Source organism: Corallococcus silvisoli (assembly GCF_009909145.1).
Taxonomy (GTDB): domain Bacteria; phylum Myxococcota; class Myxococcia; order Myxococcales; family Myxococcaceae; genus Corallococcus; species Corallococcus silvisoli.
The window spans coordinates 1-115343 of the sequence record NZ_JAAAPJ010000005.1 but is presented as its reverse complement, the minus strand read 5'-3'; the positions used below and the strand labels follow the sequence as shown (position 1 = coordinate 115343).

The following is a 115343-nucleotide window of genomic DNA, read 5'->3' as shown; positions in this document are numbered from 1 at the left end:
CTCGAAGACCTCGTCCGCCACGCGCTTGATGACCTTGGCGCGCGGGTCGTAGGACTTGTAGACGCGGTGGCCGAAGCCCATCAGCTTCTTCTCGCCCTCGCCGCCCTTCACCTGCTTGATGAACTCCGGGATGTTCGACTTGCTGCCGATCTCACGGAGCATGCGCAGCACGGCCTCGTTGGCGCCGCCGTGCAGCGGGCCGTAGAGCGCGCCCACGCCCGCGGCCACCGCGGAGTACGGATCCACCTGCGACGAGCCCACCGTGCGCACGGACGTGGTCGAGCAGTTCTGCTCGTGATCCGCGTGCAGGATGAAGAGCACGTCCAGCGCCTTCTCCAGCGTGGGGTGCACCTTGTAGGTCGCGGTGCCGATGCGCTTGATCATCGCCAGGAAGTTGGCGACGTAGGACAGGTCGTTGTCCGGGTAGACGTACGGCAGGCCCATCGTGTGCCGGTAGGAGAACGCGGCGATGGTGGGCATCTTGGCGATGAGCCGGGTGATCTGGATCTCACGGCTGCGCTCGTCGCGGATGTTCTTCGCGTCCGGGTAGAAGCCGGAGAGCGCGGCGACCGTGGAGCCCAGCATGGACATGGGGTGCGCGTCGTAGCGGAACCCGTCCATGAAGGACTTGATGTTCTCATGCACCAGCGTGTGGTGCGTCACGTTGTACGTGAACTTGTCGAGCTCCGCCTGCGTGGGCAGCTCACCCTTCAGGAGCAGGTAGGCCACCTCCAGGAAGGTGGACTTCTCCGCGAGCTGCTCGATGGGGTAGCCGCGGTACTCCAGGATGCCCTTGTCGCCGTCGATGAACGTGATGGCGCTCTTGCAGTTCGCCGTGTTCAGGAACGCCGGGTCGTAACCCATCAGACCGAAGTCATCGCTGCCGGTCTTGATCTGGCGCAGGTCGGGGGTCCGGATACAGCCATTCTCGATCGGGATCTCGTACGTCTTCCCGGTCCGATTGTCGGTGACTGTCAGCGTGTCCTTGGGCATGGGCGGAGATTTCACAGGGCGGCGGACGCTTTCAACAAAAAAGAACGATAAGTCCGAGAGGTAAAGTTTCGGTTGCGTTCACCGCGCTCAGGAATAACGAATTCCGGAGCGCGCCAGCTGCCGCCAGAAACCGGGGAAGCTCTTCTCCACGCACTCCGGCCCCGTCAGATCCAGAGGCACCCCGGACAGCACACATAGGGTGGCCGCTGACATCGCCAGCCGGTGGTCACCCCGGCTGTCCATCGCGAAGCGCGCGGGCTTCGACGCCGGGGGGATGATGCGCAGGGTCTCGCCCTCCGGCCCCGAGGACAGCTCCGCCGTGCCGCCGTAGGCCGTCACCAGCGCGCGGATGCCCTCCAGCCGGTCGCTCTCCTTGACCCGCAGGATGCCCACGTCGCTCAGCGTGGTGGGCCGGGGCAGCACGCACGCGAGCGCCGCCAGCGTGGGCAGCAGGTCGGGGCACTCCTTGCCGGACGCGCGCAGCTCGCCCGTCGCGTCGCCCTCGAAGCGCCAGGTGTTCGGCGCCCCCGCGGGGACCCGCTTCAGGCCCACTTCGGCGGCCAGCCGGAGGATCGCCTGGTCCGGGTGCGCGCTCTGGGGCTCCGCTCGCTCCACCGTGCCACCCGTGCGCCAGGCGATCAGCACCAGGTACCCCAGGGACGACCAATCGCCCGGCAGTGATGGGACGGATTCGGGCGGCTGATAGGCCGTGACGGCGTAGCGGCCCTCGGACTGCTCCACGGTGAAGCCGAAGCGCCGCAGCCACGCCACCGTGAGGTCCATGTAGCCGGCGCTGGTGAGCGTGCCTTCGATCTCCACGCTCCACGCGCGCTTCTCGCGGAGGGAGCGCTCCGCGCAGCCCAGCAGCAGGCTGGAGGCGTACTGGCTGCTCTGCGCGCCCGGCACCCGGAACACCGGCGCCGCCTGTGACGTGTCCCGGGGCGCGTGCAGCTCCACGGGCCACGGGGTGCCTTCGGCGAGGGTCAGGCCGGAGGAGCCCAGGGCCTGCTTCAGCGACGCGAAGAGCGGGCCGTGGGGCCGCTCACCCAGGCGGGGCGTGCCGGTGAAGCGCACGCGCGCCCCGGGCGTCACCGCGGCCTGGGTCACCAGGATGCGGAAGGGGGCGCCCCCGTCCGCGCAGTCCACGTCGCGCACGGGGCCCGGGGGGAGGCGCAAGGCCTCCACGCCCCGGCGCAGCACGCGCACGTCCGCGGGGAGGTCCTCGTCCGACTCCGCCTGCACCGACGGCAGCGGCCAGGCGCCCGTGAGGTGTCCCAACACCAGGGCTCGCTGGGCGTCCGACTTCGACACGGGCGGGGTGAGCGGTGAGGCGCTCAGGGCGCTCGGGTCGACGGTGAGGCGGTTCGGCGAGGCATGGCTCAAGGGCGGGCTCCCCGGGTCCAGGCGGGCCACAGGGCCCGCCACGTCTTCGGCATCACATCCACGACTTCAGCGGTGCCCACGGCGGAGAGCAGCACCATGCGCAGCTCGCCGTTCGCGCCGGCCTTCTTGTCGGCGTCCAGGAGCGCGGCCACGTCCTTCAGGGAGGCGCGGCGGGACAGCTCCGCGGCGCGGTCGCGGCCGAGCACGCCCGGGCCTCGCGCCAGCGCGCGCTCCACTTCATGCGCCACGGGCTCCGGGGTCACCCCCAGGTGGCGGCCCACGTCCAGGGCCCAGAGGATGCCCAGGCCCACGGCGTCGCCGTGCGACAGCTTGAAGCGCGACAGGCTCTCCAGCACGTGGCCGAAGGTGTGGCCGAAGTTGAGCACGCGGCGCAGGCCCTGCTGCTCGTAGGGGTCCTTCGCGCAGACGCCCTCCTTCAGGCCCCGCGCGTCCTTCACCAGCTTCTCCAGCGACGGCGCCGTGCGCACGTAGCGCTTGAAGAGGGAGGCATCCAGGGACGCGACCATCTTCCACGCCTCGATGGAGCCTTCGCGCACCTGGGCGTCGGACAGCGTGGCGTACAGCTCCGGGCACAGCCAGGTCTCGTCCGCGTAGTGGAAGACGCCGGCGGGGTTCTTCACCACGCGGCCGCGCACGGTGAGGTCCACCGCGCCCTTGCCGCCCAGGCTGCTGTCCACAGCAGCCAGCAGCGTGGTGGGCACCTGCACCAGCCGCACGCCGCGCTTGAGCAGGTGCGCGGCCACCGTGGCGACGTCGCCCACGGTGCCACCGCCCACCGCGACGAGCGTGCCGGAGCGGGGCAGGGTGATGCCGCCCGCGAGCACCTTCTGGAGGGACGCCAGGCTCTTGGCGCGCTCGCCGCCGACCAGCTGGATGATGGCGCGCGGCTTGCGAGCCTCCAGCGCGGGGAGGAGCCCCGGGTGGAAGCGCGCGACGGTGCGGTCCACCACGGCCACGCTGCCCTCGGGCAGGCGGGAGGCGAGCTTGGTGAAGGAGCCCCAGCGGTCGGCCGGGGGGCGGTAGGAACCAGGAGGAAGCGGGCTCATGCGGAGTGGGGGCGGGCGTTGAGTTGCTGGACGAGGTCGGCGATGACGAGCGACACCATGGCCTCCAGCACCGGCACGGCGCGGGGCATGATGCACGGGTCGTGACGGCCACCCTTGGCGTGATCCGCGAGCGTCGCGGGGGGCTTGAAGAAGGCGCGCACCTGCATGGGCTCCCCGTTGGCGAGCCCGCCCTGGATGCCGCCGTACGCGTCCTTCACGGCGTGGAACGCGCTGCCGGGCTGGCCGATGCGCTGGAGCAGATCCGGCGGGCCCCAGACGACACCGGTGACGGCGCCGATGCTGCCCAGCGCCTGCGCGATGAGCGCCTTGAGCTTGCCGAAGATGGGCTCGCCCAGGCCCACGGGCAGGCCCTCCACGCGCACGTCGATGGCGCCGCCCAGGCTGTCGCCCGCCTCCTTCGCGGCGAGGATCCGCCGGGACATCTCATCGCGCACCGCGGGGTCCGGGCAGCGCGTGGCGTGCGCGTCCACGAGCGCGCGGGTGAGGCCCGGCGGCGGCACGGAGGCCACCAGCTCTCCGACCTGGGACACGTAGGCGACGGTGCTCAGCGTGGGCAGGTCGCGCGCCAGGTACGCCTCCGCGATGGTGCCGCCGATGACGCGGCAGAGCGTCTCGCGTCCGCTGGTGCGCCCGCCACCCCGGTGGTCGCGGTGCTTGTAGCGCTCGCGCCACACGGCGTCGGCGTGGCCGGGCCGGTCCACCGTCTGCAACTGGTTGTAGTCCTGTGAGCGCTGGTTCGTGTTGCGCACGATGGCCGCGATGGGCGTGCCCAGCGTCTTGTCCTGGAAGACGCCGGAGAGGATCTCGACGGTGTCCGGCTCGTTGCGCGCCGTCACCAGGGCGGACTGTCCGGGCCGCCGGCGGTCCAGCGCCGCCTGGAGCATGTCCCGCGTGAGCGGAACGCCCGCGGGGCAGCCGTCGATGACGGACCCCAGCGCGGGGCCGTGGCTCTCGCCAAAGGTCGTCAGCCGGAAGAGGGTGCCAAAAGTATTCATGTCGCCGTTTCCCAGAGTTGTCGCTGCCGCCGGGCCTGGGCGACGAACCACGCCGCACCGAGCAGGAGAGGGGTGCCCCCGCGGCGAACGATCTCCGCGGCGACGCGCCGGCCGGGCGCACCGTATGCGATCACCGCCACGCGTGCCCCCTGGAATCGCAGGTTTTCAGGGGGTGCCACCCGGTCCGGCCATGTCCACACCTGGTCCCCGGTGAGGGGGGCCTGGACCTCGGCCCGGCGCACGACGCGCAGGGCGAGCCCCTCCTCGGCGGCCACCAGCCGCAGCGCCTGCGTGGAGCCGCCATCCCCCAGCACCGACACGTCCCGGGAGCCCAGGCGCTGGAGCACCGCGCGGGCCCCCTCGGTGTCGGTATTGAAGGCCTCCCACCGCGAGCCCCGGCGCACCAGGGTGTTGATGGCCTCCAGCGCCGCGCCGGTGTGCCGCGCGAGCCGCATCTTGAACGGGCTGGTGACGGCGAAGCCCGCGTAGTGGGGCAGCAGCGCGTCCACCACCGCCTCCACCGGCGCGTCCTCCGCGAGGTCGATGCGGTCGAACGGCTGACGGTGGATCCGCGGCGAGCGCGAGTGGGCGATGGACGTGCCCAGGATGCCCAGGCGGGGGGCCTGGGCGTCCTTCGCCTTGCGGTGCTCACGCACCACGTCGTCCAGCAGACGCTGGCCCGGCGCCGCCGTCCACGGGCCGCCCATGGCCACGTACTCCAGGCCGTTGTGGCGGGACAGCACCGCGCGCGCCGGGATGGCCGTGGGCCCCATGCCCAGCACGGTGACGCGCTCCGCGCCGAAGCGCCGTGCCAGCTGGCGCTGCGTCTCCAGCAGCACGTCCAGGTGCGCCGGCCCGTCCATGGGCTCCACGTGCTTCACCAACGCGTCCGCCGGAATCGGGCGGGACCAGCGCCGCAGCGCCTCCTCCGTCGGGAGCGGCCCCTCCGCGTGGTGCGACGCGAGCAGCCTGCCCGGCGGCGCGTCCATGTCCTGCGCGCGCTCCACGTCGCGGTCCACGCGCCACGCGGCCTGGATCCATGCGGCGGGCAGGGGCTTGCCACGCTCGGAGACCAGCAGGGGCATCACGCGGGCGAGCGCCTCCGCGTCGATGTCGCCGGGCGCGTGCAGGTCGGTCCGCGCCTCGATGACGTCCGCGCCCCGGCGCAGCCCGTCGCGGGCGAAGGCCACGGCCTCCGCGCCGGTGAGGGTGGGGGGCAGGGTGATGATGCGCCGGGTGGCCATCAGGAGGTCTCCTGGGCAAGGCAGCCCCGGAGGAAGTCCGCCAGGGAGATGGTGGGGACGCGGGCATGGAGGGCTTCGCGCTCATGGAAGAGCAGGTGAAGCTCCTCCTCCAGCGACACCTCCGCGCGCAGCCGGGGGCGCGTGACGTCCGCCAGCAGGCGCTCGCGATAGGTGTCGAAGGTGACGGGGACGACGAGCGTGAAGTGCCCCGCGAGCGCCTCCGGGTGGTGCGACAGGAAGCCGCCGCCCACCGACACCACGCTTCCGGGCGGCAGCAGGCCCAGCGTCTCGCGCTCGGCGGCGCGGAAGGTGGAGGGGGAGTCCGCGACCCAGGTGCGGAGCGGGCGCCCGTGCCGGCGCTCCAGCTCCGCGTCCAGGTCCAGCCCGGGGCGCTCGAGCAGGCGCGAGACGAGCGGCAGCAGGCGCGTCTTGCCGGCGGCGCGGTGCCCGGCGAGCACCACGGTCTGCGCGCCTGCCGGCCGGGGGCAGGGCCCCGGGGACGAAAGGGCCCCCTGGAGCGCCTGCTGGAGTCTGGGGTCTACCGACGCGACGACTTGGGAGACAAGGAGGCGTCGGGCCTCAACGGACGGTGCCGACATAGACGTAGGCGGTTCCAAACAGCAGGGGGTGGGCGGCGCGCTCGGAGTAGGCGCCGGCCTGGTCCATCAGGGAGAGGAAGCGCTCGCCCGCGGGGAAGGCCGCGGCGGTGCGAGGCAGGTACTGGTACGCGGCCCGGTTGCCCGTCAGCAGGCCGCCGATCGCCGGCATCACGGTCTTGCTGTAGAACCGGAAGAGCGCACCGTACGGCCCCGTGGGCTGGCCGAACTCCAGCACCACCACGCGGCCCCCGGGGCGCACCACGCGCGCCATCTCCTGGAGGCACTTCACCGGATCATCCACGTTGCGGATGCCGAAGGAGATGGAGGCCACGTCGAAGCTGTTGTCCGGGAGCGTGAGCGCCATGGCGTCCTGCACCTGGAACTCCACCGCCAGGCCCGCCTTGGCCGCCTTGGCCGGCGCGCTCTGGAGCATCTCCGGGCAGAAGTCCGTGCCCACCACGCGGCCCGTGGAGCCCACCTTGCGCTTGAACGACAGCGCCAGGTCGCCCGTCCCGGTCGCGCAGTCGAGCACCTCGCTGCCCTCCTTCGCGCCGCTGAGCTTCACCGCGGTGCGCCGCCACAGCCGGTGCACGCCGAAGGAGAGGACTTCGTTCGTCACGTCGTAGCGCGTGGCGATGGAGGAGAACATCTGACGGACTTCGGTGCTCATCGCGCCCCCGCGATCTGTGCCGGACCCGCCGGCGTGTAGAGGTGACGGTCCACCGCGGCGAGCACGCCCGGCAACCGCTGCATCAACGTAGCGAAGTCCCCAGGCGACATCGCCTGCTGACCATCGCACAGCGCCTGCTCCGGCCGGGGATGGACTTCAATCAACAGTCCATCCGCCCCCGCGGCGGCCGCCGCCAGCGACATGGGAGCGATAAGCGACGGGATGCCCGTCGCATGCGACGGATCCACGATGACCGGCAGGTGCGTGCGCTCCTTCGCCCACGCCACCGCGGCCAGGTCCAGCGTGTTGCGCATCGCCGTCTCGAAGGTGCGGATGCCGCGCTCGCACAGCAGCACCTGCTCGTTGCCCCCCGCCAGGATGTACTCGGCGGCGTTGAGCCACTCCTGCACCGTGGCGGACAGCCCGCGCTTGAGCAGCACCGGCTTGCGCACGCGGCCCAGCGCGCGCAGCAGCCCGAAGTTCTGCATGTTGCGCGCGCCCACCTGGAGGATGTCCACGTGCTCGGCCATCAGGGGCAGTTGCTCCGCCTCCATCACCTCACTGATGATGGGCAGGCCGTGACGCCGGCCCGCGTCCACCAACAGCTTCAACCCCGGCTCACCCATGCCCTGGAACGCGTAGGGGCTGGTGCGGGGCTTGAACACGCCCCCGCGCAGCAGGTGGGCGCCCGCTTGCGCCACCGCGCGCGCCGCCAAATCCAACTGCTCCGCGCCCTCCACCGCGCACGGCCCCGCCATCACCACGAAGCCGGGCCCTCCCACCTCCACGCCCCCCACCTTCACCCGTGTGCCGCCGGGACGCGCCGCGCGCAGCACGCGGTGTGCACCCGGGTCTCGCCGGCCGGCTGGGTCGTCTGGTTGCTGGCCTCCCACGGCGGCTCCCTCTTCGCTGGAGTTACTGGAGTTCGGATTCCATGGAGTTCAAGCGGTTTTGAACTCCTTGGTGCATGTATAGCCGAGATCGCTTAGAAGACAATCGAAGCTGATGTCACTCGCGTCCCCCGAGGTTCAGGAGAATGGCTGATGACGCCGCTCAGTCCCGCTGAGGGCCTGCGTTGGGTCGCCGGGATGATGCCCCTGGCCGGCGTGGATCCGCTGGCGGGCGCGGGCAGCCTGGGCGTTCCCTCCGTGTACTGGGAGCGGCCGGTGGCGCGCGAGGCGGTCGCGGGGTGGGGGGAGGCGGGAGTCCTGGAGGCGCACGTCGCTTCGGAGCTGCCCACGGTGTTGGGCGCGCTGGGACACGAGGTCGTGCGCTGGTTGGACGGCGCGGAGCCCCGGTTGCCGGGCCCCTGGTTCGGGGGCATGCGCTTCAGCCCGACGGCGCCCGTGGAGGAGGCGTGGCGTTCACACGGCCTCGCGCGCTGGACGCTGCCGGAGGTGCTGGTGTGGCGCGACGGCTCCGCGCTCGCGGTGGCGGTCTTCGCGAAGGAGGGGCCGGGCGCGGAGGACGTGGTGCGCTCGCGGCTGGAGCGCGTCCGGGCGTCCTTTCCGCAAGCGTACCGTCACGCGGCGGGCGGTCCGGTGGCGCTGAGCACGGCGTCCTCGCGGCAGGACTTCGAGGCGCTGGTGGACCGGGCGGTGGCGGCCATTGGCGCGGGCCAGCTGCACAAGGTGGTGTTGGCGCGGGCGATGGAAGCGGAGGGGCCGGAGCCCTTCAACGTGGTGGACGTGCTGGCGCGCCTGCGTGAACAGAACCCGCGGTGCGCGACGTTCTTCTTCGGCGCCCCGGATGGGACGGCGTTCCTGGGCGCGACGCCGGAGACGCTGTGCCGGGTGGACGGGCGGGTGCTGGAGACGGAGGCGCTCGCGGGGTCCGCCGCGCCGGGTGGCGCGGAGGCGCTGGACGCCAGCGACAAGGACCGGCGCGAGCATGAGGCGGTGGTGCACTACATCCTCCACGCGCTGGCGCCGGTGGCGGCGAGCGTCTCCGCGGACGCGCAGCCGTCGGTGCTCGCGCTGAAGAACGTGGTGCACCTGCGCACGGGCATTCGCGCGCAGCTGGCGGAGGGCGTGGACACCGCGAAGGTCGTCACCGCGCTGCACCCCACGCCGGCGGTGGGGGGCACGCCGCGCGAGCGCGCGCTGTCGTTCCTGGTGGAACATGAGGCCCTGGATCGGGGCTGGTACGCGGGGCCGGTGGGCTGGGTGGGCCCCGGCCGTGCGCACCTGGTGGTGGCGTTGCGCTCGGCGCTGGTGCGTGGCGCGAGGGCCCGGCTCTTCGTGGGCGCGGGCATCGTGGCGGGCTCCAGCGCGGAGTCCGAGTGGCGGGAGACGGAGATGAAGAGTCTGGCCATGCTGCGCGCGCTGGGGGGCGGCGATGTCGTCCGACGCTAACCTCAACGTGTTGTGGGCGCGCGCCCTGCTGGAAGAGCTGGTGCGTGGCGGGGTCCGGCACGCGGTGGTGTGTCCCGGCTCCCGCTCCTCGGCGCTCGCGCTCGCCTGCGCGCACACGCCGGGCCTGCGCACCTGGTCCGTCATCGACGAGCGGAGCGCGGGCTTCTTCGCCCTGGGCATGGCGAAGCATTCGCGCCAGCCGGTGGTGCTGGTGGTCACCAGCGGATCCGCGGGCGCGCACATCTATCCGGCCGTCATCGAGGCCGCCATGGCCCAGGTGCCACTGGTGGTGCTGACGGCGGACCGGCCGCTGGAGCTTCAAGGCTGGGGCGCGCCGCAGACGGTGCCCCAGGCGCGCTTCTTCGGGGACTTCGCGCGGCTGTTCGCGGACGTGGGTCTGCCCGAGTCGAACAGCGCGGCCATCGCCCACATGCGTGCCACGGCCGCGCGCGCGGTCAGCACCGCGTGCCGCGCGCCCCGGGGCGCCGTGCAGATCAACGTGCCGTTCCGTGAACCCCTGGCGCCCATCGCGCAGGACTTCGGCGCGGAGAACCTCACGGCGCTCGCGAGGGAAGGGCGGCCGGATGGGCCCCTGACCCGCATCGTGCCGCCGTCGCGCGCCCCGGATGCGTCGGCGCTGGACGCCGTGCGCGCGCGCATCGCCAGCACCGAGCGCGGGGTCATCGTGTGCGGTCCCCGCGATGAGGACGACGGCTTCGCGGAGGCCATCACCGCGCTGAGTCTCGCGACGGGCTACCCCGTGTTCGCGGAGGCCACGTCCCAGGCGCGCTACGGCGGCGGCCCGCTGACGGTGTCGCTCTACGACGCGCTGCTGCGCCACGAACCCTTCCTGCGGACCCACACGCCGGAGCTGGTGCTGCGCTTCGGCGGGGGCCTGACGCCCAAGACGCCGCAGCAGTGGATGGACGCCTCTGGCGCGGAGATCGTCGTGTTCAGCGACGAGGGCGCGCTGTACGACCCGTCGCACCGCGCCTCGCGGGTGGTGGAGGGCTCGGCGGTGCTCGCGTGCCGGGCGCTGACGGACCGGCTGGCGCGGGGCCCTGGTCGCTGGGCGCAGGACTTCATGGGCGCGGAGCGGGTGGCCCGAAACGCGCTGGAGACCGCGCTCGCGGAGCAGGGCGACGCGCTGACCGAGCCCCGGCTGGCGCGCGAGGTGGTGGCGGCGCTGCCGGCGGGGGCGCTCTTCTTTGTCTCCAGCAGCATGCCCATCCGCGCGGTGGACGCCTTCGCGCACGGCGGTGGCGTGCCGCTGCGAGTGCTGGCCAACCGCGGCGCCAATGGCATCGACGGCATCGTGTCCAGCGCGGCGGGCGTGGCGGCGGCGGCGGGAAGGCCCGCGGTGCTCCTGTCCGGAGACCTGGCGCTCCTGCACGACGTGGGCGGGCTGGTCACGGCGGCGCGCGCGCGCGTGCCCCTGACGGTCGTGGTGGTGAACAACGACGGCGGCGGCATCTTCTCCTTCCTGCCGCTGGCCCAGTCGGCGAAGGCGGACGAGTTCGAGACGCTCTTCGGCACGCCGCACGGCGTGGACCTGTCGCACGCGGCGGCGCTCGCGGGTGCCCGCTTCGAGCGGCCCACGACGCCCGCGGCCCTGCGCGCGGCGGTGCGCACCGGGCTGGAGGGCGGCCTCCACCTGGTCGAGGTCCAGGTCGACCGGGCCACCAACGTGGATGCACACCGGCACCTCTTCGCGCGGATGGCCGCCGCACTGGGAGACGGATCATGGGCGTGACGCTCGCATCGGACAGCTGGGGAGAGGGTCCCCGCACGGTCCTGGCGCTGCACGGCTTCACCGGCGGCAGCGCGTCGTTCGACCACCTGCGGCCGTTGCTCGGCCGCTCCGTGCGAGTGGTGGCCGTGGATCTTCCCGGCCACGGCCGCACGCCGCTGCCCGAGCGGACGGGGCGCGACGGATTCCTGGACACGGTGGACGCGATCATCCAGGTCGCGCGTGACCTGGGCTCAGGCACGGTGGATCTCCTGGGCTATTCGCAGGGCGCGCGGCTGGCGCTGGCGGCGGCGGTGCGCGCGCCGGAGTGCTTCGGCCGGCTCATCATGGAGAGCGGTTCGCCCGGATTGCACCGGCGCCAGGAGCGCTCCGAGCGGCGCGAGGCGGACGCGAAGCTGGTGGAGTTCATCCGCGCCCGGGGCGTGGACGCCTTCGTGGATCGCTGGGAGGCGTTGCCGCTGTTCGACGGACTGCGGCGGCTGCCGGCCTCGGAGCAGGCCGCGCTGCGTGAGCGCCGCAAGGCGTGCACGGCGGAGGGGCTCGCTGGCGCGCTGGAGTCCCTGGGCCTGGGCGTCCAGCCGGACTACTGGCCCTCGCTGCACCGGCAGCGGCTGCCCACGCTGCTGCTCACCGGAGACCAGGACGCGAAGTTCACGAACCTGGCGCGTCGCATGGCGGCGGAGCTGCCGGTGGTGTGGCGCCATGCGTTCTCGGGGTGTTCGCACGCCCCGCACCTGGAGGCGCCGGAGGAGTACGTGCGGGAAGTGCTCTCGTTCCTCCAGACGCCCTGGTACGAAGCGCCACAGTTCGAATCCGCCATCCTGGCGCGAGAGGCCACCCACTCGTGAGCACCCTGGCTTCCAGTCCTTCCGATGCCACTCCTCCTCCCACGCTGAAGACGTGGTTGATGGCCGTGCGCCCGAAGACGTTGACGGCGGGGGCCGTGCCGGTGCTGGTGGCCACCGCGCTCGCGTACGGCGACGGAGTGGGGCGGCTGCTCCCCGCGCTCGCGGCGCTCCTGGGGGCGGTGCTGATCCAGATCGGCACCAACTTCATCAACGACTACTACGACTTCAAGAAGGGCGCGGACACCGAGGAGCGCCTGGGGCCCAAGCGCGTGACGCAGAGCGGGCTCATCGCGCCCGGCACGGTGCTCACGGGCGGCCTCACGTGCTTCGCGCTGGCGACGCTGGTGGGCGTGTACCTGGTCATGGTGGGCGGCTGGCCCATCGTGGCCATCGGCGTGATGTCGCTCCTGTGCGGCTACGCGTACACGGGCGGGCCGTATCCGCTGGGCTACCACGGGCTGGGCGACCTGTTCGTGCTCATCTTCTTCGGCATCGTCGCGGTGACGGGCACGTACTACGTGCAGGCCGGGCTCGTGGGCCCCGCGGCGTGGTGGGTGTCGCTGCCGGTGGGCGCGATTGGCACGTGTCTCATCGTGGTGAACAACCAGCGTGACGCGAGCACGGACGTGAAGGCCGGCAAGCGCACGGTGGTGGTGCGCTTCGGCACGGGCTTCGGCCGGGCGGAGTACGTCCTGCTGCTGGTCGCGTCCTACGCCACGCTCTTCGTGCTGTTCGCCAAGGGGTACGCGAGCGCCTGGGTGTTCCTGCCGCTGCTGAGCCTGCCGCTGGTGGTGCCGCCGCTGAAGCTGATGCTGAAGGCGGAAGGGGCGGCGCTCAACCCCGCGCTGGGAGGCACGGCGAAGTTGCAGATGGTTTTCGGACTGCTGTTCGCGCTGGGGTTGTACCTGCGCTGAAGGGGGTGTCATGCGCATCACCGCCGCGACGCTCACCCCGCTGCACCTCACGCTGGCCCAGCCCCTGAAGACGGCCCGTGGCACCTACGCCGCGCGCGACGGCTTCCTGGTGCGGCTGACGGACGAGGACGGCCACGTGGGCCAGGGCGAGGCCATGCCGCTGCCGGAGTTCGGCACGGAGTCTCTTGCCACCACGCACCGGGTGCTGCGCGAGTGGCTGGACGGGCTCCAGGGCCAGTCGCTGGAGGACAGCATCGAAGGCATCGAGGCCACGCTCGTGCCTTCCGCCAGTGAAGAGCTGCGCCAGCGCGGTGCCCGGATCCGCGGGCTCGACGCGGCGGAGGCCGTCCCCGCCGCGCAGCACGGACTGGAGCTGGCGCTGTTGGATCTGCTGGCCCAGCGCAAGGGCGTGCCCCTGTGCTGGCTCCTCGCGGAGGAGGCGCGGCCGGAGGTCCTGGTGAACGCGCTGCTGGGCTCGGAGGAACCCGAGGCCCTTGCCCAGGAGGCGCGCGCCGCGGTGGCGGAGGGCTTCCAGACTTTGAAGGTGAAGGTCGCGGGGCGCCCGCTGGACGCGGACGAAGCGCGGGTGCGCGCCGTGCGCGATGCGGTGGGGCCCGGCGTGCGCATTCGCCTGGATGCGAACGGTGGCTGGACCGAGCCCGAGGCCAACCGGGCCTTGGATCGCCTGGGCTGGTACGACCTGGAGCTGGTGGAGCAGCCCACGCCCCCGGAGGACCTGCAGGCCCTGTGGCGCGTGCAGCGCCGGGCCCCGTGTCTCCTCGCCGCGGATGAGACGCTCGCCACGCCCGCCGCGGTGCGCGCGCTCCTCACGATGGACCTGGGGGGCGGGCCGGTGGTGGGGGCGGTGGTGCTCAAGCCCATGGTGTTGGGGGGCCTGTTGCCGTCCATGGTGGTGGCGCTGCGCGCGGCCCGGATGGGCATGCACGCGTACGTCACCAGCTCCATCGACGGAGTGGTGGCCCGCGCGGGCGCCGCGCATCTGGCCTCCGCGCTGCCGTCCGGGGAGCTCGCCTCCGGGCTCGCCGTGGGGCGCCTCTTCGCGGACGAGCCCCGAGACCATCCGTATCAACCCCGAAAGGGCCTCCTGCGCCTGCGCGATGCACCCGGGCTGGGCCTGCCGGTGGATCCGGCCGGAGCCCCCTGACGGATGCGAGCCGGCGCCCTCATCCCGAAGGCGCGTGAGGATGAGCCACGGCGGTCCCTTCCGAGCGTGCGCGCGTTCGCGCTCGTGGGGCGCCGCCCCGGAAGGACCTGCCGATGAACCACGATTGTCCCATTCGCGAAGGCGCGCGACAGACCCCGGACGCGGAGGCCCTGCGCTTCCTGGAGCAGACCTGGACCTTCCGCATGCTGGACGCGGAGGTGGCGCGTTGGACGGAAGCCCTGGTGGCGCGCGGAGTCGGGCAGGGCGACCGGGTGGCGCTCCTGTCCACGAGCCACCCCAGCGTGACGTTCCTCTTCTGGGCCCTGGGCCGCGTGGGCGCGGTGTTCGCGCCGCTCAACGCCCGGCTCACCTCCGCGGAGCTGCGTCCCCTGGTGGACGCCGTGGAGCCCAAGCTGACGCTGGCGCTCGGCTCCCTGCGGGAACGGCTCACGGGCGCGGAGGCACTGGAGGCGTTCACGCAGGGCATGGTCGCGACCTCCGTGCCTGAACGGGCCTGGGACGCGGAAACGCCTCGGGTCATCCTCTTCACGAGTGGGACGACGGGCCGGCCCAAGGGCGCCGTGCTCACGGAAGGCGCCTTCCGTGCGTCGTGTCAGGGCTCCGCCGCGAACCTGGGCCGGCACGCCGCGCCGCGCTGGCTGGGCACGCTGCCGTTGTTCCACGTCGGCGGCCTGGCCATGCTCACGCGGACCGCCTACGAGGGTGGCTGCCTCCTGCTGCACGAGCGCTTCGACGCGGAAGCAGTCAACCGAGCCATCGACGTCGACGGCGCCACGCACGCCAGCTTCGTCGCCACCACGCTGGAGCGCGTGCTCGACGCGCGACACGATCGCACGCTGCCCGTCACGTTCGAGTGCGCGCTGATTGGCGGCGGTCCCGTCCCCACGGCACTGCTGACGCGCGCCCGGGCCGCGGGGCTCCGGGCGCTCCAGACCTACGGCCTCACCGAGGCCTGCTCCCAGGCCACCACCGAGCGCCCCCAGGAGGCCGATGGCCGCACCGCCGGCCCGCCGCTGCCGGGCCTGGAGGTCCGCGTCGTCGGAGCGGATGGCGCACCGCTCGGCGCGGGGCACGAGGGGGACGTGGAGGTCCGAGGCCCCACGGTGATGGTCGGCTACTGGAACCAGCCCGACGCCACGCGCGAAGCCTTCCACGACGGCTGGCTGCGGACGCGGGACGTGGGCGTCCTCGACGCGCGAGGCCGTCTCACCCTGTTGTCCCGCCGCACGGACCTCATCGTTCGCGGAGGGGAGAACCTCTACCCGGCGGAGATCGAGGCCGTGCTCGCCAACCACCCCGCCATCGCGGAGTCCGCCGTCGTCGGCGTGCCAGACTCCCACTGGGGCGAGGTCCCCGTGGCCTTCGTCGTCCTGCGTTCGGGCCATTCCCTGCCCGAGGACCTGGACGCGTGGTGCCGCCAGTCGCTCGCGCGCTTCAAGGTCCCCACGCGCTTCGTTGAGATCGAAACCTTGCCGCGCAACGCGATGAGCAAGGTGGAGCGCTCCGTGCTCCGGCGGGACGCCATGTCTCATCCCATGTATCAGTCAGGGTCTTGAACGCCCCGGATTCCAGGACGGGTGGGGTTCACGGGACTCGCTGAGAAGACCTGTCAGGTCAGACTAGATTCATTATCCGTGGGGGGCATCCTGGGAGGAAGCTCACGGTGAGTACCGCAGTGGAAGCAGTGAAGGCAGAAGGACAGTCTGAAGCGAATCAACCCGACGTGCATGGCAACAGGGCCACTGGCGCCATGAAGTGCCCCCATCTGGGCGCCCAGTACAACCCGTTCGCGGGACCCCACGTCGAGGATCCACATCCTTTCTACGCGCAGCTGAGACAGGACGCGCCTGTCAGCTACAACCCCATGCTGGGGATGTGGCTGGTGAGCCGGTACGACGACATCTGCCACGTGCTCAAGGATCCGTCGCGCTACTCGTCGGCGGACATGGGCAACGTGGGGTCGGTGCTGGCGCCGGAGACGCTCTCGATCCTCGCCGAGGGCTATCCCCTGGCGGACAGCCTGCTCAACTCGGATCCGCCCACGCACACGCGGCTGCGCAAGCTGATGGGGCGGGGGTTCTCCGCGCAGCGCATCGCCGCGCAGGAGGCGCCCATCCATGCCGTCTCGCAGGAACTGGTCAACGCGTTCGCGCACCAGGGCCACGCGGACCTGGTGACGCAGTTCGCGTACCCGTTGCCCGTGCGGGTCATCCTGGGCATGGCGGGCGTGCCCCAGAAGGACATGGCCGACATCAAGCGCTGGTGTGACGACTTCTTCCGGATGATCTTCACGCGCGTCCCCGCGGAGGAGCAGCCGCCGCTCGCGCGCAGCTGGGTCACCTTCCAGCACTACGTCGCCCGCCTCATCCGGGAGCGCCGCGATGAGCCGTGTGATGACCTCATCAGCTACCTGGTCACCACCGACGCGGACGGCGAAGCGCTCACGCTACCGGAGCTGATCATCGCCATCGCCGGCAGCATGCTGGCGGCGGGCCATGAGACGACGACAGCGCTGCTGGCCCAGTGCTGGAAGCAGGCCCTGCTCCAGCCCGGCCTCTGGCAGCGGCTGCGCGAGGACCGCTCGCTCGTGCCCCACCTCATCGAGGAGACCCTGCGCTTCGACTCGGTGGCGCACGGGATGATCCGCACCACCACGGAGGACGTGGAGCTCGCGGGCGTCGCGCTGCCCAAGGGCTCGCGGCTGCTGCTGCTCTACGCGTCGGGAAGCCGCGACCCGGCGCTCCTGGCGGACGCGGACCGCTTCGACATCTCCCGCCACCACCCGTCGCACCTGGGCTTCGGCCGGGGCATCCACTTCTGCATCGGCGCGCCCCTGGCCCGGCTGGAGGCGCTCATCGCCACCAACATGCTGCTGGATCAGATGCCGGACCTGCGCCTGGCGCCGAACCCGGACTTCGCCACCATGCAGAACCTCACCCTCCGCTCCATCCAGCACCTGCGCGTGGAGTGGACCCCCATGGGGGCCTGAGCCCCACCTGGACTCCGGTCCGCCCGTGGCGAGTCCACGGACGGGCCGGAGACGTCAGCGGCTCAGCACTCCGACGCGGGGTGGCCCCACGGGTTGGTCCGCGGATACTTGCGCAGCAGCGTACACAGGCGGTGCGCCGCGACCATCGCGGTGGACTGCCTCGGCGCTTCGGCGTGCATCGCCGTCTGGCCCAACCGGGCCGCCTGCAGTGCCAGCGCGTGCTGCACTTCCGGAGACCAGCGCTTGAACTCGAGCCATTCCATGTGCCTGCTCCTCCTTGAAGGAGCGGCCATTGAACGCCCTTCAATCCAGGAAATCACGACGCCTCGCGTTGGCCTGGGGCGTCAGTGACCTCTCGCTGACAGGAGCCTCAGGCTTGGGAGGGATTGGCTGGTCGGCCGATGAGCATCATCAAGCCGAAGGGGTTCCCGGGGTTGGTGAGCCGGTCGATGTCCCAGACGTAGTCGTCGCCCAGGCCCTGGGTGAGCTCGCGCATCTCCTCCACGGAGTACGTGCGCAGACAGGACACCACGCCGTCGAACGCGGCCGCCAGAGGGATGAGCGGCATCAGGTAGGTGAGCGCCAGGCGGTCCGCGCGGACGGGGCGGATGAAGGGCGTCGTCAGGGGCACGTTGATCAGCGCCGCCGCCGTCATCGCGATGGCCGGCCCGCGCCGCTCCACCAGCTCCATGATGGCGATGCCGCGCCGCTGGGCGACCGCGTCCGCCAGCACCTTGCGCGCCATGTCCGGCGGCAGGTGGTGGAACGAGTTGCACATGATGCGGAAGCCCTTGAACGTCGCCGGCACCGCCGTCGCGTCCACCGGCGTCGTCACGAAGTCGATCTTCCCCGGGTTCGCCGCCTTCGCCTTCTCGAACGCGGAGATCTCCGGATACAGGTCCGTCAGGAGCGCCGTCGCCTGGTAGCCCTCCTGCGTCTCCAGCATTTCCAGCAGCTTCGGCACCGGCCCCGCGCTGCCCGACGCCATGTCCAGCAGCTGCGTCTCACCCATCGCCGCCATCGCGCCCTTGAGCCGCTTCACGAACTCCGAATAGCGGTCGTCCGACAGGCTCCACACGTACGCGAGGAAGTCCGTCACCCCCCGGCGAAGCACCTTCGGGAACCAGGGCTGATCCTCTAATTCAAAAAGTTGCAGTCTGGGCATAATCGCTGGGCGCTCCAAGGGGCTCAGGGGGGAGGACGGCCCCGGCACTGTCGCCCAGTCCGGTGCGACGTACAAGAGGCGCCTTCCGGGTTCACCGGCATACATCCGCATGCTCAGGATACCCACCCAGCCATCGAATTCATGTGGCTGTCGCGAAACTTTGAAGCGTTGCAAGAAATCACGACCCGAAAGGAAGACAGCGGCGCGCGCGCGGACGGAAGTGCATGCGGGGCCTGCAAGGTTTTCAGAGGGGTGCGTTTGATTATCAGGAGGGCGGCGGGGCGGGGCCGGGCGGATGTTTCGGCTGGCGGGGCGGGCCACCTGGATCGTGTTGAAACAGCGGATCCGAAGTGGGGTGGTCAGTGTTTGTCGGTATCATGACCTGCGACCGAGGGGGGGCTTCGGTCGGTGGGTCGCGCGGTTCAAAGCGGATCAGCTCGCACACAACGGGAGGGAGTAATGGCTCCGGAATCTGTTGATGTGATCGTCGTCGGAAGCGGCCCGGTGGGTGCCATGGCGGCGAACCTGCTGGGGCAGTACGGGCTGCGCACCGTGGTCATCGAGAAGGAGATCACGCCGCACACGCAGTCCCGGGCCATCAACGCGGACGACGAAGCGCAGCGCATCTTCCAGGCCGCCGGCATCACGGGTGAGCTGGGGCCGGGCTTCCACCCGTGCCTGAAGATGACCTACGTGGATGACGAGATGCGGATGCTCGCCGAGGTGGACTTCACCAAGGTGGAGCGGCCCAACGGTCACTACATCGGGGCGCTGTTCAACCAGCCGCGGCTGGAGGCCTCGCTGCACCGGGGCCTGGAGCGCTTCGCGCACGTCTCGATGTGGCGCGGTCACGAAGTCGAGTCCTTCATGCAGGATGAGGACGGCGTGTCGGTGCGCGTGAAGGACAACACGTCCGGCCGCACGTTGACGGTGCGCGCGCGCTACCTGCTGGCGTGCGACGGCGCCAAGAGCGGCATCCGCCGGCGGCTGGGCCTGAAGCTGGAGGGCACCACGGCGCTGGAGCACGCGCTGGCCATCTCCGTGGAGACGCCGTCGTCGGCGCCGGACTTCACCTACTACCCCTGCGGGCCGGAGCGCGTGGGCATCGTGACGCGCACCGCGCACGACGAGATGCGCTTCGACACGGTGGTCAAGCCGGGGCAGGACCTGGAGTACGTGCAGACCGCCGAGTACGTGCGGAGCATCATCGCGCCGTTCATCGACCCGGACTCGGTGAAGGTGAAGAGCGTCAACCTCTACGCCTACCACAGCCGCATGGCGGAGAAGTGGCGGGTGGGCCGCGTGTTCCTGCTCGGGGACGCGGCGCACCTGATGCCGCCCTTCCTGGGACAGGGCCTGTGCTCCGGCCTGCGCGACGCGGCGAACCTGACCTGGAAGCTGGCGCACGTGCTGGGCGGCGCGGCGGACGCGTCGCTGCTGGACACCTACGAGGTGGAGCGCCGGCCGCACGCCGCGGAGATGATGCGCCTGTCGGACTCGCTGGGGGCGATGCTGTCGTCGGGAGGCCCGCTGATGGCCCGCGCGCGCAACGCCTTCATCAAGCTGCTGTACCACATGCCCGTCACCGGCCCGTTCATCCGCGAGTACAAGATGAAGCCGAACCTCTTCCACGCGGAGGGGTTCCTCTTCGGCGGCAAGCGCGGCAAGTCCAAGCAGGCGGCGGAGGGGGCCTACTTCCCGCAGCCGCGCGTGGAGCACGGCGAGGAAGGGGAGCGCCCGCTCGACGACGTCATCGGCCACCGGTTCGCCGTGCTGACGCGGCCGGGGGCGCCCGCGGACGTGCAGCAGGCCGCGAAGACGATGGCGGAGGAGATTGGCGGCGTGTGGCTGTCGGTGGCGCCCGCGGCGCGCTCGGGCGCGGGCCGCTCGGGGGAGGTGGTGGATCTGGATGGCAAGCTCGGCGCTTGGTTCGCCCAGCACGCGGCGGACGTGGTCGTCCTCCGGCCGGACCGCTACGTCTACGCGGCCACGAACCACGCGGGGGTCGCGCAGGTCCACGCGGCGCTGAAGCAGGACATCCGGCCCTTCACCCGCAGGGGCAGCCGCGCCTCACGCCGGGCGGCATCGCTCGGGGCCTGAGCCTCCGGGGCCGTTCCTGGCGGACGGACGGGCGTCGGTGGCCTTTGAGGCTCCGGCGCCCGTCGTCGTTTCGGCGTCTCAGGCGGCGGCGGCCTGGAGCATCTGCCGCGCCTTCGCCATGCAGTCGCCGTAGAAGCGCAGGTAGATGTCCAGCGCGCGGGCGCCCGTCTTGGCGATGGTGGTCGCGTGCTCGGGCTTCTGGCCGAGCAGCTTGTTGAGCATGAGCTCGTTGAGGGCGGTGTGGCCCACGTCCAGCTCCACGTGCTCCTTGATGAACGACAGCGAGTTCATCACGTCCGGGCCCAGCACGCGCTTGCACTGCTCGATGAGCCGGGGCGCGAACACCACGGACAGGTTCTCGATTTCATACTCTATGGCGACCTGGCCGCCCGGCATGGGGCCCGCGATGGTCTCCTCGTGGATCTGCCGGTACTCCTGCATGGCGGGGGTGGGGGCCTGGGCGATCAGCGCCTCCGCGTCCAGCTTGGGAGAGCGGCGGGTGTTCCAGCTGGCCACGAGGTTCTTCGTGTCCTCCACCATCATCAGGTGGTGACCGGCCTCGTGCTTGGCGTGCATGATCAGCTTCTCGCCCACTTCCGCCATCCCCGCGCGGACACAGGACTCCCCGGCGCGGCGGATCCACCCGTCCACGGGCTCCGTCATGTAGACGCCCAGGGCACACAACTGGATGAGGAAGGCCTCCAGCAGCGCGGGGTCCACGTTCGGATCCAGCAGGGTCGTCACGTGGGGACCGGTCGCCAGCAGGTGGCGGACGTCGGTGACGTGGGGGAGGTACTGCGATTCGACCAGGGGCTTGCTCATGGGGGACGGCTCCTTAACGGGAGTGGGCACCGCGGCGCCCGATGGTGAGTTCGCTGATGTGCTCCAGGAAGTCGGGGACGAGCTTCGAGGAGATGATCCACAGGTACGGATCCGGGCCGTCGTGCAGGCCGCACTCCTGCACGTAGTCGCCGCCCTCGTCCTCGCGCAGGTAGAGGAAGGAGGGGCGGTTGCGCGCGGCGTACCAGCGCCGGGCCGCGTCCATCAGGGCCGAGTACGCGCGCGTTCCATCCCCCAGCAGGGAGAACAGGCGCGTGTTGTCAAGCAGGCGGAACAGGTTCGCGCCCAGCTGCCCCAGCTCCACCACCGCGGCGGCGCAGGGCACGCCGTCCCGGCGCGCGACCAGGATGGAGCGCTCCCGCTCCATGCCGAAGCTCTTCCACTTCTGCGTGACGGGCGTCATGTCCAGCCGGTCCCGCGTGAGATCCAACGACTCCACGTAGCACTCAGGGAACTGCTGGCCAATGGTCGCGGCCAGCAGGCTCAGCTCGCTCGCGGTGGCGGGGCCGACCTCGTACGGGTGCACGCGGCCGGTCATCTCGTGGCTGAAGGCCTTCATCTTCTGGATCTTCCGCGTGTAGGCCAGACCCGAGCCGGCCTCCATCTGCCGCTGCGCGTAGCGCACGTGCGCCTTGGCGATCCACGGGTTGAGGGCCTCCACGTAGGCCACCACCCAGTGGAAGTCCGGGTCGCTCTGCGGGTGCTCGAACGTGCGCAGGTAGATGTCGCGCATGATGGCGCCTGCTTCCTGCACCCCCGCCGGCGGCTTGCCGGGCCGCTTCGCCACCTGGTGGCCCAGCCACGCGTGGCGGTACGGCTTGGTGAAGGACAGCGTCGCTTCGATGCCGCGCTCGGACGGCCACACCGCCTGGCAGAACAGCTGCGGCACCTCGGCGGCGCGCTTGGCGAGCGACGCGAAGTTGGCCTTCAGCTCCTCGAACTCCTCCGGCGAGCTGCCACCCAGGCTGAAGAAGCCGGAGCGGTTGAACAGCTCCCAGAGCTGATCCACCAGGCCCTCGCTGGTGCGCGTGGCCGGGGACATCGTCTGCGACACGAAGCGCACCCAGCGCGCCTCGTCGGACGAGTAGGGCAGCACGCTCAGGCCGCACAGCACGGTGCCGTCCTCGCGCATGCCGCTGACGTAGCGGATCTCCCCGCGCACGCTCACCCGCTGGCCGTCGCCCAGCTCCAGCTCGATGAGCGGCGGCAGCAGGCCGGGGAACATCAGGTCCTGCGGCTGGCAGCGCACGCACAGGCCAGAGAAGGAGAGATCCAGCACCTCGCGCCGCATCAGCCCCAGCTCCCGCCAAAGCGGGTGGTGGAAGCGCGCGTGTACGCCCTCGGGGGCGGGGACGCGGCGGTGCCAGCGGTGCCGGATGCGGAACAGCTGGTCGGGCAGGGTGGTGAAGAGGCGGTCCCCCTCGCCGTGGCCCGTCTCCGCGCGCATGCGGTACGCGGAGTTGTAGCCGATGACGTCGATGTCGTACGCGGGGTCGCCCCAGTCCGGCGTGGCCTCCTCGGTGCGCCACTCCAGCTGTCCGGTGGCGGCGTGGAAGCGCTCCAGCACCATGCGCACCACGCGGCCCTGGCGGCGCAGCACGCCCTTGTTCCCGGACGCGCAGATGGCCACGAAGATGGAGCGGATCCGCTCGGCGTCGCAGATGGTGTCCTGCACGGGCAGCGCGGACGCGGCCGGCTCCGCCACGCCCCGGCGCAGCGAGTCCGCCAGGAAGCCCAGGATCTCCCGACCCTGCTCCAGCGTCACCCCCACCAACTGCAGCCCCACCGGTGAATTGGCCACGTCCGTGTCCGTGCGGATGAAGGCGCCGTTGAGCGGTCCGATGGTGGCTCCATTGCACGCCAGGTACACCGGGAAGGTGCGCGCCTCCGACGTGTCCATCAGGGGCTGCCGCGGCGCCACCCACACCACCGTGGGGGACAGCCGCGTCACCTCACCCAGCACCGCGTCCGGCCGGCCCACCGCGCAGGTGATGGCCGTGGGGCCGGTGCCGTGCAGCGAATAGCCCGAGTCATCGAGCGCCGCTTCCGCAGGGGGGAGGGGAATCACGTTGCGCAGCGCGTCGCCACTGCCGAATTCGATCGCATGCTTGAACTTCGAGGAAGCCGGGATCCCTCCGTCCATCGTCAGGACTCCCCTCTTGCGGGCAGCGACACCATTCGTGGTCGGCGATGTTGCGAGCACAACACTTCCTCCCTGATTTCCTGGAGACGCTGACGGCTCTGGATTCTGGAACCGCATCATGGGGAACTCGGCCGTAACAGTCAAATCGAATTTATATGCCAGGGCTGTTTTTCTGCCGCTCGGCTTGACTCACCCCGGGTCCTAATCGACTGGACATATACGGGTTTTCCGAGGAGCAAGGCGGACCCAGAGTATGCATCCATATCAGCAAGATGGCGCGCGGCTGTAACCCTCCTCAAACTGAAAAAGCTGGCAGACGTGCCGGGTCAACGGGCAATGGACGACTGTCAGAGGTGGCCGTTATGGTCGGTCTCCAAGGCTCAGTCCCGGGGAGAGGGAGACGCGAATGAGCGCAGCGCTCGATGCGAAGGGGTCGCCGGCGGACGGAGGGTCCTCCTCCGTGCAGGGGCTGGAGCCGGTGGACCTCCCGGACGTCTTCCAGGTGGATGTGGCGGTGTCCGTGCGCGATGCGCTGGAGCTGCTCGGGGCGACGCGGCGCCTGCACGGCGTGGAGGTCACCCTGGAGCTGCCGGAAGCGCCGGTGATCGCCCGGGTCAGCCGCCGCCGGCTGGAGCAGGTACTGCTGCTGCTCGTCGCGCACGCGGTGGACGCGATGACGCCAGAGGCTCCCGCGGTGCGGGTGGTGGTGGATCCGCCGGACGACTTCGGGGACGTGGGGCCGCGCTTCCAGGTGGTGATCCCGGGCGTGAACCTGTCCGAGCGGGAAACGCGCTCGGTGGTGCTGTCGCCCCTGCGCGTCGGAGGCCCCCAGCGGCGGCTGGCCCGCGCACGGGAGCTGGTGGACGCCATGGGCGGCGAGCTGTCACTGGAGCAGCTGGACGAGGGGACGGGCGTGAGCGTCCAACTGCCAGCGCCCGGGCTCGCGAGTTTCTAGTCGCCCCTGAAATCCCGGAAAAGCACACCTGTTTTCCGGACCATTGGCTGCGATAAGCGCGACGCACCGCGGGTGCGCCGGCTCCCATGGGGCGCGCGGCCAAACTCCTTGACGACCGGGGGCGGGTTCCCGACTATCCGCCGCCTCTCAATACCCGGTCCAACTCAGGAGTTTGCGGTCATGGCGCCTCCCTCTGGCGAGAAGATCACCCTGCAAAACGGCAAGCTGAACGTGCCGGCGAACCCGATCATCCCCTTCATCGAGGGCGACGGCACCGGCCGCGACATCTGGAAGGCCTCGCAGGCCGTGTTCGACGCGGCGGTGGAGAAGGCGTACGGCGGCAAGAAGAAGATCTCCTGGTACGAGGTGCTGGCCGGCGAGAAGTCCTTCAAGCAGGTGAACAACTGGCTGCCGGACGAGACGGTCGCCGCGTTCCGCGAGTACCTGGTGGGCATCAAGGGCCCGCTGACGACGCCGGTGGGCGGGGGCATCCGTTCCCTGAACGTGGCGCTGCGCCAGATGCTGGACCTGTACGTCTGCCTGCGGCCCGTGCGCTACTTCAAGGGCGTGCCCAGCCCGGTGAAGCAGCCGGAGAAGGTGGACATGGTCATCTTCCGTGAGAACACGGAAGACATCTACGCGGGCATCGAGTTCGAGGCCGGCTCCGCGCAGGCGGAGAAGTTCCTGGGCTGGCTCAAGCAGGAGTTCCCCAAGGAGGCGGGCAAGGTCCGCTTCGCCGCGAACGTGGGCGTCGGCATCAAGCCCGTGTCGAAGGAAGGCACGGAGCGCCTGGTGCGCGCCGCCATCCAGTACGCGGTGGACCTCAAGCGCAAGAGCGTGACGCTGGTCCACAAGGGCAACATCATGAAGTTCACCGAGGGCGCGTTCCGCAAGTGGGGCTACGACCTCGCCGCGCGTGAATTCGGTGACAAGGTCTACACCTGGGACCAGTGGGAGGCCACCAAGGCCGCCAAGGGCGAGGAGGCCGCCAACGCCGAGCAGAAGGCCGCGGTGTCCGCCGGGAAGATCATCGTCAAGGACTCCATCGCGGACATCACCCTGCAGCAGGTGCTGACCCGTCCGGATGAGTTCGACGTCATCGCCACGCTGAACCTCAACGGCGACTACCTGTCGGACGCGCTCGCGGCGCAGGTGGGCGGCATCGGCATCGCGCCGGGCGGCAACATCAACTACGTCTCCGGCCACGCCGTCTTCGAGGCCACCCACGGCACCGCGCCCAAGTACGCGGACCTGGACAAGGTGAACCCGGGCTCGGTCATCCTCTCCGGCGAGATGATGTTCCGTCACCTCGGCTGGAACGAGGCCGCGGACCTGATCATCAAGGGCATGGACAAGGCCATCGCCGCGCGCACCGTGACGTACGACTTCGCTCGCCTGATGAAGCTGGAGACGAAGGAGTCCGTGACCGAGGTGAAGTGCTCGGAGTTCGGTCAGGCCATCATCAAGCACATGTAGTTCCCACCCCAAGCAAGAGGGCGAAACCATGGCTCAGAATCGCAAGAAGAAGATCGGCCTCATCGGCGGCGGTCAGATCGGCGGCAACCTGGCGCTGCTGGCGGTCCAGAAGAACCTTGGCGACGTGGTGCTCTACGACATCCCGGTGGCCGAGGGTCTGGTCAAGGGCAAGGCGCTGGACATCAACCAGCTCTCCGCGGTGGACGGCTACGACTGCCGCGTCACCGGCTCCACGGACTGGAAGGACGTCGCGGGCTCGGACGTGATCATCATCACGGCCGGCGTGCCTCGCAAGCCGGGCATGTCTCGCGAGGACCTGCTGGAAGTCAACCTGAAGATCATGAAGGACGTGGCGGCCAACATCAAGCAGCACGCCCCGGACGCCTTCGTCATCAACGTCGCGAACCCGCTGGACGCGATGGTGTTCGCGCTCCACAAGATCGCCGGCCTGAAGGACAACATGGTCGTGGGCATGGCGGGCGTGCTGGACACCAGCCGCTTCAAGTGCTTCGTGGCCGAGGCCCTGAACTGCTCCATCCGTGACGTGGAGGCGCTGGTGCTCGGCGGCCACGGCGACGACATGGTCCCGCTCGTGCGCCACAGCACCGTGGGCGGCGTGCCCCTCACCCAGCTCATCGCCAAGGACAAGCTGGACGCCATCATCGACCGCACCCGCAAGGGCGGCGCGGAGCTGGTGGGCCTCTACAAGACGGGCAGCGCCTACTTCGCCCCGGCCTCCTCCTCCATCGCCATGGCGGAGAGCTTCCTCTTCGACCGCAAGCGCGTGCTGCCGGCCGCCGCCCTCCTCAAGGGCCAGTACGGCATCAACGACTTCTTCTTCGGTGTCCCCGCGCAGATCGGCGCGGGCGGCGTGGAGAAGATCATCGAGGTGGACCTGAACGACGCCGAGAAGGCGGAGCTCGACAAGTCCTTCAAGTCCGTCAAGGGCACGGTCGAACTCGTCAAGCTGTAATCCCCGTGTGTCGGCCGGGGCCCGCCGGAGTGCAGCTGGCGGGCCCGGGCCTGATGCCGTGAATGATCCGGGCTTATTGCTCGATCCACCGTCGTTGCGGCGGTACTTTTCCAAGTTAACTAGCGTGTAGGGCTGGCACGGGACGAACCTCGAGCGGGAGCGGGTGCGCGACAGCAGCAGCGCGCCACCTGGCCTGCGCTCGGCGTCCGGCGGTTCAAGGAGACGATGATGGCGGCAGCAGCGCGATTCACGGTGGTGGGCGGCGGTCTCGCCGGGCTGATGACGACGATCAAGCTGGCGGAGGCGGGTCACCAGGTGGACGTGCTCTCGCTCGTCCCGGTCAAACGCTCGCACTCCGTCTGTGCCCAGGGCGGCATCAACGGCGCGGTGAACACGAAGGGTGAAGGCGACCACCCGGACATCCACGTGAAGGACACGCTGCGCGGCGGCGACTTCCTCGCGGAGCAGACGTCCGTGAAGGGCATGTGCTACGCGGCGCCCGGCATCATCTACCTGCTGGACCGCATGGGCGTGACGTTCAACCGCACGCCGGAAGGCCTGCTGGACTTCCGCCGCTTCGGCGGCACCCTGCACAACCGCACCGCGTTCGCGGGCGCCACCACCGGTCAGCAGCTGCTCTACGCGCTGGATGAGCAGGTGCGCCGCTACGAGGCCGAGGGCAAGGTCACCAAGTACGAGTACTGGGAGTGGCTGGGCACGGTGAAGGACGAGTCCGGCCGCTGCATCGGCAGCGTGGCCATGGACCTGCGCACCATGGAGATCCGCACCTTCCCGGCGGAGGCCGTGTGCCTGGCGACGGGGGGCCCCGGCATCGTCTTCGGGCGCTCCACCAACTCCATCATCAATACCGGCACCGCCGCGGGCCGCGCGTACATGGAAGGCGCGCTGTACGCCAATGGCGAGTTCATCCAGGTGCACCCCACCTCCATCCCGGGCGAGGACAAGCTGCGCCTGATGAGCGAGTCCGTCCGCGGTGAGGGCGGCCGCGTCTGGGTGCCGAAGAAGAAGGGCGACGTGCGCGCCCCCCGCGACATCCCGGAGAGCGAGCGCTGGTACTTCCTGGAAGAGAAGTACCCCAAGTACAAGAACCTGGTGCCGCGCGACGTGGCGACCCGGGAGATCTTCATGGTCTGCCGCGACCTGGGCATGGGCCTGGGCGGGCGCGACGGCGTGTACCTGGACGTGACGCACATCCCGGCCAAGACGCTCGACGCGAAGATCAAGGGCGTGATGGAGATCTACGAGAAGTTCGTCGGAGATGACCCGCGCCACACGCCGATGGTCATCTTCCCCGGCATGCACTACTCGATGGGCGGCCTGCACGTCTCCTTCCAGTCGGATCCGGCCACGAACATCCCGGTGGACGGCAGCCCGGTGAACCAGAGCACGCGCATCCCGGGCCTGTACGCGGCCGGCGAGGCGGACTCCGCCTTCCACGGCGCGAACCGCCTGGGCGCCAACTCGCTGCTGTCGTGCATCTACTCGGGCATGATCGGCGGCCCGGCGATGGCGGCCTTCGCCAAGAACCAGACGACCAGCGCCGCGGCGATGCCGGAGAAGTACTTCGCGGACGCGAAGCGCTACTGGGAGGACCGGTTCGCCACCATCAAGCAGATGAACGGGCAGGAGAACCCGTACCAGATCGCCAAGGAGCTGGGCGAGGTGATGACGGAGAACTGCACCGTGGTGCGCTACAACGACCGCCTGAAGAAGACGGTGGAGCGCATCCGCGACCTGAAGGACCGCTGGAGCCGCGTCAACGTCCTGGACACGGGCGTCGTCGCCAACCGCGCGCTCTCGTACACCAACCAGGTGTGGAACATGCTGGAGCTGGGCGAGGTCATCGCCACCAGCGCGCTGCTGCGCGACGAGAGCCGCGGCGCCCACTACAAGCCGGACTTCTCCCTGCCGGAGCCGAAGTCGAAGGACCCGCGCGAGGATCCGTCGTGGATGGAGCTGTGGCGCAAGCGCCACGAGAAGTGGGCGAAGACGACCATCGCCACCTACGCCGCCCAGGGCCCGCAGATCTCCTACCAGGACCTGCCGACGCCCGTGCTGGATCCCGAGCCGCGCTGGTACGCGTAACGCGGGGCGTTCGTTTTTCCGGTCCCGCGCGCGCTCTGGCGGCGCGGGTATCCGCCACCTGATTTGGCAGTGAAGGGAAGGGCATCCGCATCATGGACACCGCACAGGCCAGCGCCGTCAGCACCCAGACCGTCACCTTCCGCATCTGGCGTCAGGATGATCCGAACAAGCCGGGTCACTTCGACGAGTTCAAGGTCCCCTATCGCAAGGGCGCCAACGTCATCTCCTGTCTGATGGAGATCCAGCGCAACCCCGTCACCGCGGAGGGCAAGAAGGTGGCCCCCGTGATCTGGGACGCCGCGTGCCTCGAAGAGGTGTGTGGCAGCTGCGCGATGAACATCAACGGCCGGGTGCGCATGGCGTGCTCCGCGCTGGTGGACAAGCTCCAGCAGCCCATCACCCTGGAGCCGATGAAGAAGTTCCCGGTGGTGCGTGACCTCACCGTGGACCGCGACCGCATGTTCGAGTCGCTCAAGCGCGTGAAGGGGTGGGTCCCCGTCGACGGCACGTACAACCTGGGCCCCGGCCCGCGCCAGTCGCAGAAGGATCAGTCCGTGATGTACGTGCTGTCCACGTGCATCACTTGCGGCAGCTGCCTGGAGGCGTGCCCCCAGGTGACGCAGGACAACGAGTTCATGGGCGCCGCGCCCATCAGCCAGGCCCGCCTGTTCAACATGCACCCCACGGGCAAGCTGAACGCGGAGGAGCGCACGCGCGCGCTCATGGGCCCCGGCGGCATCCAGGACTGCGGCAAGGCGCAGAACTGCGTGAAGGTCTGCCCGAAGGAGATCCCCCTCACGACCTCCATCGCGGTGATGAACCGCGAGGTGAGCAAGCTGATGATCAAGGACATCTTCTTCAAGGAAGAGGAGCAGAAGGAGTCGAGCGGTCCGGGGTAGTCCTTCCCGCCCCGCCGACCTGGCTTCCTCGCGGCCCCGTGCTGGCACCCTTTTGGTACAGGGGGCCGGGCGGGGCCGTGGCCGTACAAGTGAAGGCCGCCTCATCCTCGCGGACACCGGGGGTTATGTCGGAGGCAAGGCCTGTGTCCCACCGCGACGCTGGGGGCCAAACGGCCTTGCCATCCGTCGCTTTCTGCGCAATGAGGGCCCGCGTTGACGCCCTTTATCAGGGCTGTCCTCGTCTCCCCTCGTCCCACCCGGAGATTCGATGAAGATCCACGAGTACCAGGGCAAGGAACTCTTCCGGAAGTATGGCGTGCCCACGCCGCGCGGCATCCTCGCGCTCTCTCCCGATGAGGCGGAGGCCGCGGCGAAGGAGCTGGCGACGCCCGTCGTCGTCGTGAAGTCGCAGATCCACGCGGGCGGCCGCGGCAAGGGCGGCGGCGTGAAGCTGGCCAAGAGCCCCGCGGAGGCCAAGGAGCTGGCCCGGCAGATGCTGGGCATGATGCTCAAGACCATCCAGACCGGCCCGGAAGGGCAGAAGGTCCACAAGGTCTACATCGAGCAGGGCCTGGACATCGGCCGTGAGCTGTACCTGGGCGTGACGCTCGACCGCGCCACCAGCCGCGTCACCTTCATGGCGTCCACCGAGGGCGGCGTGGAGATTGAAGAAGTGGCGGAGAAGCACCCGGAGAAGATCCTGCGCGCGGTGGTCGACCCCGCGGTGGGCTTCGCGGACTTCCAGGGCCGCGAGCTGGCCTTCGGGCTGGGCCTGACGGGCCCCACGGTGAACAAGTTCGTGCAGTTCTGCTCCGCGCTCTACCGGATGTACATGGAGACGGACGCGTCCCTCGTGGAGATCAACCCGCTGGTCATCCTGAAGGATGGCGGCGTGGTGGCGCTCGACGCGAAGGTGACCTTCGACGAGAACGCGCTCTACCGGCACAAGGATCTGCTGGAGTACCGCGACCTGGCGGAAGAGGAGCCCCGCGAGACGCAGGCCAAGGAGTTCGACCTGGCCTACATCGCGCTGGACGGCAACATCGGCTGCATGGTGAACGGCGCCGGCCTGGCCATGGCGACCATGGACACCATCAAGCTGGTGGGCGGCGCTCCGGCCAACTTCCTGGACGTGGGCGGCGGCGCGAGCAAGGAGAAGGTGACGGCGGCCTTCAAGCTCATCCTCGCGGATCCGCAGGTCAAGGCGGTGCTCGTCAACATCTTCGGCGGCATCATGAAGTGCGACGTCATCGCGGAGGGCATCATCGCGGCGGCGAAGGAAGTGCAGCTCAAGATTCCGCTCGTCGTGCGCCTGGAAGGCACCAACGTGGAGCAGGGCAAGGAACTGCTTCGCAACTCCGGGCTGGCCATCACTCCCGCGGACAACCTGCGCCAGGCGGCCGAGAAGGCCGTGGCGGCCATCAAGTAGGGCCTGCGCTCCCTCTTTCCTGAAAGAACGCCATGAGCATCCTCGTCAACGAGAACACGAAGGTCCTCGTCCAGGGCATCACCGGCTCGGCGGGCTCGTTCCACGCCAAGCAGATGCTGGAGTACGGGACGAAGATTGTGGGCGGTGTCACGCCGGGCAAGGGCGGCACCTCCTTCGAGGGCAAGGTCCCCGTGTTCAACACCGTGGCCGACGCCGTGAAGCAGGCGGGCGCGAACACGTCCGTCATCTTCGTGCCGCCGCCCTTCGCCGCTGACTCCATCATGGAGGCCGCGGACGCGGGCATCTCCCTCATCATCACCATCACCGAAGGCATCCCGGTCAACGACATGGTGCGCGCCAAGCGCTACCTGGCGGGCAAGCCGGTGCGCCTCATCGGCCCCAACTGCCCGGGCGTCATCACCCCCGGCGCCAAGTGCAAGATCGGCATCATGCCGGGCCACATCCACAAGCCGGGCCGCATCGGCGTGGTGTCGCGCTCCGGTACGCTGACGTACGAGGCCGTGCACCAGCTCACGCAGCTGGGCCTGGGCCAGTCCACCGCGGTGGGCATTGGCGGCGACCCCGTCAACGGCACCGACTTCGTGGACGTGCTCAAGCTCTTCCAGGCCGACCCGGAGACGGACGCCGTCATCATGATTGGTGAGATCGGCGGCAGCGCGGAGGAGGCTGGCGCCGAGTACGTCGCGCGCGAGTTCACCAAGCCCATCGCCGGCTTCATCGCCGGTCAGTCCGCGCCCCCGGGCAAGCGCATGGGCCACGCGGGCGCCATCATCTCCGGCGGCAAGGGTACGGCCACGGAGAAGATCAAGGCGATGGAGGCCGCGGGCATCCTGATGGCCGCGAGCCCCGCCGAGCTGGGCACCACGCTGCAGGAAGCCGTCAAGCGCGGTCCCCCCAAGAAGAACCGCTAAAGCTTCATCCCCGCGAACACACACGAGGATTCAAACACCATGGCCATCGAGCGCACGCTGTCCATCATCAAGCCGGACGGTCTCAAGAAGCACGTTGTCGGGCAGATCATCTCCCGCTTCGAGGCGAAGGGCCTGACGCCTGTCGCCATCCGCCTGCAGCAGCTTTCCCAGAAGGAAGCGGAAGGCTTCTACGCGGTCCACAGCGCCCGGGGTTTCTTCAAGGACCTGGTCGCCTTCATGATCTCCGGCCCGGTGGTCCTGATGGTGCTGGAGGGTGAGAACGCCGTCCTCGCCAACCGCGACCTCATGGGCGCCACGGATCCGAAGAAGGCCGAGAAGGGCACCATCCGCGCGGACTTCGCGGACAGCATCGACGCGAACACGGTGCACGGCTCGGACAGCCTGGAGAACGCGAAGAACGAGATCGCGTACTTCTTCCGCGCGACCGAGATCCAGGCCTACTAGGCCTTGCCGTCCACCCGCCACCGCGCGGGTGAGCAGGACTCCGGCCCGGAGCCCGCGCCCCTTCGAAAGGCGCAGGCCCGGGCCGCCGTCTTTTCCACCGCCTGCCCGGCCGCCACCCTCAGTCGTATCCGGTTGCTCTCCCGGACGGTCCTTGCTACCGATAATGACAATCACTATCGGCAAGGAAGAGCGCATGAGCGGCGATTCGGAGCGCGTGGCCCGTCGGGGGCCGTTCCCGGTGAAGTTGCGGTTGCTGGAGGTCCTGCGGGTGACGCGGCTGTCGCCGCACATGGTGCGGGTGACGCTGGGGGGCCCGGAGCTGGAGGGCTTCTCCTCGCCGGGGGCGGATGATCACGTGAAGTGCTTCTTCGCGGAGCCCGGCGTGAAGAAGCCGAACATGCCGGTGGTGGGGCCCAACGGGCTGGTCATGCCGGAGGGGCTCGCGAAGCCCGCGTCGCGCGACTACACGCCGCGCCGGTTCGACGCGAAGGCGGGCGAGCTCGAGATCGACTTCGTGCTTCATGGAGAGGGCCCCGCGTCGTTGTGGGCCGCGAACGTGAAGCCCGGCGACTTCCTGGGCATCGGGGGGCCTCGCAGCACCCACGACGTGGCGGACGACTTCGACTGGTACCTGCTCGCGGGCGACCAGAGCGCGCTGCCGGCCATCGCCCGGCGCCTGGAGGAGCTGCCGGCGGGGAAGCGCGCCTTCGCCTTCATCGAGGTCGCGGACGCGGCGGAGGAGCAGCCCATCGTCAGCAAGGCGGACGTGAAGCTCACCTGGCTGCACCGGGGCGCCGCGGAGGCGGGCACGACGAAGCACCTGGAGGACGCGCTCCGGGCCTGGACGCAGCCGGCCGGGGACGGGTTCGTGTTCGTGGCCGGAGAGTCCACATCGCTCAAGTCCATCCGGGAACACCTGGTGAACGAGCGCGGTCTGAACAAGGGCTGGATGCGGGTGTCGGGTTACTGGAAGCGCGGCGTCGCCGAGCACCACGACGCGAAGGGGTAGGCAGGGCAGGGGGCGGGCACTCCTTTGACTTGCCGTGCCTTCTTGTGGGAAGCACGGCGCATTGCCTTCCGTTAGCCCCGACTGAACGATGTCCGAGCCTACCGCCACCGTCCTCCCTGTCACCGAGCCCCTCCCGGTGCCGGCACCCGCGAAGCTGGTCGACGTGGCCAGCCTGTCGCGTGAGAAGCTCGCCCTCTTCCTGAGCGAGCAGCTGGGCGAGCGCCCGTTCCGCGCCGCGCAGCTGTACCGCTGGCTGCATCAGCGCGGAGCCACGAGCTTCGACGAGATGACGGACCTGTCGAAGACGCTGCGCGAGAAGCTCAAGGTCCAGGCGGAGATCGTCCCGCTGGTGAAGGACCTGGAGCAGCGCAGCATCGACGGCACCATCAAGTACCGCTTCAAGACGCGGGACGGTCGCTTCATCGAGTCCGTCTACATGCCGGCGGAGGACCGCAAGACGCTGTGCGTGTCCACCCAGGTGGGCTGCGCGATGGCGTGCTCCTTCTGCATGACGGGCACGCTGGGCCTCAAGCGCAACCTCACGCCCGGGGAGATCGTCGCCCAGGTGCACGCGGTGAACCGCGAGGTGCGCCGCAACGAGAACCTGGAGACGCTCCGCCCGCTCACGAACCTGGTGTTCATGGGCATGGGCGAGCCGCTGCACAACTTCGAGAACCTGAAGACGGCGCTCGCCATCCTCCAGTCGGAGGAGGGACCCAACTTCAGCCACCGGCACATCACCGTCTCCACCGTGGGCCTGGTGCCGATGATCGAGCGCTTCGGCCAGGAGACGGACGTCAAGCTGGCCATCTCGCTCAACGCCAGCACGGACGAGCAGCGCAGCCAGACGATGCCGGTGAACCGGAAGTGGAACATCGCGGCGCTGCTGGACGCGTGCCGGAAGTTCCCGCTCCGCCAGGGGCGGCGCATCACCTTCGAATACGTGCTGCTCAAGGGGTTCAACGACAGCGACGCGGACGCGCACCGGCTCAAGGAGCTGCTGCGCGACATCCCGGCGAAGGTGAACCTCATCCCCTACAATGAGAACCCCGGCCTGGGCTTCCAGACCACGGGCGAGGAGCGGGCGGAGGAGTTCCGCGCCATCCTTGCCGAAGCGCACGTCGCGGCGTACATCCGGAAGAACCGGGGTCGGGACATCGCGGGAGCCTGCGGTCAGCTCGCCAATCGGGGCGAGGCGGCCGCGGAAGTCCCGACGTGACATAAGCACCCGAGCTTCCTTGACAATCCTGTTGCCGGGGCGCTAAGAGCGCCCCCCTCGCCTGTTACCGTAGAAGTCACACGTTTTCGCTGGAGCGTTCCATGGCCGTTGTCCTCCGTCTTGCCCGCGCGGGCGCCAAGAAGATGCCGTACTACCACGTGGTTGCCACCGACTCGCGCAGCCCCCGCGACGGCAAGTTCCTGGAGCAGGTCGGTTCCTACGACCCCAACCACAGCCCCGCGAAGGTGCAGTTCAACGAGGAGCGGCTGAACTACTGGCTGAAGAGCGGCGCGCTGCCCTCCGAGACGGTCGCGGACCTGATCAAGACGGCGAAGAAGCAGGCCCCGGCGACCACCGCCTGAGCACGCCCCCGTCTGGACAAGACGTGGAGCCGCTGCTCACGTATCTGGCGAAGGCCCTGGTCGATCAACCGGACCAGGTCACCCTGCGCATCTCCGAGGCGGAAGGCGGCCGGCTCTATGAGCTGAAGGTCGCCCCCGAGGACGTCGGCAAGGTCATCGGACGTGATGGGCGCACGGTGAACGCCCTCCGGACGCTGCTCAACGCCGCCGCCCAGAAGCAGGGGCAGAAGGTCCGCCTGGAGATCCTCGATGATCGGCGCACCCCGGGTTCCCCGCCGGTGCCGTCCGCTCCGGACGCCGCGCGGTGAGCGCGCACCCGTGTCTGGAGTTGGGCTACGTGGCCCGTGCGCACGGGCTCCGGGGCGAGGTGGCGGTCCGCAGCTTCGACCCCGCCTCGGAGACGCTCGGCACCGTCGAGCGGGTCCGCCTGCGCTTGCGCTCCGGTGAGGAGCGCGAGTACGCCGTGGAGGCCTTCCGCCCGGCGAACAAGGAAGACCTGCTGTGCTTCGAGGGCGTCGAGTCCCGCACCGCCGCCGAGGCGCTGGTGGGGGCGAAGGTGTTCGTCTACCGCGAGGACCTGGAGCCGCCCGAGGAGGGCGAGTTCTTCCAGGGCGACCTCGTGGGGCTCCACGCCGTGGATGAGCAGGGGGTGTCCCTGGGCACGGTGGAGGAGGTCTGGGCCACCGGCGAGGTGCCCAACCTGGTGATCCGCGCGAAGGGGCGTCCGGAGCTGGTGGTGCCCTTCGCGGACGAGTTCGTGCCGACGGTGGACGTTCCCGCCGGGCGCATCGTCATCCGTCCCCCGGAGTATCTGGAGGCGGACGGACCTGGAGGTCCCCCCTGGGGCTCCGGCGACGGAGACGGCGGGTGAGCTACCCCGTGGAGGTCCTCACGCTGTTCCCGGGGATGGTGTCCGGCTACCTGGGCGCGAGCATCCTCGGGAAGGCCCAGGAGAAGGGGCTGCTTTCCGTCACGCTCACCGACGTGCGCGACTACGCCGAGGGCAAGCACCGCGTCACCGACGACGCGCCGTATGGCGGCGGCGCTGGCATGGTGATGAAGCCGGAGCCGCTGGTGGCCGCCATTGAAGCGGCGCGCGTTCGGATGCCCGGGGCGAAGGCGCTCCTGATGAGCCCTCGGGGGCCCACGTTCTCCCAGGCCACCGCGCGCGAATTGGCGCGGCACGAGGCGGGGCTGATCCTCGTCTGCGGCCGCTATGAGGGCGTGGACGAGCGGGTGATGCCGTTCCTGGACGGCGAGCTGTCCCTGGGGGACTTCGTCCTCACCGGCGGCGAGGTGGCCGCGATGGCGGTGGTGGACGCCGTGGCGCGGCTGGTGCCGGGCGTGCTCGGCAACGAGGCCTCCTCGGTGGCGGAGAGCTTCGAGGAGGGCTTGCTGGAGCACCCGCACTACACCCGGCCGCCTGTCTTCCGGGGCGCCGAGGTGCCCGCCGTCCTTCAGTCCGGCGATCACGCACGGATCGCACGGTGGCGCCGGTGGAAGGCCATCAAGCTCACCCAGGCCCGGCGTCCGGATCTGTATTCGCGGCTGGAGTTCGGCAAGGCGGATCAGAAACTGCTCGCCAGGGACGAAGAAGCGTTGTAACCCTGCGCGTTCTCGCGGAACCCTTCGTTGCAGGCTTGTCCGTCCCGGCGGTCTCTGCTAGGACGGCCCGCTCTTTCCACGCGTCCTACGCGTCAAGTTCCGCTTTCTGGAGTCCGTTATGCGCCGCAGTCTCATCGAGCACGTCGAAAACAAGTTCCTGCGCAAGGACATCACCGCGTTCCGCACGGGTGATTCCGTTCGCGTCCACTGGAAGGTCAAGGAAGGCGAGAAGGAGCGCGTGCAGGCCTTCGAGGGCGTGGTCATCCGCAAGACCAAGGGCACCAACCGCGCCACCTTCACCGTGCGCAAGATGTCCTTCGGCGTCGGCGTGGAGCGCATCTTCCCCATCCACAGCCCGCGCTACGAGAAGATCGAGGTCCTCACCCGCGGCGACGTGAACCGCAAGCGCCTGTTCTACCTCCGCGACCTGAAGGGCAAGGCCTCGCGCGTGGACGTGCAGGTGGATCCGGACCGCGCCGCCGCCAAGGCCGCCGCGGCCGCCGCCAAGGGCCAGTAGGTCCTCAGAAACCCTCTCGCGGCCTTCGCGGCCGCGTGCGAGAAGGAGCGTCCGCCACTGGACGCTCCTTTTTTCGTTCAGGCTAGACTGTTCCCGCCATGCACTTCGTCGAGGTCGCCATCCAGAATGTCCGCGGGTTCTCACCCGCAGGGCGTTTCCCGCTGAAGACGGGGTACCTCATCCTCAAGCCGCCGACGGCGGACGTGTTGCCGCTGGCGAACGTGGCGCTGTCGCTGCTGTTCGCGGATGGCCGGGGTGGGGACTCGAGCCTGGTGGGGTCCGCCGGGCGCTCGGGCAAGGCCGCGCTCACGTTCGTGGGCCAGGACGGGATGACGTACCGGGTGCTGCGCGAGCTGGGCGGTTCGGGTTCGCTGCACCGGCTCAACCCCGCCACCACGCAGCCGGAGCTGGTGTCCACCGACACGTCGGAGATCAATCAGTACCTGCGCGGTCAGGCGGGCCTGCCGCCGCGCACCACCTTCGAGCAGGTGTACTGCCTCCAACTGGTGATGCTGCCGTCGCGCCGGCCCCGCAAGAGCACGCCCAAGGCCGCCGCCGCCGCCGCGAAGGGCGCCCCCGCGCCGTCGCTGGCGGCCGCCGTCCAGGTGCTGCCGGCGGAGGACCTCCCGGCCGCCGAGGCGAAGGTGAAGGTGCTGGAGAAGGAGCTCATCACCTCCAAGGCGGTGGATCAGCTGCAGTTCAAGGTGGATGAGCTGTCGTCGCTCATCTTCGAAGCCGACTCGAAGCTCAAGGGCAGCGAGGGCCTCAAGGCCGCCATCGCGGATGCGGAGACCGCCTGGCGTGGGGCGCCCACTCCGGAGTCGCTGGGCCTGCCTCAGGACATCCTGTCGCGCGTGAAGCGGCACCCGAAGGCCGTGGCGCGGCGGGACGAGGCGCTGGCTCGGCTGGAGACGGACCGCGATCCGGAGCTGGAGGACGCGACGCTGAAGGTGCCGCCGCTCACCCAGAACCGGTACTTCTGGGGCGGGCTGGGCGCGGGCGTGCTCTTCATGGGGCTCAGCGTGGGCCTGGGCTTCACCATTGGCCCGCCGACGTGGCGCTACCTGGCGCTGCTCAACATCCCCGCGTTCGGCACGTCCGCGCTGATGGCGCTGCGCTACGTGGACGACCTGCAGAAGGCCACCCGCCGGGGCTCCAAGGACAACCGCAAGGACGCGCGGCTGAAGAAGATCCTCGATGAGTTCGAGATCGAGGACGCGCCGGTGCGCATGGCGCTCAAGGCCCTGAACGTGGAGTCGCTCGATGAGATCTTCCCGGCGCTGGAGCAGAAGGACCTGCTCGGCATCCGCCTGGGGGAGCTCCAGACGCAACTGGAGGAGTTCGAGGCCTCCGCCGAGTACCAGGCCGCGCTGCGCGACGGACAGGACCTGCGCGCGCAGCAGGAGGAACTCAACGCGGAGCTGACCGCCAAGGGCACCTACGTGCGTGACCTTCGCGAGGTGGAGCGCGAGCTGTCCCGGCTGAAGGAGTCCATCGCGCTGGCGAAGGCGCCTCCGGTGCAGGTGGCCGCGGCGCCCGGCCAGGCCCCGGTGCCGGTGGATCCGCTGGAGGACCCGTCCCCGCTGGTGCTGTCGCAGGCCGCGGACGTGCTCACCTCCGACATGCTGTCGGTGCAGGCCCTCATGAAGGACCGCTGCGTGCAGTACCTCACCGCGCTCACCGACCGCCGCTACCAGGGCGTGGAGTGGGACCGCGACGGCAATGCCTTCCTGCTCGCGCAGAACAGCCGCATCCCGGTGGGGGAGCTGCCTCCCAAGGACATCGACCTCTACTACCTGGCGCTGCGCATGACGGTGGTGGAGAAGACGTGCGCCCGGGTGAAGCGGCCGTTCATCCTCGACGATGTGCTGACGGGCGTGGAGGAGGCGAAGCTGCCCCTCGTCGCGCGCATGCTCAAGCACCTGGGCACGCTCACGCAGGTGCTGCACGTCACCGCGCACCCTGGCTTCGCCCAGATGTCGGACGGCTCCGTTAACGTCTAGCCGCCGCCGGAGGTTGGGCGGGCGGCGGGGGCGGAATGGGGACGCGGCGGGACGTGGGGGACGTGGCGGAAGCGGCAGGTGTGCGCTTGCTGGAGTCGCAGGGCTTCCGGGTGGTGGCGCGCAACTGGACGTGCCGCCATGGGGAGCTGGACATCGTCGCGGAGCAGGGCGACGTCATGTGCTTCGTGGAGGTGCGGATGCGCTCCTCGGCCGTGTGGGGCGACCCGGCGCACACCGTGTCCTTCGCCAAGCAGCGCCGGGTGGTGAAGGCCGCGCTGCACTATCTCTTTCAGAACGGCATCGACGGGCGCATGGTGCGCTTCGATGTCATCTCCGTCGTGGGCCAGGGCGAGCATGCCCGGCTGGAACACATCCCCGCCGCCTTCGACGCCGGCATGTAAAGGAATCCGTCCTTGGCTGGAACGCTCTACCTCGTGGCGACGCCCATCGGGAACCTGGGGGACGTCACCGCCCGCGCCCTGGAGACGCTGCGCTCCGCGGGCTTCCTCGCGTGCGAGGACACCCGGCACTCCCGCATCCTGTTGGATCACTTCGGCATCGGGGGGAAGGACCTGGTGAGCCTGCCCGCCTTCGCGGAAGGCCAGCGCGCCGGACGCATCCTGGACCGCATCGAGGCGGGCGAGGACTGCGCGCTCATCACCGACGCGGGCAGCCCTGGCATCAGCGACCCTGGCGAGAAGCTGGTGGCGGAGGCCCTGGAGCGAGGCCTGAAGGTCGAGCCGGTGCCCGGGCCCACGGCGCTGGTGGCGGCGCTGAGTGCGTCGGGGCTGCCCACCGGCCGCTTCCACTTCCTGGGCTTCCTGCCGCGCAAGGGGCCGGAGCGCCGCGCCATGCTGGACGAGGTGGCCCCGCTGTCCGCCACCTGCGTCCTCTACGAATCCCCGCGCCGACTCGGCGAGACGCTGGCCGACCTCCAGGAGGCCTGGGGGGACCGCCGCGCGTGCGTGGCGCGCGAGCTGACCAAGTTGCACGAGGAGTTCGTCCGGGGGCCGCTGTCCACCCTCGTCGCGCGCTACGCGGGCGAGGAGACCCGGGGCGAGGTGGTGGTGCTGGTGGAGGGCCGCACGGGCGAACAGCGCTGGAGCGAGGACGAGGTGCGCCGCGCGCTGGAGTCGGGCCTCGCTCGCGGCGAGAAGCTCAAGCCGCTGAGCACGGAGCTGGCGCGTCGCGCGGGGTGGCCCGGCCAGGAGGTATACCGGCTGGGCCTGGGGCTGAAGCAGCGGTAGGGCAGGGCCCCCCCCGCTGCTCCAGGCGGGGCCTGTCAGAAGTTGAAGCTCGCGCCCAGGTCGAAGCGGAACGTCGTGCTCTGGATGGCGCGGAAGCGGCGGGACACCGTGTCGTAGCGCCAGTCGAACGTGGGGTTCAGCTCCGGCGAGCCCGGGTTCGAGTCCACGATGCCGTCGCCGTTGAGGTCCTTGCCCAGGGCCTCGGTCGTGAGCAGGTGGTCCGTGTTGTAGAGGAAGTTGCCGGAGGCGCGGATGGTGAAGGCCTCGGCGGCGCGGGCGGTGATGCCGATCTGCCCACCCACCTGGAAGTAGTCCTCCGACGTGAGCAGCTTGCGCAGCGCGGAGGTCAGCTCGTTGTAGTACCGGCCGCGGCCCACGTAGTTGCCCATCAGCCGCAGATCCAACGCGACCTTCTGGGACTTGGCGGTGCTCTCGAAGGGCACCAGCTCCATGCCGAAGAGGAGGCCGGTCTGCGACGGGGAGTGGATGCCCGTCTCCTGGCGATCCCACGGGCCGGTGAAGCAGTTGCCCGGGGCGCCCAGGTTGCCGGGGTTCGTGCCGGCCTGGTCGCAGTTGGAGTACGCCTTGGGGCCGCGCACCGGGATGGTGTGGTAGGCCTTGAAGTACGGATCCGCCACGCCCATGCGCCGCGAGAAGGACGTGTAGAGCTGGTACTTGTGGACGCGGTCGCCCACGTTGCCGCGATCGCCGTCCGGGTCCGTGTTGTCCACGCTCGGATCGCGCTGCTTGGCGGTGGGCGCCTCGTAGTCGATGCCGATGATCCACGTGGGCTTGGTGTCGTCCTTCAGCTGGTTGAAGAAGGCGTACGCCAGCCCGAAGTGGACGTTGCCCAGCCCGCCCCGGTAGCTCTCCTGGGGGACGGAGAAGAGGCGGCCCACGCAGCCTTCGGGGGAGTAGGGCGACCCGTCCGCGTTGAAGCAGCTGTTGACGATGGTGGAGTTGTCCTGGTTCGTGCCCGACACGAAGTCCCAGGACTCGTTCTGCTGGAAGACGATGGGCAGCTTGAAGCTGAACTCCAGGTCCTTCCACAGGCCAAAGGAGACGCCCAGGTTCAGCCGCGCGTCCACGCCCTTGTACCAGAGCTCGTTGACCTCCCGGACCGACGAGCCGCTCCCGGGGAGCTGCTCGCGGACGATCTTCGCGCGCGTCTGCGAGCGCTCGAAGCCGACGTCGAGGAAGAGGTCGAACGGATCATCATCCTCGAAGGAGGAAGCAATCCGGGTGATCTCCGCCGCGCTGGCGGCGAAAGGCACGCCCAGCGTCAGCGCGGCGATGACGGCGCGAAACCTGTGCATCCACAACCTCCGACGACCCACGGCCCAGAGCCTGCCAGCTAGCCGTGCCGTCGGAGGAGTGTCAAGAAATGGGTGGTCGTTACTTGCCCGCCACGGGTGTCCCCAGGAGCCCGTCCAGCCGCCGCACCTCGGTGTCGAAGGCCCCCTTGTGGGCGGCCGCCAGACTGGCCCGGAAGGTCTTGTGCTGGTCGAAGGGGTCCAGGACCCGGTCGTCCCCGGTCATCAGCTGGTAGTGCAGGTGCGGGGCGAAGGAGTGGCCCGTGTTGCCGCTCTGGGCCAGCACCTGGCCCGCCGACACGCGCATCCCGGGCTGCACGGCGCGGGGCAGCTCCGCCAGATGCAGGAAGAGGGCGCGGCGGCCCTTGCCTCCGGACTCCACCAGCTCGATGCAGTTGCCGTTGCTGCCGAAGTTCCAGTTCTTGCGCTTGACGACGCCCGCGAACGGAGCCCGGACGGAGGTGCCCACCGGGGCGCGGAAGTCCACGCCCTTGTGGCCCCGGCCGTCGCGCAGCAGGGAGGTGATCTGCTCGTAGGTGTCGATGGGCGAGTGCTCCATCCGCAGCTCCAGCTCATCGCCGCTCGGCAGGTAGTAGTGGGAGCTCGTCTCACCCGGAGCCTGGAAGCGGTAGGCGCGGTGCGTCTGGCCCGTCTTGCCGCTCACGAAGCGCACCGCGTACACCAGCGGCTCCTCGCTGGGGCGGCGCTGGTAGAGCACGTCCAGGGTGTCACCCCGGAGGATCTCCCCGGGTACACGCACCCACCACACCAGCGTGCGCGTCACCACCTGGGCCAGGGCGGGGCCCACGGTCGAATCGGAAGCCTGGACGAGCGCGGTCTCCAGCGGGCCCTCGATGCGGATGGACGCGCGCTCCATGCCCGCGGCCTTCACCGGGTCGGTGGCCGCGGGCGGCGCCACCGGGGCCTGCGCCACGGTGCCCGCGTCCACCGGGGCGGCGGGCTGGGAGGCGACATCCATGGGGACGTCCGCCATGCGCTGTTTCCACCACCACACGCCACCCGCGGCCGCGCCGAGGATGACGGAGACGGCAACCACCGGTCCGAAGGGATTGCGCTTCGGTGGGCCACCGAGGGTGGGAAGATTCGGCCGCATTCAGACTCCCTGAGGGTAAGAAGGTACGCGGGCCCGAAACCGCCGGCGAAACGGCGATATTTCGGCGCCCGGGGCTACTCGTCCGGGCCGTCTTCCTGACCGTCCGGGGTGGTGTCGCGCAGGCCGAACTCCTTCATCTTCGTCTGGAGCGACTTGCGGCTGATCTGCAGGAGGCGTGCGGCGCGGGTGACGTTGCCGCCGGTCTCCTCCAGCTTCTTGACGATGAGGTCCCGCTCCAGCTCCGCGGCCTTCATCCGCACGATGTCCTTGAGGCCCACCTCGCCCACGGGGACGTCCAGCGTGCCCAGCGAGGCGCCCACCGAAGCCCCTGCCTGGACGCCCGCTCCGCCGCGCACCGGCTCCGGCAGGTCCTTGGAGGTGATGAGGGGCCCGTCCGCGAAGAGCAGCACGCGCTCGATGAGGTTCTCCAACTCGCGGATGTTGCCCGGCCACGCGTAGGCCTGGAGCAGGGCCAGCGCGTCGTCGGCGATGCCTTCGATCTTCTTGTGGAGGCGCCGGTTGTACTTGTCCACGAAGTGCTGGGCGAGCATCGGGATGTCGCTGCGGCGCTCGCGCAACGCGGGCAGCACGATGGGCACCACGGCCAGCCGGTAGTACAGGTCCTTGCGGAAGCGGCCCGCCTCGATCTCCGCCTGGAGGTCGCGGTTGGTGGCGGCCACCAGCCGGACGTTCACGCGCGTCGTCTTGATGCCGCCCACGCGCTCGAACTCGCCTTCCTGGAGCGCGCGCAGGAGCTTCACCTGCATCTCGACGGGGATCTCGCCGATCTCGTCCAGGAAGAGGGTGCCCTCGTCGGCCAGCTCGAAGCGGCCGGGCTTGGACGTGACGGCGCCGGTGAAGGCGCCCTTCTCGTAGCCGAACAGCTCGCTCTCCAGGAGCGTGGCGGGGATGGCGGCGCAGTTGATCTTGATGAACGGCTTGTCGCGGCGGCTGGACGCGCCGTGCAGCGCGGTGGCGATGAGCTCCTTGCCCGTGCCGCTCTCGCCGGTGATGAGGACCGTGGAGGGCGTGTCCGCCACCTTGTCGATGATCTTGTAGACGTCCTGGATGGCGGGCGACTCGCCGATGATGGCGGAGCGGGCCTTGTGATCCGCCCGCACGGAGCGCTTGGCGCTCTCGTTCGTCTTGGCCGCCTTGGCCACGACGGAGGACAGCTCCGCCTGATCGAAGGGCTTGGTGATGTAGTCGAACGCGCCCGCCTTGATGGCTTCCACGGCGGAGTCCACGGTGCCGTGCGCGGTGATGATGATCACCGGCACGTCCGGGTTGGCGGTGCGCACGGCGGCGAGTACTTCCATGCCGCCCAGCTTGGGCATCACCAGGTCGGTGACGACGATGTCCGCGCCGTTCTTGTGGAACTCGGCCAGGCCCTGCTCGCCGTTCTCCGCCACGGTGACGTCGAACCCGTCGCGGCGCAGCAGGGCGGCCAGCACCTTGCGCAGGTTCGTTTCGTCATCGATGACCAGGACCTTCGCCATGGGACTCCGTGCGCAAAGCGACTAGCGGCCCGCCGGAGAGGCGGAGGGGAGGGCGCCTTCCAGCGTGCAGATGGCGTCCGGGTGCTTGATGCGCAGCAGCAGCGACTCCAGCACGCGGAAGGGGTGGTTCATCTTGCTGGCGCCCAGGTAGGCCGCGACCATGTCCATGGCCACCGCCAGGTCCATGTTCTCCCGGCCGGTGGACACCACCACGCCCGACTCGCCGCGCAGGCGGTTGGACTGGTAGACGCCGTCGGAGGCCAGCTGGCGGATGGTCTCGATCTCCAGCACGCCCGTCTTCTCGTAGATGCGGTGCAGCTGCGAGTACAGCCGGGGCGACAGCACCACGGCGTACGGCCCGAAGTGGCCGGCCTCGTTGAGCTTGCGCGTGGCCTCCACGATGGTCTGGAAGCCGCCGCCCGGCGCCGTCCAGTCCCCCAGCGTGGCCGTGAGGCGGCCGTTGGCCGTCATCAGGCCCTCGTAGCCCAGGCGCTGGTCGCCGTAGAAGATGAGCTCGTCTTCCTGCTGCGCGCACAGCGCGGCGGCGCCCGCGGCGGCGGACACGTCCAGCGGCATGTTGTGCGTGCGCGCCGCCTCGATGTCCCGCCAGTGGAGCAGGAAGTCCTTGTAGATGATCGGGATGGTCTTGAACTTGCGCACGTCGGTGAAGACCATCGCGGTCTCCTGCTCCCCGACGATGTCCACCGCGCCCGGGGACACGCCCTGGAACTCGTCGTAGGCCACGGTCTGCACGCCGGCGCCCAGCGGTCCGTAGATGTCCAGGATGCGGCGGCCCACCAGCGACCGGCGCGCCACCTGGATCACCGTCTCGTTGAGGCGCGCCCATTCCTCTTCGCGCAGCGGGTTCTCGGCATGTCCAAGAAAATCAGGCATCGGTGTCTCCGTCACGGGAGCGGCAGAGGAGGGGAGGGAAAAGAACGCTGCGAAGGCTTCAGCGGCCGCCACCGGAACCACCACCTCCGCCGCCGCGGCGCAGGGTGCCCACGGTCAGAGGGTGGCTGTTGGCGGAAGGCGGCGGCGCGGGCACGCCATAGATGAGGCGTTGGGGCGGCAGGGACGTGAGCGGCTCGGCGGCGATGCGGCCCACCGTGGGAGGGGCGTGCGACACCGCGGGCGAGGGTTCCTCGCCGGGCCCGGCCGGCTCGGAGGAGGCGCCCCCCATGGCGGACTGGAAGTGGCCGGGGACGAAGGGCTTGGCGAAGTGCGCGTCCTGCCCCTTGTCGAGCATCCGGAGCATGTGGGTGGCTTCGGACACGTGCTCCTTCTCCTCCGCCGCCAAGTGGAGGAAGAAGGCGCGGACCTCCGGGTTGGAGGAGTCCTCGGCGAAGGCCTCGTACTCGTTGATGGTCTCCAGCTCGCGTGCCAGCACGGCGCGGATGCGCGCGACGTCGGACCGCTCGGTGTCGGACTTTCCGGCCATTGGGCGGACCCTCGCAACCCGTGGGGGCACCGTCAAGTGAAACAGCGGTCGAAGGGTTTCCTGCTGCAAGGCGAAGAACGCCGGACGTAGAGTCCGCCCCTTCGTGACCGCCCCTGCCCCTGCCTCGCCGCCTTCGTCCGCCACCCCGGCCGCTCCCCCACCGGCCATGACCGAACGCGCGGGAGGCCGGGGCGCGATGCTGGTGGGCATTGGCATCCTGGCGTCGCGGCTGATGGGGCTGGTGCGCGAGCGCGTCTTCGCGCACTACCTGGGCAACGCGGAGGCCGCCGCCGTCTTCAAGGCCGCGCTGCGCATCCCCAACTTCCTCCAGAACCTCTTTGGCGAAGGCGTGCTGTCGGGCTCCTTCATCCCCGTCTACGCCCAGCTCTTGGGCAAGAAGGACGCGGAGGAGGCGGACCGGGTCGCGGGGGCGGTGTTCGGGCTCCTGGCCCTGGCCACCGGCGTGATGGTGGCGCTGGGCATGCTGGCCACGCCCCTGTTCGTGGACCTCATCGCGCCGGGCTTCCATGGCAACGAGCGGGACCTGGCCGTGCGGCTGGTGCGCGTCCTGTTCCCCGGCACGGGCTTCCTCGTGCTGAGCGCCTGGTGCCTGGGCATCCTCAACAGCCACCGGCGCTTCCTCCTGTCGTACCTGGCGCCGGTGGTGTGGAACCTGGTCATCATCGCCACGCTGCTGGCGGTGGGGGGCCGGTACGCGTCCGGGGGCCGCGCTGCCGAGGAGGCCCTGACGGAGTGGCTGGCCTACGGCGTGGTGCTGGGCAGCTTCCTCCAGTTCGCGGTGCAGGTGCCCACGGTGCTGCGCCTGCTGGGCCGCTTCCGCCCGGTGCTGTCGCTGGCGAGCACCTCCGTGCGCCAGGTGCTGAAGAACTTCGGGCCGGTGGTGCTGGGGCGGGGCGTGGTGCAGTTCAGTGCGTGGGTGGACACCGCCTTCGCGTCGCTCATCTCCAACCGCGCGCTGTCGTCGCTCCTCTACGCGCAGACCATCTACCTCATCCCGGTGAGCCTCTTCGGCATGGCGGTGTCCGCCGCGGAGCTGCCGGAGATGGCGCGCGCCACGGCGGAAGGGGATGCGGACGCGCACGCGAAGCTGCGAAGCCGCATCGACGCGGGCTCGCGGCGCATCGCCTTCTGGGTGGTGCCGTCCGCCGCCGCGCTGCTCTTCCTGGGCGACCTCGTGAGTGGCGCGCTCTTGCAGACGGGCCGCTTCGGCGCGGCGGACTCGCGCTACCTCTGGTACCTGCTGATGGGCGCGGCGGTGGGCCTGGTGGCCTCCACCGTGGGCCGGCTCTACGCCTCCGCCTTCTACGCGCTGAAGGATCCGAAGACGCCCCTGCGCTACGCCGTCGTGCGCGTGGCCCTGGGCACCGTGAAGGCCTGGTTCCTGGCGCTGTGGCTCCCGGAGCGCCTGGGCCTGCCTCGCGAGCTGGGCGCGGCCTTCCTCACCCTGTCCAGCGGCATCGTGGCCTGGGTGGAGACCACCCTCCTGCGCCGCAAGCTGAAGTCGAGGGTGGGGCCCGTGGGCCTGCCGCCAGGGCTGCTGCCCCGGCTGTGGGGCGCGGCGGCGGTGGGCGGGCTCGTGGCGCTGGCGGTCAAGCAGGGCCTCACCGCCCTCCTGGGCCCCATGCCCGGGGTGGCCGCGGAGTGGGGCGGCGCACTGCTGGTGCCGCCCCGGCTGCACCCGGTGCTGGGGCTGGCGGCGACGGCGGTGCCGTTCGGGGTCGTCTACTTCGCGGTCTCCGCCCTGCTCGGCGTGCCGGAGGCAGGCGCCGTCTTCCGCAAGGTGGGGCGGCGGCTGGGGCTGGCCCGCTAGACGCGGCGCGGCGCAAGGCAGGACGGCTGCTCTCCAGGCGGTGCTTGGGGGCGCAAACGGAATGCAGGACAGCCCCCTTTCCGTTGCGATAGGAGGCCGATTGTGAGGGGGATGGCCGTATGCGGCTTCCTCCGGGCATGGCGCGCGTGTAGAGTGCGCCGCCTTTTTCAAGAGGCCCTGACTTCACGAAAGTCCTGGGTCGAAATCGTCAACGGAAGGTCTCGGCAGTGAGCGACGAGAAGAGCGGCGGTAATTCGGGCGGTCCTGGCGGTTTCGGTCCCAAGAAGCCGAAGGCCACGTTTGGCGACGTGATGCTGGGCATCCCTTCCGGGGGCCAGGGCAACGAGCGCGGTGGCGGCGGCCGTGGCGGTGGTGGCCGTGACGAGCAGCGCGGCCCGGGCCGCGGTGAGCGTGGCCCGCGCGACGCGCAGGCGCAGCCGCGTCCCCAGGGAGATGCGCCCCGGGGCGGCGGCGAGCGCGGCGGTGGCCGTGGCGGCGGCGAGCGCCGGGGTGGCAGCGGCGGTGGCGGCGAGCGCCGTCCCTCCGGCCCCATGGTGGTCGTGAAGCGCGCCTCCGGCTCCATCGAGACGCGCGCCCTGGAGGGTGACAAGCCCGCCGAGGCGACCGCGACCGCGGAGCAGACCGGCGCCGACGCGCAGGCCTCTGCGGCTTCCTCGCCGGCTCCGGCGCCGCGTCCGGTGACGCCGACCCCCGTGCCCTCCAGCCCTCTGTACGAGGAGGTCCCGGAGACCGAGTCCTTCGCCGACATGTTCGAGGCGCAGGTCAAGGACGGTGGCGCTCCCGGCCGCCGCGGCGTGCGCGTGGGCGAGAAGGTCGCCGGCACCATCTTCCAACTGGGCGCGGACACCGCGTTCGTGTCGCTGGACGGCTCCGCGAAGTCGGAGGCGATGATCGAGCTGCGCGAGCTCAAGGACGACGAGGGCATCCTGCGCTTCGGCGTGGGCGACCGCCTGGAGGCGCACGTGGTGGAGATGGGTGCCCGGGGCATCCTGCTCAGCCGCGCGCTGGCCAAGGGCAACGCTTCCATGGCGATGCTCGCGGAGGCCCGCGCCTCCGGCATGCCGGTGGAGGGCCTGGTCCTCAGCGTCAACAAGGGCGGCGTGGAGGTGGCGATCGGTGAGACGCGCGCCTTCTGCCCCATCAGCCAGCTGGACATCCGCTTCGTGGAGAAGCCGGATCAGTTCATCGGCGAGAAGCTCCAGTTCCGGGTCACGGAAGTGCGCGACCGCAACGTGGTGCTGTCGCGCCGCTCGCTGCTGGAGGACGAGCAGCGCCGGCTGGCCACGGAGACCCGCAAGAACCTGGCCGTGGGCAAGACGGTCAAGGGCAAGGTCTCCGGCGTGCGCGACTTCGGCGTGTTCGTGGACCTGGGCGGCGTGGAGGGCATGATCCCCGTCTCCGAGCTGTCCTACACGCGCGTGGCGCACCCCAGCGACGTCGTGAAGCAGGGCGACGAGGTGGAGGTGGAGATCCTCCGCATGGAGGAGGGCCAGCCCAACTCCCCGGACAAGGCGAAGCAGAAGGAGCGCATCACCCTGTCGCTGCGTTCGCGCCAGGAGGATCCGTTCAAGAAGGCGCTGGAGGAGATCAAGGAGGGCGACCGCCTGCAGGGCAAGGTCGTCCGGCTCCAGCCCTTCGGCGCGTTCGTGGAGCTGCGCCCGGGCGTGGACGGCCTGGTGCACATCTCCGCGCTGAGCGACCGGCGCATCGCCCACCCGCGTGACGCGGTGAAGGAGGGCGAGGTCATCTGGGTGTCCGTCGAGAAGATCGACCCCAACGACAAGCGCATCGGCCTGCGCCGCATCTCCGAGGAGGAGGCGCAGCGTCCGCCCGAGGAGCGTCCCGCGCAGCAGGCCAAGGCCGAGTCGGCCCCGGCGCAGCCCGCGGCGCCCCGCCCGAAGGTCGGCGCGGTCGTCGTCGGCAAGGTGGATCGGCTGGAGCCCTACGGCGTGTTCCTCGCCTTCCCGGGCGGCAAGGGCCTCATCCCCGCCAGCGAGACGGGCACCGACCGCGGCACGGACATGCGCAAGCACTTCTCCATCGGGCAGGAGCTGAAGGTGGCGATCATCGACATCGACGCCTCCGGGAAGATCCGTCTGTCCATTCCCGCGGCCATCCGCGCCGAAGAGCGCGCCGAGGTGGAGGCGTGGCAGAAGACGCAGCAGCCGCAGGGCGCTGGCAAGAAGGGCTTCGGCACCTTCGCGGACCTGCTCAGCAAGTTGGGTAAGTAGTTGTTGACGCTGACGAGGGGCTGACGTACTTAGCCTCTCGTTCTCGCCGCGGGGTGGAGCAGCCTGGTAGCTCGTCGGGCTCATAACCCGAAGGTCGCAGGTTCAAATCCTGCCCCCGCAACTTTCAGAGACCCCGGCTTCCAAGCGATTGGAAGCCGGGGTTTTTGTTTTTCAATTCATGGCACGCGCCACTTGGGACGGCGGATCGCCCCAGGGGCTTCCTCTCCAGCGAGCAAGCCAGGGCGCGCCTGATGCCGGACGCGAGGTGGCGCAGCGTCATGGAGCTGACGCCGCCATCGGCCATGGGGGCCACCGCGAGTGACTTCGACGGATACCGCTCCGTCGAGCGCCCCGTGGTGCGCGTGCTCTCGCGGCGGAACTGGTGCTTCATCCTTCGTCTTGATCAGACCGTGTTGCACGAAGGTCCGCTCCAGTGGGCGGAGCGGCTGTCCGGGAAGCCCTCCGGCTGCTCGGAACTTCGGCGCGATGGGGTCCATGGCGCGAACGCGCCGCCTCAAGGGGGAGGTCGCTCGAAATGGCCAGCAAGGACCGGTTCGCCGGAAAGGTCGTGTGGGTCACGGGCGCGTCGTCGGGCATCGGCGAGGCGCTCGCGCTGGCCTTCGCTCAGGCTGGCGCGCGGCTGGTCCTCTCCGCGCGGCGTGAAGCCGAGCTGCGGCGGGTCGCGGCGCGGTGTGGAGCGGCGGAGGTCTTCATCGTGCCGCTCGACCTCTCGGTGTCCGACGACTTCCCCCGCCTCGTCGAGCACGTGCTGGAGCGCTTCGGGCGAATCGACATCGTGGTTCACAACGGCGGAATCAGTCAGCGCTCGCTCGTGGAGGACACGGCGATGGACGTGCATCGACGCATCATGGAAGTGGACTACTTCGGCACGGTCGCGCTGACGCGAGCGGTCCTGCCCACCCTGCTGAGCCAGCGAAGTGGGCACTTCGTCGTCATCACCAGCGTGATGGCGAAGGTCGGCACTCCGCTCAGGTCCTCCTACGCGGGCGCGAAGCACGCACTGCACGGATTCTTCGATTGTCTTCGGGCCGAGACCGCCGCGGACGGTGTGTCGGTGTCCCTGATCATGCCGGGCTACGTCGCGACCAACGTCAGCCGCAACGCGCTGACGGCGGAGGGGGAGCCCACGGGGAAGGACGAAGCCACGACGGCGAACGGCGCGACCCCCGCCGAGACGGCGGCCCAGATTCTCTCCGCGGTCGCGCGCAAGCGCTCGGAGGTCTACGTCGGACGGTGGGGCAAGGATCGCCTCGCGCTCACCCTGAAGCGGTTCCTCCCGGCCCTCCTGGAGCGGATGGTTCAACGCTCCTCGCGCTGAGCCACACGCTTGCTCGGGTGAAAGCCCAGGCGGACTGGCGCGGTTGACGGCGAACCTACGGATGGGTAGGTTACGGTTCGGTAGGTTTGACATGGGGGTGCTCGCCATGAACCGTCAGTCGCCGGGAACACGGAAGAACGCGGATGCCTTGCGTGGGGCCAGTCGCCTCGCGGTGCAGGCCACCCAGGGGGTGATGGGGCTGGTCGAGGAGATGCACTGCACCATCGCGAGCGGGCCGTCCGTGCTGGGCAGGCCCTTGGAGCGCCCGGCGCGGCTCTTCACGGGGTGGCTCTACGGAACGCTCCAGGGGGTCACCCGGCAGGTCGGGATGGGGCTCGACGCCGTGCTGGAGCAGCTCACGCCCTGGCTGGGGGACAGTGCTCCGGGGCCCCAGCGGGAGGCCGTGGTCTCCGCGCTGAATGGCGTGCTGGGGGATGCGCTGGAGGAGGGGGGCAACCCGCTCGCGATTCCGATGTCATTCCGGAGCTCCGGGCGGGCGCTGGGGCTTTCGCCAGACGCTCTGCGTGAAGCCCTGCCTGGAGCTGGCGGCCAGCTGCTCGTGCTGGTCCACGGCTCCTCGATGAATGATCTGCAATGGAGCCGGTCGGGGCACGACCACGGCGCGGCGTTGGCGCGCGACCTCGGGTTCACGCCCGTCTATCTCCACTACAACAGCGGCCTGCACATCTCCCGCAATGGCCAAGCGTTCTCGGAGTTGCTGGAGCAGTTGGTGGCCTCCTGGCCCGTGCCGCTCGAATCGCTGACGCTCGTGGGCCACAGCATGGGCGGGCTGGTGGCCCGGAGCGCATGCCTCGCCGCGGAGGCGGAAGGGCGTGGCTGGCGCCCCTGGTTGCGCAAGCTCGTCTGCCTCGGTACGCCGCACCAGGGCTCACCGCTGGAGCGGGGCGGGAGCTGGGTGGATGTGCTGCTCGAGGTCAGCCCCTACAGCGCGCCCTTCGCGCGCCTCGGCCGGATTCGAGGCGCCGGGGTCACGGACCTGCGCTTCGGCAACGTGCTCGATGAGCACTGGGCGGGGCGGGAGCGCTTCGGCTGGGCTGGGGATGCGCGCCGCCAACTCGCGCTGCCAGAGGGGGTGGAGTGCTACGCGGTCGCCGCGACCACCGCTCGGACGCTGGCGGAGCGGCTTCCCGGGGACGGGCTGGTCCCGGTGGACAGCGCGCTCGGGCGGCACGCCCAACCAGAGCTGACGCTGCGGTTTCCTGACGCGAACCAGCGCATCGTCCTCGGCGCGAACCACCTTGATCTGCTCAATCACCCGGAGGTCTACGCCGCGCTTCGCACGTGGCTCACCCCCTGAGCCGGGCCGCGCGCTTAGAGCGGCTGCACGTGATCCGCGATGCGGCCCGTGGCGATCAGCCCGCGCAGCTCGTCGGACATGCGCTCGCCCTCGGCCAGCACCTGCTTCCATGCGCGGATGCGGTCCGCGTCCTTCATCTTCGTGAAGTCGGCTCGGTCAGGGATGCGCCTTCCGGGCAGCCGCTCCAGGTGCGCGGGCGACGGGGTGATGATCAGCGCGCGCCGGAAGTTGAGCGGCCCCGCGCGGCGCCACTTGAGCGACTTGTCGAACCAGCCGGGCACGACGTACGGATAGAAGTGCGGATAGAGGACCAGCCCGTCCCCCGCGCCGTAGTCGACATCCAGGTGGTAGTCGACGACGCCTCCGTCCCGGTACGTGCCCGGCGGCGCTCCCGGGATGTCGTGGACGCCCGCGATGACGAGCGGGATGGAACCCGACGCGAGCAGGGCGGGGCGCAGGTTGTCGCGGGTGAGCGCGCGGTGCGCGGACGGCAGGTCCTTCAATCCCGCGAAGGGGCTGGTGTCCCCAGCGGTGTGGAAGATCACACGCTCCATCTGGAGCCCCAGGGTCTTGCGGCTCACCGCGTTCGCCAGCGCGCCGAGCACGAAGCCCGCGAGCTGCACTCCGGAGCGCTCCACCGCGAGCAGGCCCTTGCACCGGGTCGTCACCACGTGCAGGCGTGCCCACGGGTGCATCAGGATCTCCTCCGCGCCGTCCGGACCCAACAGGGACTCCAGCACGGTGGCGCTCACCTCGCTGACGAGCGGGGGCGGCGGCTTCGGTGGATAGCGCTGCTCCAGGTACGCCTCCGCGAACCGCTTCATCGCGGCCACAGGATCCTTCTGCGCCAGACACGCCAACCGCCAGCTCCCGATGGAGCTGCCGATGAGATGCAGGGGCCGCGCTCGGGGCTGCTGGAGGAGTTCGCCGAACAGCACGCGGTCGATTCCCTCCAGCCCCAGCCACTTCGGGCCGCCGGACGCGCCTGGAAGAATGTCCACGTCCTCCGCGCGCAGACCGCGCTCCCGGAGGATGCGCAGGGCGTCGGGACCCGCAAGCAGCGTCAGGCTCTGGCTCATCGCGGGCGCGGACCCTAGCAGGCCCGGGGCGGGGACCGTCCGCGAAGAACGCCTCGCGAAGGTCCCGGAGTCCGCTGTCGCTCAGCGCGGGTCGTCCTTGGGTTCTGAATCCAGCGGATGGAGCGTGACCACCTGATGGCCGTCCTCCTCCGGCTCACTGCGCGCCTCCTCCAACTCCTCCGGTGTCTGGGGCGCGCGTTCGGAAAACGCGTCGTTCTCGAGGTGACGCTGGCGTTGCTCGCTCGTCTCGCCGTACCCCTCTAGCTTCTTTCCCGTCATGGTCGTGCTCCCTCGCGGAAGGTGGACCTCAAGGGTTGATACGACGCGCGGTGGGCGCAAGCGGAGGCCTGCCCGGGCGACTGGGCGCTGTGGGAGCGGGGCTGCGGCAGAGACTCACTCCTCCAGCGTCCCCACGGAGGGCGCCACGCCGTCGCGCTCGCGCTGGGACTCCAGATAGGCGGAGAAGCCCGCCTTGGATTGGATGCGGAAGGCGGGGAGGCGGGCGAGCACGTCCTCCCGGAAGGCGTACTGCTCGCAGACCAGGCTCGCGCGCAGCGCGCCTTCCGGGCCGCCGGTGAACGGCTGCACCTCGTGCTGGAGGTCTCCCTGGAAGTGGACCAGCAGGCCCGGCCGGGGGCGCACCTCGCCCCGGAGTTGGTTGTCGCGGAGCAGCCGCAACGCCCCTCCCCGCGCGCCCTGGGGAACACGCAGGTAGAGCACGCTCACGTGCTCCGGCGTCGCGTCCGGAACGCCGCTCGGCTCCTGCAACGTCGCGTCGATGTGGCGGCCCACGGGCGTGCCCGCGTCCAGCAGCAGCAGGTTCAGGTAGAACGCGTTGGGACGGGGCCGTGGGGCGCGACCTCCGAACCAGCGCCGCGTCCATGGCTGGAGTCCCTTCGCGCTGTCGCCATCCAGGGTGCGGCGCAGGAACGCGGTCAGGAACGGGAAGCGCGCCTCCAGCGTCGCTCGGCCCTCCGCGGTGAAGATGAACGCGAAGCCCCGGCTCGCCCGGAACGTCCCCATCAGCGGACTGCGCGCGACGAAGCGGGAGCCGAGCAGGGCATCTCCCAAGGCCGCCAACTCGGCGCGGGGCAGGGCGTCGCGGTGGGTGACGTACTCGGGCACGGGCGCCACGCTAGCGCCTTCCCAGCGCGGTGGAGAGCGGCCACGCCTCCTGCCCGGGTGGGCCTCGCGCCTCCCCGCGGCCCGCTTCACGCCCGCCGGGGTGGCAATCCGGGGCCATTCCGCCCGCAAGGACGGCTGCCGGCCGGAAAAGCCCCAGGTGGCATTTTCGGATGGCGCTGCAGTCGCTTAGAATCCGTTGCGACTCCCACCTCTTCTTGATTCCCGAGGCATGACGACCTTCCTCGACGCCCTGGTGGCGTTCCCCACCGCGATCTTCACCATCCTCCTCGGGGTGACGCTGGCCTATTGGCTGTGCGTGATCATCGGCGCGGTGGGCATCGACCTCCTGGATGGCGACCTGGACCTGGAGGGCGGCGCCAAGGCGGTGAGCGGCGCGTTCGAGGGTGGCGCCAAGGCGACCTCGGGGATGCTGGAGGGCGGCGCGAAGGCCGTCTCCGGCCACGGGCACTCGCACCTGCATGACGCGGAGGCCGCCACGGGCCTGCTCGCGGCGCTGGGCTTTGGCGGCATCCCCGTCACCGTGTCGGTGAGCCTGGTGGTATTCCTGTCCTGGTCGCTGTCGCTGGTGAGCGGACAGCCCACGCACGCGGCGCTCTCCATGCTGCCCTCGTGGCTCGTCAGCACGGGCCTGGGCCTCGTCTGCGCGGCGGTGGGCCTGGTGGTGGGCGGGCTCGCGGTGCGCCCGCTGCGCCCCATCTTCATCGCCAAGCGCGCCCCGGGCCGCGACGCGCTGATGGGCCGCGTGTGCATCATCTCCAGCGGCAGCGTGACGGCGAAGGACGGTCACGCGACGTTCGACGACGGCGCCGCGGGCCTCATCCTCAACGTCTTCTGTGACAAGCCCAACCAGCTCAAGCGCGGCCAGCCGGCGTTGATCCTCGGCTACGACGCGGAGCGCGGCGTGTACGAGGTGGAGCCGGTGGACTGGCTCCTGCCCCAGGAACTGGAGCAGCTGCGCGATCCGCTCAAGGCAGCGGCCATCGCGCGCGCCCGCGCCCAGCGATGAACATTGGCGTCCTCCGGCTCCTCCGGACGGGCGCGACAATCGGCACCGGGTGGCTTTCGCGGGGGACCCCGAGTGCTTGGAACAAGGCCCGCCCAACGGACTTCACAGGATAGGCCATGGATCCCATCAGCCTTGCAGCAATCATTGGCGGCGGCATCATCATCCTTTTCGGCATCTTCGTCAGCGTGGCCAAGTTCTACCGCCAGGTGGATCAGGGCAAGGTGCTCATCGTCAACACCATGAAGACCGAGCCGACGGTGACCTTCACCGGCGCCGTGGTGCTGCCCATCGTCCACCGCGCGGAGGTGATGGACATCTCCCTGAAGACGGTGGAGATCGACCGCCGCGGCAAGGAAGGCCTCATCTGCCAGGACAACATCCGCGCGGACATCAAGGTCACCTTCTTCGTGCGCGTGAACAAGACGCGCGAGGACGTGCTCAAGGTGGCCCAGTCCATCGGCTGCGCGCGCGCGTCGGATCACCAGACGCTGGAGAACCTCTTCGAGGCCAAGTTCTCCGAGGCCCTCAAGACGGTGGGCAAGAGCTTCGACTTCGAGCAGCTCTACACCAAGCGCGATGAGATCAAGGACAAGGTGGTGGAGACCATCGGCCGCGACCTCAACGGCTACATGCTGGAGGACTGCGCCATCGACTTCCTGGAGCAGACCCCGGTGGACATGCTCGACAAGGACAACATCCTGGACGCCCAGGGCATCCGGAAGATCACCCAGCTCACCACCGAGCAGAACGTCTTCACCAACGAGCTGCGCCAGTCCGAGCGCATGGCCGTGACCAAGCGCAACGTCGAAGCCGACGAGGCCATCTTCGCCCTGGAGCGTCAGCGCGAGGAGGCGTCCGCCAAGCAGCGCCGGGAGATCGACAGCATCCAGGCGCGTGAGACGGCCGAGGCCGACCGCGTGAAGAGCGAGGAGTTCGCCAAGGCGCAGCTGGCGCGCATCAAGGCGGAGGAAGAGATCGCCATCAACGAGGAGAACAAGCAGCGCCAGGTGCAGGTGGCCCAGAAGAACCGCGAGCGCGTGGTGGGCGTGGAGTCCGAGCGCGTGGAGAAGGACCGCGCCCTGGAGGCCATCAACCGCGAGCGTGAGACGGAGCTGCAGCGCATCGCGAAGGAGAAGGCGCTGGAGTCGGAGAAGAAGGCCATCGCGGACGTGGTGCGCGCCCGCATCGCGGTGGAGAAGACCGTCGCCCAGGAAGAGGAGAACATCAAGGACCTGCGCGTGACGTCGGAGGCCAAGCGCACCAAGGAGGCGGTCATCATCAACGCCCAGGCGCACGCGGAAGAGGCCTCCGTGAAGGACATCCAGGCCGCGGACGCGAGCGCGAAGATCGCCGTGTTCCTCGCCAAGGAGAAGCTGACCCTGGCGGAGGCCGACCTGGAGGCCGCGGACAAGCAGGCCAAGGCGAAGATGCGGCTGGCCGAAGGCGTCCAGGCCGAGTCCGCCGCCGCGGGCCTGGCCAGCGTGCGCGTGCGTGAGGCGGACGCGGTCGCCACGGAGAAGCTGGGCATGGCGCAGGTGCGCGTGAAGGAGGCCGAGGCCTCCGTCATCCAGAAGCAGGGGCAGGCCCAGGCCGCCGCGGTGCGCGAGAAGCTGCTCGCCGAGGCCGCGGGCTCGGAGGAGAAGGGCCTGGCGAACGCCCGCGTGCAGGAAGCGGAAGCCGGCGCCATCCACAAGCGCGGCGAGGCGGAGGCGTTCGCCACGCGCGAGAAGCTGCTCGCCGAGGCCGCCGCCATCCAGGAGAAGCTGATGGCCGAGGCCCGGGGCCTGTCGGAGAAGGCCACCGCGATGAAGGCCCTGGACGGCGTGGGCCGCGAGCACGAGGAGTACCGCCTGCGCCTGCAGAAGGAGCGCGACGTGGAGCTGGCCGCCATCAACGTGCGCAAGGACATCGCGCAGGCCCAGGCCACCGTGCTGGCCCAGGCGTTCGGCAACGCGAAGTTCCAGATCGTCGGCGGCGACGGCAAGTTCTTCGAGAACTTCGTCAAGGCCGTGACCTTCGGCAGCTCGGTGGACGGCGCGCTGGACCACGGCGATGCGCTGAAGAAGGCGCTCGGCGGCTACCTCAACGGTGAGAAGGACCTGCCGGCGGACCTGAAGGAGATCCTCTCCAAGCCGGGCCTCACCAACGACGCGCAGAACCTGGCCGTCGCCGCGCTGCTCAACCGCATGTCCGTGAGCCCCACCGAGTCCACCGCCGCCGGGCTCAAGGCGCTGGTGCAGTCAGAGGCCGCGGCCCTCGCGCCGAAGCAGCAGGGCTGAGTCTCCGGCGCACCGCGAACCGCATTCCTTTCTTCGGTGAACATCCATGGCAACTGACAGCGGCAAGACCCCGGGCACCCAGGTGCCCGGGGGCGAGGCGACGCTGGAGGGCGGCAGCTACGAGGTCATCCGTGCGCGCCTCCTCTCCCAGGCGGACGCGCTGGCGACCCGGGCGAACGACCTCAACGGGCGGCGCAAGGCGCTGTTCGGCGGCACGGAGCTCACCGTCATCGGAAACGAGCGGGTGCGCACGGAGAACAACTGCGTCCCCCGCGACATCGTCAGCGTCGGGAAGTACCTCCTCTTCGGCTACAACGTCTTCATCGGCCTGAAGAAGGAGACGGTCGTCTCGGACGTCTTCTCGCTGCACCGCTTCGAGAAGACGGCCGAGGGCTTCGACCTGTCCGCCGTGCCCGCCACGGAGGCCGGCGGCTTCCTGGCGGACCCCCGGTTCGTGAAGGACTTCGGGGAGCTGTACAAGTACTACAAGGACGCGAAGCTCCTGCAGCTGCGGCGGCGGGACTCGCGCCTCCTGGCGGTGTTCCAGACGGGCCAGTCCGCGCGCGACCTCAAGGTCTTCCGCTTCAACGTGGACGTGGAGGGCCGCGCCACCTACGTGGACAACCAGGGGGAGCGCGACCACGTCTATCCGCCGTCGCATGACTTCGAGTGGACGGTGGCCACGCGCGAGCAGTACGTGCTGGGCCAGCACCCGCACGTCAACGTGTTGGATCAGGTCTTCGTGGAGACGGTGAAGGGCGACCTCACCGTCAAGGTGGAGAACAACACCGCCACCGGCCTGGGCATCTACAGCGAGCCGGTGGACGACCCGGACCAGTCGCTGGACGACGCGGAGTTCGCCTGGACGCAGGTGGGCGGACTCATCCTGCTGCGCATCCTCCCGTTCCGGGAGAAGGCGCACCGCTACCTCGTCTTCAACTCGCGCACCCAGCACGTGGTGCGCATCGACGCCATCGGCCAGTCCTGCGTCCGGCTGCCGGAGGACCAGGGCATCGTCTTCCCGGGCGGCTACTACCTCCAGACGGGCGACTTCAAGGTCTTCGACGGCGCGTCGGAGGGGATGGAGTTCCACCAGGCGGTGCGCTCGCCCAACGGGGAGGACGTGCTCTACGTCTTCCACCGCCGGGACGAGGGCGCGTACGTGCTCTTCCCGTACAACCTGGTGCGCAAGGAGGTTCAGACGCCGCTGCTGGCGCACGGCATGAGCCTCTTCGCGGACGGCGGGCTGGTGGTGTTCCGCGCCACGTCGCAGGAGCCCACGCGCGTGCACCCCATGCAGGTGTGGCAGACGCCGTTCGTCTCAGACGAGCACGCGGCGCAGCTGCCGCCCGCGCCGGGCTACCTGGGCAAGGTGGGCAACGCGGAGCTGGTGCGCGGCATCAGCGACGCGCTGACGCTGCCTCGCGTGGCGAAGACGGACAAGCCCACGCGCCGCACCTACGAGGACCTGGTCTCCGCGGCCACGCGGGCGCTGGACGCGTACTACTGGCTGGGCCACGCGGAGGTGTCGCTCCAGGAGCCCATCGAGCTGCTGCGCCGCACCTCCGAGCTCATCATCGATGAGTTCGAGAAGGTCCTCGCGATGCGCAAGCGCGCGGAAGAGTCCTTCGCGCAGGCCGCGCAGGCGCAGGAGACGCTGCTGCTCAACGCGCAGCCGGAGGGGCTCACCGACGCGGAGGGCTTCATGCGCGCGCTGGCGGACCTGCGCCGGCACCGCGGGCACCTCATCACGTTGAAGGACGTGCGCTACATGGACCTGGGGCGCGTGGACGCCCTGGAGCAGGCGGTGGTGGCCGCGTCCGACGCCGTGAGCACGGCGTGCGTGGACTTCCTCCAGAAGGGCGAGGCGCTTCAGCCGCTGGCCACGCGGCTGGACGGCCTGATGGAGCGCCTGGAGCCGCTGGCGACGACGGTGGAGCTGGCGCCCCTGGCGGAGGACGTGGAGCGCACCGGCCAGGGCCTGGAGGTGCTGGGCGAGGTGGTGGGCGGCCTCCAGGTGGGCGACCCGCTGGCTCGGGCGCGCATCCTGGAAGGCATCTCCGAGCTCTTCAGCCGCCTGAACCGCGTGCGCGCGGGGCTCCAGGCGAAGCGCAAGGAGCTCTCCGGCCGGGAGAAGCGCGCGGAGTTCGGCGCGCAGTTCAAGCTGCTGGGGCAGAGCATCGAGAACGCGCTGTCGCAGGCGGACTCCCCGGAGAAGTGCGACGAGGCGCTCTCCAAGCTCACCGTGCTGCTGGAGGAGCTGGAGGGCCGCTTCGGCGAGTTCGACGAGTTCCTGGGGCAGATCACCCAGAAGCGCGAGGAGCTGCTGGAGGCCTTCGGCGCGCGCAAGCAGTCGTTGGTGGACGAGCGCCAGCGCCGGGCCTCGGGCCTCTTCGGCGCGGCGGAGCGCATCCTCCAGGGCGTGCAGCGGCGGGCGAAGTCGTTCAAGGCGGACGACGAGCTCAACGCCTACTTCGCGTCCGACGCGATGATCCTCAAGCTGCGGCAGCTGGCGGAGCAGCTGCTGGCGCTCCAGGACAGCGTTCGCGCGGACGAAGTGCTGTCGCGGGTGAAGTCCGCGAAGCAGGACGCCCTGCGGGCCCTGCGCGACAGGCAGGACCTGTTCGAGGGGGGCGAGGGGCTGATCAAGCTGGGGCCCTACCGCTTCCACGTCAACACCCAGCCGCTGGAGCTGACGCTGGTGCCGCGCGACGGCGCGCTGTTCCTCCAGCTCACCGGCTCCGACTACACGCAGCGGCTGGAGGACCCGGAGCTGCTCAAGTACCGGGACCTCTGGGAGCAACACCTGGCCTCCGAGACGCGCGACGTCTACCGCGCGGAGTACCTGGCCGCCGGGCTGTTGATGGACGCCGAGGAGGGCAAGGGCGGCCTGTCGCTCACGGCGCTCTACGAGGCCGGGGCGCAGGGACAGCTGCTGGAGCGCGTGCGCGCGTACGCGGCGGACCGCTTCGACGAGGGCTACGAGCGCGGCGTGCACGACGCGGACGCGGCGGCGCTCCTGGAGAAGCTGCTCGCGCTGCATCAGGGCGCGGGCCTGCTGCGCTTCGCCCCGGTGCCGCGCGCCTGGGCCGCGCTCTACTGGGCGTTCGACTCCGACGACGTGCTCCGGGGCGTGTTCCACCGGCGCGCGCGCAGCCTCGCGAGGCTGCGGCAGGCGTTCGACATCGGCTCGGACCTGGTGGCGCTGGGGGATGAGCTGGGCGAGCGCGTGCTCGCGTTCCTCCAGGGCCACGGCCTCCAGGCGTCGCCCGCGGAGGGCCGGCAGGCGGGCCGCTACCTCGTGGAGGAGCTGGCGGTGGACCGCCCGCGCTTCACCACCAGCCGCGAGGCCCTGGCGCTGAAGGACGCCTTCCTCGCGCACCTGGAGCGGCACGGCTCACGCGGCGCGTTCGACGACGACCTGCGGGGGCTGGAGAAGAACCTGCCGGAGCGCCTGCGCATCGCCCGGGCGTGGGTGGAGGCGTTCCTGGCCCGCCGCGAGGGCGGACCGGGGGAGGCGGCCCACGTCGCGCTGGAGACGGCGGTGGTGCTCCTCACGGAGCGCAAGCTGGACCGGGAGGCGGCGGGGGCCCTGACCTCCATGGAGGCCACCGGCCTGCTGGGCAGCCACCCGCGCGTCCAGGACCGGAAGCTGTCGCTGCGGCTGGATGAGTTCCTCGCGCGGCTGGGCGAGTTCCGCCAGGTGCGCGTGCCCGCGTACGCGGCCTACCGCGCGTACCTGCGCGACCTGCTGGACAAGGAGCGGCGCAAGCTGCGGCTGGAGGAGTTGACGCCCAAGGTGCTCACGAGCTTCGTGCGCAACCGCCTCATCGACGAGGTGTACCTGCCGCTCATCGGCGCGAACCTGGCCAAGCAGCTGGGCGCGGCGGGCGAGGGCAAGCGCACGGACCGCATGGGCATGCTGCTGCTCATGTCTCCGCCGGGCTACGGCAAGACGACCCTGATGGAGTACGTGGCCAGCCGCCTGGGCCTCACCTTCGTGAAGGTGAACGGGCCCGCGCTGGGCCACGCCGTGAAGTCGCTGGACCCGTCGGAGGCGCCCAACGCCACCGCGCGGCAGGAGGTGGAGCGCATCAACCTGTCCTTCGAGATGGGCAACAACGTGATGCTCTATCTCGACGACATCCAGCACACGGACCCGGAGCTGCTCCAGAAGTTCATCTCCCTGTGCGACGGCCAGCGCCGCGTGGAGGGCGTCTGGAATGGCCAGACGCGCACGTATGATCTGCGCGGCAAGAAGTTCTGCGTGGTGATGGCCGGCAATCCCTACACGGAGACGGGCGAGCGCTTCCGCATCCCGGACATGCTCGCCAACCGCGCGGACACGTACAACCTGGGCGACATCCTGGACGGCAAGGAGGAGCTGTTCGCGCTCAGCTACCTGGAGAACTCGCTCACCTCCAACCCGGTGCTGGCGCCGCTGGCCACGCGCGACCCGCAGGACGTGCACCGCCTCATCCGGATGGCGAAGGGCGAAGAGGTGCCGGCGGGCGAGCTGAAGCACGGCTACGCGGCGGCGGAGCTGCAGGAGATCGTCGCCGTCTTCCAGCGCCTGTTCCGCGTGCAGCAGGTGCTGCTCAAGGTGAACCTCCAGTACATCGCGTCCGCCGCGCAGGACGAGCGCTTCCGCAGCGAGCCCGCCTTCAAGTTGCAGGGCAGCTACCGCAACATGAACAAGATGGCGGAGAAGGTCGTCTCCGCGATGACGGACGACGAGCTCGAGCGCCGCATCGACGACCACTACCAGGGCGAATCCCAGACGCTCACCACCGCCGCGGAGCAGAACCTGCTCAAGCTGGCGGAGATGCGCGGGCGCCTGACCCCGGAGAAGGCGAAGCGCTGGGAGGAGATCAAGCAGGGCTTCGCCCGCGTGAAGCGCATGGGGGGCAAGGAGGACGACCCCGTGGCCCGCGTCACCGGCCAGCTGGGCGCCATCGAGGAGCAGCTCGGCTCCGTGCGCGACGCGGTGGTGCAGGCCGCCGCCCAGGTGGGAGCCTCCAGCGAGGAGCCGCCGGTGGCCCCGCACCTGGAGGCGCTGCGCGAGGCGGTGCTGGAGGTCGCCCGCGTGGGCCGCGCGGCCGCCTCGAAGCCGCCTCCGCTGCCGGTGTCCATCCCCGCCGCGCCGCCCCCGGCCCCGGACCTGGCCCCGTACCTCAAGCACCTGGCCCAGCTGCTCAAGGCCCTCACGGAGCGGGTGGCCGCGCAGGCCGAGGCCCCCACGCTGGTCAACGCCCCCATGCCCGCGCCCGACCTCGGGCCGTACATGGCGCAGCTCTCCAAGGCCCTCACGGCCCTGGCGGACCGGCCCGTGTCGGTGGCCCTGCCGTCACCCGCGGAGTCGCTCCAGCGCGCGGCGAGCGGTCCGTCTCCGGCGGAGCTCAGCCGGCAGATCGAGCTGGTGGAGGGCGCGCTGCTCCCCTTGGAGCGCGCTGCCCGCCGCAACGTCCAGGGCGAAGGGGAGGGCATCAAGGCCCTCCAGGTCTGGCAGGGCGTGACCGAGGCGCTGGAGCTGCTGCGCGGCATGCTGCGGCGCTAGCAGGGTCAGGGGATTCCGAGGGTGGCCGCGCACCCATCGATGCAGGATGCAACGGTTTGGGAGAAGGGTTTTCACGTCTGGCATTTGCCTTTATAGGGGCGGCGCGGTCCAACCCCTGGAGGGCAATGCCATGCATCTCATCAAGTCCGTTGTTTCCCTTGTCGCGGTGGTCGCGGTCACGGCGTGTGGTGGAGTGGAGCAGCAGGGAGGGCTCGGCACGCAGGAGGCGGCGTTGGTGTCGGGGACGTCTCAGGGCTGCCTGTTCAAGGTGTCCTCCGCGGCGAGGCCCGGACCGGTCCCTCCCATCTTCGACGTGACGGTCACCCGCTACGCGAGCAGCACCTGCGCCTGGGGGGCGGGCAGCGTGCTGGTGGGGACCCCCAGTGCCCGGCAGCCCACCGTCTCCCTGGCGGCGAATGAGCTGGGAGTGGCGGTGGCGTACACCTATGGGAAGTACGCTGGCTCCGTGTCTCTCAAGCACCTGTCGCCGGACACGTTGACCGTCGTCCGGACCGAGGGCCTGGGCCCCACCAGCCCCCTGGGCTCCATCGGCTCTGCGGACCTGGTCATTGAGTCGGACGGGACGACGCTGACCGTCTCTGGAACCAAGAACTGGCCCATCATCGGGGAGACGGGCTCTGGCGATAACTACGTCGCCACCTACCCGGACTTCTTCACCAGCACCACGGCCCCGTCCATCGTCGCGTTCTAGCGTCGCGACGGTCCGGCCGCCGTGGGGTGGCTTCGTATTCCCTCCGGCAGCCAGGCTCCGATGTTGTGTGTGATTTCTTTCGACGTCTGGCGTTTGCCTTTATGGAGTGCGGCGCGGTTCCCCCAACCCCGGAGTCAATGTCATGCATGTCTTCAAGTCCGTTGTTTCCCTTTGCGCGGTTGTCGGTCTCACGGCGTGCGGCGGCATGGAGGAGCAGGAGGGTGGCCTCGCCACGCAGGAGTCGGCGCTGGCGACCTCCCAGGGCTGCACCTTCTCCGTGTCGTCCTCGGCGCGGCCTGGAACCACGCCCCCCATCTACGATGTGAAGGTCACGCGCGCCGCGAGCGACACCTGCGCCTGGGGCGCCGACGGCGTCGTGGTCGGCTCCTCCACGGCGACCGTCCCCACGCTCTCCCTGGTGGCCAACGACCTGGGCGTGGCCGTGAGCTACACGTCGAAGTCGAGCGTCAGCGGCAGCGCGCCCCAGACCCTGGGTCTCGTGCACCTGGCTCCGGACACGCTGGACACCGTGCGCAGCGCGGGCCTGGCGGTCTACCTGGGCCGGGGCTCCATCTACTCGGGCAGCCTGTCCATCGCGTCGGACGGGACCACGCTGAGCGTCTCCGGCACCAAGAACGGCACCATCTACGGGCAGACGGGCACCGGTAACACCTACGTGGCCACCTACCCGGACTTCTTCACCAGCACCACGGCCCCGTCCATCATGACGTTCTAGCGCCGCGACGGACGGGGCGGGTGGGGCGCGCCTACTTCTGGGGCGCGAACTGCTCCGCCCCGTCCACCGTCTTGTTGTCCAGCACCTTCTCCAGGGAGTCGGTGAGCTGCTGGCCGTCGCTGGCGGTGACGCGCAGCTGGAAGCGGCCCTCGCCCACGCCGTCCGTGGTGACGAAGTAGTTGTAGCTCTCGCGCTTCAGCGCCCTCCAGTCGCCCTCGCGCTTCCACTCCAGCTTCTGGATGGGCAGCCGGTGGTTGCGCACCTGGATGGCCGTCCAATAGGGATTGCTGCCGTCCTTGAAGTGGTACTGCACCGGACCGGACACGTCGCAGGACACCGGCGTCCAGGTGATGTCCACCCGGCCGTCCTTCACCTCCGCCACCTTCGCGAAGGCCTCGCGGGACAGGTCCAGGTGGCCCCGGTCGCAGTCCGGGCACTGGTCCACGATGCGCACGCGCACGCTGCCCTTGGGCCCGACGATGTCCACGCACTCGCCGCAGACGGCGCTGTTGTCGTACTGCTCCCGGTTCATCGCGGCCACCATCAGGTCGCCGCCCGGTTCGAAGCCGCAGTTGCCGCCCCCAGTGGCGCCGTAATAGGTCGCAATCCCTTTCTGCTCGGAGCCCAGCGACACGCCTCCTCCGGAAGCGGAGTCACCGCAGCCTCCGGCGGCGAGCAAGGCCAGGGTCAAAAACACCGGGGAACTCCACGAAGCGGGTCGGTTCATACCGCGCAGCATACACGCGCCGCCGCGCGTCAAGGCCAGACAGGACGAGGTGTCTTGGTTCTGTCAGAGGGGCTTGTTAGCGTCCGGGCGTTCCCCCTCCACACAAAAGGAAAGGTATTCCCATGCTCAACAAGTTGACGTCCGTCGTGTGTCTGGGTTCGGCCCTGGTGGTCTCCGCCTGCGGAGGCCCCGAGGCGCAGGATGGCGATGGATTCGCGCAGCAGGGCGCTCGGCTGACGACGGCGACGTCGCAGGACTGTGACTACTCGGTGTCCACCGTCCAGACGACCACCTCGCCGCCGCAGTACGACGTCGTGGTGACCCGCACGGGGGGCGTGAACTGCACCCTGCCGACGGGGGTGTCGCAGACGATCCAGAACGTGCCGCTGAGCGCGCCGGGCCCTGTGTCCATCGTCGGTTCGGACCTGGGGCTCGCGGTGGGCTTCGTGATGCGCAACGGCTTCAGCGGCTCCGCGGCGTACATCTTCGCCCTGCGCCACGTGAACCCGACGACGCTCGCGACCGCGCGCAACGCGGACATCTACTGCGACTACATGACCGGCAACATCTCCACGGGCACCGTCAGCATCGGCGCCGCTGGCACGGCGGTGAGTGTGTTCGGCACCAAGACGGGGAAGATCAACGGTCAGTCGGGGAACTACTACTCGGCGTCGTTCGCGAACTTCTTCACCAGCACGACGGCCCCCACCATCACCGTGTTCTGAAGCACCTGAAAAAAGCCCCGCCCGCCACCGGCTCGTTCCGGTGGCGGGCGGGGCCCCCCTGGTTGCGCGAATCCCGGTGTGTCGTGCCTGGGGCTCAGCGGCCGCTGGCCGACGCGGTCGTCAGGGCGCGGGCCTGTCCGACGAGGCGGACGAACTCGGTGCGGTCCGCGTCTCCGCCCGCGGCGCCCTCCGCCAGCTTCTGCGTGGTGGCCAGGCTCCAGCCCTCCGCGGAGGGCGCGGCGCGGAGGATGTCCGCGGTGGCGGCCACGGCCACGGCGAAGCGGAAGTCGGACGTCGCGGCCTCCAGGGTCGGCTTCACGTTGGCGCGGGTGAGCGGGAAGGCCTGCTCCTTCGCCTCGGTGCCGTTGGGGGCCTTGGCGCGGATGCGCACGGTGGCCAGGTCCTGCGCCTCGCCCGTCAGCTCCACCTCGTACAGCGCCGTCACGGTGTGGCCCGCGCCAATCTCGCCCGCGTCCACCTTGTCGTCGCGGAAGTCCTTGTCCGCGATGTCCCGGTTCTCGTAGCCCATCAGGCGGTAGCGGGTGACGGCCTTGGGGTTGAACTCCACCTGGAACTTCACGTCCTTCGCGATGACCTCCAGCGTGCCGGTGAGCTGCGTCTCGAAGACCTTGCGCGCTTCCTTCACGCTGTCCACGTAGAAGCTGTTGCCGTTGCCCTTGTCGGCCAGCTGCTCCATCAGCGAGTCGTGGTAGTTGCCCATGCCGAAGCCCACGGTGGTGAGCGTGACGCCTTCGGCCACGTACTTCTGCACGCTGGCCAGCATGTCCTTCGCGCTCAGGTTGGGGCCGATGTTGGCGTCGCCGTCCGTGAGCACCACCACGCGGGACACCACCCCGCCGGCGGCCTTCTTCACCGCGTGCCTGTAGGCCATCTCCATTCCGGAGCCCATGGCCGTGCCGCCGCCCGCGGCCAGCGTGTCCAGCGCGGCGTGGATCTTCTTCACGTCCGTGGCGGGCGTGGGCGGGAGCACGTCCCGCGTGGAGCCCGCGTAGGTGACCAGCGCCACGGTGTCGTTCTCATTGAGGTTCTTCACCGCGATCTTGATGGACTCCAGCGCCAGGGGCAGCTTGTCCGGCGAGGACATGGAGCCGCTGGTGTCCACCAGGAACACCAGGTGCGCGGGCTTGCGCTCCGAGCGGGAGACGACCTTGCCCTGGACGCCCACGCGCAAGAAGTGGCGGCGCGCGTTGAAGGGCGAGGGCGCACCCTCCAGGTGCACCGTGAAGGCGCCTTCCTCCGGCGGGGCGTAGCGGTACTTGAAGTAGTTGACGAACTCCTCCACGCGGACCGCGTGGGTGGGGGGCAGCTGGCCCTGCTGCAGGTAGCGCCGCGCCATGGAGTAGGAGGCCGTGTCCACGTCCGCCGCGAAGGTGGACAGCGCGTCCTTCGTCGTCTCGGTGAAGGCGTTGGGCTTGTAGGCCTCGAAGGTGTTGCCGCCTTCGGCCACGTTCTTGTCGTCGCCGGTGTCCGGCTTCATCTTCTCCCGAGGCTGCGTCGGAGCAGGCGCGACCGCGCCCAGGGTGCTGGCCCTCAGCTCCTCATCCGCGACCTTCTTCGGCGAGGCGCGCTGGACCGGCTCCGCCGCGACCCTGGACGTGGGGGACGCGGGAGGCGGGGCGGCCTTGCCCGCCGCGGAGGGGGCCTCCTTCGACGGGGCACGCGCGACCATGTCCCCGTCCGCCAGGGACTCCTGGGCCAGGTGCTGCCGGCCCGCGGGCGCGTCCTTGGGGCTGGGCTCGGTGCGGGCGACGGCCTGCGGCCTGAGCTGGCTGTCGGCGGCGCCGAGGCCCGACTCCGGCGGGGCGCGCGACGTGGAGCAAGCGCCCACGAGTCCGGCGCAGAGGAGGGCACCACTGACGAGCGACACGCGGCGCTTCGAGAAGAACGGGGACATTCAGGCTCCAGGGCGGAGAGTGGGAGGCGTGGTCCTGGAAACGGGTGACCTCTGGAATGGGTTTATCCGGTGAATTTTTCCCCCGTCCGGACGTGGCCTCCGCTTGCGCGGGCGGACCCCATTTGCGACGGTCCCCCGCCATGGAGACGACACGGCCGTTCCGGATTCTGGGCATCCAGCAGATCGCCATTGGGGGGCTCGACAAGGGCGCCCTGCGCAAGCTGTGGGTGGACACGCTGGGCCTCCAGGCCCATGGCACCTATCGCAGCGAGCGCGAGAACGTGGACGAGGACATCGTCGTGGCGGGGGCGGGCCCCTTCAAGGTGGAGGTGGACCTGATGCAGCCCGTCAATCCCGACGGGCGTCCGAAGGTGCATGACCCGGCGCTCAACCACGTGGGGCTGTGGGTGGACGACCTGGCGAAGGCCGTGCAGTGGCTGGAGGGGCAGGGGATGCGCTTCACGCCCGGAGGCATCCGCAAGGGCGCGGCGGGCTTCGACGTGTGCTTCATCCACCCGAAGGCCAGCGATCAGTTCCCGCTGAGCGGCGAGGGCGTGCTCATCGAACTGGTGCAGGCCCCGCCGGACGTCATCCGCGCCTTCGAACAGGCCGCGGCCAGCGCGCACTGAGCAACAGGTCGCGGGCGCGCGCGAGGCCTGTCTTGAGCGCGCGCTCCGCGGGATCCACCGCGATGCACAGCACGAACGTGCACGCGATGAGCAGCGCGAGCAGGCCCGAGTACTTCAGCCATCCGCTGGAGTCGCCCCAGACGCGCTCGAACGAGAAGACGCCGAAGACGCGGTAGTACAGCAGCATCTCGTGGAAGAAGTACGCGGACAGCGACGCGGTGCCGAACACCTCCAGGAAGCGGCGCGCGCGTGACGGTCGTGCGTCCGGCGCCATCCGCCCCTCCACCCACAGCAGCCCGAGCAGCACCGCGCAGACCCACATGAACCGGGTGGCGGAGTTGGACGGGTTGGTGACGAAGAAGCGGTGCGGCGGGTAGAGGTCGCTGAGCACGTGGGGCATCAGCGTCCCCACGAATCCCAGCGCGATGAGGAGGCCCAACACCCGGGCCAGTCCCTTGCGGCCCCACGCTCCCGCGACGCAGCCGCAGCAGGCGCCCAGCCACGCGAAGCCGATCCACGGGACCAGCGGGAAGGGGGCCCAGGTGGACTTGCGCAGGAACGAAGCCCAGGGCTCGCCCGCGCTGTCGCTGAAGGGCGCGAGCGCGAAGGCCCCCAGGGCCAGCAGGAACGCCGCGCCCGCGAGGACGCTCGGCCTCGAGGCCAGCAGCGCCGCCAGGGGCAGGGTGAGCAGCAGGCACAGGCCCACGCAGTGGAGGATGTCCAGGCGCAGGAGCCACACGGGCTCGGTGCGGATGGGGAACCACACCGTGTTGACGAGCGCCGCGACCGCGAACACCTCCGCGATGCGGCGCAGGTTGCGGCCCGCGCGGTCGGCCAGCATCCCCGCGGCGGCGCTGCGCACCATCAGGAGCGACAGCGCGAACCCGGCGGAGAAGATGAACGCGGGGGCCACCAGCCCGTCGAGCTTGAGCAGCCAGCCCGTCCACACGCTCTTGCGAAGCTCGGGAGTGAGCAGCACGAGCGAGTGGCACTGGATCATCACGATGACGGAGAGGCCGCGCAGCCAGTCGATGGCGCGCACGCGCTCGCGGGAGACAGGGATCGCGGAGGACAGGGGGCTCACGGCCGCGCAACCCTATGCCGGTCCCTCGGGTGCATGCACGCACCCGAGGAACCACAAACTCCTTGGACTACCAGCTAACGGCGTCGAGGTAGGCCGTTCCCGTCCAGCCACCACTCGCCTGGAACTCCACGCCCAATTGGTACAGCGGTTGGGTCGAGCCAGAGGGCAGCTTCACGGTGATGGTGTTCCAGGCGCCGGACTTGAGGCTGCTGGCGGCGACCCAGTTGCCCGTCCAGCGCCAGTCCGCGGCCGCGCCTTCCAGGGCGTAGGGCTGGACGCCGGTGAGCTTGCTGCCGGTGGGCAGCCACAGTCGGAACGTCACCGTCGTGCCGGAGGGCACGGCCGCGTTGGCGACCGCGACCGTGCCCTTGCCGGACGTGCCGTTGAAGGGCACGGCCAGCGACCGGGTCCCCGCGAAGGCTTGTGACGCGCTGGTGCTGACGGACGACAGGACGGCTCCGCTCGCGGCCCAGCCCTGGGTGCTGGATTCGAAGCCGTACTTCGACGGATCCGCTGGCGTGCCCGCATCGGAGGTGCCGCTGCCTCCGTCGGTGCCCGCATCCGGCCGCGTGCCGCCGTCCACGCCTCCGTCGGTGCCCGCGTCGACCGGCGGAGTACCGGCGTCGCCGGTGCCGCCGTCTGAAGAGCCCTCCCCGCCCGAAGGAGGAAGGGTGGTCCCTGCCGCGGGCAGGCGCAGGCCGCCTGCGTTGAGGAACGTGCCCGCGCGCTGCTTCAGGTAGGGCTGCCCGTCGGTGGCGAGGTCGTTCTGGTAGGAGCTCTGCCCGCCCGCGCCCGCGCCGTACAACAGGGCGACGACGCCCACGTTGGCGAACTTGCGCCGGTGGGTGTCACCGCTCGCGCCGAAGAAGTATTCGGTGCGGTTGTCTTTGTATCCCTGGCGCGGCCCGCCGCTGTTGTTGATGTTGAGGTGATGGGAGTTGCCCAGGGGGATCTGCCACAGCACCCAGCGCTTGCCGGTGGTCTGGTTGAAGAGGCGCAGCCACTCCGCATAGCGGTTGTAGGAGCGCGACGTGAGTGACGCCGTGTCGCTCATGTCCCACGAATGATCCGCGCCCTGCGTGAGGCGATAGAAGTCCGCGTCGCGGTCCAGCGGGTCGCCCACGAGCACGTCGTAGGTGGCGCCCGTGCTGTTGGCGGCGAGGCCCAACGGGTTGACGAAGGCGGCGACCTTGTCCACCTCCGGCTGGAGCGGATCCGTGAGCGAGTTGAAGGCGATGTCCTTGCCGCTGGCCCAGGCGGAGATGTGGAGGCCCAGCACGACGTTGTTCGCGCCCACTGCCTTGCGCAGCTGGAGGAACGCCAGACTCCAGCCCGCGACGGTGTTGGGCAGGCCCGTGAGCTCCGGCATGCCGGAGGAGGCGATGGCCGCGGCGGCGTTGGGGTTGGCGTTCGTCTGGGACTGGAGGAGGCCAACCACGTCCGGCTCGACGTGCACGATGACGGGGCCGCCAAAGGCCTTCGCGCGTTGGAGCAGCAGCTTCACGTCCTCGAAGTAGCTCCGCATGGTGCTGGCGTTCCGCAGCTTCGCCAACGTCTCCTGCTCGCCGCCGCCCGGCTCACCGAACAGCTGGTAGTACGTGACGACGGGGACGAAGCCCTGCGCCTGGGTCTCGGTGAAGAAGCCAGCGGCCCAGCTTCCATCGTGGGCGCCGTAGCCCCAGTTGTCCGCCCAGCCCTTGGTGAAGTAGCGATAGCGCGCGTCCCACGGGACGTTGCTGTCGCGCATCCAGCTCTGGCCGGCCTCTTCGAAGAGGCCCACCATGAAGCGGTCCTGGAAGGCCGGGGGAACGGGGCCCTGCACACCGGTTGCGGCCTGGGCGGACAACGCCCCAAGACACGTCAGCGTCAGCAGCGCCGAGAAGGCATGTCGAATGGTGTTGGTCATGGAAGCGCTAGTACGCTCCGCCCCTCTCTTCCCTTCCGCTTCGCTCGCGAGTGCCTCCTGTCCGCCCGCTCACCGGCCATGAGCGCGTCCGCCGGCTCACCCACCCGGCGGACGTCGCTTCAGGCTCCGGTCATGCGGCCGAACTCGGGCTCGCGGACGCGGCGTCCTCGATGCGGCGCATGCACGCAATCAGATGCCGCGCCATGGTGTCGACCTGGGGCGGTTCGATCATCGTCTGGTGGTTGCCGGGCACCGGGAGCACTTCCAGTCCATGCAGCACGAGCTGCTGCCAGGGCTGCTCGGGATGCAGCGGGTGCGGTGGCACGTGAACCTGGGCCTTGAGATACGTGGCCCGTCCTTCGTAGGGGACGGGCGCGTAGGTGAAGAGGGCCCGCATGTGCGACTTCCAGACGTCCAGGAAGATCTCCAGGTCGCGGAGTGAGTAGGTGTCCGGCACGGTCGCGCCCTCGCGGGCCTGACGCAGCACCTCCTTCATCTGCTCATGCGGCGGCAGCGAACGCAGGTGCTGGGCGAGCGTCGGCGTGTCTTCTCCGAACATGGCCGCGAGCAGCGCGGCGTCGTCCTCGAAGCGGGTGGGCATCTGGCCGGGGCCGGGGGTGTCCAGGAAGACGAGCAGGTCCGGGGGCATGCCCAGGTCACGCAGACGCTGGGCCATCTCGTAGACGATGGTGCCGCCCATGGAGAGGCCCACGAGGTAGTAGGGCCCCTGAGGCTGCCACTGGAGCATGGCGCCCAGATGGTGCGACGCGAGCGCTTCGATGCTCGCCAGCGGCGGGCACTCGCCGTTCACGCCCGGTGCCTGGAAGCCGTAGACCGTGCGGTCGGGGCCGAGCGCGCGCACCAGGTCCTGGTAGCAGAACACCGTGCCGCCCACCGGGTGCATGCACCACAGCGGCGGGAGCTCCGCGCGCCCCTGCTGGAGTCGCACGATCCCTTCAGGAAGGACCGGCCCCTGGGGACCGGCCGCATCCGGGGTGAGCTTCGCCTGGATCCACTGGGCGAGCGCCTCCACCGTCGGGCTCTGGAAGAGGACCTGGAGGGGGATCTTGAAGGGGAAGTGCTCCGACAGCTTGGACACGAGCTGCGCCGCGAGCAGCGAATGTCCGCCCAGGTCGAAGAAGCTCGCGGTGACGCTGATGGGCGTGCGCCCCAGGATCTCCGCCCACACGTCCGCCAGCAGCTGCTCCAGGGGCGTGCGAGGCATCACGCCGGGGTCGTCCAGGTCCGCGGCGTCCGACGGGCGGGGCAGTGCCCGGCGGTCCACCTTGCCGTTCGCGTTGAGCGGCATCGCGTCGAGGAGCACGAAGGAGGAAGGGACCATGTGAGAGGGCAAGAGGCCCTGGACATGGGAGCGCAGGTCGGAGGCGGAGAGGGAGTCGCGGAAGGTGACGTAGGCGGCGAGGCGCTTGTCGCCCGGAGAGTCCTCGCGGACGAGGACGAGGGCTTCGCGGACGGAGGGGTGAAGGCGGAGGACGGCTTCGATTTCACCGGGCTCGATGCGGAAGCCGCGGACCTTGACCTGGTGGTCGCGGCGCCCGACGAAGACGAAGGAGCCGTCGAGGCGCTGCCGAACGAGGTCGCCTGTGCGGTAGAGGCGGGAGCCAGGGGAGGAGGAGAAGGGGTGTGGGATGAAGGAGAGGGCGGTGAGGTCCGGTCGCTCCCAGTAGCCCCAGGCGAGGCCGTCGCCGCCGACGAAGAGCTCGCCGACGATGCCGGGCGCGACGGGGTGAAGCTGGGAGTCGAGCACGTAGGCGGTGCTGTTGGAGACAGGCCGTCCGATGGGCACCGTGTCGGTGACGGGCGCCGTGACGGGGTGCCAGGTGCTGAACGTGGTGTTCTCCGTGGGGCCATAGACGTGCAGCAACCTGCGGGGCCCCCCATGCGCGAGCAGCCGGTTGACGCAGGCCGGATCCACGGCCTCCCCGCCGAAGAGGAGCGTGGTCAGGCCATTGAAGGCCGTGGGCTCCATCCGCGCGACGTGGTTGAAGAGCGCCGTGGTGAGGAACATCGCGGTGATGCGCTCCTCGTGCAGGCCCCGCGCGAGCGTCGCGGGGTCGATGATCTCCTCCTTGGAGAACAGGACGAGCGCGGCGCCATTGAGCAGCGCGCCCCACACCTCGAAGGTCGAGGCGTCGAAGGAGACCGTCGCCGCCTGAGCCACCCGGTCCTCCGGACCGAAGGCGATGTAGTCGGCATCCATCACGAGCCGCATGACGGCCTGGTGCGGAACGCAGACGCCCTTGGGGCGCCCCGTGGAGCCGGACGTGTAGATGACGTAGGCGGGCTCGGCGGGATGGAAGCCGGTCGCGTCGTACGGCGAGCCCTCGTCAGCGGTGGACTCCAGCGCATCGACGCGAATGCAGCCGACTCCCTCCTCGGGGAACCGGGCGGAGAGGGCCGTGTCCGTGATGATCCGGTGCAGCCGCGCATCCTGGGTCATGAAGGCGAGGCGATCCGCGGGGTAGTCCGGATCCAGCGGCACGTAGGCGCCCCCCGCCTTGAGGATGGCGACGAGCGACACGATGAGGTCCACGGAGCGCGGCAGGCAGATGCCGACGCGGGGCGCATCACGCCCGACGCCCTGGGCCTTGAGGGCCCACGCGAGGCGGTTGGCGCGAGCGTCCAGCTCCGCGTAGGTGAGCACCTGGGCGCCGTGGCGCACGGCGAGGGCATCCGGACGCGCGGTCACCGTCGCTTCGAACGCTTGCACCATCGACACGTCCCATGGATAGGGCCGGGCGGTGACATTCCATTCGGACAGGACCTGCTGGCGCTCCTCCTCGAAGAGCCAGGGCAGGGCATGGACGGCGGTGTCGGGCTGGCCAAGGGCGCTCTCGAGCAGGCGCAGGAAGTGGCCGGTCATCCGCTCGATGGTGCGCGGCTCGAACAGCGCGGTCGCGTATTCGAACGTGCCGCACAGGTCCTCCGGTCCCTCGGTCAGGGCGAGCGTGAGGTCGAACTTGGAGGTGGGGGTCTGAAGCTCCATCGCCTGTACCTGGAGGCCAGGGAGCTGGGGCGGAGCGCCCGGTGTGTTCTGGAGGGCGAACATCACCTGGATCAGCGGGCCGTGACTCAGCGCGCGCTCGACGTGCAGCTCCTCGACGAGCTTTTCAAAGGGAAGCTCCTGATGCGCGTAGGCGCCCAGGGCCCGGTCGCGCACCTGTCGAAGCACTTCGCGGAAGGAGGCACCGTCGCGGAGCTGTGCGCGAAGCGGGAGCGTGTTGACGAAGAAGCCGATGAGGCCTTCCAGCTCCTCGCGGGTGCGGTTGGCGATGGGCGTGCCGACGATGAAGTCGCGCTGGCCGCTGTAGCGGGACAGCAGGAGCTGGAAGCCCGCCATCAACGTCATGAAGAGCGTGGCCCCTTCCTGGCGGCCCAGCGCCGTCAGGGACTCGCGCACGCTTCGCGGAACGGTGAAGTCATGGGTGGCGCCCGCGAACTGCTGCACGGCGGGACGGGGGCGGTCGGTCGGAAGCTCCAGCACATGGGGCGCGTCCGCGAGCTGCTGCTTCCAGAAATCGAGCTGCCGCTGGAGCACGTCCCCCTGGAGCCACTGGCGCTGCCACGCCGCGTAGTCCGCGTATTGCACGGGGAGGGGGGCGAGGCTGGAAGGGCGTCCCGCGTGACGCGCCTGATATTCGGCGGACAGCTCGCGGTACATCACGCCCAGGGACCAGCCGTCGGACACGATGTGATGCAGGTTGAGCAGCAGCACGTGGTGACGCGCGTCCTCGCGCACCAGCAGCGCGCGGAACAGGGGGCCTTCCGCGAGGTCGAAGGGCGTGACGGCCTCCTGGCGCAACAGGGCCTCGGCCGCGTCGCGCGAGAGGGCTTCGACTCGACGCAGGGACACCGGCAGCCGGGGCACGACGTGCTGCACGGGAACCCCTTCCCCCGGGAACACGGTGCGCAGGGATTCGTGCCGGTCCACGAGCGCCTGGAGGGACTGCTCCAGGATCTCCACCTCCAGCGTGCCTTCCAGCCGCAGGGCCATGGGCATGTTGTAGGCGGCGCGATCCGCGTGGAACTGATTCAGGAACCAGAGCCGCTCCTGTGCGAATGACAGCGGCGGCGGGCCTTCACGGCGAAGGGCCTGGAGCGCGGGGGCGGCGGGGAGGGACGTGTCCTGGGTCCGTGCCTCCAGGGCCGCCGCCAGGGTCTCGATGGTGGGGAACTCGAAGAGGGTCCGCACGGGGACGGGGACGCCCAGCACCTGCGAGATCCGGGAGACGATCTGCGTGGCCAGCAGCGAGTGCCCGCCCAGGTCGAAGAAGTTCGCGTCGACGCGGACATGCGCGAGGTTCAGCACCGCGCACCAGATGGCGCTCAACACCTGCTCCAGCGCGGTCAGCGTCCTCGACGGCCGTTCATCCTCGGCCACCGGACGTGGCAGGGCGTGACGGTCCACCTTCCCATTGGGCGTCATCGGCAGTGCGTCGAGGAGCACGAAGGAGGAGGGGACCATGTGAGAGGGCAGGAGGCCCTGGACATGGGAGCGCAGGTCGGAGGCGGAGAGGGAGTCGCGGAAGGTGACGTAGGCGGCGAGGCGCTTGTCGCCCGGAGAGTCCTCGCGGACGAGGACGAGGGCTTCGCGGACGGAGGGGTGAAGGCGGAGGACGGCTTCGATTTCACCGGGCTCGATGCGGAAGCCGCGGACCTTGACCTGGTGGTCGCGGCGCCCGACGAAGACGAAGGAGCCGTCGAGGCGCTGCCGAACGAGGTCGCCTGTGCGGTAGAGGCGGGAGCCAGGGGAGGAGGAGAAGGGGTGTGGGATGAAGGAGAGGGCGGTGAGGTCCGGTCGCTCCCAGTAGCCCCAGGCGAGGCCGTCGCCGCCGACGAAGAGCTCGCCGACGATGCCGGGCGCGACGGGGTGAAGCTGGGAGTCGAGCACGTAGGCGGTGCTGTTGGAGACAGGCCGTCCGATGGGCACCGCCACCGCATCGGGTTCGATCCGCGTCGGTGAGAACCACGTGCTGTACGCCGAGTTCTCCGTGGGCCCGTAGGCATGCACGAGGTGGCCGGGAGCGCTGTGGGAGAGCAGCGCGCGCACGCAGGCCGGGTCCGCGGCTTCTCCACCGAAGAGCAGCCAGCGCAGCCCCTTCAGGAGGGAGGGGTCCGTGCGCGCGACGTGATTGAGGAGCGCCGTGGTCAGGAAGAGGACCGTGATGCCCTCCTCCCGGACCCGCTTCGCGAGCACGGGCGGATCGATGACCTCTTCCTTGGATAGCAGGACCAGCGTGGCGCCGTTGAGCAGCGCGCTCCACAGCTCGAACGTCGACGCGTCGAAGGCGACCGTCGAGGTCTGGGCCACGCGATCATCGGGACGAAGCTGGATGAAGTCAGGGTCGAGCACCAGACGGGCCACGCCCCGGTGCGGGATGCAGACGCCCTTGGGGCGGCCCGTGGAGCCCGACGTGTAGATGATGTGCGCCAGGTCATCGCCGGTGCCTTCGTCCGGCGGTGCGTGCCGGCCATGGTCCTCCAGCTCCGGAGACCGCGCATCCAGGACCGTCCATGCTCCCACGGGAACGTGAGCCGCGTGCGCCGCGTCGGTGATGACCGTGACGAGCCGCGCATCCGTGGCCATGAAGGCGAGGCGTTCGGAGGGGTAGTCCGGATCCAGCGGGACATAGGCTCCGCCCGCCTTGAGGATGGCGATGAGCGACACGATGAGGTCGATGGAGCGTGGCAGGCACACGCCCACCCGAGGCGCGTCGCGCCCGACGCCTCGGGCCTTGAGGGCCCACGCGAGCGGGTTGGCGCGAGCGTCCAGCTCCGCGTAGGTGAGGGCCTGGGCTCCGTGGCGCACGGCGATGGCGTCGGGGCGTGCCGCCACCTGCGCCTGGAAGGCCCGACCGAGGGAGGCTTCGCGCGGATAGGACCGGGCGGTCTCATTCCAGGTGAAGAGGACCTGATGCCGCTCGGCTTCGGAGAGCCAGGGCAGGGCGTTGATGGCGACGTCCGGCTGGCCGGTCGCGCCCTCGAGCAGGCGGTGAAGGTGGCGGGCCATGCGCTCGATGGTGCCCGGCTCGAACAGCGCGGTCGCGTACTCGAGGGCACATGACAGGCCGTCGTCCGTCTCCTCCAGCATCAGGCTGAGGTCGAACTTGGAGGTCTGGAGCGGTAGCTCCAGTGCCTGCACCTGGAGGCCGGAAAGTCGCGGCAGCGTCCCGGGTGCGTTCTGGAGGGCGAACATCACCTGGACCAGCGGGCCGTGACTCAGCGCGCGCTCGACGTGCAGCTCCTCGACGAGCTTTTCAAAGGGAAGCTCCTGATGCGCGTAGGCGCCCAGGGCCCGGTCGCGCACCTGTCGAAGCACTTCGCGGAACGAGGCACCGTCGCGGAGCTGTGCGCGAAGCGGGAGCGTGTTGACGAAGAAGCCGATGAGGCCTTCCAGCTCCTGGCGGGTGCGGTTGGCGATGGGGGTGCCGACGATGAAGTCGCGCTGGCCGCTGTAGCGGGACAGCAGGAGCTGGAAGCCCGCCATCAGCGCCATGAAGAGCGTGGCCCCTTCCTGGCGTGCCACGGCCTCCAGCGCCTTGCGGAGGGGCGCAGGCAAGGTGAAGCGGAAGGTCGCTCCCTCGAACCGCTGCACCGCGGGACGGGCTCGGTCCGTGGGCAGCTCCAGAACATGGGGCGCGTCGGCGATCTGCGCCTTCCAGAAGTCGAGCTGCCGCTGGAGCACGTCGCCCTGGAGCCACTGGCGCTGCCACGCCGCGTAGTCCGCGTACTGCAATGGCAGCGGGGACAGGTCTGGTTCGGTGCCCTGGAGGCGGGCGCGGTACTCCTCGGACAGCTCGCGGTACAGCACGCCCAGGGACCAACCGTCGGACACGATGTGATGCAGGTTGAGCACCAACACCGAGCACGGGCCTTCGAGCTGGAGCAGGAGCGCCCGGAACAAGGGCCCCCGTGCGATGTCGAAGGCGCGTACCGCCTCCTGGTTCAAGCGTGCCTGGACCCGTGCATCGTCCGGTCCGCTCGCGTCGAGGCTCTGGATCTCCAGCGTGAGGTTCGGCTGGCCGTCGATGTGCTGCGTGGGGCTGTCGCCGTCCGGGAACGTGGTGCGCAGGGCCTCATGCCGCAGGAGGATGGCTTCCAGGCTGGCGCGCAGCACCGGGACGTCCAGGGGACCGTCCAGGCGCAGGGCCATGGGCATGTTGTAAACGCCGGGTGCGTCATGGAGCCGGCCGAGGAACCACAGCCGCTCCTGCGCGAAGGACAGCGGCAGCGCTTCATCGCCGCGAGGCAGCACGGGGATCCGCGAGGCATCCCCCGTGTCTCCCGCCGCGAGCAGTCCTTCCACGATCCGGACGAACGCCTCCAGCCGTGGCGCTTCGAAGATCGCGCGGACGGGGAGGGCCACGCCCAGCGCATCGCGAACGCGCGACACCACCTGCGTGGCCAGCAGGGAATGGCCGCCCAGGTCGAAGAAGTGGGAGTGCGCCCCCACCTCGCGGCCTCCCAGGACGGAGGACCAGATCTCCGCCACCCGGGCCTCGAGCGGAGTCCTGGGCGCGATGAACCCCTCCGCGTCGGAGGAGGGCGCTTCAGTAGCGGGCAACGCACGCCGGTCGATCTTCCCGTTGGGCGTGAGGGGCAGCGATGCCATCACCACGAACGCGGCGGGCACCATGTGGCTCGGCAGCCGGGCCTGGAGGAAGTCGCGGAGCGCCGAGGCAAGGACGTCCGTCGCCACATAGGCGACGAGCCTGCGGTCGCCAGGGCTGTCCTCGCGCAGCAGGACCAGGGCTTCGCGGACGGCGGGGTGCTGAAGCAAGGCCGCTTCCACTTCGCCCAGTTCGATGCGGAAGCCGCGCAGCTTGACCTGATGGTCGCGGCGACCGACGTACTCCAGGACGCCATCCCGGCGCTGCCGGACCAGATCACCGGTGCGGTAGAGCCGCGCGCCGTGCGTGTCGCTGAACGGGTGGGGAACGAACTTCTCCGCGGTGAGGCCCGGACGGTCCCAGTACCCGAGCGCCAGCCCGTCGCCGCCCACGAACAGCTCGCCCACGACACCCGGCGGAACCAGCTGGAGCCGGGCATCGAGCACATAGGCCGTGCTGTTGGCGAGCGGTCCCCCGATAGGCACCGAGTCGACGCCCGCGTGCGGCACGCGATGCCACGTGCTGAATGACGTGTTCTCCGTGGGGCCGTAGCCGTTGATCAGCGCCGCGGGCCCGCCCTGCGTGAGGACCGCGTTGACGCTGGTGACGTCCGCGGCCTCGCCGCCGAAGATCATCCACGACAGGTCACGGAAGGCCTCCGGACGCGAGCGCGCCACGTGGTTGAACAGGGCCGTGGCCAGCACCATGTGCGTGATGCGCTCTTCCTGGAGCCGGACCGCCAGCACGTCCGGGTCGATGATCTCGTCCTTGGAGAACAGGACCAGCGTGGCGCCGTTGAGCAGCGCGCCCCAGATCTCCAGCGTGGAGAGGTCGAACGCGATGGTCGTGGACTGCGCCATCCGGTCGCCGGGCGCGAGCCGCATGTAGTCGGGGTTGAGCACCAGCCGCACGACGCCCTGATGCGGGATGCACACGCCCTTCGGCTGGCCCGTGGAGCCCGACGTGTAGATGACGTGCGCCAGGTCGACCGGCGCCACCGCGGCGGGCGCGGACGGGCCCGGGGTGTCCTCCCAGGGAGTGTCCATGCACACGGACGTCCAGGGGCCCGGTGGCAATCCGGCCGCGAGCGCTTCCTGCGTGACGATGGCGACCAGCCGCGCATCCCGGGCCATGAACGCGAGGCGTTCGGTGGGGTGCTCCGGATCCAGCGGCACATAGGCACCGCCTGCCTTGAGGATGGCGAGGAGCGACACGATGAGGTCGATGGAGCGCGGCAGGCAGACCCCCACCTGCGGCGTGCGCCGTCCGACCCCGAGCCCCCGCAGCTGCCGGGCCAGCCGCTCCGCCCGTGCATCCAGCTCCGCGTAGGAGAGCGCCACGGCGCCATGGCTCAAGGCGATGGCCTGGGGCCGCTGAGCCACCTGCACCGCGAAGGCGTCCACGACGGACAGGTCCGAAGGGTAGGGACGCGCCGACGCGTTCCAATCCCGCAGCACCTGTCGCCGCTCCTGCTCCGACAGGAAGACCGCATCCCCCGTGGCGCGCCCCGGCGCCTCCACGAAGCATCGCAGGACCTGGAGGTAGTGCTCCGTCAGTCGCGCGATGGTGGACGCATCGAAGAGCGCCGTGGCGTATTCGAGCGATCCGGTGAGCGTGTTCCCGGACTCCTCCAGCGCGAGGAACAGATCGAACTTGGACGTGCGCGTGTTCAGCGTCAGCGGGGTGACGGCGACGTGCGGGAGCTGGAGCTCCGACGTGGGGGCGTTCTGGAGCGCGAACAGCACCTGGATGAGCGGTGTCCGGCTTGCATCCCGTTCGACGTGGAGCGCCTCGACCAGCTTCTCGAAGGGCAGGTGCTGGTGGGCATAGGCCTCCAGCGCGCGGTCGCGCACCTGGGCCAGGAGCTGGAGGAACGAGGGTGCGCCGTCGAAGCGCGCGCGGAGGGGGAGCGTGTTGACGAAGAAGCCGATGAGGCCTTCCAGCTCCTTGCGCGTCCGGTTCGCGATGGGGGTGCCCACCACGAAGTCGCGCTGGCCGCTGTAGCGCGACAGCAGGACCTGGAAGCCCGTGAGCAGGGTCATGAACAGCGTGGCGCCTTCGCCGCGAGCCAGCTCCACCAGGGCGCCGTGGAGCCGCGAGGGGATCGTGAAGCGATGGATGTCTCCCTCGAACCGCTGCACGGCGGGACGCGGCCGGTCGGTTGGCAGCTCCAGCACCTGCGGCACGTCCGCGAGCTGGTGCTTCCAGAACTCCAGCTCCTGCTGGAGCACGTCGCCTTGGAGCCACTGGCGCTGCCACGCCGCGTAGTCCGGGTATTGGATGGGCAGCGGTTCCAGGGCCGCCGTGCTTCCCAGGGTCCGCGCCCGGTACTCCGCGGACAGCTCGCGATACAGCAGCCCGAACGACCAGCCGTCGGAGACGATGTGGTGCAGGTTGAGCACCAGGACGTGGCTCGACTCCGCTTCACGCAAGAGCGACGCGCGGCACAGCGGCCCCTGAGCGAGGTCGAAGGGCCGCTCCGCCTCGCGCTGCATGCACGCGAGGGTCTCCTCCTCCGTCCGTGTCTCCGCGCGCTCCAACGTCACGGGCATCCGCGTGGCGACGCGCTGCACCGCGACGCCTTCGCCGGGGAAGGTGGTGCGCAGGGCTTCGTGCCGGTCCACGACGGCCTGGAGCGCCTGCTCCAACACGGCCGCATCCACCGGCCCCTCCAGCCGGAACGCCATCGGCAGCGAGTACAGCGCCGAGCCCGGCATCCACCGGTCCAGGAACCACAGCCGCTGCTGCGCGAAGGACAGCTGCTCCCGTGCCGCGTCGGTGCACGGAAGGAGGGGGGCCTCGGAGCGCTCCGTCACCGGCGGAGCCGCCTCCAGCGCCGCGGCGAAGTCCCGGAGGATGGGGTTCGCGAACAAGGAGCGCATGGCCACGGGGCGTTGGAGCGCATCGCGCAGCCGGCCGATGGCCTGCGTGGCCAGGAGGGACTGCCCGCCCAGCTCGAAGAAGTTCGCGGTGGCGCTGATGGCCTCCACGCGCAGCACGTCCGACCAGACCCGCGCGACGGTGCGCTCCAGCTCGGTCCCTGGCGCGACGAAGTCCTCCTCCGCCCCCGGGCAGTCGCGTGGATCCGGCAAGGCCTTGCGCTCCACCTTGCCGCTGGCGCTGAGGGGCATCGCGGACAGCACGACGATCGCCGAGGGCAGCATGTGCGCGGGCAGGTGCGCCTTCAGGTGGGCCCGCAGCGCCGGCGCCGTCAGGGGCACGGAGGCCGTGACGTACGCCACGAGCCGCCGGTCCCCGGGCACATCCTCGCGCACCAGCACGATGGCCTCCTTGACGGAGGCCTGGAGCCGCAGCGCCGCTTCAATCTCTCCCGGCTCGATGCGGAAGCCGCGCACCTTCACCTGGTTGTCGGCGCGCCCCATGAAGTCCAGCGCGCCGTCGTCGAGCCGCCGCGTGAGGTCCCCCGTGCGGTACATGCGCGCGCCCGGCTCCGTGCTGAAGGGATCCGGTAGGAACCTCTCCGCGGTGAGGTCGGGACGTTCCCAATAGCCCCACGCGACGCCGCTGCCGCCCGTGTACAGCTCGCCCACGACCCCCGTGGGAACTTCGCGGCCCGCGGCGTCCAGCACGTGGACGCTCGTGCCGGAGACGGCCTGTCCGATGGGCACGGACTCCGCGCCGAGCGGCGCGCGCAAGGTCTGGCAGGTCGTGAAGCTGGTGTTCTCGGTGGGGCCGTAGCAGTTGATGATGCGCGTCCGCGGCAGGGCCTCCAGCGCCCGGCGGGCGTGGGGGAGGGACATCGCCTCGCCGCCCGTGTAGAGCTGCCGCAGCGGCTCCGTGCCCGGCAGCCCCTGATCCACCAGCGTGTTGAACAGACCGGTGGTGAGGAACGCCGTCGTCACCTGCTCCTGGCGCAGGAAGTCGCCCAGCTCGTCCAGCGCCGCCGCACCCCGCGAGAACACCGCCAGACAGCCGCCGTTGAGCAGCGCGCCCCAGATCTCGAACGTGGACGCGTCGAAGGCCACCGGCGCCAGCTGCAACATCACCTCGTCCGGCCCCAGGTGCCCGTAGTTCGGGTCCAGCACCAGCCGCAGCACGCCCCGGTGGGTCACGCACACGCCCTTGGGCCGCCCCGTGGATCCGGACGTGAAGATGACATAAGCGAGGTCGTCCTCGACGACGTCGCACGGAGCGGTCCGGTCGCTGAAGTCCGCCAGCGCGTCCGCCTGGGTGTCCAGGCAGAGCGTTCGCCAGTCCCCCACGGGCAGCCGCGACCCCAACGCGGCGTGCGTGACGATGATCCGCACGCACGAGTTCGTGGCCATGTACGCGAGCCGCTCCGACGGGTACTCCGGATCGAGCGGCACGTAGGCGCCCCCCGCCTTGAGGATGCCCACCAGCGTCACGAGCAGGTCCACCGAGCGGGGAAGGCAGACGCCCACTTGTGGGTGCACCCGGCCCACGCCCCAGGCCTTCAGCCAGCCCGCGAGCCGGTTCGCTCGCGCATTCAACTCCGCGTACGTGAGCTGCTGCCCATCACAGCGGATGGCGATGGCCTGGGGACGAAGGGCGACCTGCGCCTCGAAGGCCTCAGCGATGCTTCGAGCGAACAGGCTGGACGACGGAAGGGGGGCGTCGACGGTGTCGGTCATGTCGACGCGCCACCCCGACGATGAGGGGGGAGTCAGTGCCGCCGCGCAGGACACGGAAGCGGATGCAACGAGGGCGGCGCGTGTCTCGGATTAAAGAGACTTTAACGCAGCGCGCGCAAGGTCGGCTGCCTCCCCACCGTCCTGGCAGGGAGGATTTCGACGTGTCTGCCTTTTATCCAGTTGTCACAGCTGTTTCATGGAGGGCAGCTCAAGCCGGGTTCGTTGGCGTCCACGTCCTGGAGCGCGAGCAGGCACGTGAGGGCCTCCGGATCCACGGAGTCCATCAGGTACGTGCGGCGCCAGAGGAGCGCGGCGAAGCGCTTGGGGAGCTGCGAGTCCGGGGTGACGAGCGCTCGGCGCACGCCGTTGCTGCCCACGGCCGCCCGGGCCTGCGCGGCCTCCAGCTTCGCGACGTCGTCAGGGCAGCCATCCGGGCAGTTGTAGAGGAACACCGCGTGCCCGTGCTCCAGGTTGTGGATCCACGAGCAGCGCGGCTGCTCCGTGTCGAAGCTGCGGCACGACAGCCACGTGGGGCAGTGCATGCCGGAGTTGGGCGGGTTCTCCCCGTTGCCGCACCCCGTGCTGCTGCATGAACTCACGTGGTTGGCCGCGCTGGAGTCGGACAGCGGGAAGGAGAAGCGCTCGCAGCCCTCGCCGCCGGGCGTGGGCGGGTCGTCGTTCGTTGGACCGCAGGCGAAGCACAGCGAGAAGAAGAGGAGGGCGGGGAGGGCGCGGAGCATCCGCCCCGTCATATCGCAACGGGCCTCCGCGTCACCCGGGCGCCACGCCGCGCCGCTCGACGTCCCGGCTGCTCAGCCCCCGGAAGCCCAGCGCGTCCATCAGGCGCAGGAACTCGCCGGGTGGCAGGCTGCCTCGTATGGCCCGCGCGAACGCATCACCCGGAGCTGCCGGGACGAGGCCCCGGAGCGGCTCGGGCAGCTCCATCTGCGCGCGGCCTCTGATCACGAAATCCACCCTGCCCGGCAGATAGCCGGTGTTGGCGGCGATGAGGGTGTGCTCTGGCAGCCGCTGCACCCAGCGCATCGCCACCAGCGAGTGCACGCGCGCCTCGGAGCTGAACAGCAGGAGCGCCTGGTGGCCCGCGAAGCGCGGTGGCGTCCTCGCGCACCGGGCCACTTCGCGTTGCACCTCCAGGCGGCAGTCGCGCAGCGCGTCCACGCCGGGCACGCGCCCCTCCGCGATGTCCGCGGCGCCGCCCGCGCGCAGCAACACCTGCATCGCCAGCGGGGCCGCGAACCGGCTCGAACGGCGGGCCGCGTTGAGCAGGGCCACCGACTCCGTGATGGCCGTGCGCTTCGCGCGTCGCAGCGCGTCCTTGAGGAATGGCATCGGCGCGTCCGCGCCCAGGGCCGCCACCGTCCCCAACACCGCCAGCCACTCGAGCGGACCGGGCACGACGAACGACGACGTCAACACGTACGTCAGCAAGCTCGTGCTCGCCACGGGCTCGTGGCCGTGCGCGGTGAGCACTCGCGCGCCGGGTGGGGCGTCGTCCGATGCGGGAGGGCCGACGATGAGCGTGGGCACTCCGGGCAGCAAGGGGTCGGCGCGGGTGCCCATGGCCAGCACGACCAGTGCCTCCACCGAGGAGGCCGCCAGCCGCTCGAGGAAGGCCGGATGGTGGATGTCCTCCCCCTTGCCCGGCAGGCGCGCGGTCGGACGGGCTCCCAGTGACTGGAGCGCTCGCAGCATCAGCACGCCGGACGTGAGCCCATCCACGTCCGTACGCGGGGCCACGAGCACGTGCCGGTCCCGGCACGCCACCAGGAACTCGCGCGCCTGCTCCAGCGCCGCCGCGGGGGCGGGCCACCGCGCATCCCGGGTGTGTCCGAGCAACATGAAGCAAAACTGTCACTGCCTGTATCAGCTCGGCAGGGTTCGCCCGTCGCGGCTGGCCGCTCCCCGGACGGCCACGGCGCGCGGACGTGGGCGGCGCGCGGTTTTCGCACTGCGTCGGGATGCACGGATGCGTCATCCCCGCTGGGCCGAGGGCGCGCGGGCGCCATGACTTCGCGGGTGCGAGGGCAGGGCACTTCCCATAGTGTCCGCGCCCATGACCCGCTCCCCCACCTCGCAGTCCCTGTTGCGCGCGGCCCTGGCCGCCCTGTCGCTCGCGGCCCCCGCCGCGGTCGCGCAGACGACGCCCGCTCCCGCGGCGAAGGCCCCGCCGGCCAAGTCCGCGAAGGCCACGCCCGCGGAGGCGAAGCAGTTCGCCGAGAAGCTCAACGCGGACCTGAAGCAGCTCTGGACCCGGCAGGCCACCGCCGAGTGGATCAAGAGCACGTACATCACCGACGACACGGAGCGCAACGCGGCCTCCGTCAACGAAGAGGTGATGGCCTACGTCAACAACGCCATCAAGGATTCGCGCCGCTTCGACGGGCTGAAGCTGGACGCGGACACCGCGCGGATGCTGCACCTCTTGCGCGTGTCCCAGACGCTGCCCGCCCCGGCGAACCCCGCCCAGCGCGCGGAGCTGGCCGCCACCGCCGCGAAGCTGGAGGGCCTGTACGGCAAGGGCAAGTACTGCGGCAAGGACGGCAAGGGGAAGTGCCGCGACCTGGAGGAGCTGTCCGACGTGATGGCGGAGAGCCGCGACGCGGATGAGCTGCTGGAGGCCTGGCAGGGCTGGCACGCCATCAGCCGCCCCATGCGCCCGCTCTACACGCAGCTGGTGGACCTCTCCAACGCGGGCGCGAAGGACATCGGCTTCAGCGACCTGGGCACGCTGTGGCGGTCGTCCTACGACATGACGCCCGCGGAGTTCGAGCAGGAGGCGCAGCGCCTCTGGGGCCAGGTCAAGCCCATGTACGACGAGCTGCACTGCTACGTGCGCGGCCGGCTCGCGAAGCAGTACGGCGAGGCGAAGGTGCCCGCGGGCAAGCCCATCCCCGCGCACCTGCTGGGCAACATGTGGGCGCAGGAGTGGAACAACATCTACCCGCTGGTGGAGCCGTTCCCCGGTCAGGCCAGCCTGGACGTGGGCTCCGCGCTGGTGAAGCAGGGCTATGACGCGGAGAAGATGGTGAAGCTGGGGGAGAAGTTCTTCACCTCGCTGGGCCTCAAGCCGCTGCCGCAGACCTTCTGGGAGCGCTCGCAGTTCACCAAGCCGCGCGACCGCGACGTCGTCTGCCACGCCTCCGCGTGGGACGTGACGTACGACAACGACCTGCGCATCAAGATGTGCATCAAGCCCACCGAGGAGGACCTGGTCACCATCCACCACGAGCTGGGCCACGACTACTACTACACGTACTACTACAAGCTCCCCGTCCTCTTTCAGGCCGGCGCCAACGACGGCTTCCACGAGGCCATTGGCGACGCGCTCACGCTCTCCATCACCCCGGCCTACCTCCAGCAGGCGGGCCTGCTGAGCGCGGTGGAGAAGAACGACAAGAACGTCATCAACCTCCAGCTCAAGGACGCGCTGGAGAAGGTGGCCTTCCTGCCCTTCGGCCTGCTGGTGGACCAGTGGCGCTGGGACGTGTTCAGCGGCAAGGTGAAGCCGGCGGACTACAACAAGAGCTGGTGGGCGATGCGCACGAAGTACCAGGGCGTGTCCGCGCCGGTGGCCCGCACGGAGCAGGACTTCGATGCGGGCGCCAAGTACCACGTGCCCGCCAACGTGCCCTACACGCGCTACTTCCTCGCGCGGATCCTCCAGTTCCAGTTCCACAAGGCGCTGTGCGAGGCGGCCGGCATCCAGGGCCCCCTCAACGAGTGCTCCATCTACGGCAACAAGGCCGCGGGTCAGCGGCTCCAGGCGATGCTGGAGCTGGGCGCGAGCAAGCCCTGGCCGGACGCGCTGGCCGCGATGACGGGCACCCGCCAGATGGATGCCACGCCGATGCTGGAGTACTTCGCGCCGCTGCGCCGCTGGCTCCAGGAGCAGAACAAGGGCCAGAAGTGCGGGTGGTGAGGCCCTGAACGGGAAGTGGACTTCGCCTGGGACGGGCGCTTAGGCTCGCGCCCGTCTTGTAGGGTTGAACTCTGTAGGACCGGACGGCGACTCTTCCTGTCCGCGATGAAAGAAGAACGGCAATGGCGACTGGTACCGTGAAGTGGTTCAACGACGCGAAGGGCTTCGGCTTCATCACCCAGGATGGCGGCGGCGAGGACGTGTTCTGCCACCACACCGCCATCAACATGGACGGCTTCCGCACCCTGGCCGAGGGCCAGAAGGTGGAGTTCGAAGTCGCCAAGGGCCCCAAGGGCCTGCAGGCGCAGAACGTTCGCGCGGCCTGAGCCTGACGACGTCGTGATGCACCCCGAGAAGGTCCGATCCCCCCCCGGGTCGGGCCTTCTGTCTTTCAGGCTTTCGGACCTATTTCCGGAGGGGTGGTGGACTTCCGTGGAGCGGGCCGCCTAGTGTGCGCCCCGTCTTGTAGGGTTGAACTCTGTGGGACCGGATGGCGACTTTCCCTGTCCGCGATGAAAGAAGAACAAGGCAATGGCGACCGGTACCGTGAAGTGGTTCAACGATGCGAAGGGCTTCGGCTTCATCATGCAGGACGGCGGCGGCGAGGACCTCTTCTGCCACCACACCGCCATCCAGGCGGACGGCTTCCGCAGCCTCCAGGAGGGCCAGAAGGTGGAGTTCGACGTCGCCAAGGGCGCCAAGGGCCTGCAGGCGCAGAACGTTCGCCCCATCTGAAGCCCGCTGAGCCCGTCGTCATCCTGACGACTTCCTGATTCACCCAGAGGGTCCGATCCGTTCCAGGGTCGGGCCTTCTGTCCGTTCTGGAGCCCGCATGTCCGTGCCGACCCGCTTCCCCCGCCTGCGCTTGCTGCCGCTCGTGGCCGCCCTCGGCTGCGCCACGCCGTCCACTCCCACGTCGCCCGCCGCGTCCGTCGCTCGCGCGCAAGGCGCTGCGTCCGCGCCCGCGTCATCCGCGCCCGTGTCGAAGGAGGCCCTGGCCTCCCTCGAGGCGGAGCTGGTCGCGAAGCACGGTGAGGCCCAGCGGGCCCGCATCGAGCGCGGCGTGGAGCAGGTGGCCACGCTGTGGCGCGCGGAGGACGGGGACCTGGCGGCCTTCGCGCGAGAGCAGTTCCTGCCGGAGGGCCCGCGGCTGGACGCGACGTTCAAGCGCCTGGAAGGGCTCTTCGAGCAGTTCGACGGCCACATGAACGAGCTGGGCCGGGAGCTCCAGTGGTTCACGGACCTGGACCTGGGGCCGCTGCTGCCGGTGGAGCCGCTGCTCGCGGCGTATGACCCTTCCTCCAACGTCACGTCGGACCTGTTCCAGGCGAAGCCGGGCTTCGTCGTGCTGCTCAACTTCCCGCTCACCACGCTGGAGGAGCGCACGAAGGACGGTCCGGCCTGGACGCGGCGGCAGTGGGCGGAGGCGAAGCTCGCGTCGCGCTTCAACCGGCGCGTGCCCGCGGCGGTGGAGCAGAAGGTGTCGCAGGCCATCGCGGACGCGAACCTCTACATCGCTGAATACAACGTCTGGATGCACCACCTGGTGGACGCGAAGGGCCAGCGCCTGTTCCCCCAGGGCCTGCGGCTCATCAGCCACTGGAACCTGCGCGACGAGTTGAAGGCGGACTACACGGATCCCCAGGGGCTGGCGAAGCAGCGGATGATCGTCCAGGTGATGGAGCGAATCGTCACCCAGTCCATCCCCGCGACGGTCATCGACAACCCGCGCGTGGACTGGGATCCGTTCACCAACCAGGTGACGGTGGCCCCGGCGGCGTCGGTGGAGCCGAACGCACCCGAGCGCCCCGCGAAGGCGGACCCCGCGCCGGAGCCGGACACGCGCTACGCGCGGCTGCTCGCGACCTTCCAGGCGTCGCGGCGGGCGGATCCCTATTCGCCGGTGGCCCCCACGCGCATCGCGCGCAGCTTCGACCTGGACCGGGGCCTGCCGGAGGCGCGCGTGCGCGCGTTGCTCACGCAGCTGCTCGAGTCTCCGCTGGTGCCGCGCGTGGCGAAGCTCATCGAGTCGCGCCTGGGCCGTCCGCTGGAGCCGCAGGACCTGTGGTACCCCGGCTTTCGTCCGGGCTCGAAGGTGCCGGAGGCGCAGCTGGACGCGCTCACGCGCAAGCGCTACCCCACGGCGGACGCCTTCGCGCGCGACATCCCCCGCATCCTCCAGGGGCTGGGCTTCACGCGAGAGAAGGCCGACATGCTCACGTCGCGCATCCGCGTGGACGCCTCGCGCGGCGCCGGCCACGCCCAGCCGGCGCTGCGCCGGGGCGACTTCCCCCGCCTGCGCACGCGCGTGGAGAAGGGGGGCATGGACTACAAGGGCTACAACATCGCGGTGCACGAGCTGGGGCACAACGTGGAGCAGGTCTTCAGCCTGTACGAGGTGGACCACACGCTCCTGTCCGGCGTCCCCAACAACGCCTTCACGGAGGCGCTGGCCTTCGTCTTCCAGGCGCGCGACCTGGAGCTGCTGGGCCTGGGGAAGCCGGATGCCCAGAGCGAACGCGAGCGCGTGCTCAACGACTTCTGGCAGGCCTGGGAGATCGCCGGCGTGGCGCTGGTGGACATGGCCACGTGGCACTGGATGTACGACCACCCGGACGCCACGCCCGCGCAGCTTCGCGAGGCCGTGGCGGGCCTGTCGCGCGACATCTGGAACCGGTACTACGCGCCCGTGCTGGGAGGGAGGGACAGCCCGCTGCTGGGCATCTACAGCCACATGATCAGCTATCCGCTGTACCTGCCGGACTACCCGCTCGGGCACCTCATCGCCTTCCAGATTGAAGAGCACCTGAAGCAGCACGGCCCGCTGGGCGCGGAGTTCGAGCGCATGGCCATCTTCGGCTCCGTCACCCCGGACGAATGGATGCGCCACGCCACCGGCGCCCCCGTCAGCGCGGACGCTTTGTTGCGCGCCACCGCAGCCTCGCTGTGATATCCGGGCCTTCCAATTTTCACATCTCTGGAGGAGTGACCGTGAATTTCATTTCCCGAGCGCTGTTGCTGGGTTCCCTGTCGACCGTGGTGGGCTGTGCCTCGATGAAGGGGGGCTCGAAGCCGTCCGAGCCGTCGGAGCCCGCGGCCGCGTCGCTGGTGGACAACTGTGACGATGCGCAGAAGAGCATCTCCAAGGAGGCGGACACGCTGGCCAGCCCCTACGGCATCGATCAGCACGTGGACAAGAACTTCCCGGACCGCAAGGTGTCGTGGCTGATGACGGACAGCGCGTACCAGAAGTTCGTGGTGCAGGCGGCCGCGAAGAACTTCGGCCGCTGCAACGACGCGGGCTGCTACCTGTTCGCGGCGCCGTCGGCGACCATCCACGGCGCGGTGGAGAAGGCGAAGACGGCGGACGGCAAGCATGACCCGGCGGTGCTGGGGCAGGCGCTGGGCCTGCCCGCGAAGAACTTCGAGGGCCCGCTGCGGATGATGACGCTGGACCTGGGGGCGCGGAAGGTCTGCACGCGGCTGCCGGTGGACGCGGATCCGGGCGTGTGGAAGTGCACCACGCCGGAGGACAAGGACTGCTTCAAGTTCGGCGGCTACACGTCTGGCGGCGTGCCGGAGGTGATGGTCATCAACGCGCCGGTGGCCGACGCGCAGGTGGCGGAGATTCCGTGAGCGACGAGGAGGTGCTGCTCCAGAGTCCGCTCCTGTACCGCGTGCTGCGCGGGCGGGGCGGAGCGCTGTCCATCGAGGTCCTGGTGGGCGGCATCGTCCAGTTCGAGGTTCGCGTGCTCCTGAACGAGGAGGAGACGGCGGCCTTTGAGCGGGAGGGGCGCACCTTCGCGGACCGGATGGCCCAGGCCATCATGGCGGATCCGCCCTTCGGTGGCCGGTCGGTGCGCTCGCCGGTGCGCTGATGCCTGCGCGGGGGCCCGTTTCGCACGGGCCCCCGTCGCGGGGGACGCGCTACGGGGTGACGGCGGTGTTGCCGGGGATGTCCACCAGCTCCACGTCGAACTGGAGCACGGCATTGGGCGGGATGCGCGAGCCGGTGGGCGGACGCTCCCCGTACGCGGTGCTCGCGGGGCAGGTGAGCTTCGCCTTGCCGCCGACCTTCATCTTCTGCACGCCCTGGGTCCAGCAGGGGATGACGCCGTTGAGCGGGAACTCCGCCGCCATGCCGCGCGCGTAGGAGCTGTCGAACTCCGAGCCGTCCACCAGGGTGCCCCGGTAGTGCACCTTCACGGTGTCGATGGCGCGGGGCACCTTGCCGGTGCCGGCCTTGAGCTCCCGGTAGATGACGCCGGAGGGCAGCCGGGTGGCCCCAGGCTCCTTGGAGGCTCGGTCCAGCGTGGCGACGTTGACCTGGGCCTGGCGTGCCTTCGCGAGCGCCTGGATCTTCGGCGTGTACTCCTTTGGATCCACGGCGGGGGATGTGCCGGCGAGCGCGTCCTGGAGGCCGTGCTGGAGCAGCTGCACCTCCGCGGGCGTCAGCGCGAGCGCCGTCACGCTCTGGCCCAGCGTCACGCCGAGCGAATAGATGGCCTTCTGATCATCCGTCTGGAGGTCCGGCGGCGCCTGGGAGGCCGCCTGCGCGGGGGCCTCCGGCGCGGCGGCCGGCTTCGAGGTCTTGGTCGAGGACTGCGCCAGCGCGAGTCCCGGAGCGCCAAGCATCAGCACCAGGGCCGCCTTCCACTGCATCCGCATGCTTCCGCCTTTCACGAGAATGGAGGGGACTATAGGGCCGCGCATGCGCCGCCGGTCATCCTTCCGGGCAGGTCGTACGCACAAGCCAACGCGAAGAATCCAGCGAGCGAAAAAAGACGGCGCCTCCAGGCCGGTCTTCCGAGGGAGCAGGGCGCCGTTTTCTTGCGCGCATGACGTCTGACCGTACTGTGCCTTCAGGTCGCTTCACCCACGCAGCGGCCTGTTGCACCAGCCGGAGGTCATGAGCCAATGAGCGAGAAGCGGAAGGCCAATCGGGCGCCCCTGGACATCTACCTCAACAAGTACATGGGCGGCGTGCCGTACATGACCCGCGCGGCGGACATCAGCCAGGAGGGCGTCAGCCTGTCGCGCCTCATCGAGCCCCAGCACGACGCGCGCCGCGTGGGCCTCCAGTTCCAGCTCCCCGGCTCCGAGGAGATCATCTACGCCGAGGGTGAAGTCGTACGCGAGTGGAAGGAGTTGGGGCGCAAGGAGCAGTCAGGTGTGCGCTTCACGCTGCTCACCGAGCGGCACCGCAAGATGATCGACGCGTACGTGGACCGTCACACCGAAGGCAACTGACACGCGAGGTGATCCTCCGGGTGTGCCACCGCGACCGCGCGGTGCCACCGGCGGTTCACGGAATGCGCGCGGAGGACGTCAGGTGGATCCGTCCGTCCTTCGGGTCGCCTTGACTTCGCGCGGAGTGGCCCCCTTGAATGACCGGAGTGGTTTCCTGTGCGCTCGCCGACGTGTCGCGGCGACAGCGGGAGGAGTGCTCCGTGAGGCGTTCGCTGTGGGGTTTGTTGCTGGTCGTGCCGCTGACGGCGCTGGGCCAGGGCAAGGACGCGAAGAGCGCCGCACCCGCCGTCGAGGCCGTGCGTGGCGCTGGCTCGCCGGGCATCAACTGGGAGGGGCAGATCCTGCGCGCCACGGGCTCCGGGGCGCCGGACCTCAAGGCCGCCAACCCGGCCCAGGCGCGCCTGGGCGCCGAGCGCGCCGCGAAGCTGGACGCGTTCCGCAACCTCCTGGAGCAGGCCAAGGTCATCCAGGTGAGCGCGGGCCGCACCGTGGGCGATGAGTGGTCCCGCGACGAGGTGAAGGCCCGCGTGGAAGGCGCCATCCGCGGCTACAAGGTCGTGGCCCGGCGCTACTTCTCCGACAGCGGCGTGGAGCTGGACGTGGAGGTGCCGCTCGCGGCGCTCACCGCGGCGCTGACGCCCGCGCAGGACGTGGCCATCGTGCTCAACGCGGAGGGCGCGGCGAAGTACACCGGCCTCGTGGTGGACGCGCGCGGATTGGGCGTGAAGCCGGTGCTCTCGCCCAGGCTGGTGGATGCGGCGGGCAAGGCGCTCTACGGCGCGACGGTGCTCACGGACGAGGCGCGTGGCACGACGGGCGTGGCGGCCTGGTTCGAGAACCTGGAGGCCGCCCGCAAGGCCGCGCGCGTGGGCGACAAGCCGCTGGTGGTGAAGGCCGCGCAACTCCAGGGCTCCGACTTGGTCCTGAACGCGGAAGGGGCCCGCGCGCTCACCGAGGCGAACACGCGCTTCCTGGCCGAGGGCCGGGTCGTCATCGTCACGCAGTAGCGCCGCCGCGAGTGCCCGAGGAACGACGATGTCCCTGAAACGTTTCGCGCCCTGCCTGCTCCTCGCGACCGACGCGCTGGCCGCCGCCTCCAAGCCCCAGACGACCGCCGCTGGCGCTCCGGCGCGACCGGCCGGTGTGATGGAAGTCACGGTCGAGCTGAACGTGGCGCCGTGATGCGAGTCGGGTGGGCGGCAGTGTTGACGCTCGCGGTGCTTGCGGGCGGCTGCGCGGCGAAGCAGGAACAGCCGGCGACGGTGGTCCGTGCGCGCGAGCTGATGGCCTCCGCCGAGGGCAAGAGCGGGGACCTGGTGCTCCGGTGCGAACCCTCGGATGCGGACGTGCTGCTGGACGGCGTGGAGCAGGGCAAGTGCAGCGACTTCTCCGGGGTGTCCCGGAGCCTGCGGCTGCATGACGCGGGCTTCCACCAGGTCGAGGTGAAGAAGCGCGGCTTCTATCCGTACACGACCTACTACTCGCCCAGCGGGGCGCGGGTGACGCTCAACGTGAAGCTGCGGCCCCTGGCGCCCGAGGGCGGCGGCGCTCCGTGAAGTGAGGGTCGAGGCGTTCCCGGTCCGCGCGAGGTGACGCTGGGGGAGTGGACGCAGACGTTCCTCCGTCCCTCCAACGGCGGGCGGTGAGCGATACGCAACCGGGCCGTGTCAAGGCTGGTGCCTTGGACCGCGAGGTGGCGGGCGACGGCTTTGGCCCATTCGTGAGCCGCAATCAGGAGCCCAAGACGCCGTAGGATGGGCGGGGACAGGAGGCGGTCATCGGACGTCGCAAGAAAGGCAGTGAGCGCGCGGTGAAGGTCCCCCAGTCCGCCGCGTCCCCGGAGGTCTCCCCGGTGTTGCATGTCGTGCACCCGGAGCCCGTGCCTCCGGCCGGAGACCCCGCGGCGTTGGACGAGGCGGAGGCTCGTCGGGTCGACTTCGTGTGGTCCGGGGCGATGGTGGGCTCGTTGGCGCTGGTGTTCGCGCTCCTGTCGGTGTCCGGCGGGGTGGCGGTGCCAGTGTTGCTGGCGCTGACGGGCGCGTACGCGTTCAACCCGCTGGTCACGCTCCTGGAGAAGCGCGGCCTGGACCGCACGTGGGGCACGTCCGTGCTCTTCTTCGCGGGCACGCTCCTGCTGGTGGGCGCGGGGCTGTACCTGGTGCCGGTGTTCCGTGACGAGGCGGCGAAGCTGCCCGGCTTCTTCCAGCGGGCCAGCACCCAGGTGGTGCCGCAGGTGGAGTCGCTCCTGGGCGTGTCGTTGCCGGACCTGGTGAGCCAGCGCACCGCGGAGCTGGGGGAGAAGGCGTCGGAGCTGATCCAGAGCGCGGGCCCCACCGCGGCGCGGCTCGTCGCGAGCTTCGCCGGCAACACCGCGCGCTTCGCGGCCACGCTGCTGGGCCTGTCGGTGGTGCCGGTGCTGGCGTTCTTCTTCCTCCAGGACTACCCGCGCTTGATGGGGAGCATCCAGGACCTGCTGCCGCGCCGCTCGGTGGCGCTGGTGAGCCAGCGCTTCCGGGAGGTGGACGAGGTGCTGTCCGCCTTCGTGCAGGGCCAGCTCACCGTGGGGGCCATCCTGTCGGTGCTCTACGCGGTGGGGCTGTCCGTGGCGCGCATCGACCTGGCCATCGCCATCGGGCTCATCGCCGGCTTCGGCAACATGGTGCCCTACCTGGGCACGGGCATTGGCGTGGTGCTGGCGGTGTTGGGCGTGCTCCTGTCGTGGCAGGGGCCGTGGCAGTTGGCGGTGGTGGCGGCGACCTTCATCATCGGTCAGCTGGCCGAAGGCTTCGTCATCACCCCGCGCGTCGTGGGGGAGAAGGTGGGCCTGGCGCCCGTGGCGGTCATCATCGCCGTGCTCGCGTTCGGTGAGCTGTTCGGCTTCGTGGGCATCCTCCTGGCGGTCCCGGCCAGCGCCATCCTCAAGGTCGTCCTGAGCGTCGTCCTCCAGCGCTACCGCCGCACGGAGCTCTACAAGGGGAGCGGGCGCGGGCCGTGACGAAGCTGGAGAAGCTGCACCAGGAGATCATCGCCTGCCGGGCCTGCCCCCGGCTCGTGGCGTGGCGCGAGGAGGTGGCCCGGGTGAAGCGGCGCGCCTACCGCGACTGGGACTACTGGGGGAAGCCCGTCCCGGGGTTCGGCGACCCGAAGGCCCGGCTGATCATCGTGGGGCTGGCCCCCGCCGCGCACGGCGCCAACCGGACGGGGCGGATGTTCACCGGCGACCGCTCGGGCGACTTCCTCTTCGCGGGCCTTCACCGCGCGGGCTTCGCGAGTCAGCCCCACAGTGAAAGTCGGGACGACGGGCTGGCGCTGACGGACGCCTTCATCGTCGCCTCGGCCCGGTGCGCGCCGCCGGACAACAAGCCCCTGCCAGAGGAGCTGGCCCGGTGCGCGCCGTTCCTGGACCGGGAGATGGCGCTGCTGCCCGGCCGGGTGCTGCTCGCCTTGGGGGCCATCGGGTGGAACGCCGCGCTGGCGTCGGCTGCTCGCACGGGCGGTCCGCTGCCCACGCCCCGGCCTGTCTTCGGCCACGGCGCCGAGTTCCGGCTACCGGACGGACGGTGGCTCGTGGGCAGCTACCACGTCAGCCAGCAGAACACCCAGACGGGGAGGCTCACCCCCGCGATGTTCGACGCGGTGTTGAAACGCGTCCGGGTGCTGTTGGAGGAACGAACGTAGGGAACAGAAGCCCCCCGCGTTCGTGTTTCCTTGACAGGTGCGGGAGCCCGCTGTTATTCCCCGCGCCCATCCGCACGACGGGTCGTTAGCTCAGCGGTAGAGCACTACCTTGACACGGTAGGGGTCAGTGGTTCGATCCCACTACGACCCATCATCAGTAAGCGTTCCATCTCGCGGGCGGCCGGCTTTTCCAAAAGCCTGCCGCCCGTGGTTTTTTCCAGCGCAGGGGTTTTCCGCCATGTCCGAATCCATCACGGTGACGCTCCCCGACGGCAGCCAGAAGCAGACCGTCCGGGGCACGACCATCGCGGACTTCGTGAAGGGCAGCATCGGTGTGGGGCTCGCGAAGGCGGCCCTCTTCGCCCGGGTCAACGGCCAGGACGTGGACCTGACGCGCACGCTCGACGAGGACGCGAAGCTGCAGATCTTCACGTCCAAGAGCCCTGAAGGCCTGGACCTCATCCGCCACGACGCCGCGCACGTGGTGGCCAGCGTCGTGCAGCGCCTGTTCCCCGGCACGCAGGTGACCATCGGTCCCTCGACGGAGGAGGGCTTCTACTACGACTTCTTCCGCGAGAAGCCCTTCACGCCGGAGGAGCTGGAGAAGATCGAGGCGGCCGCCAACGCCGAGCTCAAGCAGGACGCGCCCTTCGTGCGGACCGAGATCTCCATGGAGGACGCCATCCGGCTCTTCGAGGAGAAGGGCGAGAAGTTCAAGGTGGAGATCGTCAAGGACATCGCCGCCAAGGGCGCCAAGACGCTCACGCTCTACACGCACGGCGACTGGGTGGACTTCTGCCTGGGGCCCCACGCGCCCAGCACGGGGAAGATCGGCGTCATCAAGATCCTCTCCTCCAGCGGCGCGTACTGGCGCGGCGACCACCGCAACCCGATGCTCCAGCGCGTCTACGGCACGGCCTTCTTCGACAAGAAGGCGCTGGAGGCCTACCTCACGCGCATCGAAGAGGCGAGGAAGCGCGACCACCGCAAGCTGGGCAAGGAGCTGGATCTCTTCCACTTCCACCCGTACTCGCCGGGCGCCGCCTTCTGGACGCCCAAGGGCACCGCGCTCTACCAGACGCTGTCGGACTGGATGCGCGGGCTCACGGCCGGTGATGGCTACGTGGAGATCAAGACGCCCCTGATGTTCAACAAGGGCCTCTGGGAGACGAGCGGCCACTGGGGCAAGTACAAGGAGAACATGTTCCTGGTGCTCGACAGCGAGTCCGGCGAGCACGACTTCTCCCTCAAGCCGATGAACTGCCCGTCGCACCACCTGTTCTACGGCTTCAAGAAGCACAGCTACCGCGACCTGCCCCTGCGCCTGCACACCCAGGACGTGCTCCACCGCAACGAGGCCGCGGGCTCGCTGGGCGGGCTCACCCGCGTGCGCCAGTTCGCCCAGGACGACGCGCACATCTACTGCATGGAGAGCCAGATCACCGACGAGGTGCGGCGCTTCGTGAAGCTGTTGGATCGCGTCTACAAGGCGGTGGGCCTCACCTACGCGGTGAAGCTGTCCACGCGCCCCGAGCAGCGCCTGGGGGATGACTCCCTCTGGGACCGCGCGGAGGACGGGCTCAAGGCGGCGCTGGAGTCGCTGGGCCTCCCCTATGAGCTGGCCCCGGGCGACGGCGCCTTCTACGGCCCGAAGATCGACTTCGCGGTGTCGGACAGCATCGGCCGGCGGTGGCAGCTGGGCACCATGCAGCTGGACTACCTGGCCCCGCAGCGCTTCGACCTCACGTACGTGGGCGAGGACAACGCCGAGCACCGCCCGGTGGTCCTCCACCGCGCCATCTTCGGCTCCTTCGAGCGCTTCACCGCCATCCTCATCGAGCACTTCGCGGGCGCGTTCCCGGCGTGGCTGGCCCCGGTGCAGGCCACCATCGTCACCGTCGCGGACCGTCAGCTGGAATACGCCCGCAAGGTGCGGGACGACCTGCGCGCGAAGGGCTTCCGCGTGGAGCTGGACGAGCGCGGCATGACGCTCAACGCGAAGATCCGCGAAGCGCAGATGCAGAAGGTCCCGTTCACCCTGGTGGTGGGCGACAACGAGGTGGAGGCCGGCGCCGTGGCCCCCCGCCGCTACGGCGGCGAGGACCTCAAGACCATGAAGGCCGCCGACTTCGAGGCGCTCCTCGCCAAGGAAGCCGCGCTGCCCTGAGGGTGGAGGGGGACTTGACTCCCCGTCTGGGCTGGACTACTTGCCCGACTTCCGGGGATTGAGGCACGCCCTCCGTCCCCGAGTCGTCGGAGGGTCCTCCCATCGTTCGCGATCAGAGAACCAATCGCCGTATCCGAGCCCGCGAGGTCCGAGTCGTCGGACCGAACGCCGAGCAGCTCGGGGTCATGTCCATCGAAGCAGCCCTGACGCGCGCCCAGGCGGACGGTCTCGACCTCGTCGAGATCAGCCCCATGGCCAAGCCGCCGGTCTGCAAGATCATGGACTACGGCAAGTTCAAGTACGAGGAGAAGAAGAAGGCCTCGGAGACGAAGAAGAAGCAGGTCGTGGTCCACCTGAAAGAGGTGAAGCTCCGCCCCAAGACGGAGGAGCACGACTACGAGTTCAAGGTCCGCAACGTCCGCCGGTTCCTGGAAGAGGGGAACAAGGCGAAGATCACCATCATGTTCCGGGGTCGTGAAATCACCCACAAGGAGCTGGGGAGCGCGATCCTCGAGGACGTGACCAAGGACCTGAAGGAAGTCGCGGTGGTGGAGCAGAACCCCCGGATGGAAGGGCGCCAGATGTTCATGATCCTGGCCCCCAACGCGAAGGTGGCCCAGCGCGCCCGGGAGCTGGTCCGTCAGCAGGCGGACGGTGCCGGCAAGAAGCAGGAAGGCAGGCCGGCGGACGTCAAGCCGGCGGAAGGCGGGCGGGGAGGTGGGTCCCGGGGAACCGGGGAGGGGGCGCCGGAGGTTCCGGTGGCGGTGGTTTCTGCAGGGATTGTAGGAAACGCTACCCCCATCGCATCGAAAGAGTGATAGAGGCTTCCGCCCAAAGCGTCCGGGAACCGTGTGCCCCGGACCGCCGTCAGTCACGAAGACTGCCGGCCGACAGGAAGCAGAAGGAAGGTTTGGGATCATGCCCAAGTTGAAGACCCGCAGCGCCGCGAAGAAGCGCTTCCACGTGAAGAAGAGCGGCCAGGTGAAGTTCGGCAAGGCGTTCAGCAAGCACCTGTTCACCTTCTCCAAGACGCCCAAGCAGAAGCGCGGCAACCGTGGCACGGGCCACCTGCGCGACATGGACGCCAAGAAGGTCATCAAGGAGCTGTTCCCCTACGGGGCCTGAAGTCCTTCCTCGGGTTTGAACCAATCCGTGAGTCCTGGCGGAGCGGCGTGATGCCTGCGCCCCGGGGCCACCTTCCAGCAGTCAGGAGTGTGTCATGCGCGTCAAAAAGGGATTCAAGGCTCGTCGTCGTCGTAATCGCATTCTCAAGCTCGCCAAGGGCTTCCGCGGCCGTCGCAAGAACTGCTACCGCCGTGCGAACCAGGCCGTCGAGCGCGCCCTGGACTACGCCACCCGCGACCGCGCGGTGCGCAAGCGCAACTTCCGCTCGCTGTGGATCGTCCGCATCAACGCGGCGGCCCGCACGCTGGGCCTCTCGTACTCGAAGCTGATCGCCGGCCTGGCGAAGGCGAAGATCGGCCTGGACCGCAAGGTCCTGTCCGACATGGCCATCGCGGACCCCGCGGGCTTTGCCGCCGTCGCCAACATCGCGAAGGCAGCCTGAGACACGGCTGGCGGTGACGCCGGCCCCCGAAGATGAAACGGGCTGCCTCCAACCAGGGGGCGGCCCTTTTTTTTGCCCGGCGCTTGAGGCGTCCGGGGCGTGAATGGAAGGCGGGAAGAGGACCATGCGAGACCGGTTGCAGGCGTTGGCGGACGCGGCGCGCCAGGAGATCGCGGGCGTGTCGGAGCCCTCGCAGGTGGAGGCGCTGCGCATCCGCTACCTGGGCAAGAAGGGGGAGCTGTCCGCGGTACTGGGCGGCATGGGCAAGCTGCCCCCCGACGAGCGGCGGGCGCTGGGCGAGGTGGCCAACACCGTCAAGGCGGAGCTGGAGCAGCTCCTGGCGGACGCCACGAAGCGCGCGGAGGAGGCGGCGCTGGAGGCCCAGCTGAAGGGCCCGAAGCTGGACGTGACGTTGCCCGGGCGCTCGGTGCTGCCCGGCGGGCGGCACCCGGTGTCGCGGACGATGGAGGACATCGTCCGGACGTTCGCGCGGCTGGGCTTCGAGGTGGCGGTCGGGCCGGAGATCGAGCTCGACTACTTCAACTTCGAGGCCCTGAACCTGCCGAAGGATCACCCCGCGCGGGACATGCAGGACACGTTCTACGTGGACGAGCCCACCCTGGGGCACGCGAAGAAGGCGGACAGCCCGTCGCTCCTGCGCACGCACACGTCGCCGGTGCAGGTGCGGCACATGCTGTCGCGCAAGCCGCCCATCCGCGCGGTGATGCCGGGCCGGGTGTACCGGCGTGACTCGGACATCACGCACACGCCGATGTTCCACCAGGTGGAGGGCCTGCTGGTGGACAAGGACGTGAGCTTCGCGGAGCTGAAGGGCACGCTGGACGCGTTCGTGCGGGCCTTCTTCGGTTCGGACACGCGCACGCGCTTCCGTCCGTCGTTCTTCCCCTTCACCGAGCCGTCGGCGGAGGTGGACGTCACCTGCGCGTCGTGCGGCGGCAAGGGCTGCCGCGTGTGCAAGCAGACGGGGTGGTTGGAGGTGCTGGGCAGCGGCATGGTGCACCCGAACGTCTTCACCGCCGCGGGCTACGACCCGAAGGAGGTGACGGGGTACGCGTTCGGCATGGGCGTGGAGCGCCTGGCCATGCTGCGCTACGGCATCGACGACTTGCGGATGATGTTCGAGAACGACGCGCGCTTCCTCGAGCAGTTCTGATTCCAGCCGGATGGGCAAGAGGGTGGACCTGTGAAGATTTCGGTGAAGTGGCTGGGTGATTACGTGGCGCTGCCGCCGTCGGTGGACGTGCTGGCGCGCAAGCTGACCGCGGCGGGGCTGGAGATCGAAGGGGTGGAGCGCCCCGGCGAGGGCCTGCGCGGCGTGGTGGTGGCGCAGATCCGCGAGTCGGTGCAGCACCCCAACGCGGACAAGCTGTCCGTCACGCAGGTGGACATCGGCGGCTCCGCGCTGTTCCAGGTGGTGTGCGGCGCGAAGAACTTCAAGGTCGGCGACAAGGTGCCGCTGGCCACGGTGGGCGCGAAGCTGCCCAACGGCATGGAGATCAAGCAGGCCGCGCTCCGGGGCGTGGACAGCTTCGGCATGCTCTGCTCGGCGAAGGAGCTGGGCATCACCGAGGACTCGTCCGGCCTGCTCATCCTGCCCGCGGACACGAAGCTGGGCATCCCGGTGGCGGAGGCCCTGGGGCTGGATGACTCCGTGCTGGAGGTGAACGTCACGCCGAACCGGCCGGACGCGCTGAGCCACCTGGGCATCGCGCGCGAGGTGGGCGTGGTGACGGGCGCCGCGCTGAAGCCGCCCCAGCCGAAGACCGCGGAGTCCGGCAAGCCGGTGGCGGACTTGGTGAAGGTGCGCATCGACGCGAAGGAGCGGTGCTCGCGCTACGCGGCGCGCGTGGTGGAGGGCATCACCGTCCAGCCGTCGCCGCAGTGGATGCAGGACCGGCTGAAGGCGTGCGGCGTGCGCGCCATCAACAACGTGGTGGACGTCACCAACTACGTGCTCCTGGAGTACGGCCAGCCGCTGCACGCGTTCGACCTGGAGAAGGTGGCGGGCCAGGAGATCGTCGTGCGCGCCGCGAAGCCGGGCGAGAAGCTGCGCACGCTGGATGACAAGGAGCGCACGCTGGACGCGGACGACCTGGTCATCGCGGATCGCGACCGGGCGCAGGCGCTGGCGGGCGTGATGGGCGGCGGGGACAGCGAGGTGACGCAGGGCACGAAGCGCATCGTCATCGAGTCCGCGCACTTCCACGGCTCCGGCGTGCGCCGGTCCGCGAAGCGCTACGCGCTGCACACGGAGGCGTCGCACCGCTTCGAGCGCGGCGCGGACCTGGACGCGGTGCTGCCGGCGCTGGACCGGGCCGCGCAGCTCATCGCGGAGCTGTCGGGTGGCACGGTGGCGCCGGGCCGGGTGGACGTGCAGCCGGAGCCGCTGGCCCCTCGCCGGGCGACGCTGCGCTACGCGCGGGTGGAGAAGGTGCTGGGCGTGGCGGTGCCGGAGGCGGAGGTCCGGCGCATCCTCGGGGCGCTGGGCTTCAAGTCCGTGGAGGAGGGCGCGGGGCAGACGACGTTCGAGGTGCCCCGGGCGCGCGTGGACGTGGAGCGCGAGGAGGACCTGATGGAGGAGGTCGCCCGCGTGTACGGCTATGACAACATCCCGGCGCGCCTGCCGCGCGGCCTGGACACGCTGGCGCCGGAGCCCCTGTCGATGGAGGCCGAGCGCCGGCTGCGTCAGGCGCTGGGCGGCGCGGGGCTGGACGAGGTGGTGAACTACTCGTTCGTGGCGCCGAAGTCGCTGGAGGTGCTGGGCGGGAAGGACGCGCCCATCGCGCTGATGAACCCGCTGAGCGTCGAGCAGTCGGTGATGCGCACCAGCCTGTTGCCGGGGCTGCTGGAGAACCTGTCGCGCAGCGTGCGCCACCAGGTGGAGTCGGTGGGCCTCTACGAGACGGGGCGGGCGTACTTCCGGGACGCGCAGGGCGGGCAGGGGATGCGCCCGGCCGCGCACGAGGTGCCGCGCGTGGCGGGGCTGGTGTGGGGCCTGCGCGGCGGGAGCCGGAGCTGGACGCAGAAGGACTCGCGCGTGGACTTCTACGACGCGAAGGGCGCGGTGGAGGCGCTCCTGCACGCGCTGCACGTGGAGGGCGTGGCGTTCACCCCGGCCGAGGCTCCGGCGTACCACCCGCGCGGCTGCGCGCAGGTGTCCCTGAAGGACGGGACGGTATTGGGCCACGTGGGCGAGGTGCACCCGCGCGTGACGAAGGCGCTGGGGCTGCCGGAGGGCGTGTTCGTGTTCGAGCTGGACACGGAGCCCCTGTACGCGGCGGCGCGGCTGGTGCCGCAGGCGCAGGCGCTGCCCAGGTACCCGGCGGTGCTGCGCGACCTGGCGGTGGTGGTGCCGCTGGAGCTGCGCAACGAGGAGGTGCGCCGGGTCATCCTGGAGGTGGGCGCCCCGCTGGTGGAGGACGCGCTGGTGTTCGACGTGTACACGGGCAAGCCCATCCCCGAGGGGAAGAAGAACCTGGCGTACGCGCTGAGGTACCGCTCGGCCGAGCGGACGCTCACCGACGCGGAGGTCACGGCGGCCCACCAGCGCATCATCACGGAGGTGAACCAGCGGCTGGGGGCGGCGCTGCGCGCCTGAATTCCTGAGTGAAACCAGGACGTTGACACGGTTCGGGGAAGGCTGACACCATGCCCCGCGTTCACCGGCCATTCACGGGTGCCAGAGGACTCGCATGACGAAAGCGGACATCATCGAGGGGGTCTACGAGAAGGTCGGCTTCTCGAAGAAGGAGTCGGCGGAGATCGTCGAGCTCGTCTTCGACACCGTGAAGGAGACGCTGGAGCGCGGGGACAAGATCAAGATCTCCGGGTTCGGAAACTTCCAGGTGCGCCAGAAGAAGGCGCGCGTGGGGCGCAACCCGCAGACGGGCAAGGAGATCGAGATCAGCGCGCGCCGGGTGCTGACCTTCCGTCCGAGCCAGGTGTTGAAGAGCGCCCTGAACGGCGAAGCGCCTCCGGAGAACCACGCGGAGATCGACGCGCAGGAAGAGGCGGCGGCGGACGCGGCGGAGGCCCGGGGCGAGGACTTCGACGAGGGAATGGAAGAGGGCGAGGAGTAGGTTTTCCACCGTCGCCCTTCACCTCCTGCTTGACCTCGGAATGGTGTGGGGGCATAAGGGCGCACCGTTTCACGACGGCGGTTTTCGGGGCGTAGCGCAGCCTGGTAGCGCACTTGCTTGGGGTGCAAGTGGTCGCAGGTTCAAATCCTGTCGCCCCGACCAAATAGAGGCCCTGGAGTTTCCGGTGCAAGCCGGTGACTCCAGGGCCTTTGTTTCTGGGGCTCCCTGACTCCAGCAGCAAACTAGCAGCAATCGGAGCGGGCCCGGTGCCAGCAGCAAGCGAGGCCTGAGGAACGGGCTCGCTGGGGCCAGGAACCGCGGGCACGAACGCGAGCTGGTTGAGTCAGCGCTGCGGCTGTGGGTCGAGCAGACGAAGACGGACCGGGGTGGAGGCAAGCCCGGAGCACTGACGACGCTGGAGCGCGAGGAGCTCTCCCGGCTGCGCAAGGAGAACCGGGAGCTGCCGATGGCGCGGGAAATACTAAAAACGCGGCGGCCTTCTTCGCGAAGGAGATGAGGTGAAGTTCTCCTTCATCCACGCGGAGAAGGCCCTCTTCCCGGTAGCTGCCCTCTGCCGGCACCTGAGCGTCTCCCGGAGCGGTTACTACGCCTGGGCGAAACGACCCGAGTCCGAGAGGAAGAAGCGCGACCGGGCGCTCCAACTCGAAGTGGCAGCCATCCACCAGGAGAGTCGGGGCACGTACGGCGCTCCTCGGGTTCATGCGGAACTCAAAGCGAGGGGCCAGCGGGTGGCCCGGAAGCGAGTGGCTCGTCTGATGCGCCAGACGGGCCTGCGAGGACGCGCACGGCGTCGCTTCGTGCGGACCACCGACTCCGCCCATCGCCACCCGGTGGCACCCAACACCCTGGAAAGGAACTTCCACCCCGGCCAACCCCACTGCGCGTGGGTGGGTGACCTCACCTATGTCTGGACGGACGAGGGATGGTTGTACCTGGCGGTGCTGCTGGAGCTCTTCAGCCGCAAGGTGGTGGGCTGGGCGATGGGCGAGAGAATCGACAGCGGCTTGGTGCTGAGCGCGCTCGATATGGCATTGCTCGGCGGTCCCGCTCCGCGATTGCACTACTCCGACCGCTTGAATCCGCCCAGTACGCGAGCGAGGACTACCGCCGACGACTGGAGGCGCGGTATTGGATGCAGCATGTCTCGCAAGGGCAACTGCTGGGACAATGCCGTGGCGGAGAGCTTCTTCTCCACCCTGAAGTTGGAGCTCGTCTACGGCACCCCCTTCAAGACACGTGAGGCGGCGAAGCAGTCGCTGTTCGAGTACATCGAGGTGGTCTACAACCGGAAGCGGCGCCACTCCGCCCTGGGCTACGTCAGTCCTGCGGAGTGCGAGCGGATGGCCGCAATCAAGAGGCTGGCAGCATAGTCAACCTGTCCACTGAACCGGAGCAGGCCCACCGGGTGGTTGTGTTCCCATTGTGTGCGAGGATGGGCCGGATGGGGCTCACAAGATCGGAACAGATGGCCCGCATACGTGGCACGGACACGTCACCCGAGGTCACGCTGCGACGCGCCCTCTGGTCTCGTGGCTTGCGCTACCGCCTCCACGAACGAACCCCCGCAGGCAGACCCGATGTAGCGCTCCCGGCCAGTCGCGTTGCGGTGTTCATCGACGGTTGCTTCTGGCATGGGTGCCCGTTTCACTATGCACGCCCTCGCTCCCGCGAGGAGTTCTGGTCGGCCAAGCTGGCCGCCAACATCGACCGCGACGCTCGCCAGTCTGCACTGCTGGAGGAAGCGGGCTGGCGGGTGGTGCGGATCTGGGAGCACGAGGTCGTCGAAGAGTTGGCCAGTGCCGTTGATCGCGTCGAACGTGCTGTGCGGGGCGGCGGTAGCCCATGGGCGGGCCAGCGTCGTGTGCGGCGCGTCATGGAAGTCGGCGGTGGCCTGGAGCGTCGTGAGATTGTCGCGCTGTGTGCCCCCTCCGATGTAGTCGAGGTGTCCGAAGGGCCTCGCGTGACGGCCAAGGCCCGTGCGCTCAAAAGGTCGAGGCGGTAGGAGAGACAGGAGCCCTGCGATGAACCGAAGGAAGTCCGTGAAGCTTGCTAGTTGACGGCCAGCTTGATGCTCGCTACGGCTGGATCTTTGCCGGTCGCCTTGTACCGGAGGACGATCTCGCCGCGCTTGCTGCCGAGGTTCGCGCGGAACGCCGTCTTGCTGGCAGTGCGGGATTGATGGAACGAAACACAGGCGGAGCTGGCACACTCGATGGGATGCTCGGTGTTCTCGGTACCGAAGTGGGAATGTGGGGCGACGGTGCCCGCTGCAAAGCACCGACGCTTGGTGGAGCAGCTGGCGACCGCAGTAGGGTACCCTCCCAGCGATTGGCTCGAGGCTATCGTCTCGGGGAATCGATCTTTCCGTAGAGCCTCTTGATGCCGCGGCAACAGGTGAAACACGCCAAACACGACCGGTCGGTTCCGGATCTTTTTCCCGACTACTGCTGGTCCCCCGGTCGATCCAGGGACTTGGCCGCTACAGGCCCGTGGCCCGCCGTCCCCCGCGACGTCGACGAGCTAATTCGCAGGAAGCTCCGCCGCATCCAGGAAGGGGGCGCGCTCCGGTACATGGACATGTTCGCGGGCTGCGGCGGTATCTCCCTCGGCTTCCTGACCGCCGGCTTCACGCCGGTCGCGTCTGTCGAGAACGACCCCTGGGCTGCGGAATCGCACGGGGCGAACTTCGGCCCGCGGTCCCTGGGCGGCGACCGCCCTGCCCACCACGTCCCGCGCGACGCCACGACAGAGGATGCAGTCAGCGTCTTTACAGACCTGGGGCTCGCAGGAACCCCCGAGGATCAAATCGACATCTTGGTCGGTGGCCCGCCGTGCCAAGCCTTCGCTCGTGTCGGACGCGCGAAGCTCCGGGAACAGGCGCATCGCCGTCAGGAGGCGACCGCCGATCAGGCATTCCTGGTCGATGGTCGGGTGAGCCTCTGGCAGCGCTATGTGCACTTCATCCGTGCCACGAAGCCCGTAGCGCTCCTGATGGAGAACGTACCCGACATCCTGAACCACGGTGGCAGCAACGTGGCCGAGCTGGTCTCCAGGAGCCTCGCCGAGGAAGGCTACGCCGTCGCCTACACCCTCCTGAACGCCGCGTGGTACGGAGTGCCGCAGACCCGCGAGCGCATGATCCTCATCGGGTTTCACCGCGCGACGGGCATCACGCCTCGGTTCCCGTCGCCGACGCACCACGTGGACCTCCCGTCCGGGTACACGAGCTCGAAGAACACGGCCCGACGGGTGATTCACGAGGAAGGCTCAGAACACCACCGGTGGATAGCAGATCCGACACGCTCCTTGAGCCGCGCTACGACGGCTTCGGAGGCCCTAGCAGACCTCCCGCCGCTCTTTGCGCTCGATCTCCTGCGGTCCGGGCATCTCCGTAGGGGAGCCAAGGACCCGTCGGAGCCGGTGGGCTACACCTCAAACAAGCCCACCACGCGGTACTCCATGCTGATGCGGAAGTGGCCCGGCTTCGCGCCGCAGACCACTACCGGCCATGTCTTCCGCTACCTTCCTCGGGACTACAAGATCTTCGCGGAGATCGAGGCGGGCTGGGAGTACCCCGAGGTCCATGCGCATGTGGAGCGCAAGATCTCGTCTTGGTTGGTGCATCGGAAGCGCCGTGGCCTGAGCACCGACGCCCGCGACCCTGACGTCCGCGATTTCATCGTCGCGTGGCGTATCCCCTACGACCCGACGAAGTTCCCGAACAAGTGGTGGAAGCTAGATGCGGGCAAGCCTGTGCGGACCCTGATGGCCCATCTGGGCAAGGACTCGTACTCGCATATCCACTACGACTCTGACCAAGCGCGCACGATCACTGTCCGTGAGGCGGCCCGCCTTCAGTCGTTTCCCGATGGCTTCGTGTTCAAGGGGTCGATGAACCCCGCCTTCCGGCAGATCGGGAACGCCGTTCCGCCCCTGTTCGCCTACGCCATCGCGATGGGGATGCGTGAGAGCCTCGAAGCCCCCTCGGTCGCTGACATGCGGAGCGAGCTCCTGGGGCTGCCGCAGTCGCACATCATCACCACCGAAGGCTCACGATGACGTTCACGATCCTGCGTCTGCTCACCCACTCGGAACTCGGCATGTTCCACGAGTACCGCCGGAGCGGGCGGGAGGGCTCGAAACAGCGCGCGATCAATTACGACTCGGACGTCGTGGACCGCGTGTTCCCCGCAGCGAAGGATTCCGACCGCATCGCCATCACCTGCCGTTGCCTGGAGGCCGCGAAGACGGTGGTGGTGAAGGAACAGTGGCTCAAGAAGCAGGAGAAGAACTGGCGCCTGGAAGGGCACTGCCCCAAGAGTCAGTACTACGGCTTCGTCGAGCCCGGCGTCCTGTTCGCGATGGTGGTGGACTCGTCGAGCAGCCCGGCATCGGCCTCGTGGGTGGTCGTCCCGACCGGACACCCGGCTAGAACCGCCATCATCAACCACGGCGAGAGCGCGAGGTTCGGCAAGTCCGCCATGATCGCGCTGTACGGCGAGGAGGGCGATTTCTGCCGGCAGGTCCTCGCGGAGCACTACCCCCAGCTGTTCGAGAAGGTCGAGAACGTGCGGAACAACCCGAACCGCAGCACCGGGCTGGAGCCCGACCCACTAGGCCTTTTCAAGATCCTGGCACGCGCCGGCCACAGCCTTCCCAGCGCCGTCGCCGACCTCGTGGATAACAGCCTGTCGAAGGGTGCTTCCGAGATCGACATCATATTCCCCAACCCGAACCAGGGCGGGCGGTGGATGTGCATCCGCGACAACGGGGTTGGCATGACGCCCGAGGGTTTGCGCGAGGCGATGAAGATAGGGCACCAGCGGGACTACGACGCAGCTGATCTCGGGAAGTACGGCTACGGTCTAAAGGGTGCAGCTTGGTCCCAGGCTGACCGACTCACCGTCGTCTCCAAGGCGGCGAATAGCCCCGAGAGCGTACTGACCTGGGATCGGGAGCACCTGGACCGCACCCGCCGCTGGGAGATCCTTGAGGACCCTGTGGAGGAGAAGTACGCCGAGTCCGTCCGACTCGGGACCTCAGGAACAGCGGTACTGCTCACCCGGATGCGGCCTCCGATAGAGGCCCCCAAGGTCAAGGGCGTGGAGCCCTATACTCAGGAGGTTGCGGCCGTCCGCGATCACTTGGAGTTGGTGTTCCACCGGTTCCTGGAGGGCGCGGTTCGCGGCCGGCAGCGGGTCACTATCCGGTTGTTGAAGGGCACGGAGCTGCGGCCGAACAACCCGATGGCGCACCCGTTGACCAAGGCGTTCGACCCTCGCAGCATCGAGCTTCCTGGGCACCAGGACCCCTCGAAGCGGCCCATCATCACCGTGCGTGCCTACGTGATGCCGAACGAGGCCGAGTTCCACGAATACCACAAGGAGCAACCGCCCCAGGCGATCCGGGAACAGCGCGACCGAATGACGCTGAGCGGGCGGTGGAACGACTCCCAGGGCTTCTACTTCTATCGCCTCGACCGGCTCATCAAGTGGGGCGGGTGGGAGGACCTGTTCGCAAAAGACGAGCACACCAAGCTCCTCCGCGTGGCGGTGGACTTCGATCGGCAGGCCGACGACCAGCTCCAAGTCGACATCAGCAAGCAAGTCATCCGACTTCCGGTGGCGCTGACCGACAACCTCAAGGACATCCTAAAGACCCCGAGGAGCCAAGCGAGAAGCCGCTACGACAAGAAGGTGAGTACCGGTGGTGGCGAGAGCGGAGCAACGCCAGGCGGAACCGGGGCCGGGGCGGGGGCCAGCGCCAGCAAAACGACGGGCGTAACGGGGACCGGACGTGGGCCGACTCCTTCGCCCCCAGCCCCTAAGAAGGAGCGCTCGCCGCTACGGCTCGTTGAGGGGGCGTCGCTCCCATGGGAGCGCAAGACGGGCTTCGCGGGTGAGCAAGTGGAGCTCTCCCATCGGATCCCGGAATTGGTCGCGCTTGCGCAGGCGATCGATGGGGACAACGAGGCAAAGAAGGCGCTGTCGGAGTTCCTCCGCGTACTGGAGCAGGCGGGCGTCGTACCGATCCTCGATGGAAAGCTCGATGGGAAGTGAAGCGCACCATCACTTCACGTTGAAGCCTAAGATCAGGCTCTGGATCGACGGTACGGCCTGGACGAACTGGTCGAGGCACGAGGCGTACCTGCGCTCCCAGCCGAAGTGGAAGCCGCATCAGGTCGACTCGGTCGCCGAGGAGTCCCTTCGGATCATCGCGAGAACCACCCTTATAGGACGGCCCGAGTTCCAGTGCCGCGGACTGGTCGTCGGGTATGTCCAATCTGGGAAAACGGCCAACTTCACGGCGGTGGCCGCCCGGGCGGCGGACGTCGGCTATCGCCTGGTCATCGTCCTGTCGGGCATCCACGACTCCCTGCGGAATCAGACGCAGCGGCGGCTCGAGCGCGAACTCGTCGACGTTGGCGTGAATTGGATTACCCTCACAGACCCCGAGACCGACTTTCAGGAACCGGAGGTGGCGAACGGCTTCGGCGCCACCGGCACCGTGCTTGTTGTCGCGAAGAAGATCGTTCCCATCCTGGAACGCCTCAATGGCTGGCTGGGAAAGCTGGAAGGACAGCTTGCGGACGTGCCCCTGCTCCTGATCGACGATGAGGCGGATCAGGCGTCTATCAATACCAGGGGTAACCGCCGCGATCCGAGCGTGGATGAGGACGAACTCGCCGACGATGAAGGTCCTTCCCGCACGAACGAGCTGATTCGGGATCTGCTGCGGAGATGCCCCCGGGCGACGTATCTCGCGTACACCGCGACCCCGTTCGCAAACATCCTCATCGACCCTGGAGCCTTCGACAACCACGTCGGCGAGGACCTGTTCCCCAAGGATTTCGTAATTCAGCTCCCACGACCCGATAGCTACACCGGCACGGAGGAACTGTTCGGGGTGACCGCGCAACACCGCAACGTGCTTCGTGTGGTCGATGAGAACGACGTGAGAGCGCTCAAGCCCAAGCGACGCAAGAAGGGCGAGCCCCTGGTCGCCCACGGCCCTCTAGACCTCCCGCACTCGCTCTGCGACGCCTTGCTTACGTTCGCGCTGGCAGGGGCCATCCGACTTCTGCGCGGTCACCAGGGTGAGCCCCACACCATGCTCGTGCACGTCTCCCAGGTCCAGAAGGACCAGATGCGCATCGGCGCAGCAATCGAGGAACAGATCCGGGCTTGGTTCAACCACGACCGAGCGGAGCCCGGGGCCATCCGCGGGATGATGCGGTCGTCGCTGAAAGACCTCGGACAGGTGTCTCTGCCTGCTGATGTCGATGACGTCTTCGACGAGGCAGAACGGAACCTTGCGCGGCTCCAAGTCGTCGTGCTCAACAGCACGACCGGGGAGGAGTTGGAGTACGAGGAGCGCCCCGGACGCCAGTTGATCGCGGTCGGTGGCAACCGCCTGTCCCGTGGGCTGACGCTGGAAGGGCTCACCATCGCCTACTTCCTGCGAACGACGACAATGGCCGACACGCTCCTCCAGATGGCGCGCTGGTACGGCTTCCGAAGCGGGTACGACGATCTGATCCGCATCTGGACCACCGACGGAATCGCGGAGTGGTTCGTGGAGCTGGCCCTCGTCGAGGATGCCCTGCGGGACTCCATCACGGTGCTCAACAAAGCCGGGCGGCGTCCCGACGAGATGGCCATTCGGATGCGGGCGCACTCCAAGCTTTTGCTGACGAGCAAGGCCAAGAGCCGGATGTTGGAGCTGGATGCCCGCTCCTGGTCGGCCGAGAACCCGCAGACAATCCTGTTCCCCTTGCGTGACGCAGCGCTGCTGGAGCGGAATCTCGACTTGGCGTCGGGGCTGCTCATCGCCCACCCGCCGACACAAGTTGCCCACGGCGGAGCCATCACCCACGATGTGCCCGCTCACCACATTGCTGACTTCCTCCGACGTTTTGAGGGCCACCCGAACAGCGTGGCCTTCCAGGGCGCAGATATCGCGGACTGGATCATGGAGCGGTCCGCCGTGGGCGAACTGGCGAGCTGGACCGTGTTCGTGGCGAACCCTCAGCGTGAGCGGCAGGTCCTCCTTGGGGGACGACCCTACGGCTTGGTCCACCGCTCGCTGACCGGGAACGAGGCCATCGGGATCCTGACGGATCCGCGCCATGAGGGCGTGGATCTTCACGGGGGCCCGGAACGCTACCGGGCAGGGATGACGTTCAACGCTCGTGCGATTCGGCAGGACCGGCCGCCCGCGCGTGGTCTGCTACTCCTGTACCCTCTCGACCCTGAGCCGTTGCAGGCGCCATCGCGGGCGGTGCTGGGCGTGGCCCTGTCCCTGCCCCGTACGAGCGACGACGGCCGCTCATTCATGGTGAACCGCGGGCTCCTGCATGGCTGATGTGACGGCCGTACGCTGGGAGTCGCTCCGTCGGCGGCGCACCCCGCATGACTTCATTGTCGAGCCGGTCGAGAAGGACTTCACGGACTGCCAGCTAGGCATCGAGGCTGATGGCAGGCTGCACCTCCTGGTGGCTGTGGCGTTGGATCCCCCGAGCCTTCCTCCCGATCTCCAGAGCATCGAGGTCAGGGTCGTGGAGAATGAACGCACGTGGCTCGACGTCTCCGCTCTCAGCCACCACGAGGACCTCTTCACGATGCTTGTGAACAAGATCCTCTACGCCATCCGTGTCGAGCGGCGCGATCCCGCGACGTCGGTGGAGGCGACGATTGATGAGCTGCGCGCCGCGCTCCGGCCCGTGGCCCAGGAGCTTGGAGTTGGGGAGCAGGTGGGCTTGTTCGGAGAGCTGTGGATCCTGTCGAACGTTCTGATCCCCTCGATCGGTGCGCGCGCGTGCCACCTCTGGAGCGGTCCGCTGGGCGAACAGCACGATTTCGTCGGAGACGCGGTCCACATCGAGGTGAAGACCACGGCCAAGGCCGACGAGAAACATGAGATATCCCGCCTGGATCAGCTACGTGCGCCCGCCGGCAAGCGACTCCTGATCGCAAGCGTCCTCCTTGAAAGGTCTATCGGGGGTGCCGCCACCATCACGACGCTGGTGAACGAGATCATCGTGAAGCTCGGGACGGACGGGCGCGCGATCGACGTCTTCGAGGCCAAGCTGAAGAACATCGGCTGGCACGATGGCCTCCGCCAGACGGGCTCGCTCCTGCGCTTCAACCTCCGCGACGCCCACGTCTTCGCGGTGGAGGGGACCTTTCCCCGACTGCCTGATGACTACGTGCCTCCGCGGGGCGTGACAGGCATCAGGTACACCATTGACGTTGCCGCCCGATCATTTCTCAGTGCAACCGAGGTGGAGGCGATCCTTCAGTCTATGTGATGCAGTGCGCCAGGGGGCATAGTTGGTGCGGGCAACTCACAGGGTTGCGCCAGCGCGTATCCTCCTCGGCGAGTCACTCAATCGCCGGGCGAGACCGGCGGGCGATATTCATAGGCGATGGGGCTGAGGGCCGCATCCTCGACCACCCAGGGACTGCGGACCCGCAGTGACCCGCCCGAGGCAACGGGACGCTCCTCCACCCAAGTGATATTGATTCGTGTCACGACGGCGAGAGCGACGTGAGGATACCGCTGGCGCGCGTGCTCCACCTCGTTCCGGGTCAGGAAGACCTTCTCGCCATCTGAGATCGTCCCTTTCACCTCAACGTGGATCTCCGGCTCGCCCACCCGGGTACACACGAGGTCCCAGGACTCACGCGCTGATACGTCCGTCACCTCCCAGCCCGCTTCTTCGTAGTGGTGCGTCACGAATTTCATCGTGTGCAGCTCCACGGCGACCCGGAGCGCCCTGGAGCGGGCGTACCCCTGACCACCGCTGCCCGTCTCCCGGCCTTCGATATCTTCGAGAGCCAGCTCAATCACCATCTCCTCGGCATGCGGTTCGCGGAGGTTCTCCTGCGCGAGATGCAGGGCTGGCCTCGCGCCGGCCGAACTCCCCGCGCGGCACCTCGCGATGCTCACGCCTTCCTCCTCGCTGACACCGGACACCGCGCGGAACCTGTCGCTGCTGCGGACGCTGGGCGAACCGGAGCTGTCCCCGTACTCGCGGAGGCAGTGGCTGCGCTGGGATGCGACCTCGCGCTACCTGCTCTCGGTTCAACGGCAGGGTGGCACGCCGCTGCGTTGGTGGGATCTCCAATTGGAAGAAACCGCACCGCTTGCCTCGCGCGCCGTGTCTGGCTGTGTGGCCGCGTGGTTCCTGCCTGGCTCTCAGTGCGTGCTGTCCGTGACCTCCCGGGGCACGTAACCGTCCGGCCAACGACGTGCCGGAAGGATTGAAGGCGGACTACGACCGTGCTCGGCGGGCGCCGCGATGCGCG

General features: G+C 69.6%; 92 protein-coding genes and 3 tRNA genes (1 of these 95 running past the window's edge). 66 read left to right on the top strand and 29 right to left on the bottom strand.

Annotation, left to right across the window (positions count from 1 at the left end; genetic code table 11):
* The 8 genes from GTY96_RS09445 to aroF form a co-directional block, all read right to left on the bottom strand.
* Positions 1-993: the 5' portion of a citrate synthase gene (locus tag GTY96_RS09445; RefSeq protein ID WP_143900713.1), read on the bottom strand. Its footprint begins 312 nt before the window's first position; only the first 993 of its 1305 coding nucleotides appear in the window; it begins with the start codon at positions 991-993; the stop codon falls past the left edge of the window.
* A gap of 87 nt (positions 994-1080) precedes the next feature.
* Positions 1081-2376, bottom strand: coding sequence for a 3-phosphoshikimate 1-carboxyvinyltransferase (locus tag GTY96_RS09440; RefSeq protein WP_143900711.1), 1296 nt, complete (start codon positions 2374-2376; stop codon positions 1081-1083).
* Positions 2373-3443 (bottom strand): 3-dehydroquinate synthase, encoded by a 1071-nt coding sequence (locus tag GTY96_RS09435; RefSeq protein ID WP_161664516.1) that lies wholly within the window; start codon positions 3441-3443, stop codon positions 2373-2375. The genes GTY96_RS09440 and GTY96_RS09435 overlap by 4 nt, the downstream gene beginning before the upstream one ends.
* Complete coding sequence (gene aroC / locus GTY96_RS09430; protein ID WP_161664515.1) at positions 3440-4459, bottom strand: chorismate synthase; 1020 nt, start codon at positions 4457-4459, stop codon at positions 3440-3442. The genes GTY96_RS09435 and aroC overlap by 4 nt, the downstream gene beginning before the upstream one ends.
* The gene (locus tag GTY96_RS09425) at positions 4456-5703 is read right to left on the bottom strand and encodes a shikimate dehydrogenase (protein WP_407926972.1); all 1248 of its coding nucleotides are present in this window, start codon (positions 5701-5703) and stop codon (positions 4456-4458) included. The genes aroC and GTY96_RS09425 overlap by 4 nt, the downstream gene beginning before the upstream one ends.
* Positions 5703-6164, bottom strand: a complete 462-nt coding sequence (locus GTY96_RS09420) for a shikimate kinase (protein WP_186001864.1) — start codon at positions 6162-6164, stop codon at positions 5703-5705. Before GTY96_RS09420 ends, GTY96_RS09425 begins: the two co-directional genes overlap by 1 nt.
* A gap of 118 nt (positions 6165-6282) precedes the next feature.
* On the bottom strand, positions 6283-6972 hold the full coding sequence (gene ubiE, locus GTY96_RS09415; RefSeq protein ID WP_143900702.1) for a bifunctional demethylmenaquinone methyltransferase/2-methoxy-6-polyprenyl-1,4-benzoquinol methylase UbiE: 690 nt from the start codon (positions 6970-6972) through the stop codon (positions 6283-6285).
* Positions 6969-7865, bottom strand: a complete 897-nt coding sequence (gene aroF, locus GTY96_RS09410) for a 3-deoxy-7-phosphoheptulonate synthase (RefSeq protein WP_328700816.1) — start codon at positions 7863-7865, stop codon at positions 6969-6971. The genes ubiE and aroF overlap by 4 nt, the downstream gene beginning before the upstream one ends.
* A 150-nt stretch (positions 7866-8015) precedes the next feature.
* Between aroF and GTY96_RS09405 the strand changes: the two genes are divergently transcribed.
* The 7 genes from GTY96_RS09405 to GTY96_RS09375 all read left to right on the top strand — a co-directional run bounded on the left by GTY96_RS09405 (position 8016) and on the right by GTY96_RS09375 (position 17013).
* Positions 8016-9326 carry an isochorismate synthase gene (locus GTY96_RS09405; protein WP_143900700.1) on the top strand — a complete coding sequence of 437 codons (1311 nt, stop codon included), beginning with the start codon at positions 8016-8018 and terminating at the stop codon, positions 9324-9326.
* On the top strand, positions 9310-11079 hold the full coding sequence (gene menD / locus GTY96_RS09400) for a 2-succinyl-5-enolpyruvyl-6-hydroxy-3-cyclohexene-1-carboxylic-acid synthase (RefSeq protein ID WP_143900698.1): 1770 nt from the start codon (positions 9310-9312) through the stop codon (positions 11077-11079). The genes GTY96_RS09405 and menD overlap by 17 nt, the downstream gene beginning before the upstream one ends.
* A complete protein-coding gene (gene menH, locus GTY96_RS09395; RefSeq protein WP_161664514.1) occupies positions 11070-11924 on the top strand; it encodes a 2-succinyl-6-hydroxy-2,4-cyclohexadiene-1-carboxylate synthase in 855 nt (284 codons plus the stop codon). Before menD ends, menH begins: the two co-directional genes overlap by 10 nt.
* Entirely contained in the window at positions 11921-12838 is a 918-nt protein-coding gene (locus tag GTY96_RS09390; protein ID WP_161664513.1) for a 1,4-dihydroxy-2-naphthoate polyprenyltransferase, read from the top strand. Before menH ends, GTY96_RS09390 begins: the two co-directional genes overlap by 4 nt.
* A 10-nt stretch (positions 12839-12848) precedes the next feature.
* Positions 12849-14003: an o-succinylbenzoate synthase gene (gene menC / locus GTY96_RS09385; protein ID WP_161664512.1), complete on the top strand. Its 1155-nt coding sequence runs from the start codon at positions 12849-12851 to the stop codon at positions 14001-14003.
* A gap of 113 nt (positions 14004-14116) precedes the next feature.
* Positions 14117-15580: an o-succinylbenzoate--CoA ligase gene (gene menE / locus GTY96_RS09380; RefSeq protein WP_161664511.1), complete on the top strand. Its 1464-nt coding sequence runs from the start codon at positions 14117-14119 to the stop codon at positions 15578-15580.
* A 194-nt stretch (positions 15581-15774) separates the two neighbouring features.
* Complete coding sequence (locus GTY96_RS09375) at positions 15775-17013, top strand: cytochrome P450 (protein ID WP_143900688.1); 1239 nt, start codon at positions 15775-15777, stop codon at positions 17011-17013.
* A 62-nt stretch (positions 17014-17075) separates the two neighbouring features.
* Here the strand turns inward: GTY96_RS09375 and GTY96_RS09370 are convergent, their stop codons facing one another.
* Positions 17076-17276, bottom strand: a complete 201-nt coding sequence (locus GTY96_RS09370; RefSeq protein WP_143900687.1) for a hypothetical protein — start codon at positions 17274-17276, stop codon at positions 17076-17078.
* Positions 17277-17383: 107 nt separating this feature from the next.
* On the bottom strand, positions 17384-18178 hold the full coding sequence (locus GTY96_RS09365; protein ID WP_143900685.1) for a class I SAM-dependent methyltransferase: 795 nt from the start codon (positions 18176-18178) through the stop codon (positions 17384-17386).
* 459 nt (positions 18179-18637) lie between these two features.
* Here GTY96_RS09365 and mhpA point away from each other — a divergent pair, with 459 nt between their 5' ends.
* Positions 18638-20278 carry a bifunctional 3-(3-hydroxy-phenyl)propionate/3-hydroxycinnamic acid hydroxylase MhpA gene (gene mhpA, locus GTY96_RS09360; RefSeq protein ID WP_161664510.1) on the top strand — a complete coding sequence of 547 codons (1641 nt, stop codon included), beginning with the start codon at positions 18638-18640 and terminating at the stop codon, positions 20276-20278.
* A 78-nt stretch (positions 20279-20356) separates the two neighbouring features.
* Here mhpA and GTY96_RS09355 read toward each other — a convergent pair whose 3' ends face one another.
* Together GTY96_RS09355 and GTY96_RS09350 are read right to left on the bottom strand one after the other, a co-directional pair.
* Positions 20357-21100, bottom strand: a complete 744-nt coding sequence (locus tag GTY96_RS09355; RefSeq protein WP_143900681.1) for an iron-containing redox enzyme family protein — start codon at positions 21098-21100, stop codon at positions 20357-20359.
* 13 nt (positions 21101-21113) lie between these two features.
* A complete protein-coding gene (locus GTY96_RS09350; protein WP_186001862.1) occupies positions 21114-23261 on the bottom strand; it encodes a hypothetical protein in 2148 nt (715 codons plus the stop codon).
* 406 nt (positions 23262-23667) lie between these two features.
* Between GTY96_RS09350 and GTY96_RS09345 the strand changes: the two genes are divergently transcribed.
* From GTY96_RS09345 to rsmI, 18 genes are all read left to right on the top strand, one after another.
* The gene (locus GTY96_RS09345; RefSeq protein ID WP_161664509.1) at positions 23668-24216 is read left to right on the top strand and encodes a histidine kinase; all 549 of its coding nucleotides are present in this window, start codon (positions 23668-23670) and stop codon (positions 24214-24216) included.
* 180 nt (positions 24217-24396) lie between these two features.
* Positions 24397-25692 (top strand): NADP-dependent isocitrate dehydrogenase, encoded by a 1296-nt coding sequence (gene icd / locus GTY96_RS09340; protein ID WP_143900675.1) that lies wholly within the window; start codon positions 24397-24399, stop codon positions 25690-25692.
* A 28-nt stretch (positions 25693-25720) separates the two neighbouring features.
* Positions 25721-26665: a malate dehydrogenase gene (gene mdh / locus GTY96_RS09335; RefSeq protein WP_143900673.1), complete on the top strand. Its 945-nt coding sequence runs from the start codon at positions 25721-25723 to the stop codon at positions 26663-26665.
* Between the two features lie 228 nt (positions 26666-26893).
* On the top strand, positions 26894-28771 hold the full coding sequence (gene sdhA / locus GTY96_RS09330; RefSeq protein ID WP_161664709.1) for a succinate dehydrogenase flavoprotein subunit: 1878 nt from the start codon (positions 26894-26896) through the stop codon (positions 28769-28771).
* Positions 28772-28863: 92 nt separating this feature from the next.
* The gene (gene sdhB, locus GTY96_RS09325; RefSeq protein WP_161664508.1) at positions 28864-29670 is read left to right on the top strand and encodes a succinate dehydrogenase iron-sulfur subunit; all 807 of its coding nucleotides are present in this window, start codon (positions 28864-28866) and stop codon (positions 29668-29670) included.
* A 268-nt stretch (positions 29671-29938) separates the two neighbouring features.
* Positions 29939-31099 (top strand): ADP-forming succinate--CoA ligase subunit beta, encoded by a 1161-nt coding sequence (sucC, locus tag GTY96_RS09320; protein WP_143900669.1) that lies wholly within the window; start codon positions 29939-29941, stop codon positions 31097-31099.
* 32 nt (positions 31100-31131) lie between these two features.
* Positions 31132-32031 (top strand): succinate--CoA ligase subunit alpha, encoded by a 900-nt coding sequence (gene sucD, locus GTY96_RS09315; protein ID WP_143900667.1) that lies wholly within the window; start codon positions 31132-31134, stop codon positions 32029-32031.
* Positions 32032-32070: 39 nt separating this feature from the next.
* Positions 32071-32496, top strand: a complete 426-nt coding sequence (gene ndk / locus GTY96_RS09310; protein ID WP_143900665.1) for a nucleoside-diphosphate kinase — start codon at positions 32071-32073, stop codon at positions 32494-32496.
* Positions 32497-32689: 193 nt separating this feature from the next.
* Entirely contained in the window at positions 32690-33505 is an 816-nt protein-coding gene (locus tag GTY96_RS09305; RefSeq protein ID WP_161664507.1) for a siderophore-interacting protein, read from the top strand.
* A gap of 88 nt (positions 33506-33593) precedes the next feature.
* Positions 33594-34724: a 23S rRNA (adenine(2503)-C(2))-methyltransferase RlmN gene (gene rlmN / locus GTY96_RS09300; protein ID WP_143900661.1), complete on the top strand. Its 1131-nt coding sequence runs from the start codon at positions 33594-33596 to the stop codon at positions 34722-34724.
* A 101-nt stretch (positions 34725-34825) separates the two neighbouring features.
* A complete protein-coding gene (gene rpsP / locus GTY96_RS09295; protein WP_014397299.1) occupies positions 34826-35086 on the top strand; it encodes a 30S ribosomal protein S16 in 261 nt (86 codons plus the stop codon).
* Between the two features lie 23 nt (positions 35087-35109).
* Positions 35110-35394 (top strand): KH domain-containing protein, encoded by a 285-nt coding sequence (locus GTY96_RS09290; protein ID WP_143900659.1) that lies wholly within the window; start codon positions 35110-35112, stop codon positions 35392-35394.
* Positions 35391-35957 carry a ribosome maturation factor RimM gene (gene rimM, locus GTY96_RS09285; protein WP_161664506.1) on the top strand — a complete coding sequence of 189 codons (567 nt, stop codon included), beginning with the start codon at positions 35391-35393 and terminating at the stop codon, positions 35955-35957. Before GTY96_RS09290 ends, rimM begins: the two co-directional genes overlap by 4 nt.
* Complete coding sequence (gene trmD / locus GTY96_RS09280; RefSeq protein ID WP_143900655.1) at positions 35954-36691, top strand: tRNA (guanosine(37)-N1)-methyltransferase TrmD; 738 nt, start codon at positions 35954-35956, stop codon at positions 36689-36691. Before rimM ends, trmD begins: the two co-directional genes overlap by 4 nt.
* 118 nt (positions 36692-36809) lie before the next feature.
* Positions 36810-37208, top strand: a complete 399-nt coding sequence (rplS, locus tag GTY96_RS09275) for a 50S ribosomal protein L19 (protein ID WP_143900653.1) — start codon at positions 36810-36812, stop codon at positions 37206-37208.
* 98 nt (positions 37209-37306) lie between these two features.
* Positions 37307-39211 (top strand): ATP-binding protein, encoded by a 1905-nt coding sequence (locus GTY96_RS09270; RefSeq protein ID WP_161664505.1) that lies wholly within the window; start codon positions 37307-37309, stop codon positions 39209-39211.
* Between the two features lie 35 nt (positions 39212-39246).
* Entirely contained in the window at positions 39247-39612 is a 366-nt protein-coding gene (locus tag GTY96_RS09265) for a YraN family protein (protein ID WP_161664504.1), read from the top strand.
* A gap of 12 nt (positions 39613-39624) precedes the next feature.
* On the top strand, positions 39625-40458 hold the full coding sequence (gene rsmI / locus GTY96_RS09260) for a 16S rRNA (cytidine(1402)-2'-O)-methyltransferase (protein ID WP_143900647.1): 834 nt from the start codon (positions 39625-39627) through the stop codon (positions 40456-40458).
* Between the two features lie 35 nt (positions 40459-40493).
* On the opposite strand, the gene GTY96_RS09255 is transcribed toward rsmI, so the two are convergent.
* The 5 genes from GTY96_RS09255 to GTY96_RS09235 form a co-directional block, all read right to left on the bottom strand.
* Positions 40494-41774, bottom strand: a complete 1281-nt coding sequence (locus GTY96_RS09255) for a hypothetical protein (protein WP_143900644.1) — start codon at positions 41772-41774, stop codon at positions 40494-40496.
* 79 nt (positions 41775-41853) lie between these two features.
* Positions 41854-42885, bottom strand: a complete 1032-nt coding sequence (locus GTY96_RS09250; protein ID WP_143900642.1) for a peptidoglycan DD-metalloendopeptidase family protein — start codon at positions 42883-42885, stop codon at positions 41854-41856.
* 74 nt (positions 42886-42959) lie between these two features.
* A complete protein-coding gene (locus GTY96_RS09245; protein ID WP_143900640.1) occupies positions 42960-44384 on the bottom strand; it encodes a sigma-54-dependent transcriptional regulator in 1425 nt (474 codons plus the stop codon).
* Positions 44385-44405: 21 nt separating this feature from the next.
* Positions 44406-45278, bottom strand: a complete 873-nt coding sequence (encA, locus tag GTY96_RS09240; RefSeq protein WP_143900638.1) for an encapsulin nanocompartment shell protein EncA — start codon at positions 45276-45278, stop codon at positions 44406-44408.
* A 58-nt stretch (positions 45279-45336) separates the two neighbouring features.
* Positions 45337-45825, bottom strand: coding sequence for a ferritin family protein (locus GTY96_RS09235; RefSeq protein ID WP_143900635.1), 489 nt, complete (start codon positions 45823-45825; stop codon positions 45337-45339).
* Positions 45826-45991: 166 nt separating this feature from the next.
* Between GTY96_RS09235 and murJ the strand changes: the two genes are divergently transcribed.
* From murJ to GTY96_RS09210, 5 genes are all read left to right on the top strand, one after another.
* Positions 45992-47656, top strand: a complete 1665-nt coding sequence (gene murJ / locus GTY96_RS09230) for a murein biosynthesis integral membrane protein MurJ (RefSeq protein WP_235685496.1) — start codon at positions 45992-45994, stop codon at positions 47654-47656.
* 227 nt (positions 47657-47883) lie between these two features.
* Complete coding sequence (locus GTY96_RS09225) at positions 47884-49908, top strand: S1 RNA-binding domain-containing protein (protein WP_161664503.1); 2025 nt, start codon at positions 47884-47886, stop codon at positions 49906-49908.
* 47 nt (positions 49909-49955) lie between these two features.
* Positions 49956-50029 (top strand) — tRNA-Met (locus GTY96_RS09220).
* Between the two features lie 414 nt (positions 50030-50443).
* Entirely contained in the window at positions 50444-51247 is an 804-nt protein-coding gene (locus GTY96_RS09215; RefSeq protein WP_161664502.1) for an SDR family oxidoreductase, read from the top strand.
* A 106-nt stretch (positions 51248-51353) separates the two neighbouring features.
* Entirely contained in the window at positions 51354-52565 is a 1212-nt protein-coding gene (locus tag GTY96_RS09210) for a lipase family alpha/beta hydrolase (RefSeq protein ID WP_161664501.1), read from the top strand.
* Between the two features lie 14 nt (positions 52566-52579).
* Here the strand turns inward: GTY96_RS09210 and GTY96_RS09205 are convergent, their stop codons facing one another.
* The 3 genes from GTY96_RS09205 to GTY96_RS09195 form a co-directional block, all read right to left on the bottom strand.
* Entirely contained in the window at positions 52580-53644 is a 1065-nt protein-coding gene (locus GTY96_RS09205; protein ID WP_161664500.1) for a patatin-like phospholipase family protein, read from the bottom strand.
* Between the two features lie 81 nt (positions 53645-53725).
* Entirely contained in the window at positions 53726-53923 is a 198-nt protein-coding gene (locus GTY96_RS09200) for a hypothetical protein (RefSeq protein ID WP_143900623.1), read from the bottom strand.
* 114 nt (positions 53924-54037) lie between these two features.
* Positions 54038-54769 (bottom strand): 2OG-Fe(II) oxygenase, encoded by a 732-nt coding sequence (locus GTY96_RS09195; protein ID WP_143902079.1) that lies wholly within the window; start codon positions 54767-54769, stop codon positions 54038-54040.
* Between the two features lie 229 nt (positions 54770-54998).
* Between GTY96_RS09195 and GTY96_RS09190 the strand changes: the two genes are divergently transcribed.
* The 5 genes from GTY96_RS09190 (at position 54999) to GTY96_RS09170 (ending at position 65080) form a co-directional block, all read left to right on the top strand.
* Complete coding sequence (locus tag GTY96_RS09190) at positions 54999-55796, top strand: hypothetical protein (RefSeq protein ID WP_143900621.1); 798 nt, start codon at positions 54999-55001, stop codon at positions 55794-55796.
* Between the two features lie 116 nt (positions 55797-55912).
* Complete coding sequence (locus GTY96_RS09185) at positions 55913-58075, top strand: flotillin family protein (RefSeq protein WP_143900619.1); 2163 nt, start codon at positions 55913-55915, stop codon at positions 58073-58075.
* Between the two features lie 46 nt (positions 58076-58121).
* Positions 58122-63632 carry a DNA repair ATPase gene (locus GTY96_RS09180; protein WP_161664499.1) on the top strand — a complete coding sequence of 1837 codons (5511 nt, stop codon included), beginning with the start codon at positions 58122-58124 and terminating at the stop codon, positions 63630-63632.
* Positions 63633-63762: 130 nt separating this feature from the next.
* Complete coding sequence (locus tag GTY96_RS09175; RefSeq protein WP_161664498.1) at positions 63763-64344, top strand: hypothetical protein; 582 nt, start codon at positions 63763-63765, stop codon at positions 64342-64344.
* 142 nt (positions 64345-64486) lie between these two features.
* Positions 64487-65080 carry a hypothetical protein gene (locus GTY96_RS09170; RefSeq protein WP_161664497.1) on the top strand — a complete coding sequence of 198 codons (594 nt, stop codon included), beginning with the start codon at positions 64487-64489 and terminating at the stop codon, positions 65078-65080.
* 31 nt (positions 65081-65111) lie between these two features.
* Here the strand turns inward: GTY96_RS09170 and GTY96_RS09165 are convergent, their stop codons facing one another.
* Positions 65112-65807, bottom strand: coding sequence for an expansin EXLX1 family cellulose-binding protein (locus GTY96_RS09165; protein ID WP_186001861.1), 696 nt, complete (start codon positions 65805-65807; stop codon positions 65112-65114).
* Positions 65808-65929: 122 nt separating this feature from the next.
* On the opposite strand from GTY96_RS09165, the gene GTY96_RS09160 reads away from it, so the two are divergent.
* Complete coding sequence (locus GTY96_RS09160) at positions 65930-66532, top strand: hypothetical protein (RefSeq protein WP_143900609.1); 603 nt, start codon at positions 65930-65932, stop codon at positions 66530-66532.
* 94 nt (positions 66533-66626) lie between these two features.
* Here the strand turns inward: GTY96_RS09160 and GTY96_RS09155 are convergent, their stop codons facing one another.
* Positions 66627-68447, bottom strand: a complete 1821-nt coding sequence (locus GTY96_RS09155) for a vWA domain-containing protein (RefSeq protein WP_161664496.1) — start codon at positions 68445-68447, stop codon at positions 66627-66629.
* A 140-nt stretch (positions 68448-68587) separates the two neighbouring features.
* On the opposite strand from GTY96_RS09155, the gene GTY96_RS09150 reads away from it, so the two are divergent.
* A complete protein-coding gene (locus tag GTY96_RS09150) occupies positions 68588-69076 on the top strand; it encodes a VOC family protein (protein WP_161664495.1) in 489 nt (162 codons plus the stop codon).
* On the opposite strand, the gene GTY96_RS09145 is transcribed toward GTY96_RS09150, so the two are convergent.
* The 5 genes from GTY96_RS09145 to GTY96_RS09125 form a co-directional block, all read right to left on the bottom strand.
* Positions 69036-70160: a heparan-alpha-glucosaminide N-acetyltransferase domain-containing protein gene (locus GTY96_RS09145; RefSeq protein ID WP_161664494.1), complete on the bottom strand. Its 1125-nt coding sequence runs from the start codon at positions 70158-70160 to the stop codon at positions 69036-69038. The two genes, GTY96_RS09150 and GTY96_RS09145, sit on opposite strands and share 41 nt — an antisense overlap.
* 67 nt (positions 70161-70227) lie before the next feature.
* Positions 70228-72066 carry a hypothetical protein gene (locus GTY96_RS09140; RefSeq protein ID WP_161664493.1) on the bottom strand — a complete coding sequence of 613 codons (1839 nt, stop codon included), beginning with the start codon at positions 72064-72066 and terminating at the stop codon, positions 70228-70230.
* A 130-nt stretch (positions 72067-72196) separates the two neighbouring features.
* Entirely contained in the window at positions 72197-84310 is a 12114-nt protein-coding gene (locus tag GTY96_RS09135) for a non-ribosomal peptide synthetase (RefSeq protein ID WP_161664492.1), read from the bottom strand.
* Positions 84311-84504: 194 nt separating this feature from the next.
* Positions 84505-85050: a DUF3105 domain-containing protein gene (locus GTY96_RS09130; protein ID WP_235685495.1), complete on the bottom strand. Its 546-nt coding sequence runs from the start codon at positions 85048-85050 to the stop codon at positions 84505-84507.
* 31 nt (positions 85051-85081) lie between these two features.
* The gene (locus GTY96_RS09125) at positions 85082-86170 is read right to left on the bottom strand and encodes a hypothetical protein (RefSeq protein WP_161664490.1); all 1089 of its coding nucleotides are present in this window, start codon (positions 86168-86170) and stop codon (positions 85082-85084) included.
* A gap of 214 nt (positions 86171-86384) precedes the next feature.
* On the opposite strand from GTY96_RS09125, the gene GTY96_RS09120 reads away from it, so the two are divergent.
* From GTY96_RS09120 to GTY96_RS09095, 6 genes are all read left to right on the top strand, one after another.
* The gene (locus tag GTY96_RS09120; RefSeq protein WP_143900593.1) at positions 86385-88250 is read left to right on the top strand and encodes a M2 family metallopeptidase; all 1866 of its coding nucleotides are present in this window, start codon (positions 86385-86387) and stop codon (positions 88248-88250) included.
* 122 nt (positions 88251-88372) lie between these two features.
* A complete protein-coding gene (locus tag GTY96_RS09115) occupies positions 88373-88576 on the top strand; it encodes a cold-shock protein (protein ID WP_143900591.1) in 204 nt (67 codons plus the stop codon).
* Between the two features lie 205 nt (positions 88577-88781).
* Positions 88782-88985 carry a cold-shock protein gene (locus tag GTY96_RS09110; protein WP_143900590.1) on the top strand — a complete coding sequence of 68 codons (204 nt, stop codon included), beginning with the start codon at positions 88782-88784 and terminating at the stop codon, positions 88983-88985.
* Between the two features lie 97 nt (positions 88986-89082).
* The gene (locus tag GTY96_RS09105) at positions 89083-91200 is read left to right on the top strand and encodes a hypothetical protein (protein WP_161664489.1); all 2118 of its coding nucleotides are present in this window, start codon (positions 89083-89085) and stop codon (positions 91198-91200) included.
* 41 nt (positions 91201-91241) lie between these two features.
* Complete coding sequence (locus GTY96_RS09100; RefSeq protein ID WP_143900586.1) at positions 91242-91886, top strand: hypothetical protein; 645 nt, start codon at positions 91242-91244, stop codon at positions 91884-91886.
* On the top strand, positions 91883-92128 hold the full coding sequence (locus GTY96_RS09095; RefSeq protein ID WP_143900584.1) for a hypothetical protein: 246 nt from the start codon (positions 91883-91885) through the stop codon (positions 92126-92128). Before GTY96_RS09100 ends, GTY96_RS09095 begins: the two co-directional genes overlap by 4 nt.
* Positions 92129-92177: 49 nt before the next feature.
* Here the strand turns inward: GTY96_RS09095 and GTY96_RS09090 are convergent, their stop codons facing one another.
* A complete protein-coding gene (locus GTY96_RS09090; protein ID WP_143900582.1) occupies positions 92178-92918 on the bottom strand; it encodes an FKBP-type peptidyl-prolyl cis-trans isomerase in 741 nt (246 codons plus the stop codon).
* 249 nt (positions 92919-93167) lie between these two features.
* Between GTY96_RS09090 and GTY96_RS09085 the strand changes: the two genes are divergently transcribed.
* From GTY96_RS09085 to GTY96_RS08985, 21 genes are all read left to right on the top strand, one after another.
* Entirely contained in the window at positions 93168-93500 is a 333-nt protein-coding gene (locus GTY96_RS09085; protein WP_120566093.1) for a PilZ domain-containing protein, read from the top strand.
* 200 nt (positions 93501-93700) lie between these two features.
* Positions 93701-94507 carry an LPP20 family lipoprotein gene (locus tag GTY96_RS09080; protein WP_143900580.1) on the top strand — a complete coding sequence of 269 codons (807 nt, stop codon included), beginning with the start codon at positions 93701-93703 and terminating at the stop codon, positions 94505-94507.
* 28 nt (positions 94508-94535) lie between these two features.
* Entirely contained in the window at positions 94536-94682 is a 147-nt protein-coding gene (locus tag GTY96_RS09075) for a hypothetical protein (protein WP_161664488.1), read from the top strand.
* Positions 94682-95056: a PEGA domain-containing protein gene (locus GTY96_RS09070; RefSeq protein WP_161664487.1), complete on the top strand. Its 375-nt coding sequence runs from the start codon at positions 94682-94684 to the stop codon at positions 95054-95056. Before GTY96_RS09075 ends, GTY96_RS09070 begins: the two co-directional genes overlap by 1 nt.
* A gap of 254 nt (positions 95057-95310) precedes the next feature.
* A complete protein-coding gene (locus GTY96_RS09065; protein ID WP_370456564.1) occupies positions 95311-96495 on the top strand; it encodes an AI-2E family transporter in 1185 nt (394 codons plus the stop codon).
* Positions 96492-97178: a uracil-DNA glycosylase gene (locus GTY96_RS09060; protein WP_143900577.1), complete on the top strand. Its 687-nt coding sequence runs from the start codon at positions 96492-96494 to the stop codon at positions 97176-97178. The genes GTY96_RS09065 and GTY96_RS09060 overlap by 4 nt, the downstream gene beginning before the upstream one ends.
* 79 nt (positions 97179-97257) lie before the next feature.
* Positions 97258-97329, top strand: a tRNA-Val gene (locus GTY96_RS09055).
* An 87-nt stretch (positions 97330-97416) separates the two neighbouring features.
* Positions 97417-99345 (top strand): threonine--tRNA ligase, encoded by a 1929-nt coding sequence (thrS, locus tag GTY96_RS09050; protein WP_143900575.1) that lies wholly within the window; start codon positions 97417-97419, stop codon positions 99343-99345.
* 101 nt (positions 99346-99446) lie between these two features.
* Positions 99447-100163, top strand: coding sequence for a translation initiation factor IF-3 (gene infC, locus GTY96_RS09045; RefSeq protein WP_143900573.1), 717 nt, complete (start codon positions 99447-99449; stop codon positions 100161-100163).
* 100 nt (positions 100164-100263) lie between these two features.
* Complete coding sequence (gene rpmI / locus GTY96_RS09040; protein WP_014397248.1) at positions 100264-100470, top strand: 50S ribosomal protein L35; 207 nt, start codon at positions 100264-100266, stop codon at positions 100468-100470.
* Between the two features lie 94 nt (positions 100471-100564).
* Complete coding sequence (gene rplT / locus GTY96_RS09035) at positions 100565-100912, top strand: 50S ribosomal protein L20 (protein WP_143900571.1); 348 nt, start codon at positions 100565-100567, stop codon at positions 100910-100912.
* 124 nt (positions 100913-101036) lie between these two features.
* Positions 101037-102086 carry a phenylalanine--tRNA ligase subunit alpha gene (pheS, locus tag GTY96_RS09030; protein ID WP_143900569.1) on the top strand — a complete coding sequence of 350 codons (1050 nt, stop codon included), beginning with the start codon at positions 101037-101039 and terminating at the stop codon, positions 102084-102086.
* 30 nt (positions 102087-102116) lie between these two features.
* Entirely contained in the window at positions 102117-104531 is a 2415-nt protein-coding gene (pheT, locus tag GTY96_RS09025) for a phenylalanine--tRNA ligase subunit beta (protein ID WP_161664486.1), read from the top strand.
* A gap of 94 nt (positions 104532-104625) precedes the next feature.
* The gene (locus GTY96_RS09020; protein WP_120613048.1) at positions 104626-105012 is read left to right on the top strand and encodes an integration host factor subunit alpha; all 387 of its coding nucleotides are present in this window, start codon (positions 104626-104628) and stop codon (positions 105010-105012) included.
* 85 nt (positions 105013-105097) lie between these two features.
* A tRNA-Pro gene (locus GTY96_RS09015) sits at positions 105098-105174 on the top strand.
* 356 nt (positions 105175-105530) lie between these two features.
* Positions 105531-106403: an IS3 family transposase gene (locus GTY96_RS09010; RefSeq protein WP_161664485.1), complete on the top strand. Its 873-nt coding sequence runs from the start codon at positions 105531-105533 to the stop codon at positions 106401-106403.
* A 62-nt stretch (positions 106404-106465) separates the two neighbouring features.
* Entirely contained in the window at positions 106466-107035 is a 570-nt protein-coding gene (locus GTY96_RS09005; RefSeq protein WP_328700813.1) for a very short patch repair endonuclease, read from the top strand.
* A gap of 377 nt (positions 107036-107412) precedes the next feature.
* Complete coding sequence (locus GTY96_RS09000) at positions 107413-109092, top strand: DNA cytosine methyltransferase (RefSeq protein WP_161664483.1); 1680 nt, start codon at positions 107413-107415, stop codon at positions 109090-109092.
* Positions 109089-111092 carry an ATP-binding protein gene (locus GTY96_RS08995; protein WP_161664482.1) on the top strand — a complete coding sequence of 668 codons (2004 nt, stop codon included), beginning with the start codon at positions 109089-109091 and terminating at the stop codon, positions 111090-111092. The genes GTY96_RS09000 and GTY96_RS08995 overlap by 4 nt, the downstream gene beginning before the upstream one ends.
* On the top strand, positions 111082-113397 hold the full coding sequence (locus GTY96_RS08990; RefSeq protein WP_235685493.1) for a Z1 domain-containing protein: 2316 nt from the start codon (positions 111082-111084) through the stop codon (positions 113395-113397). Before GTY96_RS08995 ends, GTY96_RS08990 begins: the two co-directional genes overlap by 11 nt.
* The gene (locus tag GTY96_RS08985) at positions 113390-114343 is read left to right on the top strand and encodes a PD-(D/E)XK motif protein (protein ID WP_161664480.1); all 954 of its coding nucleotides are present in this window, start codon (positions 113390-113392) and stop codon (positions 114341-114343) included. Before GTY96_RS08990 ends, GTY96_RS08985 begins: the two co-directional genes overlap by 8 nt.
* A gap of 77 nt (positions 114344-114420) precedes the next feature.
* Here GTY96_RS08985 and GTY96_RS38545 read toward each other — a convergent pair whose 3' ends face one another.
* Complete coding sequence (locus tag GTY96_RS38545) at positions 114421-114984, bottom strand: DUF3883 domain-containing protein (protein WP_161664479.1); 564 nt, start codon at positions 114982-114984, stop codon at positions 114421-114423.
* Here GTY96_RS38545 and GTY96_RS08975 point away from each other — a divergent pair.
* Positions 114977-115270, top strand: coding sequence for a hypothetical protein (locus GTY96_RS08975; protein ID WP_161664478.1), 294 nt, complete (start codon positions 114977-114979; stop codon positions 115268-115270). The two genes, GTY96_RS38545 and GTY96_RS08975, sit on opposite strands and share 8 nt — an antisense overlap.
* Positions 115271-115343: the final 73 nt, after the last annotated feature.

What these genes read in the sequence shown, in the direction of transcription:
- GTY96_RS09435 (WP_161664516.1), bottom strand. Translation starts at nt 3,443, where the DNA reads ATGAGCCCGCTTCCTCCTGGTTCCTACCGCCCCCCGGCCGACCGCTGG.
- aroC (WP_161664515.1), bottom strand. Translation starts at nt 4,459, where the DNA reads ATGAATACTTTTGGCACCCTCTTCCGGCTGACGACCTTTGGCGAGAGC.
- GTY96_RS09425 (WP_407926972.1), bottom strand. Translation starts at nt 5,703, where the DNA reads ATGGCCACCCGGCGCATCATCACCCTGCCCCCCACCCTCACCGGCGCG.
- ubiE (WP_143900702.1), bottom strand. Translation starts at nt 6,972, where the DNA reads ATGAGCACCGAAGTCCGTCAGATGTTCTCCTCCATCGCCACGCGCTAC.
- GTY96_RS09405 (WP_143900700.1), top strand. Translation starts at nt 8,016, where the DNA reads ATGACGCCGCTCAGTCCCGCTGAGGGCCTGCGTTGGGTCGCCGGGATG.
- menD (WP_143900698.1), top strand. Translation starts at nt 9,310, where the DNA reads ATGTCGTCCGACGCTAACCTCAACGTGTTGTGGGCGCGCGCCCTGCTG.
- menH (WP_161664514.1), top strand. Translation starts at nt 11,070, where the DNA reads ATGGGCGTGACGCTCGCATCGGACAGCTGGGGAGAGGGTCCCCGCACG.
- menC (WP_161664512.1), top strand. Translation starts at nt 12,849, where the DNA reads ATGCGCATCACCGCCGCGACGCTCACCCCGCTGCACCTCACGCTGGCC.
- menE (WP_161664511.1), top strand. Translation starts at nt 14,117, where the DNA reads ATGAACCACGATTGTCCCATTCGCGAAGGCGCGCGACAGACCCCGGAC.
- GTY96_RS09375 (WP_143900688.1), top strand. Translation starts at nt 15,775, where the DNA reads ATGAAGTGCCCCCATCTGGGCGCCCAGTACAACCCGTTCGCGGGACCC.
- GTY96_RS09370 (WP_143900687.1), bottom strand. Translation starts at nt 17,276, where the DNA reads ATGGAATGGCTCGAGTTCAAGCGCTGGTCTCCGGAAGTGCAGCACGCG.
- GTY96_RS09365 (WP_143900685.1), bottom strand. Translation starts at nt 18,178, where the DNA reads ATGCCCAGACTGCAACTTTTTGAATTAGAGGATCAGCCCTGGTTCCCG.
- mhpA (WP_161664510.1), top strand. Translation starts at nt 18,638, where the DNA reads ATGGCTCCGGAATCTGTTGATGTGATCGTCGTCGGAAGCGGCCCGGTG.
- GTY96_RS09355 (WP_143900681.1), bottom strand. Translation starts at nt 21,100, where the DNA reads ATGAGCAAGCCCCTGGTCGAATCGCAGTACCTCCCCCACGTCACCGAC.
- GTY96_RS09350 (WP_186001862.1), bottom strand. Translation starts at nt 23,261, where the DNA reads ATGGACGGAGGGATCCCGGCTTCCTCGAAGTTCAAGCATGCGATCGAA.
- GTY96_RS09345 (WP_161664509.1), top strand. Translation starts at nt 23,668, where the DNA reads ATGAGCGCAGCGCTCGATGCGAAGGGGTCGCCGGCGGACGGAGGGTCC.
- icd (WP_143900675.1), top strand. Translation starts at nt 24,397, where the DNA reads ATGGCGCCTCCCTCTGGCGAGAAGATCACCCTGCAAAACGGCAAGCTG.
- mdh (WP_143900673.1), top strand. Translation starts at nt 25,721, where the DNA reads ATGGCTCAGAATCGCAAGAAGAAGATCGGCCTCATCGGCGGCGGTCAG.
- sdhA (WP_161664709.1), top strand. Translation starts at nt 26,894, where the DNA reads ATGGCGGCAGCAGCGCGATTCACGGTGGTGGGCGGCGGTCTCGCCGGG.
- sdhB (WP_161664508.1), top strand. Translation starts at nt 28,864, where the DNA reads ATGGACACCGCACAGGCCAGCGCCGTCAGCACCCAGACCGTCACCTTC.
- sucC (WP_143900669.1), top strand. Translation starts at nt 29,939, where the DNA reads ATGAAGATCCACGAGTACCAGGGCAAGGAACTCTTCCGGAAGTATGGC.
- sucD (WP_143900667.1), top strand. Translation starts at nt 31,132, where the DNA reads ATGAGCATCCTCGTCAACGAGAACACGAAGGTCCTCGTCCAGGGCATC.
- ndk (WP_143900665.1), top strand. Translation starts at nt 32,071, where the DNA reads ATGGCCATCGAGCGCACGCTGTCCATCATCAAGCCGGACGGTCTCAAG.
- GTY96_RS09305 (WP_161664507.1), top strand. Translation starts at nt 32,690, where the DNA reads ATGAGCGGCGATTCGGAGCGCGTGGCCCGTCGGGGGCCGTTCCCGGTG.
- rlmN (WP_143900661.1), top strand. Translation starts at nt 33,594, where the DNA reads ATGTCCGAGCCTACCGCCACCGTCCTCCCTGTCACCGAGCCCCTCCCG.
- rpsP (WP_014397299.1), top strand. Translation starts at nt 34,826, where the DNA reads ATGGCCGTTGTCCTCCGTCTTGCCCGCGCGGGCGCCAAGAAGATGCCG.
- rplS (WP_143900653.1), top strand. Translation starts at nt 36,810, where the DNA reads ATGCGCCGCAGTCTCATCGAGCACGTCGAAAACAAGTTCCTGCGCAAG.
- GTY96_RS09270 (WP_161664505.1), top strand. Translation starts at nt 37,307, where the DNA reads ATGCACTTCGTCGAGGTCGCCATCCAGAATGTCCGCGGGTTCTCACCC.
- GTY96_RS09265 (WP_161664504.1), top strand. Translation starts at nt 39,247, where the DNA reads ATGGGGACGCGGCGGGACGTGGGGGACGTGGCGGAAGCGGCAGGTGTG.
- GTY96_RS09255 (WP_143900644.1), bottom strand. Translation starts at nt 41,774, where the DNA reads ATGCACAGGTTTCGCGCCGTCATCGCCGCGCTGACGCTGGGCGTGCCT.
- GTY96_RS09250 (WP_143900642.1), bottom strand. Translation starts at nt 42,885, where the DNA reads ATGCGGCCGAATCTTCCCACCCTCGGTGGCCCACCGAAGCGCAATCCC.
- GTY96_RS09245 (WP_143900640.1), bottom strand. Translation starts at nt 44,384, where the DNA reads ATGGCGAAGGTCCTGGTCATCGATGACGAAACGAACCTGCGCAAGGTG.
- encA (WP_143900638.1), bottom strand. Translation starts at nt 45,278, where the DNA reads ATGCCTGATTTTCTTGGACATGCCGAGAACCCGCTGCGCGAAGAGGAA.
- GTY96_RS09235 (WP_143900635.1), bottom strand. Translation starts at nt 45,825, where the DNA reads ATGGCCGGAAAGTCCGACACCGAGCGGTCCGACGTCGCGCGCATCCGC.
- murJ (WP_235685496.1), top strand. Translation starts at nt 45,992, where the DNA reads ATGACCGAACGCGCGGGAGGCCGGGGCGCGATGCTGGTGGGCATTGGC.
- GTY96_RS09215 (WP_161664502.1), top strand. Translation starts at nt 50,444, where the DNA reads ATGGCCAGCAAGGACCGGTTCGCCGGAAAGGTCGTGTGGGTCACGGGC.
- GTY96_RS09210 (WP_161664501.1), top strand. Translation starts at nt 51,354, where the DNA reads ATGAACCGTCAGTCGCCGGGAACACGGAAGAACGCGGATGCCTTGCGT.
- GTY96_RS09205 (WP_161664500.1), bottom strand. Translation starts at nt 53,644, where the DNA reads ATGAGCCAGAGCCTGACGCTGCTTGCGGGTCCCGACGCCCTGCGCATC.
- GTY96_RS09200 (WP_143900623.1), bottom strand. Translation starts at nt 53,923, where the DNA reads ATGACGGGAAAGAAGCTAGAGGGGTACGGCGAGACGAGCGAGCAACGC.
- GTY96_RS09190 (WP_143900621.1), top strand. Translation starts at nt 54,999, where the DNA reads ATGACGACCTTCCTCGACGCCCTGGTGGCGTTCCCCACCGCGATCTTC.
- GTY96_RS09185 (WP_143900619.1), top strand. Translation starts at nt 55,913, where the DNA reads ATGGATCCCATCAGCCTTGCAGCAATCATTGGCGGCGGCATCATCATC.
- GTY96_RS09180 (WP_161664499.1), top strand. Translation starts at nt 58,122, where the DNA reads ATGGCAACTGACAGCGGCAAGACCCCGGGCACCCAGGTGCCCGGGGGC.
- GTY96_RS09175 (WP_161664498.1), top strand. Translation starts at nt 63,763, where the DNA reads ATGCATCTCATCAAGTCCGTTGTTTCCCTTGTCGCGGTGGTCGCGGTC.
- GTY96_RS09170 (WP_161664497.1), top strand. Translation starts at nt 64,487, where the DNA reads ATGCATGTCTTCAAGTCCGTTGTTTCCCTTTGCGCGGTTGTCGGTCTC.
- GTY96_RS09165 (WP_186001861.1), bottom strand. Translation starts at nt 65,807, where the DNA reads ATGAACCGACCCGCTTCGTGGAGTTCCCCGGTGTTTTTGACCCTGGCC.
- GTY96_RS09160 (WP_143900609.1), top strand. Translation starts at nt 65,930, where the DNA reads ATGCTCAACAAGTTGACGTCCGTCGTGTGTCTGGGTTCGGCCCTGGTG.
- GTY96_RS09155 (WP_161664496.1), bottom strand. Translation starts at nt 68,447, where the DNA reads ATGTCCCCGTTCTTCTCGAAGCGCCGCGTGTCGCTCGTCAGTGGTGCC.
- GTY96_RS09150 (WP_161664495.1), top strand. Translation starts at nt 68,588, where the DNA reads ATGGAGACGACACGGCCGTTCCGGATTCTGGGCATCCAGCAGATCGCC.
- GTY96_RS09140 (WP_161664493.1), bottom strand. Translation starts at nt 72,066, where the DNA reads ATGACCAACACCATTCGACATGCCTTCTCGGCGCTGCTGACGCTGACG.
- GTY96_RS09135 (WP_161664492.1), bottom strand. Translation starts at nt 84,310, where the DNA reads ATGACCGACACCGTCGACGCCCCCCTTCCGTCGTCCAGCCTGTTCGCT.
- GTY96_RS09130 (WP_235685495.1), bottom strand. Translation starts at nt 85,050, where the DNA reads ATGCTCCGCGCCCTCCCCGCCCTCCTCTTCTTCTCGCTGTGCTTCGCC.
- GTY96_RS09125 (WP_161664490.1), bottom strand. Translation starts at nt 86,170, where the DNA reads ATGTTGCTCGGACACACCCGGGATGCGCGGTGGCCCGCCCCCGCGGCG.
- GTY96_RS09120 (WP_143900593.1), top strand. Translation starts at nt 86,385, where the DNA reads ATGACCCGCTCCCCCACCTCGCAGTCCCTGTTGCGCGCGGCCCTGGCC.
- GTY96_RS09115 (WP_143900591.1), top strand. Translation starts at nt 88,373, where the DNA reads ATGGCGACTGGTACCGTGAAGTGGTTCAACGACGCGAAGGGCTTCGGC.
- GTY96_RS09110 (WP_143900590.1), top strand. Translation starts at nt 88,782, where the DNA reads ATGGCGACCGGTACCGTGAAGTGGTTCAACGATGCGAAGGGCTTCGGC.
- GTY96_RS09105 (WP_161664489.1), top strand. Translation starts at nt 89,083, where the DNA reads ATGTCCGTGCCGACCCGCTTCCCCCGCCTGCGCTTGCTGCCGCTCGTG.
- GTY96_RS09090 (WP_143900582.1), bottom strand. Translation starts at nt 92,918, where the DNA reads ATGCGGATGCAGTGGAAGGCGGCCCTGGTGCTGATGCTTGGCGCTCCG.
- GTY96_RS09085 (WP_120566093.1), top strand. Translation starts at nt 93,168, where the DNA reads ATGAGCGAGAAGCGGAAGGCCAATCGGGCGCCCCTGGACATCTACCTC.
- GTY96_RS09075 (WP_161664488.1), top strand. Translation starts at nt 94,536, where the DNA reads ATGTCCCTGAAACGTTTCGCGCCCTGCCTGCTCCTCGCGACCGACGCG.
- GTY96_RS09070 (WP_161664487.1), top strand. Translation starts at nt 94,682, where the DNA reads ATGCGAGTCGGGTGGGCGGCAGTGTTGACGCTCGCGGTGCTTGCGGGC.
- thrS (WP_143900575.1), top strand. Translation starts at nt 97,417, where the DNA reads ATGTCCGAATCCATCACGGTGACGCTCCCCGACGGCAGCCAGAAGCAG.
- rpmI (WP_014397248.1), top strand. Translation starts at nt 100,264, where the DNA reads ATGCCCAAGTTGAAGACCCGCAGCGCCGCGAAGAAGCGCTTCCACGTG.
- rplT (WP_143900571.1), top strand. Translation starts at nt 100,565, where the DNA reads ATGCGCGTCAAAAAGGGATTCAAGGCTCGTCGTCGTCGTAATCGCATT.
- pheS (WP_143900569.1), top strand. Translation starts at nt 101,037, where the DNA reads ATGCGAGACCGGTTGCAGGCGTTGGCGGACGCGGCGCGCCAGGAGATC.
- GTY96_RS09020 (WP_120613048.1), top strand. Translation starts at nt 104,626, where the DNA reads ATGACGAAAGCGGACATCATCGAGGGGGTCTACGAGAAGGTCGGCTTC.
- GTY96_RS09005 (WP_328700813.1), top strand. Translation starts at nt 106,466, where the DNA reads ATGGGCCGGATGGGGCTCACAAGATCGGAACAGATGGCCCGCATACGT.
- GTY96_RS09000 (WP_161664483.1), top strand. Translation starts at nt 107,413, where the DNA reads ATGCCGCGGCAACAGGTGAAACACGCCAAACACGACCGGTCGGTTCCG.
- GTY96_RS08995 (WP_161664482.1), top strand. Translation starts at nt 109,089, where the DNA reads ATGACGTTCACGATCCTGCGTCTGCTCACCCACTCGGAACTCGGCATG.
- GTY96_RS08990 (WP_235685493.1), top strand. Translation starts at nt 111,082, where the DNA reads ATGGGAAGTGAAGCGCACCATCACTTCACGTTGAAGCCTAAGATCAGG.
- GTY96_RS08985 (WP_161664480.1), top strand. Translation starts at nt 113,390, where the DNA reads ATGGCTGATGTGACGGCCGTACGCTGGGAGTCGCTCCGTCGGCGGCGC.
- GTY96_RS08975 (WP_161664478.1), top strand. Translation starts at nt 114,977, where the DNA reads ATGCTCACGCCTTCCTCCTCGCTGACACCGGACACCGCGCGGAACCTG.